Source organism: Acinetobacter sp. WU_MDCI_Abxd143, from assembly GCF_025514195.1.
Taxonomy (GTDB): domain Bacteria; phylum Pseudomonadota; class Gammaproteobacteria; order Pseudomonadales; family Moraxellaceae; genus Acinetobacter; species Acinetobacter pittii_H.
In genome coordinates, this window is sequence record NZ_JAHPTH010000002.1 from 230685 (window position 1) to 346027 (window position 115343).

The 115343-nt window shown below is 38.4% G+C and carries 120 protein-coding genes, 1 tRNA gene and 3 pseudogenes (2 of these 124 cut by a window edge); 45 read left to right on the plus strand and 79 right to left on the minus strand.

Features of this window, described 5'->3' with window-relative positions:
- Nucleotides 1-126, plus strand: partial view of a TetR/AcrR family transcriptional regulator gene (locus tag KTI79_RS05815; RefSeq protein ID WP_032055472.1) — the end only. Its footprint begins 501 nt before the window's first position; only the last 126 of its 627 coding nucleotides appear in the window; the start codon falls outside the window, past its left edge; the stop codon is at nucleotides 124-126.
- A gap of 48 nt (nucleotides 127-174) precedes the next feature.
- Here KTI79_RS05815 and KTI79_RS05820 read toward each other — a convergent pair whose 3' ends face one another.
- The 5 genes and pseudogenes from KTI79_RS05820 to KTI79_RS05840 form a co-directional block, all read right to left on the minus strand.
- Nucleotides 175-804: a hypothetical protein gene (locus KTI79_RS05820; RefSeq protein ID WP_032055474.1), complete on the minus strand. Its 630-nt coding sequence runs from the start codon at nucleotides 802-804 to the stop codon at nucleotides 175-177.
- A gap of 378 nt (nucleotides 805-1182) precedes the next feature.
- On the minus strand, nucleotides 1183-1776 hold the full coding sequence (locus KTI79_RS05825; RefSeq protein ID WP_032055475.1) for a DUF4142 domain-containing protein: 594 nt from the start codon (nucleotides 1774-1776) through the stop codon (nucleotides 1183-1185).
- A 522-nt stretch (nucleotides 1777-2298) separates the two neighbouring features.
- Nucleotides 2299-2445, minus strand: a pseudogene (locus KTI79_RS05830) (putative peptidoglycan-binding domain-containing protein); the annotation flags it as partial.
- A 70-nt stretch (nucleotides 2446-2515) separates the two neighbouring features.
- Nucleotides 2516-2845 (minus strand): hypothetical protein, encoded by a 330-nt coding sequence (locus tag KTI79_RS05835; RefSeq protein WP_001210983.1) that lies wholly within the window; start codon nucleotides 2843-2845, stop codon nucleotides 2516-2518.
- Nucleotides 2846-2930: 85 nt separating this feature from the next.
- On the minus strand, nucleotides 2931-3377 hold the full coding sequence (locus tag KTI79_RS05840; RefSeq protein ID WP_032055479.1) for a winged helix-turn-helix transcriptional regulator: 447 nt from the start codon (nucleotides 3375-3377) through the stop codon (nucleotides 2931-2933).
- A 111-nt stretch (nucleotides 3378-3488) separates the two neighbouring features.
- Between KTI79_RS05840 and KTI79_RS05845 the strand changes: the two genes are divergently transcribed.
- Nucleotides 3489-4739, plus strand: coding sequence for an MFS transporter (locus tag KTI79_RS05845; RefSeq protein ID WP_032055481.1), 1251 nt, complete (start codon nucleotides 3489-3491; stop codon nucleotides 4737-4739).
- A 148-nt stretch (nucleotides 4740-4887) separates the two neighbouring features.
- Nucleotides 4888-5292 carry a hypothetical protein gene (locus KTI79_RS05850; protein ID WP_032055482.1) on the plus strand — a complete coding sequence of 135 codons (405 nt, stop codon included), beginning with the start codon at nucleotides 4888-4890 and terminating at the stop codon, nucleotides 5290-5292.
- Between the two features lie 47 nt (nucleotides 5293-5339).
- Here the strand turns inward: KTI79_RS05850 and KTI79_RS05855 are convergent, their stop codons facing one another.
- The 3 genes from KTI79_RS05855 to KTI79_RS05865 all read right to left on the minus strand — a co-directional run bounded on the left by KTI79_RS05855 (nucleotide 5340) and on the right by KTI79_RS05865 (nucleotide 8655).
- Complete coding sequence (locus KTI79_RS05855) at nucleotides 5340-5819, minus strand: DUF6632 domain-containing protein (RefSeq protein ID WP_032055483.1); 480 nt, start codon at nucleotides 5817-5819, stop codon at nucleotides 5340-5342.
- Between the two features lie 39 nt (nucleotides 5820-5858).
- Nucleotides 5859-7100: an NADH:flavin oxidoreductase/NADH oxidase family protein gene (locus KTI79_RS05860; protein ID WP_032055484.1), complete on the minus strand. Its 1242-nt coding sequence runs from the start codon at nucleotides 7098-7100 to the stop codon at nucleotides 5859-5861.
- A 307-nt stretch (nucleotides 7101-7407) separates the two neighbouring features.
- Complete coding sequence (locus KTI79_RS05865; RefSeq protein WP_032055486.1) at nucleotides 7408-8655, minus strand: mechanosensitive ion channel family protein; 1248 nt, start codon at nucleotides 8653-8655, stop codon at nucleotides 7408-7410.
- A gap of 241 nt (nucleotides 8656-8896) precedes the next feature.
- Here KTI79_RS05865 and KTI79_RS05870 point away from each other — a divergent pair, with 241 nt between their 5' ends.
- A complete protein-coding gene (locus tag KTI79_RS05870; protein WP_032055487.1) occupies nucleotides 8897-9259 on the plus strand; it encodes a DUF3592 domain-containing protein in 363 nt (120 codons plus the stop codon).
- A gap of 4 nt (nucleotides 9260-9263) precedes the next feature.
- Here KTI79_RS05870 and KTI79_RS05875 read toward each other — a convergent pair whose 3' ends face one another.
- Genes KTI79_RS05875 through KTI79_RS05890 form a run of 4 tightly spaced genes read right to left on the minus strand, consistent with a single transcriptional unit; the run spans nucleotide 9264 to nucleotide 12274 of the window.
- Entirely contained in the window at nucleotides 9264-9908 is a 645-nt protein-coding gene (locus KTI79_RS05875) for a glycosyltransferase (protein ID WP_032055489.1), read from the minus strand.
- On the minus strand, nucleotides 9905-10504 hold the full coding sequence (locus KTI79_RS05880) for a class I SAM-dependent methyltransferase (RefSeq protein WP_079284370.1): 600 nt from the start codon (nucleotides 10502-10504) through the stop codon (nucleotides 9905-9907). The genes KTI79_RS05875 and KTI79_RS05880 overlap by 4 nt, the downstream gene beginning before the upstream one ends.
- Entirely contained in the window at nucleotides 10479-11273 is a 795-nt protein-coding gene (locus KTI79_RS05885) for a PIG-L deacetylase family protein (protein ID WP_086375758.1), read from the minus strand. The genes KTI79_RS05880 and KTI79_RS05885 overlap by 26 nt, the downstream gene beginning before the upstream one ends.
- Nucleotides 11261-12274, minus strand: coding sequence for an acyl-CoA dehydrogenase (locus KTI79_RS05890; protein ID WP_050679129.1), 1014 nt, complete (start codon nucleotides 12272-12274; stop codon nucleotides 11261-11263). Before KTI79_RS05890 ends, KTI79_RS05885 begins: the two co-directional genes overlap by 13 nt.
- 249 nt (nucleotides 12275-12523) lie before the next feature.
- On the opposite strand from KTI79_RS05890, the gene KTI79_RS05895 reads away from it, so the two are divergent.
- Entirely contained in the window at nucleotides 12524-12757 is a 234-nt protein-coding gene (locus KTI79_RS05895; RefSeq protein WP_016141633.1) for a DUF2171 domain-containing protein, read from the plus strand.
- A 296-nt stretch (nucleotides 12758-13053) separates the two neighbouring features.
- Nucleotides 13054-13995: a metal-dependent hydrolase gene (locus tag KTI79_RS05905; protein WP_032055495.1), complete on the plus strand. Its 942-nt coding sequence runs from the start codon at nucleotides 13054-13056 to the stop codon at nucleotides 13993-13995.
- Between the two features lie 54 nt (nucleotides 13996-14049).
- Here the strand turns inward: KTI79_RS05905 and KTI79_RS05910 are convergent, their stop codons facing one another.
- Together KTI79_RS05910 and KTI79_RS19140 are read right to left on the minus strand one after the other, a co-directional pair.
- Complete coding sequence (locus tag KTI79_RS05910; protein ID WP_032055496.1) at nucleotides 14050-14604, minus strand: TetR/AcrR family transcriptional regulator; 555 nt, start codon at nucleotides 14602-14604, stop codon at nucleotides 14050-14052.
- Between the two features lie 311 nt (nucleotides 14605-14915).
- A complete protein-coding gene (locus tag KTI79_RS19140; protein ID WP_153563033.1) occupies nucleotides 14916-15179 on the minus strand; it encodes a hypothetical protein in 264 nt (87 codons plus the stop codon).
- Nucleotides 15180-15247: 68 nt separating this feature from the next.
- Between KTI79_RS19140 and KTI79_RS05920 the strand changes: the two genes are divergently transcribed.
- Nucleotides 15248-15775, plus strand: a complete 528-nt coding sequence (locus tag KTI79_RS05920; RefSeq protein ID WP_032055497.1) for a hypothetical protein — start codon at nucleotides 15248-15250, stop codon at nucleotides 15773-15775.
- A gap of 80 nt (nucleotides 15776-15855) precedes the next feature.
- Nucleotides 15856-16335 (plus strand): hypothetical protein, encoded by a 480-nt coding sequence (locus tag KTI79_RS05925; RefSeq protein ID WP_032055498.1) that lies wholly within the window; start codon nucleotides 15856-15858, stop codon nucleotides 16333-16335.
- A 165-nt stretch (nucleotides 16336-16500) separates the two neighbouring features.
- On the opposite strand, the gene KTI79_RS05930 is transcribed toward KTI79_RS05925, so the two are convergent.
- Nucleotides 16501-16839, minus strand: coding sequence for a hypothetical protein (locus tag KTI79_RS05930; RefSeq protein WP_014206236.1), 339 nt, complete (start codon nucleotides 16837-16839; stop codon nucleotides 16501-16503).
- A 284-nt stretch (nucleotides 16840-17123) separates the two neighbouring features.
- Nucleotides 17124-17891 carry a class I SAM-dependent methyltransferase gene (locus tag KTI79_RS05935; protein WP_032055500.1) on the minus strand — a complete coding sequence of 256 codons (768 nt, stop codon included), beginning with the start codon at nucleotides 17889-17891 and terminating at the stop codon, nucleotides 17124-17126.
- 364 nt (nucleotides 17892-18255) lie between these two features.
- On the opposite strand from KTI79_RS05935, the gene KTI79_RS05940 reads away from it, so the two are divergent.
- Entirely contained in the window at nucleotides 18256-18741 is a 486-nt protein-coding gene (locus KTI79_RS05940; RefSeq protein WP_031944142.1) for an Lrp/AsnC family transcriptional regulator, read from the plus strand.
- Between the two features lie 178 nt (nucleotides 18742-18919).
- The gene (locus KTI79_RS05945) at nucleotides 18920-19036 is read left to right on the plus strand and encodes a hypothetical protein (RefSeq protein ID WP_004793556.1); all 117 of its coding nucleotides are present in this window, start codon (nucleotides 18920-18922) and stop codon (nucleotides 19034-19036) included.
- A 15-nt stretch (nucleotides 19037-19051) separates the two neighbouring features.
- Here the strand turns inward: KTI79_RS05945 and KTI79_RS05950 are convergent, their stop codons facing one another.
- The 4 genes from KTI79_RS05950 to KTI79_RS05965 form a co-directional block, all read right to left on the minus strand.
- Nucleotides 19052-19861, minus strand: coding sequence for a pyrroline-5-carboxylate reductase family protein (locus KTI79_RS05950; RefSeq protein WP_032055501.1), 810 nt, complete (start codon nucleotides 19859-19861; stop codon nucleotides 19052-19054).
- A 355-nt stretch (nucleotides 19862-20216) separates the two neighbouring features.
- Nucleotides 20217-20438: a hypothetical protein gene (locus KTI79_RS05955; protein WP_032055503.1), complete on the minus strand. Its 222-nt coding sequence runs from the start codon at nucleotides 20436-20438 to the stop codon at nucleotides 20217-20219.
- Between the two features lie 212 nt (nucleotides 20439-20650).
- Nucleotides 20651-20866 carry a cold-shock protein gene (locus KTI79_RS05960; RefSeq protein ID WP_032055504.1) on the minus strand — a complete coding sequence of 72 codons (216 nt, stop codon included), beginning with the start codon at nucleotides 20864-20866 and terminating at the stop codon, nucleotides 20651-20653.
- Nucleotides 20867-21106: 240 nt separating this feature from the next.
- Nucleotides 21107-22039, minus strand: coding sequence for a lauroyl acyltransferase (locus KTI79_RS05965; protein WP_032055505.1), 933 nt, complete (start codon nucleotides 22037-22039; stop codon nucleotides 21107-21109).
- Between the two features lie 239 nt (nucleotides 22040-22278).
- On the opposite strand from KTI79_RS05965, the gene KTI79_RS05970 reads away from it, so the two are divergent.
- Nucleotides 22279-22896 (plus strand): LysE family translocator, encoded by a 618-nt coding sequence (locus KTI79_RS05970; RefSeq protein ID WP_032055506.1) that lies wholly within the window; start codon nucleotides 22279-22281, stop codon nucleotides 22894-22896.
- Between the two features lie 98 nt (nucleotides 22897-22994).
- Here the strand turns inward: KTI79_RS05970 and KTI79_RS05975 are convergent, their stop codons facing one another.
- The 3 genes from KTI79_RS05975 to KTI79_RS05985 form a co-directional block, all read right to left on the minus strand.
- The gene (locus KTI79_RS05975; protein ID WP_032055507.1) at nucleotides 22995-23540 is read right to left on the minus strand and encodes a glycoside hydrolase family 108 protein; all 546 of its coding nucleotides are present in this window, start codon (nucleotides 23538-23540) and stop codon (nucleotides 22995-22997) included.
- Nucleotides 23541-23569: 29 nt separating this feature from the next.
- Entirely contained in the window at nucleotides 23570-23959 is a 390-nt protein-coding gene (locus tag KTI79_RS05980) for a hypothetical protein (RefSeq protein ID WP_016141645.1), read from the minus strand.
- A gap of 209 nt (nucleotides 23960-24168) precedes the next feature.
- Nucleotides 24169-24423, minus strand: a complete 255-nt coding sequence (locus KTI79_RS05985; RefSeq protein WP_016141646.1) for a hypothetical protein — start codon at nucleotides 24421-24423, stop codon at nucleotides 24169-24171.
- Between the two features lie 672 nt (nucleotides 24424-25095).
- Between KTI79_RS05985 and KTI79_RS05990 the strand changes: the two genes are divergently transcribed.
- A complete protein-coding gene (locus KTI79_RS05990; protein WP_002119885.1) occupies nucleotides 25096-25767 on the plus strand; it encodes an XRE family transcriptional regulator in 672 nt (223 codons plus the stop codon).
- Between the two features lie 149 nt (nucleotides 25768-25916).
- Here KTI79_RS05990 and KTI79_RS05995 read toward each other — a convergent pair whose 3' ends face one another.
- Both KTI79_RS05995 and KTI79_RS06000 read right to left on the minus strand, forming a co-directional pair.
- Nucleotides 25917-26153, minus strand: a complete 237-nt coding sequence (locus tag KTI79_RS05995; protein ID WP_016141647.1) for a hypothetical protein — start codon at nucleotides 26151-26153, stop codon at nucleotides 25917-25919.
- Between the two features lie 174 nt (nucleotides 26154-26327).
- A tRNA-Met gene (locus KTI79_RS06000) sits at nucleotides 26328-26404 on the minus strand.
- A 256-nt stretch (nucleotides 26405-26660) separates the two neighbouring features.
- Between KTI79_RS06000 and xseA the strand changes: the two genes are divergently transcribed.
- Together xseA and xseB are read left to right on the plus strand one after the other, a co-directional pair.
- A complete protein-coding gene (gene xseA, locus KTI79_RS06005; protein ID WP_086375759.1) occupies nucleotides 26661-27926 on the plus strand; it encodes an exodeoxyribonuclease VII large subunit in 1266 nt (421 codons plus the stop codon).
- The gene (gene xseB, locus KTI79_RS06010) at nucleotides 27916-28110 is read left to right on the plus strand and encodes an exodeoxyribonuclease VII small subunit (RefSeq protein ID WP_002119890.1); all 195 of its coding nucleotides are present in this window, start codon (nucleotides 27916-27918) and stop codon (nucleotides 28108-28110) included. The genes xseA and xseB overlap by 11 nt, the downstream gene beginning before the upstream one ends.
- Nucleotides 28111-28372: 262 nt before the next feature.
- Here the strand turns inward: xseB and KTI79_RS06015 are convergent, their stop codons facing one another.
- Both KTI79_RS06015 and KTI79_RS06020 read right to left on the minus strand, forming a co-directional pair.
- Nucleotides 28373-28591, minus strand: a complete 219-nt coding sequence (locus tag KTI79_RS06015; RefSeq protein ID WP_016141649.1) for a hypothetical protein — start codon at nucleotides 28589-28591, stop codon at nucleotides 28373-28375.
- A 48-nt stretch (nucleotides 28592-28639) separates the two neighbouring features.
- Nucleotides 28640-29233: a LysE family translocator gene (locus tag KTI79_RS06020; protein ID WP_005076893.1), complete on the minus strand. Its 594-nt coding sequence runs from the start codon at nucleotides 29231-29233 to the stop codon at nucleotides 28640-28642.
- 441 nt (nucleotides 29234-29674) lie between these two features.
- Between KTI79_RS06020 and KTI79_RS06025 the strand changes: the two genes are divergently transcribed.
- The gene (locus KTI79_RS06025; protein ID WP_032055509.1) at nucleotides 29675-30004 is read left to right on the plus strand and encodes a hypothetical protein; all 330 of its coding nucleotides are present in this window, start codon (nucleotides 29675-29677) and stop codon (nucleotides 30002-30004) included.
- Nucleotides 30005-30478: 474 nt separating this feature from the next.
- Nucleotides 30479-30835: a four-helix bundle copper-binding protein gene (locus tag KTI79_RS06030; RefSeq protein ID WP_032055510.1), complete on the plus strand. Its 357-nt coding sequence runs from the start codon at nucleotides 30479-30481 to the stop codon at nucleotides 30833-30835.
- Between the two features lie 595 nt (nucleotides 30836-31430).
- Here KTI79_RS06030 and KTI79_RS06035 read toward each other — a convergent pair.
- The 3 genes and pseudogenes from KTI79_RS06035 to KTI79_RS06045 form a co-directional block, all read right to left on the minus strand.
- Nucleotides 31431-31839 (minus strand): annotated as a pseudogene (locus tag KTI79_RS06035) (GFA family protein).
- A gap of 29 nt (nucleotides 31840-31868) precedes the next feature.
- Nucleotides 31869-32270 carry a Cu(I)-responsive transcriptional regulator gene (cueR, locus tag KTI79_RS06040; RefSeq protein ID WP_032055515.1) on the minus strand — a complete coding sequence of 134 codons (402 nt, stop codon included), beginning with the start codon at nucleotides 32268-32270 and terminating at the stop codon, nucleotides 31869-31871.
- Between the two features lie 75 nt (nucleotides 32271-32345).
- A complete protein-coding gene (locus KTI79_RS06045; protein ID WP_032055516.1) occupies nucleotides 32346-34817 on the minus strand; it encodes a heavy metal translocating P-type ATPase in 2472 nt (823 codons plus the stop codon).
- 166 nt (nucleotides 34818-34983) lie between these two features.
- Here KTI79_RS06045 and KTI79_RS06050 point away from each other — a divergent pair, with 166 nt between their 5' ends.
- Nucleotides 34984-35184 carry a heavy-metal-associated domain-containing protein gene (locus KTI79_RS06050; protein ID WP_077162564.1) on the plus strand — a complete coding sequence of 67 codons (201 nt, stop codon included), beginning with the start codon at nucleotides 34984-34986 and terminating at the stop codon, nucleotides 35182-35184.
- A gap of 57 nt (nucleotides 35185-35241) precedes the next feature.
- Here KTI79_RS06050 and mobR read toward each other — a convergent pair whose 3' ends face one another.
- A complete protein-coding gene (gene mobR / locus KTI79_RS06055) occupies nucleotides 35242-36912 on the minus strand; it encodes a phenol degradation transcriptional regulator MobR (RefSeq protein ID WP_086375760.1) in 1671 nt (556 codons plus the stop codon).
- A gap of 369 nt (nucleotides 36913-37281) precedes the next feature.
- On the opposite strand from mobR, the gene KTI79_RS06065 reads away from it, so the two are divergent.
- The 7 genes from KTI79_RS06065 to KTI79_RS06095 all read left to right on the plus strand — a co-directional run bounded on the left by KTI79_RS06065 (nucleotide 37282) and on the right by KTI79_RS06095 (nucleotide 43002).
- A complete protein-coding gene (locus KTI79_RS06065) occupies nucleotides 37282-37569 on the plus strand; it encodes a phenol hydroxylase subunit (RefSeq protein WP_000193471.1) in 288 nt (95 codons plus the stop codon).
- Between the two features lie 20 nt (nucleotides 37570-37589).
- The gene (locus KTI79_RS06070; RefSeq protein ID WP_086375761.1) at nucleotides 37590-38570 is read left to right on the plus strand and encodes an aromatic/alkene monooxygenase hydroxylase subunit beta; all 981 of its coding nucleotides are present in this window, start codon (nucleotides 37590-37592) and stop codon (nucleotides 38568-38570) included.
- Nucleotides 38571-38599: 29 nt separating this feature from the next.
- A complete protein-coding gene (locus KTI79_RS06075) occupies nucleotides 38600-38866 on the plus strand; it encodes an MmoB/DmpM family protein (protein WP_000049448.1) in 267 nt (88 codons plus the stop codon).
- A gap of 45 nt (nucleotides 38867-38911) precedes the next feature.
- The gene (locus KTI79_RS06080) at nucleotides 38912-40438 is read left to right on the plus strand and encodes an aromatic/alkene/methane monooxygenase hydroxylase/oxygenase subunit alpha (RefSeq protein WP_004702709.1); all 1527 of its coding nucleotides are present in this window, start codon (nucleotides 38912-38914) and stop codon (nucleotides 40436-40438) included.
- A 59-nt stretch (nucleotides 40439-40497) separates the two neighbouring features.
- Nucleotides 40498-40860: a phenol hydroxylase subunit P4 gene (locus tag KTI79_RS06085; protein WP_032055522.1), complete on the plus strand. Its 363-nt coding sequence runs from the start codon at nucleotides 40498-40500 to the stop codon at nucleotides 40858-40860.
- 14 nt (nucleotides 40861-40874) lie between these two features.
- Nucleotides 40875-41936 (plus strand): NADH:ubiquinone reductase (Na(+)-transporting) subunit F, encoded by a 1062-nt coding sequence (locus tag KTI79_RS06090; RefSeq protein ID WP_017399432.1) that lies wholly within the window; start codon nucleotides 40875-40877, stop codon nucleotides 41934-41936.
- A 184-nt stretch (nucleotides 41937-42120) separates the two neighbouring features.
- Nucleotides 42121-43002 (plus strand): transporter, encoded by an 882-nt coding sequence (locus tag KTI79_RS06095; protein ID WP_032055523.1) that lies wholly within the window; start codon nucleotides 42121-42123, stop codon nucleotides 43000-43002.
- Nucleotides 43003-43050: 48 nt separating this feature from the next.
- Here the strand turns inward: KTI79_RS06095 and KTI79_RS06100 are convergent, their stop codons facing one another.
- Together KTI79_RS06100 and KTI79_RS06105 are read right to left on the minus strand one after the other, a co-directional pair.
- Complete coding sequence (locus KTI79_RS06100; RefSeq protein ID WP_004702719.1) at nucleotides 43051-44010, minus strand: LysR family transcriptional regulator; 960 nt, start codon at nucleotides 44008-44010, stop codon at nucleotides 43051-43053.
- Between the two features lie 44 nt (nucleotides 44011-44054).
- On the minus strand, nucleotides 44055-44183 hold the full coding sequence (locus KTI79_RS06105; RefSeq protein ID WP_002011251.1) for a hypothetical protein: 129 nt from the start codon (nucleotides 44181-44183) through the stop codon (nucleotides 44055-44057).
- Between the two features lie 106 nt (nucleotides 44184-44289).
- Between KTI79_RS06105 and benA the strand changes: the two genes are divergently transcribed.
- The 7 genes and pseudogenes from benA to KTI79_RS06140 all read left to right on the plus strand — a co-directional run bounded on the left by benA (nucleotide 44290) and on the right by KTI79_RS06140 (nucleotide 52449).
- Entirely contained in the window at nucleotides 44290-45672 is a 1383-nt protein-coding gene (gene benA, locus KTI79_RS06110; RefSeq protein WP_031947818.1) for a benzoate 1,2-dioxygenase large subunit, read from the plus strand.
- A pseudogene (benB, locus tag KTI79_RS06115) lies at nucleotides 45669-46188 on the plus strand (benzoate 1,2-dioxygenase small subunit). The gene benA and the pseudogene benB overlap by 4 nt, the downstream one beginning before the upstream one ends.
- Before the next feature lie 52 nt (nucleotides 46189-46240).
- Complete coding sequence (gene benC / locus KTI79_RS06120; protein ID WP_024438680.1) at nucleotides 46241-47257, plus strand: benzoate 1,2-dioxygenase electron transfer component BenC; 1017 nt, start codon at nucleotides 46241-46243, stop codon at nucleotides 47255-47257.
- A gap of 18 nt (nucleotides 47258-47275) precedes the next feature.
- The gene (locus tag KTI79_RS06125; protein WP_024438679.1) at nucleotides 47276-48061 is read left to right on the plus strand and encodes a 1,6-dihydroxycyclohexa-2,4-diene-1-carboxylate dehydrogenase; all 786 of its coding nucleotides are present in this window, start codon (nucleotides 47276-47278) and stop codon (nucleotides 48059-48061) included.
- Between the two features lie 57 nt (nucleotides 48062-48118).
- Nucleotides 48119-49312 (plus strand): benzoate/H(+) symporter BenE, encoded by a 1194-nt coding sequence (gene benE, locus KTI79_RS06130; protein WP_032055525.1) that lies wholly within the window; start codon nucleotides 48119-48121, stop codon nucleotides 49310-49312.
- Between the two features lie 477 nt (nucleotides 49313-49789).
- Nucleotides 49790-51148, plus strand: coding sequence for an aromatic acid/H+ symport family MFS transporter (locus tag KTI79_RS06135; RefSeq protein WP_024438677.1), 1359 nt, complete (start codon nucleotides 49790-49792; stop codon nucleotides 51146-51148).
- A gap of 44 nt (nucleotides 51149-51192) precedes the next feature.
- Nucleotides 51193-52449, plus strand: coding sequence for an OprD family outer membrane porin (locus tag KTI79_RS06140; protein WP_032055526.1), 1257 nt, complete (start codon nucleotides 51193-51195; stop codon nucleotides 52447-52449).
- Nucleotides 52450-52552: 103 nt separating this feature from the next.
- Here KTI79_RS06140 and KTI79_RS06145 read toward each other — a convergent pair whose 3' ends face one another.
- Together KTI79_RS06145 and hrpA are read right to left on the minus strand one after the other, a co-directional pair.
- Entirely contained in the window at nucleotides 52553-53659 is a 1107-nt protein-coding gene (locus KTI79_RS06145) for a beta-ketoacyl-ACP synthase III (RefSeq protein ID WP_032004013.1), read from the minus strand.
- 95 nt (nucleotides 53660-53754) lie between these two features.
- A complete protein-coding gene (hrpA, locus tag KTI79_RS06150) occupies nucleotides 53755-57612 on the minus strand; it encodes an ATP-dependent RNA helicase HrpA (RefSeq protein WP_032055529.1) in 3858 nt (1285 codons plus the stop codon).
- Between the two features lie 352 nt (nucleotides 57613-57964).
- Between hrpA and ahpC the strand changes: the two genes are divergently transcribed.
- Together ahpC and KTI79_RS06160 are read left to right on the plus strand one after the other, a co-directional pair.
- Nucleotides 57965-58528, plus strand: a complete 564-nt coding sequence (ahpC, locus tag KTI79_RS06155; protein WP_003652649.1) for an alkyl hydroperoxide reductase subunit C — start codon at nucleotides 57965-57967, stop codon at nucleotides 58526-58528.
- 194 nt (nucleotides 58529-58722) lie between these two features.
- Complete coding sequence (locus KTI79_RS06160; protein ID WP_005070287.1) at nucleotides 58723-58938, plus strand: KTSC domain-containing protein; 216 nt, start codon at nucleotides 58723-58725, stop codon at nucleotides 58936-58938.
- 65 nt (nucleotides 58939-59003) lie between these two features.
- On the opposite strand, the gene KTI79_RS06165 is transcribed toward KTI79_RS06160, so the two are convergent.
- Nucleotides 59004-59591 carry an O-methyltransferase gene (locus KTI79_RS06165; protein WP_032055532.1) on the minus strand — a complete coding sequence of 196 codons (588 nt, stop codon included), beginning with the start codon at nucleotides 59589-59591 and terminating at the stop codon, nucleotides 59004-59006.
- 45 nt (nucleotides 59592-59636) lie between these two features.
- A complete protein-coding gene (locus KTI79_RS06170; RefSeq protein ID WP_032055534.1) occupies nucleotides 59637-59855 on the minus strand; it encodes a DUF1653 domain-containing protein in 219 nt (72 codons plus the stop codon).
- A gap of 257 nt (nucleotides 59856-60112) precedes the next feature.
- Between KTI79_RS06170 and ahpF the strand changes: the two genes are divergently transcribed.
- Nucleotides 60113-61678 carry an alkyl hydroperoxide reductase subunit F gene (gene ahpF / locus KTI79_RS06175; RefSeq protein WP_032055535.1) on the plus strand — a complete coding sequence of 522 codons (1566 nt, stop codon included), beginning with the start codon at nucleotides 60113-60115 and terminating at the stop codon, nucleotides 61676-61678.
- Nucleotides 61679-61849: 171 nt separating this feature from the next.
- A complete protein-coding gene (locus tag KTI79_RS06180) occupies nucleotides 61850-62194 on the plus strand; it encodes a hypothetical protein (RefSeq protein WP_032055538.1) in 345 nt (114 codons plus the stop codon).
- Nucleotides 62195-62254: 60 nt separating this feature from the next.
- Here KTI79_RS06180 and KTI79_RS06185 read toward each other — a convergent pair whose 3' ends face one another.
- Nucleotides 62255-62866 (minus strand): glutathione binding-like protein, encoded by a 612-nt coding sequence (locus tag KTI79_RS06185; protein ID WP_002121577.1) that lies wholly within the window; start codon nucleotides 62864-62866, stop codon nucleotides 62255-62257.
- A gap of 207 nt (nucleotides 62867-63073) precedes the next feature.
- A complete protein-coding gene (locus tag KTI79_RS06190; protein ID WP_032055541.1) occupies nucleotides 63074-65512 on the minus strand; it encodes an ExeM/NucH family extracellular endonuclease in 2439 nt (812 codons plus the stop codon).
- A 145-nt stretch (nucleotides 65513-65657) separates the two neighbouring features.
- On the opposite strand from KTI79_RS06190, the gene trmB reads away from it, so the two are divergent.
- The 3 genes from trmB to KTI79_RS06205 all read left to right on the plus strand — a co-directional run bounded on the left by trmB (nucleotide 65658) and on the right by KTI79_RS06205 (nucleotide 67849).
- Entirely contained in the window at nucleotides 65658-66374 is a 717-nt protein-coding gene (gene trmB, locus KTI79_RS06195; RefSeq protein ID WP_032055543.1) for a tRNA (guanosine(46)-N7)-methyltransferase TrmB, read from the plus strand.
- Nucleotides 66375-66546: 172 nt separating this feature from the next.
- Nucleotides 66547-66921, plus strand: coding sequence for a hypothetical protein (locus tag KTI79_RS06200; RefSeq protein ID WP_032055545.1), 375 nt, complete (start codon nucleotides 66547-66549; stop codon nucleotides 66919-66921).
- A 301-nt stretch (nucleotides 66922-67222) separates the two neighbouring features.
- A complete protein-coding gene (locus KTI79_RS06205; protein WP_032055546.1) occupies nucleotides 67223-67849 on the plus strand; it encodes a glutathione S-transferase family protein in 627 nt (208 codons plus the stop codon).
- 13 nt (nucleotides 67850-67862) lie between these two features.
- Here KTI79_RS06205 and KTI79_RS06210 read toward each other — a convergent pair whose 3' ends face one another.
- The 5 genes from KTI79_RS06210 to KTI79_RS06230 all read right to left on the minus strand — a co-directional run bounded on the left by KTI79_RS06210 (nucleotide 67863) and on the right by KTI79_RS06230 (nucleotide 73110).
- Nucleotides 67863-68642 carry a Rossmann-like and DUF2520 domain-containing protein gene (locus KTI79_RS06210; protein ID WP_032055548.1) on the minus strand — a complete coding sequence of 260 codons (780 nt, stop codon included), beginning with the start codon at nucleotides 68640-68642 and terminating at the stop codon, nucleotides 67863-67865.
- A 93-nt stretch (nucleotides 68643-68735) separates the two neighbouring features.
- A complete protein-coding gene (locus KTI79_RS06215; protein WP_032055550.1) occupies nucleotides 68736-70163 on the minus strand; it encodes an OmpA family protein in 1428 nt (475 codons plus the stop codon).
- Nucleotides 70164-70376: 213 nt separating this feature from the next.
- A complete protein-coding gene (locus KTI79_RS06220) occupies nucleotides 70377-71612 on the minus strand; it encodes a dihydroorotase (protein WP_032055552.1) in 1236 nt (411 codons plus the stop codon).
- Between the two features lie 12 nt (nucleotides 71613-71624).
- Nucleotides 71625-72641, minus strand: a complete 1017-nt coding sequence (locus KTI79_RS06225) for an aspartate carbamoyltransferase catalytic subunit (RefSeq protein ID WP_016141676.1) — start codon at nucleotides 72639-72641, stop codon at nucleotides 71625-71627.
- A gap of 124 nt (nucleotides 72642-72765) precedes the next feature.
- Entirely contained in the window at nucleotides 72766-73110 is a 345-nt protein-coding gene (locus KTI79_RS06230; RefSeq protein ID WP_032055558.1) for a hypothetical protein, read from the minus strand.
- Nucleotides 73111-73349: 239 nt separating this feature from the next.
- Here KTI79_RS06230 and rlmKL point away from each other — a divergent pair, with 239 nt between their 5' ends.
- A complete protein-coding gene (rlmKL, locus tag KTI79_RS06235; RefSeq protein WP_005076976.1) occupies nucleotides 73350-75560 on the plus strand; it encodes a bifunctional 23S rRNA (guanine(2069)-N(7))-methyltransferase RlmK/23S rRNA (guanine(2445)-N(2))-methyltransferase RlmL in 2211 nt (736 codons plus the stop codon).
- A gap of 18 nt (nucleotides 75561-75578) precedes the next feature.
- On the opposite strand, the gene KTI79_RS06240 is transcribed toward rlmKL, so the two are convergent.
- Nucleotides 75579-75995 (minus strand): hypothetical protein, encoded by a 417-nt coding sequence (locus tag KTI79_RS06240; RefSeq protein ID WP_032055560.1) that lies wholly within the window; start codon nucleotides 75993-75995, stop codon nucleotides 75579-75581.
- A 259-nt stretch (nucleotides 75996-76254) separates the two neighbouring features.
- On the minus strand, nucleotides 76255-78834 hold the full coding sequence (gene clpB / locus KTI79_RS06245) for an ATP-dependent chaperone ClpB (protein WP_005070314.1): 2580 nt from the start codon (nucleotides 78832-78834) through the stop codon (nucleotides 76255-76257).
- Nucleotides 78835-79134: 300 nt separating this feature from the next.
- Between clpB and KTI79_RS06250 the strand changes: the two genes are divergently transcribed.
- The gene (locus KTI79_RS06250; RefSeq protein ID WP_032055562.1) at nucleotides 79135-79944 is read left to right on the plus strand and encodes a M23 family metallopeptidase; all 810 of its coding nucleotides are present in this window, start codon (nucleotides 79135-79137) and stop codon (nucleotides 79942-79944) included.
- Here KTI79_RS06250 and KTI79_RS06255 read toward each other — a convergent pair.
- The 3 genes from KTI79_RS06255 to KTI79_RS06265 all read right to left on the minus strand — a co-directional run bounded on the left by KTI79_RS06255 (nucleotide 79941) and on the right by KTI79_RS06265 (nucleotide 81083).
- Complete coding sequence (locus KTI79_RS06255; protein ID WP_032055563.1) at nucleotides 79941-80366, minus strand: GNAT family N-acetyltransferase; 426 nt, start codon at nucleotides 80364-80366, stop codon at nucleotides 79941-79943. The genes KTI79_RS06250 and KTI79_RS06255 overlap by 4 nt on opposite strands.
- Before the next feature lie 96 nt (nucleotides 80367-80462).
- Entirely contained in the window at nucleotides 80463-80885 is a 423-nt protein-coding gene (locus KTI79_RS06260; RefSeq protein ID WP_002121528.1) for an OsmC family protein, read from the minus strand.
- A 78-nt stretch (nucleotides 80886-80963) separates the two neighbouring features.
- A complete protein-coding gene (locus KTI79_RS06265; protein WP_002121587.1) occupies nucleotides 80964-81083 on the minus strand; it encodes a hypothetical protein in 120 nt (39 codons plus the stop codon).
- Between the two features lie 240 nt (nucleotides 81084-81323).
- Here KTI79_RS06265 and crp point away from each other — a divergent pair, with 240 nt between their 5' ends.
- Nucleotides 81324-82031, plus strand: a complete 708-nt coding sequence (gene crp / locus KTI79_RS06270; RefSeq protein ID WP_005070320.1) for a cAMP-activated global transcriptional regulator CRP — start codon at nucleotides 81324-81326, stop codon at nucleotides 82029-82031.
- Nucleotides 82032-82190: 159 nt separating this feature from the next.
- Entirely contained in the window at nucleotides 82191-83240 is a 1050-nt protein-coding gene (locus KTI79_RS06275; RefSeq protein ID WP_032055566.1) for an NADP(H)-dependent aldo-keto reductase, read from the plus strand.
- 54 nt (nucleotides 83241-83294) lie between these two features.
- Here KTI79_RS06275 and KTI79_RS06280 read toward each other — a convergent pair whose 3' ends face one another.
- The 6 genes from KTI79_RS06280 to KTI79_RS06305 form a co-directional block, all read right to left on the minus strand.
- Nucleotides 83295-84074 (minus strand): M48 family metallopeptidase, encoded by a 780-nt coding sequence (locus KTI79_RS06280; RefSeq protein WP_032055568.1) that lies wholly within the window; start codon nucleotides 84072-84074, stop codon nucleotides 83295-83297.
- A gap of 115 nt (nucleotides 84075-84189) precedes the next feature.
- Entirely contained in the window at nucleotides 84190-84507 is a 318-nt protein-coding gene (locus KTI79_RS06285; RefSeq protein WP_032055571.1) for a hypothetical protein, read from the minus strand.
- A gap of 121 nt (nucleotides 84508-84628) precedes the next feature.
- Entirely contained in the window at nucleotides 84629-85948 is a 1320-nt protein-coding gene (locus KTI79_RS06290; protein WP_002121613.1) for an adenylosuccinate synthase, read from the minus strand.
- A 64-nt stretch (nucleotides 85949-86012) separates the two neighbouring features.
- Nucleotides 86013-87179, minus strand: a complete 1167-nt coding sequence (locus KTI79_RS06295; protein ID WP_032055574.1) for an ATP phosphoribosyltransferase regulatory subunit — start codon at nucleotides 87177-87179, stop codon at nucleotides 86013-86015.
- A 183-nt stretch (nucleotides 87180-87362) separates the two neighbouring features.
- Entirely contained in the window at nucleotides 87363-88451 is a 1089-nt protein-coding gene (locus tag KTI79_RS06300; protein ID WP_032055576.1) for a hypothetical protein, read from the minus strand.
- Between the two features lie 166 nt (nucleotides 88452-88617).
- Complete coding sequence (locus KTI79_RS06305) at nucleotides 88618-89637, minus strand: type I glyceraldehyde-3-phosphate dehydrogenase (protein ID WP_032055577.1); 1020 nt, start codon at nucleotides 89635-89637, stop codon at nucleotides 88618-88620.
- Nucleotides 89638-89906: 269 nt separating this feature from the next.
- On the opposite strand from KTI79_RS06305, the gene alaS reads away from it, so the two are divergent.
- Both alaS and KTI79_RS06315 read left to right on the plus strand, forming a co-directional pair.
- On the plus strand, nucleotides 89907-92543 hold the full coding sequence (alaS, locus tag KTI79_RS06310) for an alanine--tRNA ligase (RefSeq protein WP_032055578.1): 2637 nt from the start codon (nucleotides 89907-89909) through the stop codon (nucleotides 92541-92543).
- A 286-nt stretch (nucleotides 92544-92829) separates the two neighbouring features.
- Nucleotides 92830-94035, plus strand: a complete 1206-nt coding sequence (locus KTI79_RS06315; protein WP_032055579.1) for a tyrosine-type recombinase/integrase — start codon at nucleotides 92830-92832, stop codon at nucleotides 94033-94035.
- A gap of 264 nt (nucleotides 94036-94299) precedes the next feature.
- Here the strand turns inward: KTI79_RS06315 and KTI79_RS06320 are convergent, their stop codons facing one another.
- Complete coding sequence (locus KTI79_RS06320; RefSeq protein ID WP_086375984.1) at nucleotides 94300-95946, minus strand: phosphoethanolamine transferase; 1647 nt, start codon at nucleotides 95944-95946, stop codon at nucleotides 94300-94302.
- 177 nt (nucleotides 95947-96123) lie between these two features.
- On the opposite strand from KTI79_RS06320, the gene KTI79_RS06325 reads away from it, so the two are divergent.
- Nucleotides 96124-96897, plus strand: a complete 774-nt coding sequence (locus KTI79_RS06325; RefSeq protein ID WP_031977652.1) for a membrane protein — start codon at nucleotides 96124-96126, stop codon at nucleotides 96895-96897.
- A 107-nt stretch (nucleotides 96898-97004) separates the two neighbouring features.
- Here the strand turns inward: KTI79_RS06325 and KTI79_RS06330 are convergent, their stop codons facing one another.
- The 23 genes from KTI79_RS06330 to KTI79_RS06440 all read right to left on the minus strand — a co-directional run.
- Nucleotides 97005-97322, minus strand: a complete 318-nt coding sequence (locus tag KTI79_RS06330) for a DUF6527 family protein (protein WP_086375983.1) — start codon at nucleotides 97320-97322, stop codon at nucleotides 97005-97007.
- Nucleotides 97323-97868 carry a glycoside hydrolase family 108 protein gene (locus KTI79_RS06335; RefSeq protein ID WP_032054747.1) on the minus strand — a complete coding sequence of 182 codons (546 nt, stop codon included), beginning with the start codon at nucleotides 97866-97868 and terminating at the stop codon, nucleotides 97323-97325.
- 57 nt (nucleotides 97869-97925) lie between these two features.
- Entirely contained in the window at nucleotides 97926-98150 is a 225-nt protein-coding gene (locus KTI79_RS06340; RefSeq protein WP_086375982.1) for a hypothetical protein, read from the minus strand.
- Nucleotides 98131-98424: a phage holin gene (locus KTI79_RS06345; protein ID WP_032054749.1), complete on the minus strand. Its 294-nt coding sequence runs from the start codon at nucleotides 98422-98424 to the stop codon at nucleotides 98131-98133. Before KTI79_RS06345 ends, KTI79_RS06340 begins: the two co-directional genes overlap by 20 nt.
- A 70-nt stretch (nucleotides 98425-98494) precedes the next feature.
- Nucleotides 98495-101938, minus strand: a complete 3444-nt coding sequence (locus KTI79_RS06350) for a host specificity factor TipJ family phage tail protein (protein WP_032054750.1) — start codon at nucleotides 101936-101938, stop codon at nucleotides 98495-98497.
- A complete protein-coding gene (locus KTI79_RS06355) occupies nucleotides 101931-102293 on the minus strand; it encodes a hypothetical protein (protein ID WP_032054752.1) in 363 nt (120 codons plus the stop codon). Before KTI79_RS06355 ends, KTI79_RS06350 begins: the two co-directional genes overlap by 8 nt.
- On the minus strand, nucleotides 102290-102796 hold the full coding sequence (locus KTI79_RS06360; RefSeq protein WP_032054753.1) for a DUF1833 family protein: 507 nt from the start codon (nucleotides 102794-102796) through the stop codon (nucleotides 102290-102292). The genes KTI79_RS06355 and KTI79_RS06360 overlap by 4 nt, the downstream gene beginning before the upstream one ends.
- Nucleotides 102796-103194 carry a hypothetical protein gene (locus KTI79_RS06365; protein ID WP_032054754.1) on the minus strand — a complete coding sequence of 133 codons (399 nt, stop codon included), beginning with the start codon at nucleotides 103192-103194 and terminating at the stop codon, nucleotides 102796-102798. Before KTI79_RS06365 ends, KTI79_RS06360 begins: the two co-directional genes overlap by 1 nt.
- Before the next feature lie 92 nt (nucleotides 103195-103286).
- Complete coding sequence (locus KTI79_RS06370; protein WP_032054755.1) at nucleotides 103287-103874, minus strand: hypothetical protein; 588 nt, start codon at nucleotides 103872-103874, stop codon at nucleotides 103287-103289.
- A gap of 90 nt (nucleotides 103875-103964) precedes the next feature.
- On the minus strand, nucleotides 103965-108299 hold the full coding sequence (locus KTI79_RS06375) for a tape measure protein (RefSeq protein ID WP_262468272.1): 4335 nt from the start codon (nucleotides 108297-108299) through the stop codon (nucleotides 103965-103967).
- Between the two features lie 118 nt (nucleotides 108300-108417).
- Nucleotides 108418-109119 carry a hypothetical protein gene (locus KTI79_RS06380; protein WP_050679112.1) on the minus strand — a complete coding sequence of 234 codons (702 nt, stop codon included), beginning with the start codon at nucleotides 109117-109119 and terminating at the stop codon, nucleotides 108418-108420.
- A gap of 33 nt (nucleotides 109120-109152) precedes the next feature.
- The gene (locus tag KTI79_RS06385; RefSeq protein WP_032054757.1) at nucleotides 109153-109476 is read right to left on the minus strand and encodes a DUF4236 domain-containing protein; all 324 of its coding nucleotides are present in this window, start codon (nucleotides 109474-109476) and stop codon (nucleotides 109153-109155) included.
- An 8-nt stretch (nucleotides 109477-109484) separates the two neighbouring features.
- Nucleotides 109485-109661, minus strand: a complete 177-nt coding sequence (locus KTI79_RS06390) for a hypothetical protein (RefSeq protein ID WP_079284304.1) — start codon at nucleotides 109659-109661, stop codon at nucleotides 109485-109487.
- An 84-nt stretch (nucleotides 109662-109745) separates the two neighbouring features.
- Nucleotides 109746-110396, minus strand: a complete 651-nt coding sequence (locus KTI79_RS06395; RefSeq protein ID WP_032054758.1) for a hypothetical protein — start codon at nucleotides 110394-110396, stop codon at nucleotides 109746-109748.
- Between the two features lie 404 nt (nucleotides 110397-110800).
- Nucleotides 110801-111316: a hypothetical protein gene (locus KTI79_RS06400; protein WP_032054759.1), complete on the minus strand. Its 516-nt coding sequence runs from the start codon at nucleotides 111314-111316 to the stop codon at nucleotides 110801-110803.
- 70 nt (nucleotides 111317-111386) lie between these two features.
- Complete coding sequence (locus KTI79_RS06405; RefSeq protein WP_032054760.1) at nucleotides 111387-112304, minus strand: phage tail tube protein; 918 nt, start codon at nucleotides 112302-112304, stop codon at nucleotides 111387-111389.
- A gap of 94 nt (nucleotides 112305-112398) precedes the next feature.
- Complete coding sequence (locus tag KTI79_RS06410) at nucleotides 112399-113361, minus strand: hypothetical protein (protein WP_032054761.1); 963 nt, start codon at nucleotides 113359-113361, stop codon at nucleotides 112399-112401.
- Entirely contained in the window at nucleotides 113361-113711 is a 351-nt protein-coding gene (locus tag KTI79_RS06415; RefSeq protein WP_032054762.1) for a hypothetical protein, read from the minus strand. The genes KTI79_RS06410 and KTI79_RS06415 overlap by 1 nt, the downstream gene beginning before the upstream one ends.
- Nucleotides 113712-113787: 76 nt before the next feature.
- Complete coding sequence (locus KTI79_RS06420) at nucleotides 113788-114027, minus strand: hypothetical protein (protein ID WP_031960741.1); 240 nt, start codon at nucleotides 114025-114027, stop codon at nucleotides 113788-113790.
- Nucleotides 114028-114168: 141 nt separating this feature from the next.
- Nucleotides 114169-114381 carry a hypothetical protein gene (locus KTI79_RS06425; protein ID WP_079284305.1) on the minus strand — a complete coding sequence of 71 codons (213 nt, stop codon included), beginning with the start codon at nucleotides 114379-114381 and terminating at the stop codon, nucleotides 114169-114171.
- An 83-nt stretch (nucleotides 114382-114464) separates the two neighbouring features.
- Complete coding sequence (locus KTI79_RS06430; protein ID WP_032054764.1) at nucleotides 114465-114863, minus strand: phage tail terminator-like protein; 399 nt, start codon at nucleotides 114861-114863, stop codon at nucleotides 114465-114467.
- Between the two features lies 1 nt (nucleotide 114864).
- Nucleotides 114865-115233 (minus strand): hypothetical protein, encoded by a 369-nt coding sequence (locus KTI79_RS06435; RefSeq protein ID WP_032054765.1) that lies wholly within the window; start codon nucleotides 115231-115233, stop codon nucleotides 114865-114867.
- A protein-coding gene (locus KTI79_RS06440) for a hypothetical protein (RefSeq protein ID WP_032054766.1) crosses the window boundary here: on the minus strand, nucleotides 115205-115343 show its final stretch. Its footprint extends 266 nt past the window's final position; only the last 139 of its 405 coding nucleotides appear in the window; its start codon lies beyond the right edge, outside the window — the gene reads right to left on this strand; it ends in the stop codon at nucleotides 115205-115207. The genes KTI79_RS06435 and KTI79_RS06440 overlap by 29 nt, the downstream gene beginning before the upstream one ends.

Sequence of the window (115343 nt, forward strand, 5' to 3'; positions counted from 1 at the left end):
GTTGGGCTTGAGCATTATTGGCCCACTAGTATTAAAGATCCAAAAATCATTGGAAAATATTTAAAAGATTATATCGAAGGTGGAATCAGGTTTAATGTAGATAAACCCGCTTCATCTTTGGGCTAATATCGCAAAGTCTCCCCCATTGAGGAGACTTTCTAAGTATTAAATGACTTAAGGATGAATTTTTTTCAATCCATCTTCTACAGCAAATTTAGCTTCCTCCCACTGTAAACGTGAACTGCCTTTAACTTGTTCCCATTTAGTTTTCAATTTAGATTCAACCTCGGAAAAATTAATTTCTGCATTATTATCTACACGATTTTCATAACCTAAACGATAAGCCGCTCGATAATCACGATCATATTCTAGATTCTTGTCTTCAGTATAATATGGCATTTTTTTATAGTTTTCTCGCCAATAATTATCTTCTTCTTGCCAAGAATTACTATCATCTTTTTGATTATTTGTTTGAGCTATATCATTACCTGCTATTCCCCCTACTACACCACCAATAATCCCACCAACAACAGCACCTGGAGGACCTCCAACAACACCAAATGCAGAACCTACCGCCGCTCCTCCCAAGGTTCCTGCACTTACAGCTGCCAAATCTTCTCCCCCTTCATTCATATCAGGTACATGATTGTTATTGGTCGGTGGTGAGTTTAAATCTGGACGAGCATTATCATTTGTGGATGAAGTATCTTGTATTGGTTTGCTATTTGATACATTACTATTGGAAGATGGCTCTTTTTGAGTCGTATGATTACCATCTAAATTTGATTGTTTTATATTTACCATTTTCTTACTCCCTATATTAAAATCTAGTGTCTTTCAAAAGAGCTAGAATATTAAAAGAACTTTTGAAATATGCTTGACAATTATTATAACTCACCTTTAGGTTATTTATGTTTCATAAACACCCCTATTAAGTAAGGAGATGTTATTAATTAAAGAAATTATTTCTCATCAATAAAAATTCTTATTCAAATAGTCTTCACAATTATATCACCCTTTAGCCCATAATCATTATATTTCGCTAGATTAAATATTACCTATAACATTCTAGTTTTACAGTGTCCTGCAGGAAATTATGATTTTATGTATATACAATTTAAAAAACCTAGTTAATTAATACTAGGCTTTTTAAATGTATTTTTAAAAGATATTAACTATATATTATTTCATATTTTTAAATATGTCTTCAGCTGCTTTTAGGTGTTTCGCAACAGTATCACGTGTTTGTACGAGCATATTTTTTAATTCAGAACTTTTCGTGTTTGGTATTAACTGCTTATCAATTATTGTCAAAACTTTACGGTGAACTTTAACTTGACTCATCATATAATTTTTATCAGTATCTGATGTTATTTGATTAAGCTTACTAACAATTTTATCACTATCATTTTGCAATGATTTACTAAGATTACTGGTTTGTGAAATCAACTGCAACCGATTTGCCAACGCTTGTGCATTTTTTTCATTGGCTGAATGTTCTTTAATCATCATTTCAGCATATTTCTTAGCTTCATCCATTTTTAGTTTTGGCAATGCAGTTTTTGCCTGCTTAATTTCACCATTATTAGCTGTACTTAATATCTTGAAAATTTGACTATCAGTCAAATTTTCATGGTTTTCATTTAATATTTTAGAGTGATTCTTCCCATCATTTATAGTTTGTTGATTCGCTGCCATAATCTCAAATGCACTGAAACTTAAAACACCACTAATTGCGATACAGCTAATAATTTTCTTCGTTAAAATAGCTTTCATACCAATATCCTTTAACTTAATTCATAAGTATTTCTACCTATGGGTAGCTTTTTCACATTTCCAATCTATATCCCTACTTGTAAATTCAAAGTTGGGATTATTTATTCATTATTTCAATCAACCATATTTATACCGCTCGCTGAATATTCTTCGCAAAGGGTAAATAGCTTATTTAAAGTAGAGGATATAAATTTAATAATGAATCATGCATCTGTATCCAATCTTATTAACGTAAACATAAAATATATATAATTTTAAAAAACATTAACTTAAAAACAATTTTATTTTTTATTTTTACGAAAATAACAATAAAGCTCGTTATATTAACTTATAGATACTAAAGCTAAAATTAAATATATTTAAAGAAAATTTAAACCAATTTAATTTATTCGCACATCTATAAAAAAGCGTTCTCCTAAAGACTTTAATTCACACACTGCACACAAACAGTGACATGCACTTTTGTAGATATCGTATGAGCTGTGCATCCTGAAAGTAGAATACACAGCGAAATCAGTACCTTCATAGTGAAACGCGGTTAGCGATCCAACCATAAAAGAATTGCTCTTGGGTAGGATTTCGTTCACAGATTTCAATGTAACGTTGGCCTTGCATGATATTAAGAACTCGCATCAATACTTTCTCGCCTTCTTTTCCACGCTTAGCCAGTGTTAGTGAAGAGGTAAGTAAGAAATAAAGTTCTATCTTCCAACCTAAGCTAGCCATTTCCCCTTAACACTCACATATTTTTAGCTAATTCTTTTGCCAAACATTGTTCATGCCAAGTGGTTTGAAAGTTCTCAACAGCTTTTGACTTAATGAGAGGGTCTTCAAATAGCTTTGAAGAATATGCAGATTTGATAAGCTCTTGATAAAGTTGTTTGGCTTGTTGCTCTTCAAGATGATTGGCGATGTCATGTAACTCTTTAGCTGGCACTTCATGTTGTCTAGCATCCATCACGCCACTCGCTGCTTTTTTCACAGTTTCACAGTAATGAAGTTCCATCGCTTCCGATGCTGCATAACATTGAATTGAAATTGCGCTTATAAAGAGGAATATAAATCTCATAATCTCACCTTAATTTGACGCGCAAGGTTATCAACTAATCTGCCCAAATTTAAGTTAAAAAAGGTTATTTTTGTTTTCTCTTATTTTATTTCACCTTTTGCACTTGAGTATTTGAAGCTCTCAGCACTGTTCCATCTGCCGCGACTGGTGTCATAAATGGAATTTGCTGACCTGTATTTTTATCAATTAGCAGCGAATGGCGCTCACCACTTTCAAATAAGTTGTGCTCTCCCCATTGACGTAGAGCAACAATCACAGGAAATAAACTCTCCCCTTTAGTGGTCAACACATATTCCTGATAAGCCGTACCATCTGAAGCATCTTGCATTTCAAGAACACCAACATCCACCAACTTTCTCAGCCGGTCAGAAAGAATATTACGCGCAACACCTAAGCTCCGCTGGAAATCTCCAAAACGGCGCATTCCATCAAATGCATCGCGCACAATAAGCAGTGACCAGCGATCTCCTATCAGATTGACGCAACGTGCAACAGGACAAGGTTCATCTTTTATCAATGTAGAGTTCACCATTGAGTTTCCTTACCAATCATCAGTAACAAGTCTTCTAGTTGCATTTTAAAACTAGTCAATCTAACATTCAACTAGTTGCATTTTAAAACTAGATTAAATGGATTTAGGACAATGAAAGCTTCTCTTGCATCTTCAACTTCATCCGCCGAAAGTGATAAACCGCTTTCAAGTATGCCTCGTGGCGTAATTTTGCTATTTGCGATTGCTAGTGGTGCAAGCGTAGCAAATGTCTATTATGCCCAGCCCTTGCTCGACATTTTGGCGAGTGACTTTAATGTTAGTCATGCCGCCATTGGTAGTGTGGTGACGGCCACACAAATAGGTTGTGCCCTGGCCTTAATCTTTTTAGTGCCGTTGGGTGATTTGGTAAATCGACGTCGCTTAATGACTCTACAGCTACTAGCCTTAATATCTGCATTGTTAGCAGTTGCCTTTGCTCATTCTACAATTATTCTTTTGGCAGGAATGCTTGCGGTGGGTTTACTCGGCACAGCCATGACACAAGGGCTTATTGCCTATGCTGCGAGTGCTGCTCTCCCACATGAGCAAGGCCATGTGGTCGGTACTGCACAAAGTGGTGTGTTCATTGGTTTACTGCTTGCCCGTGTATTTTCAGGAGGCATTAGTGATGTGACGGGTTGGCGCGGCGTGTACTTTTGTGCAGCCATCATCATGCTCATGATTGCTTTGCCCCTTTGGAAACGTCTGCCTCATTTAAATATTCAACCCAGTGCCATGCGCTACCCGCAGCTTCTGGCTTCTATGCTCAAGTTACTGCGCCAAGAAAAAGTACTCCACGTGCGCGGTGTGTTAGCTTTACTCATGTTCGCGGCATTTAATATTTTCTGGAGTGCATTGGTACTACCGTTAAGTGAGCCGCCTTACAGTTTCTCGCATACTATTATTGGGTCTTTTGGACTCGTTGGAGTGGTCGGTGCTTTGGCTGCTGCACGTGCAGGTTACTGGGTCGACCGTGGATATGCTCAGCGCACAAGCTTGGCAGCACTGTTAATATTACTGCTCGCTTGGGGTCCACTTTCACTCATGGCTCACTCGCTCTGGGCACTTGTAATTGGCATCGTATTGCTAGACTTAGGCGGGCAAGCTCTGCATGTGACCAACCAGAGTATGATTTTCCGCACTCGTCCAGAAGCACCTAGCCGTCTTGTTGGTCTATACATGCTCTTTTATGCAGTGGGTAGCGGATTGGGTGCAATCAGCACAACAGTCACTTATGCTTATGCTGGTTGGCTTGGTGTATGTGCACTCGGTGCAGGTGTTAGCCTTCTGGCATTATTATTTTGGAGGGTGACACGTCATATCGTGCCTCAAAGCACAAATGAAAAAGATAACAATATATAAATAAACAAACTATAATAATCCAAAGTTTTATAACCCCATGAATAAGAATGTTTAGTCTTTAAATCTTAAGTTCGAACGGTAATAGAATGAAATCTTCATTAACAATCTAAAGATTGATATGCAACTTTAGACACTTACTATCAAATATATGCAAATCCCTATAGGAACAAAATTGGGTATTAATAATAAATTGCTTTACACGGTTATATTTGCCCTTGTTGCAGGATGCCACCAACAAGAAGCAAACGACAGTACCAATGCTGTGAAACTCCCAGCCTATCAGTACGATGGTTTCTCTGGTTCAGCACGCTTAAAAGGAAACTTGGAGTTAAAGCAAGGATGTCTTTATGTGAAAGATATACTCATTGTCTTTCCAGAACATAGCGCTCAGTGGGATGCTGAAAAAAGCACTTTAAGTTATAAAGGTCAGCAGATCGGCTTAGGGGGCATATTAGATATTGCTGGAGGTATTGGTAATTTTGAGCAAGACAATCTACGTATTAAGCATTTGAGTCCCATGTGTGATCATCAGAATATTTGGTTTGCCGGATAATAATGAGGAGCACTAATTCAATTTTCGCTCCCCTTAACGTCTAGCTCTTAAATTGAATGATTTAACTTACTATCAGACTTATATATTTTTCTAACAGGCCACCAGAAATAAATATAAATTAAGAGCAGAACCCACCCCAACAATACATCTCCAATCAAATGTGGAGTTTCATGTGTTATCACCAAACCCATAACAAGCATTGCGCCGAAATGAGCAATATTTGCAAACATGGTAAATTCAAAAAATAGATAGTTTTTTAGTGGTTCATTCGCTGCTTTTAAAAGAAACCAGCCCCATACAATATAGATAGCTGAGATCATCAACTCGTAATGCTCAGCTCCACCATGTAACGATCCCCAGCGGACCAGCCGCACAAGAAATTTCCCCCATTCAAACTGAAGTAAAATTGCAGGAATATTTAAAAAGATAAGAAGCGCTGCTCCTACAAAAAATAGCAAAAAGCTAATTCCCGTAAATTTTGCGACTAGGCTAAATCTCGATATTTTTATCTGATGAGTTGTTGGCATTACTGATGTCCTCATTGATATAAACGTTAATTTATAATTTTAAGAAGCTCGTAATCGACGAGTTTTGAAAATCCCCAAGCCTTTATCTTTAATATCCCAAATAAAAGATTTGAGTCCATTTTCATTTGGAATTGGCAAACGCCCTCGACCTAATCGATGCATTTGACGGGTATACCAAGTAATTTCCAACGATCCTAAGTTATCAATAAATTTAATGCCCGTAGTTAAAGGTTTAACTTGGTTTATTGTTTCAAGCCCACTTAATAAACGTTTAGCTGCCAATGGTTCAATTGCAAAAATTCGCCCAAGGCCAACAAAATCTAAATCCTTATTTGATAAAGCGCTCTCAATCCCTTGCAGACTTCTAAAGCCACCCGTCACCATAAGTGGCACTTTACTGAGTCCACGAACTTTTTTAGCAAAGTCTAAAAAGTAAGCTTCACGAGAGATGGTTGATTCTTTCGGTGTACCCAACTGCATGATCGGTTTTTCATAGGTTCCGCCAGAAATTTCGATTAAGTCGATGCCCACCTCATCAAGTGCTTGAATGGCTGTGAGTGATTCTTCTTCAGTAAAACCGCCTCTTTGAAAATCGGCTGAGTTCAATTTAATACTTACCGGATAGTCAGGCCCGACCCGATTTCGAATTGCTTTATAGACCTCAAGAACAAATCTACGTCGATTTTCGGCACTCCCACCCCACTGATCTGTACGGCGGTTATGGTGCGGAGAAAGGAACTGGCTAATTAAATAACCATGTGCACCATGTAACTGAACACCGCTAAAACCTGCTTTCTTGGCAATCTCAGCAGTGTTTGCATAGCGTTGAATAAGATCTTCAATTTCGTTTTGGGTCAGCTCTCGCGGTGTAGCAAAAACTGCTGCCATTTTGGGACTAAAAGGTACAGCTGACGGTGAAACAGTTTCTTTATTCAACCCTCGAATTGCTTGTTTACCCGGATGATTGATTTGCATCCAGACTTCACTACCGCCCGATTTAGCAACCTCTGCCCATTCTTTGATTAAGGCAAAATCTTTTTCGTCTTCAATAATCACATTACCCGGTTCACCAATTGCTCTAGAGTCAATCATCACATTACCCGTGATCAAAACCCCAGCTCCTGATTGAGACCAAGTTTGGTATAGCTGAATTAGCTCTTTACTTGGTCGCCCATCTGTATGTGCCAGCCCTTCACTTAAAGCCGATTTAATCAGCCTATTCTTGAGTGTAAAGCCATCTTTTAAAGTAAATGGTGATGCCAGTTTTAATTCGTTTTTCATTTTAGACCTCTAATCTTATTTTATTTACTAAAATATTGAATTTATTTAAAAATAAGATTTACATTTAAATCTCATGACCTGTCCTTTAAATTAAGAGGATGTATTTTTCTCTTCCTCAAGATAGCTACACATTAAGTTCCAAAATAGAACTTGTTAATATCATTAAAGGACAATTCCTATGTCAAAACGGTCAAGAAGTAACTATTAATCTTTTAAAATAATGCTTAAGAATGAGAAAAAACAAAAAAGCCCCCATATGGGAGCCTTTTCAAAAATACTTTAGATGCCGTGATTTACGACTTTAAACTTAACTCGGATTAATCTCTGACGTTAATCTTTGCAAATCATGACCCGATGGTGCTTGGTAAACACGTAAACCAAATTCAGGAAGAATCGCAATTAAGTGATCGAAAATATCCGACTGAATGGCCTCATAAGAAACCCATGCAATCGTGTTGGTAAATGCATAAATCTCTAACGGCAAACCTTGGCTGGTCGGTTGTAACTGGCGAACCATAATTGTTTGATTTTGAGCAATGCCCTTGTGCTGGCGCAAGTAAAATTCGACATAGGCTCTAAATGTACCGATGTTGGTTAAACGGCGCTTGTTGTAACGAGATTGATTGCTTAATTGCTTATTAAACTCTTCAATTTCAGATTGCTTCGCATCAAGATATTGGTCTAACAGTAAAAACTCTTTGAGCTTTTGTTGCTCGTCATCACTCATAAAATGCACACTGCTTTGATCAAGAAAGAGTGAGCGTTTCATCCGACGGCAGCCTGAGTTACTCATGCCTCGCCAGTTTTTAAAAGTATCGGTAACGAGTTTATTGGTTGGTATGGTGGTATAGGTTTTATCAAAATTTTGAACAGTTACTGTATGCAATGAAATATCAATCACATCACCATCAGCATTGAGTGATGGCATTTCAATCCAGTCGCCAATACGTACCATGTCATAAGAAGCGATTTGGACACTCGCTACTAATGACAAAATGGTGTTTTGGAAAACCAGCATTAATACCGCGGCCATCGCACCGAAGCCTGCAAGTAAAGTGAACACATCCTTTTTAAGGAATGTTCCCAAAATCATAAGGCCACAAACCACAAATAAAATGAGTTTAACGAGCTGTAAATAACCTTTAATCGGTTTGTTTCTAGATTTTGGATTACGCTGGTAAATAAGGTTAAAGATATTTAATATTTCACTGACCGTAAGCGCTAGAGTTAGGAAAATAAATGCTTGCGCAGCCATCTCTACAAAAGTAATAAATTTTGGAGATAGATGAGGCACTGTTGCAATACCATTCATAATCACAACGGCAGGAATAATATTTGCAAATCTCTTTATAACGCTATGCTGAGCAAAAATAGACTGATTTGGTGATTTTAGCTTTGTAACTAAATGACGAACGCCCCGAACAATAATGCGTTTAGCAATAAAATTTGCGATTGCTGCAAATAAAATCAAAATAGTGAGTGAAACTAACATTTCTAGCCAAGGATATTGGCTTAACTCACCCCGAATATCACGAAAAAAATTAAAAAAATCCAAACCTCTACACCTTAAAACTTTATTTTCAGTAATTTTAAGGGCTAAGGCATTTGATCATAAGGTTTGTTTACATATGTAGTCATAAATACAACAACTAAGTTATATACCCTGCTCAAATTTAATTATGATCTGTTAGTTTTAAAGCCTCATCTGTTTATGTTTCAGACCAATATATAAAGTAGATCGAACTTATCAGTTCATTTAGAATAATCCGTTAAACGAATAATTCTGGTTTGAGTGAGTGAAATTTTCTGATTTTTTAACTTTTATTGGAACAGTCTGGTTCAGCTTATTCTTTATCTATATTGCTTGGACCTTTTTTCTTAAAAGTCAGGTTCAAAGATTTTTAATTTATAAACGAGGAAGGATTGCTTCTGCCGAGGTCGTATATTTTCAAGACTCATTAGCTAAGGTGCAATATCGCCCTTTATGTTATATCAAATTGAAATTCCAAACTGAGCAAGGCCAAATCATTACTGAAAATCTAAAGGTGCTTATTGCTAAGCAAGATCACTATAAATATAAACTGGGTAGTATTATCAAAATTAAATATGACCCTAAAAATTTAAAGAATATTTCGATATTGGGTGAAGTGATGATTTAGGTCATTAGAGATTATTTAAAAAGTAGGATAAACCTTGAGGTGCGCGTCCATTTAAACGACTACTTGTAGTTACTCGAACCAGATTGCTCCAAGTAATATTGCAACAATGCTTGATCAATTTTTTAATTAAAGACACGTCTTCATGACATGAAATAGGCTCAAAGCCACCAACCAAAAGATAGACCTCTGCACTAAAACTTAAATTTGCCCCGTGAATATGCGCGTGATCCATTTCATCTTTATAGTGCGCTAAATATTTCTGCTGTTTCGTTATAGAGAGATGACTAAAATCATCGAGCGTTACAGTGCCGCAAATTGCATCTGTGGGTTGGTGCTGGATTTGATAGCGCAGCCAATCAGGACTGACAACGGTGTCTGCATCCGTACATGCAATCCATGTAACCCCTCTTTCGATTAAATGACGAATACCTAAGTCTCTCGCTTGCCCAACACATGCATAGTCGCATTCAATCCAATTGATTTGATGGCTTTGTACGATCAAACGCGACTGATCTGTACAGCTATCGAGTACAACAAGCACTTCTACGTCATAACCACCGATGTTATCGATCGCCACCTGAATAGACTGTAGACAGGCAGATAAATAGTACTCTTCGTTATGCGCTGGAATGACGATACCTATTTTCATCTTAGTTTTTCCTGCTGTGCTAAAGAGGAAGTGTTCGCCGTCCATAGATCAATCATAAAATCTGGATCGTTTAAGCTGAGATAGTGATGAAATGGGAAATATTGCTGAAAAGCTTGATGGACTTGCTCAGCATTTAACTCAAAATCTTGAATTTTATGACGCCAGTGGCAACACAGAATTTCACCGTCATCATTTAAACTATGTTTTAACTTTTCAATAAACTGATGCAATTCATCTGCCGATAAGTAATAGGCCATCTCACTAATTAAAATCAGATCATATTTTTGAATTGAGTAGTCTTCGGGTATTTTTCTATTTTCAACAATAACATGCTCAAATTCTTTTAAACGCTCGGAAGCTAAGCGAACAGCACATTCAGAGACATCTATACACAGCAGTTGCTCAGCTCTTTGTGCTAAATGAAAACTTAAATGTCCGTTTGAACAGCCAACTTCTAGCACCTTTGGATAGCGAGGCTTTGTCAGCAGCGCGAGACAAATTTGTCTTTTTCGGGCTTCATACCAGTGAGCGTCATAGCCCCATGGATCACTGTTATGACGATATAAATCTTCAAAGTACATGCGAGAATGAATCACTCAAATAAACCTCATAAGGCATTAAAATACGATTAATCGCACTTGGAGATAGCACTGCGGCGTTCCCCGTGCTTTCATCTGCTTCTAGTTGGGTTTTAAACTGCAAAATTGCTTGATGTTTTTTAGTTAGCTGTTCTTGTGTTAAGGAATACGCTTTTGCTCGGTGCCAATCAATGCGTGGGTCTAACGGTTTTGCCCAATGCCAAGCCCAGATTAATACGTGTAAACATAGGAGTTGCTTAGCAGTTGCATAGGTTTGTACGGTTTTACCTACTGCCTCATGGTCTGGATGTCCATCAAATTCATAACTACAAATTAGAATATCGTCGGCTTGAACCATCTGATCTAGACTCTGCCAGAGTTGATCGGTTTGCAAATGAATCTGACCATCTAACAAATTAAGCTCTACATGTTCGGTTGACTCTGCTACGTCTAGACAATTTAAGGCGGCCAAGCTTTCTTGCGGACGAAGAATATTGAGCTGATCTGGAGGATATTTTGTAGAGTTAGGATGGCTTTGTGTGCCGTTACTCACAGCTAAAACCACTATTTTACAATTCAATGTGATCAGTTGCTGCATTAACCCGCCACAGCCAAGCACTTCATCATCAGGATGTGGAGCGACAATCACCACTCTTTTTGAGCGAAATAACTCAAGGTCTAAAGGCGCTAGCGGATGATCTTTAAATACATTTAACCATTGCCCTTTGGCCGTGCCCTCACCAAAAATAACACGGTCTTCAACCAAAGGATGTTTTAAAGTTCCCATAGGCTTTGCTCCGACACACAGAGTTCTGCAATTTGCTCATAGTCAAAAGCAGCATGACTTTGCCTGATAAACACAGGCAGATCAGCCATGAGCTGAGCAAATGTAGCATCTTCACAAAAAGGACGAGCACCCAAAGCTTTCCCTACTCGCTCAATAACGCTCAGGCAGCATTGTTCTGCTTGAGCACGTAATATGCGTATTTCGCGTTCATGACTTAGCGTTGGTTTATGGTCTATGAGCTTGGCCACATATTGAAAATATTGTTTAGTGATTTCTAATTGCTGAGCGACCTCGCCTAAATACAATTTTTTATACGGATTAGGATTTGCCTGACAACTTTCTTGCAAATAACCCGCTAAGCGCACGGCGGCACCATACCAACACGCAGCAACACCTGCTGCACCATGCCAAAAACCTGGACGTTTTAAATAACTATTTGGCTGACCTATTGCTTTAACAGGTGTATTTTCAAAACTAACTTGCGCGGTCTGTGTGGCATGCATGCCTACAGCATGCCAGTGGCTTAAATCGGTCGTGATGGATGGATGACTTAAGTCGGCAATACAAAGCTGCGCCTGCCCCTGCTGATCTTTATAACTCATTAAAGCTTTTTGGATAAACTCCGCGCCAGAGCACCACGGTTTAATGCCATTACAAAGGTCATTAGTTACTTGCAAAGGCGCTGGTCCACCATCGGCTGCCCAAACCGCCCAAGTCTTGTTATCTATTTCTTGTTGATAACCCAATTCATTTAAAATGCTTAAAGCATCGCAATGAGACTCAAAAAGCTTAGCTAGACTTAAATCAACCCCAGCAATCTGCCCAAAAAGTTGCCAACGTTGATAAGTCTGCCCCGAAGCTGGATGAGGTAAATTTTTTGCTACATTGATTAATTGATAGAGCAAACTAATACGCAGCTTACTTTTAACTTCAGCCGAGGCAGTTTCAAATTCATTCAAGATACTCAAAATTGTCATGTTTATAGGTATTTTGATATTCATTGCAAATAATTATTTATAAGACTTAACTCAACCATAACTAAACATTTCTGTTTAAATAAACACGTAAATTGTAATAAAAAGAAAAATAATATTAGTTTTATATCCAATTATTTCATTGTTATCCAAATATTCCTATTAAGTGAACTTATAATCCGATCATGTAAGGTTTATTAAAAACCCAACATTTAATCGATTATTTAAAGTAGTTTAGTTCTTACCGTTTTTCTATTTCCAAAGAAGAGGTCTAAAATGAATACTTTAAATATTAATGATATTAAAAAACATGCTGATGTCATTGCTTCATGTGGCACAAAAGTAGGAACTGTCGACCATCTTGATGGTGAGAACCAACTCAAACTCACCCGAGATGAAAGTGGCCAACATCACCTTATCCCTACTGGATGGATTGGGGAAGTAAAAGAAAACCAAGTCATTCTGAATAAAAATTCAGAAGAAGTTAAAGAGCAATGGCAAGCGATCTAGGCTTGAAGCACGGCGAGTTATTCACCGTGGTCATTTATAATTAAAATATTTTAGTATAAAAATAAATGAGTAGGCTTAAATTATTTTAGGCCTAAATGATAAAAATGAAGGCTCCTTTTTACTAAGGAGCCTTTTTTTATTGCATAAACTTCAAAAACACGAAGTGACATTGCTTTTTATCTGAACAAACCATTCAAGAGATATTTTTGTCCCTTAAGCACATGGTGATTAAGTTGACTGAATGCTAAAAATGACCCATTCGCATTAAATAAACAATTATGAATAGGGTGACGGATATGCTCACAGGGAATCATCAGCTTAAAGCAAGAAAGGTACATTTCGATTTTACCGAATCTTCGGTCTGTTGGATGCCAAATGATCCTCTATGCTCTCATGTCGCTAATGGTATTAACATGCTCTTGCCGGCTGGTGAATTTTGGTTTTGCCGTGTGTTTAATAAAACCCTGCCCTTGATTACCGATGAAACATTAAAACAAGAAGTGATTGGATTTGTCCGCCAAGAAGCGGCCCATGCACGTGCGCATGAAAAAGCTCAAGACTTCTTACGTGAAAATGGTTACGACATTCAAGAAACACTCAACCGTGCCCATTTTGTTTTTAACATTTTGTTGGGTGACAAACCTTTAGGCATGCCTTTTTTAAAAGGTGAAAAGCTAGATGAATATTGGCTACTTTTTCGGGTAGGTGTGATCGCCGCAATCGAGCACTTTACCGGTACCATTGGTCAATGGACGCTGGATAGTAAATCTTGGGACCGAGCAGACCCTGCTATGGCAGATTTGTTCCGTTGGCATTTGGCTGAAGAAGTAGAACATCGATGTGTTGCTTACGATTTATTTGAGCATCTCTTAACAAACAAATTTGGTTTTTATGTGTCGCGCCAAGTGATTATGGCGGCGGTTTTCCCACTGTTTATTTACTTCCTTGCTGACTTTGCCCGTAGTCTAGGTAAGCAAGATTTAGAGCATGAAGATATTCAAAAATTGATGCGCCGTGGCTACTTCAAAATTATTCGTGAATTTGAGAAAACTGCGACTCGCTCAGACAACTTACCGACCATAAAATATTTATGGAAAGCGACCTTAAGATGGGTTTCTCCAAAATTTAACCCGCTTCATGAGGGAGACACCGCACAAGCTTTAGCTTATATGGCTCGCTCGCCTGCAGTTCAATATTTTGAAGGAATGCATTCTGCAAAATCTGTGTCATTAAGTTAAACATTCTGAAATAAAAGCCCCTGAGTTGGGGCTTTTTTTTAAGGTTTTATCTGATTAAGCCAAGTTTAAAAAGAAATAATCTAATAACCGTGCTCTGTCATCTACACTATTTGTGCCTAAAAGCTGAACCATCGCGCCATCAATCATAAATAAAAACATATAAGCATCTTGGACTGAAGCGGTCGATTTGAGTGTTAAAAGCAGCTTATATATTTCCTCAATAAACCAGTTTCTGTAGTCAACCACAATTTTATAGGCAACTGGATAAAGCTTTTCAATTTCAAAAATTGCCTTAAATGGCAAACGGTAAAAACCCTCTAAATTGGCATGTAGAAAGTAAATCTCCTTAAGTTTATCGAGCACCATTTGTCCATTGTAGGAATAGAGAATTGAAAATACTTTATCTTTTAGCGCATCTTTCTGGAAAGTAAGACTCATCTCAATGAGACGTTCTTTTGAATGGAAGATTTTATAAAACGTAGTTTTAGACACTTGTGCTTCAGCAATAATTCGATCAACACCGATTTTTTGAAACCCATCTTGATTAAATAAGTCTTTTGCTACGTGAAGCACTTTTAATGCTGTAAAGGAAGATTGTAAATTTGGCATAGATATACCGCTTAAAATAATTTTTTGTTGTATGTAAATGAGATAGAAATGCCGTCACTCTTAAAATGAGTGCTAAAAACAGACATGAATAAGCAGCACCAAAACGGCGTGCTCACCTATCTCGGGTTTTATTGTTGCTATGATTTTTAGTCGTAACGATTCTTAAGGCGTAGAAAACCTAGAGTCGATTGAACCGCTTTATAGATTGCTCGAGTGGTATGAATAGAGAGACTTTGGCAAAAGCCATTAAAGAAGAAATAGTACGCATAGCGGACTCCTTTGGGTAATAAAGAAGCTTCACCACATTACTGTCAAATAATGGTGGCGAAACGAGAGAAGGTTGACAGACTGATACCCAAAAGATCAGCACACCCGAAGGTGTCCCCCTCCCGTTCCGCCGCAGAGGGGGCACGCAGGGATACCCACAAAAAAGAAAGACTTTTTCGTGTGCTTTGGGTATACGGCCTGTCAAAGCCGACTGGCAATGTGGCCAGCAGGCAAAGGATAATCGGAGGGGTTTTAGGTGTCAACGTGATATTGGCTAGAAAATGAATAAATAATTTTTTGTTTTTCATTAGATTAGATTCATTAATCTATTGAATAGAATATATTATATTTGCTTAACGCACATTAACTTATAAATATGAATACGATCTCAGCTACTCTTTTATATGAACACCCAATTGAGGGATGCATTAAAGATGCAAATGGCAATTTAAAACCATTTCCTATTCTTGCAATTGATAATATTCCATTAAATATATGGATGCATCAAAATGCGCGCATTATTGACGAAATGAATGATTTAGTTCCAGCCCAAGGGTGGTTGTATGATCATGATAGTGAGTTAGCATTAAGTAACGCATGGAAACTTCTTAAACCAGAAGCTTATGAAAATGTAGCTATTTCAACAGTGGTTCCAATCTTAATTTGCCCTGATGATTTAGATCTAACATGTAGCGTAATTATGGTTGAACAAATTGTTTCAGCAGATCAAGTCGTATGGGCTCGTTTTGGTTACGCATTTAACCATATTCACGATGTTGTGACATCCGTAGTCTGGAAAACCTCGACTTCTGTTCCTCAATTAAGTTTTCCATTGAGCGAATTTGAAAAAGCATATAATGATTTAAAAGAATTAGACAAAAAATGGAGTGAAGGTTTTATCTAGTTTTTTTAAATATGACCGCATATTGAAAGATGCTGCTCTTACTTTCTCTAAATATCATCTAATAAATTTAGGTTAAATAAATGTCTAATAGTTATAAATTTCAATTAAAAATGGAGCTAGATCTAAAATTAATCACACCTGAAGAGATTCAGAACTGGGCCATGCATGCACTAGAAGATGATCCAACAAATGAGCTAGCTTTAGACATCTGTTTTTTATCAAATACTGAGCAAGTTTTACAATACTTCAGACTAACTGAAAGAAATGAATTTAGTGAAACTTTAATAGATAAAGTAACAACGAAAGTTTTGGAAAATTATATTTTTAAGCATATAAATACCGTGAATCATAAAGACCAGATATATTCCTTTTTTCAAAATATTTTTTCCATAAATCTTTACTTAGAAAAAGAAGACTTGCGTTTCTTAATTTACTCATACGAGGGTCAACTAGAGATGGCATTAGAAGGCTATTCAGAATTAGAGACTGACGTACTATGGGAAAATTTTAAAATAGAGTTAAAGAGATATTTTTCATCTGCTACTAATTTTCATAACTAAAATATGATCGCTAATAGAGCCAAAATTAGATATTTTTTATATTACAGAGCTTCTTAAAATTTATTTTAATCTAATTGGCAGATTATATTTAGTAATACACCGATAAAATGAATAATTAAATCCATTTTATCGGCTTGCTAGAATCGGTTTTTAAAACCTTATTTTTTATTGTTTAATATATTTTGGAAACTCTTTTAAAACCTTATGACAAAAGTGGCCCTGTGTATCCGCTTTCTTACGTTCTTCAAACTCCTTCATACCAAATTTCATAACCTCTCTACCGTATTTTTCACCAAGATCATGTTTAGTACATTTTGCGGCAGCATCCTTTAACTCTTCTGAGTAATAGTGATAATTACAGTCGAGTTGAGCACGGCTTAAAAAACCATGTAGTTCCACTGCTTTCTCACACTGAGTTTGCTCTAGAAGATTTCTAGACTCTTGAGCAGCATAAATTGATGTTGCTACGAATAAAGTGAAAATCGTTACTAAAAAATTACGCATTATTTCCCCGAAAAAGTTATTAAAAGTATTAGTGATAATATTGCGGGCGTATTAAATAATAATTATTTATAAGTGTCTATTAATAATAAAGAAAATAGGATAAAACCCCTTCTCTTTTGAATACTTAATCACCTTAATAAAATTGGGTGATTAATTTTTATCAAAAAATAATATTAAATTTGTTTTATAGCGATCTTTAATATAACCCAAGTTATTCAAAAAAAGAGTTCTAGTGATATTTAATCCATTTCTACACTACTAAAACCCTTACTCATTTCAGCGCTTTAAAACCCTAACTTCTTAAAGACAAAATAACCCACATGGCTTTCAAAGCTACCGTCATTTTGAATTTTGAAATATTTCTTCACAAGGTCAGATGAACCTTCCTGCAAATAACGTAAAGTTTTGATTTGATCTTCAGGCGTTTTCATTCGCTTTACCCAACTATCAAAGTCTAACGCAAGCGTTTGTTTATCTAAACCCACCAAATCAAAGCCTGCATCTTCAATAAAATAGACCCACTCTTTCACACTATAGTTTCGTACATGACTTGGGTCTCGGATAGTCTCAATGGTCTGTAAAAACGTATCTAATATTGGCGAACTAGAACTAATAATGTCTACAAAAATAACAATACCATCAGGCTTAAGCACGCGGTTTATTTCTTTCATGGCAGTCGGAACATGTTGCCAGTGATGAGCAGAATATCGGCTAATGACCACATCAAACTGCTGATCACTAAAAGGCATGTCTTCAGCAATGCCCTGCTGCACAAAGATATTTTTTAATTTACGTTGGCTAGCAGCCTTAGACACGGTGTCTAACATTTCATGAGATAAATCGTAAGCAAAAACAAGGTCAGCGTGTGGAGCAACGTTATATGAGACATGACCACCACCACAGCCTAAATCAAGAACTACAGCCTTTTCAATTTTCTGAACTTCATTAATAAATTTATTAAATTCAATCCCTTCAGAATGAGCTTGGCTGTTTAAATAATCGAGAGATTTATTTTGATATTGTTTTTGATTTATATCGTGCTGGGTGATCATAACCTTGCTCCTCCTTTGTAATAGAATCACATTAAAGGAAAATTTAGATAAAAAATAATGATTAGTTTTTCTTATATTGATAAATAAAAGTTATTATTTGATTTATTTTGATATGTCATGCCATTTAATAAAAATAGATTTAAAGATTAATAAGAAATCCGCAAAGAGCACTGTTTAGTCACCCTTACTGAAACAGTGCTCTTTGCTCCATCCCAACCTCTATCCAGAAAGGTTCGATGCATAGAAATAGTGTATGTACCTTTGACTCAAAATGTTTCCTGTATTTTTTAAAATTTTTAAACATTCACAGCATAAAAATAAAGTATATTGAATTTTATCAGAAGATTCTTCTTTGGTTTATATTTTGAACAGAACAGAATACACACTAGATCGTATAGATCGGAAAATTTTATCTGCATTACGCGGAAATGGCCGTTTAACCGTTGCTCAATTGGCCGAAGAAGTTGGTCTTTCATCTTCTCCATGCTGGACACGACTAAAACGTCTGGAAACTTTAAAAATTATTGAAGGATATACGGTAAACGTAAACCAAAAAGCGATTGGTATTCATGAAGTATTCTTTATAGAAATTACTTTAGAGCGCCACGACGACGAAATGCTAGAGAATTTCAGCGAAGCATTAGCAGATATACCTGAAGTAGTTGAAGCGCACCTCGTTACAGGTGACTATGATTATTTGGTGAAAGTAGCAGTCAAAGATGCTGACCATTACGAACGGTTTTTAAGGAAGAAACTTTACTCGATTAAAGGAATTCGACACACCCGTTCGACCTTTGCCCTACGACCTCTCAAATCTGCTAATACAGCAGATTTAATGTTAATTGAATAAAAGGGTTAAACACTTTCAGGTAATTTTTTAATTTATTGATTCTAAAATTTTTATTAATTTAAATGCTAAAAAATATAACAGATCATAGCTCTGTTATATTTTTTTTAAAAAATTCTGTATCTATGATTACAGCTTTCAATTCTTCAAAATGTAATTAATCTGAATTGGAGGCATCGCCATGAACATTTTGAAGAAAAAAAATAAGGCCAGTTTTGTATTCTTTATTATTACTCTCTACTCGTTTATTGGGTTTGGCTTAGGTTTCATTATTTGGGAATACTTTTTAAAGGCCTAAGTTGCGCAAAAAGAGTTAATTAACTTCTGTAATAATTTCAGAAGTAATTTCTTTACTACGATGATATGCAGCCTTCATTGCTAAACGTATATCATCGGATAGGTTCCCTAGCTCAAACATTCTTAGAGCTGATTCTGTAATTCCGTTAGCCAAAGTCACTTTCCCACACAAATCCGCAGGTGGAACATTACTTTTACGTACCATTTCAACTGCACCGCTGGCCGCTTGGAGTGCTAAATCTAGGGCAAATTGCTTATCAAGACCTAAAGAAACCCCTGTCTTTATCATGCTATCTAAAATATAGAAAAAGTAAGCTGGTCCCGAACCAGAAAGCGCAATAATTGCATCGGTTTGTGTTTCAGAGGGCGCCCAAAAGGTCTGTCCCGTTGCAGAGTATAATGACTCGATTAAGTCTTTATCGAGTTGGTCCATTTGCTCTGAAGCAATAAGTACATGCGTACCCGTATGCGTAAGTACCGGTGGATTTGAAATCACACGGACAATTTTTTTTGAACCCGTAAAACGGGCCAAGTTTGCAATATCAATCCCTGCCATCATTGAAACAATGATTTTATTTGCTAACACTTTTTTAAGAGGTACTAGTATCTCTTTTAACTGTTTAGGTTCTAATAGCAATACAACAATTTCAGCTTTTTTTAATCCATTTTCATTTTGCTTTAAAGCATTTGTAGGATTAATATTTTTCTCTTCAATCAGATGTATTTTTTCTTTTTTAAATCCTTTTAAAACTAACCCTCCTATTAAAGCTAAAGCTAAATTACTACTACCAACAAAGCAAATATTAGGGTGTACTGCATTTAACATTTAAAATGTTTTCCTTTCTTAAGAGAGGCTTATAACAATAAATATTTCTATTAATTATGAATATTAAATTTAAGTTGACCGTCTGAATTCTGTATAAAGAACCCATTTTAATAAAATATATTATTAAAATGGGTTTTGTTTTATTTGCGCAATAAATAAAACAACTTTAGCTTAAGCCTAATGTAGTAGCTTTATAAGCAAAGACCACTCAAGAATTGTTCAAAATATGTAACTATTACTATAGTATTGTAAATAAGCTATATCTCTGTAAGAGAATAAAATTTTTCAATTGAGCTTATTAAGTAGAATATCTTTTATTTACAATAATATTGTAGGTCTATTTTTTTAACTTTAATTAAATCTTTTCTTTTTTTTCTACAATTTGCTCTGCTCTTCTTGTTGCTTGCGCTAAATCTATATCTTCACACACCCAGAAAGAAAGAATTTTTCCAAATAAATGAAAGTGTTGTTTAACATATTGAGAACTATGATCTGAATAATGATCTTCCACTTTGAAAGTATCTTTATTATTTTCTATTTTTTGACCGTCAAAAATACCGCCAATACAAATATCCATTTTAATACCAAAAATTTAATAAATCATATTATAACATAAAATTAATGAAGCTATTCCAAACAAGTATTTGATACTTCTCTTTTATTTTAAATACAATTTGAGTTTTAAATTATAAAAACCCACAAATTTAAGTGGGTTTTCGCAAAATACTATATGTTTAAATATAATTTATTTAAAAATGTATTTAAATTCAATAAAGTATTTTTATTTAATTATGAGTTTTGAAGAATAACAATATTTGAAGCCTGTGGCCCTTTTTTACCTTGTACTACAGTGAACTCAACACGTTGCCCTTCGAGAAGAACTTTAAAACCTTGTGTTTGAATATCGGTAAAATGAGCAAAAATATCTTTGCCTTCATCAGTTGCAATAAAACCAAAACCTTTAGTTTCATTGAACCACTTTACTGTACCAGTAGAATTAGACATGTTTTAATCCTGAATCTTTAAAATATTATAACTTATTATTGGGGGAAACCAATTTAACTAAAAAATAGACGTGAAAACTTAAACAACTGAAAACCGAAGGATTATAAATAAAACTACGAAAATAGAAATTTATGATGACAAGAATATTTTTTAGTTATGCTCGATAATACACGCTTCAAAATCATTTGCAATCGATATTCAACATAATTAAAGCAACAAAAATTCTATGCCTCTTTATCCCTAGTAAAACTTCTGTTCACCAGCAGGACGTGTCTTAAAACGTCGGTGAAACCACATGTATTGTGTAGGGGCAATACGAATTTGATTCTCAATAATCTTGTTTACTCTTTCAGCATCACTGACTTCACAGCCACTTGGGAAGTTTTCTAATTTTGGCTCTACCAACACATGGTATTGAGGGTTACGAATATTACCACTTCGATAAAAATATAAAGGCACTGCAGCTGCTTTTGAGATATCCATTAGTCTGCGATGAGCTGTAACTGTAGCGGCTTGAATACCGAAAAATGATGCCATGACCCCTTGTTTTAAGCCAAAATCCTGATCTGGGCTATACCATATCGCATGACCATGTTTAAGGTTTTGGATGAGTCCACGCATGTTATCTCGAGCAATCTGGTTCTTATACACTCTTGCACGACTACGATGAATCAGAAAATCTAAAAATGGATTATTCTGAGGTCGGTAAACTACGTCCATATTAAAAAATAAGGTACACGCGGCTCCTCCTGCATCTAAAAGCGTACTATGAGTACCCAATAGCAGTACGCCATTTTCCTGATTATTGGTTAAATTTTCTAAACCATCTATGTGAACACGGCTTTTAAACCAGTTCGGGCAATACCAAGCATTTAATGCTTCAAATACTCCCGTTAAGGTATCAACAAAAACCTGTTTAGCTTTTGCCTCAATTTGAAGAGATGTTTTTTCAGGAAAGCAAGCTTCCAGATTTCGTAGCGTGGTTTTGCGTCTTGAACCTAGAGATTTCCAAGCGATTTTTGAAAGAAGATCTGCGAGACGCCACTGAATAGCCCAAGGTAACATCGCAAATAACATCAGAATAAAAGCTAAAAACCATATACCCCAATATTTAAACGATAAAAAGGAAAATTGAAATTCGCCAGATTTAAACTGCCGTTCATTTTTCGACATACTATAGATTTCTTGAGGTATAGACTTAGCATACTAACATGCTCAATTTTTAACGTTGTGTGTTTATGTTGCTTTCACTTTTATAGTTTGATCGACCCTATTTATTTATATAAATCTATATTTTAAATATTTAATCTATTTAAGACTTAAATATACATAACCTTCTGTATACATCGATTATTTTCTCATTTAAAGTAACCGCACAATCTTGCCTCAATTGATAAATAGGATATATCAGCGTGAGCGGTCTTTTAGTATTTATAACAATAGCATTTCTTACCCTATTAAGCCCAGGACCAGGAGTTTTATTTACTGTCACAAATTCAATTAACTATGGTGTTAAAACTGCTTTGTTTGGAATAAGTGGTTTAATTATTGGTATGTTTGTGATTGCTGTAATTTCTGCCAGCGGTGTAGGACTTATTATCACCAGTAACCCTACTATTTTTACGGTTTTAAAATTTATTGGTGCATTTTATTTAATGTATCTAGGATATAAAAACTTTACTAAAAAGCCTCCTTCACAAGAGTTAATGACTGCTCAACAAAATAGTAAAGTTATAAGTAAATCTAAACTATTTTATGAAGGTCTGCTCGCCTCTTTACTTAATCCAAAAACAATCGTATTTTTTATTGCACTCTTCCCTCAATTTATTGATATCAAGAAAGAAATTTTAAATCAGTTTTTAATTCTCTCTTTAACCTTTTGTTTTATCGGTTTTTTAATTCATTTGGTCTACGCAAATTTTTCTTCTATTTTTAAAGAGAAAATGTTGGCGGGCAATAATTTCTCGATCCTCAATAAAATTAGTGGTGCTATTTTCTTTGTTCTCGCAGTTTTACTCATCGCCCAATAAATTATTACTCAATATATTATGTTTTAAAAAGCCTAAACTCATGGTTAGGCTTTTCAAGTCTTTTGATCTTTAAACATATTTTTATCTAATTACAATTTTTAGACCGCTACTCTGTTTAATATCCAACCATAAAAAAAATCTTCATACTTAGGGTTATTCTCTGTAATTTCGATATAACGCTGCCCTTGCATAATATTTAAAACACGGACTAACACCTTTTCACCTTCTTTATGTCGGTTATTTAAATACATCTTAAGAGCTTGAAAAGTGAGAGGACCATATTGACCATCTATAACAAGATTTGGCCAACCTTCTTTTCCCTCTTTATTCAGCAGATTTAAAGCACGTTGTAATAAAGGCTTTGCAAAATTGACCCCACAGTTGATAGCTGTATCGAGTAACTCTTCGGCAATAGCGGGGCTAATCGTATCAATTTGGTCAAACTGAGGTTCAAGCCAATATTGTTGTTTATAGATAGATTTAGCCACGGTTAATGGTAAATCTTGCATATAGCCTTGATATCCATTTGATCGAGCGACGGCTTCTGTAATACCAAATTTGGTGGCATGGCCGTGATCAGATGGATGGTTAACATAGCCGCCTTCTCGGCTGATGAGTGATTCTAAGTATTGATCAATATTCATTTTATTTTACCTATATGATTGAATCCGTCTTAACTATTTTGAAGATCATCTTTCGCCTTTTTTAGGTCTTTCATGACCTCCACAATCGTTTTACCTTCTTGTTTATTGATAAAGTTAAATATCCATCTCACAATAGCCCAGCCCGGTAATCCGCAAATGAAGAAGAATCCACATAGCGTGATCATTCCCCAAATATCGGATACCCATTCATGTAAATTCCATTTCATAATAATGAAGGAACCGCCTGTCAGACTTGAAACTACGGTACAGATGAGACCCACAATCCATTCTTGTGGTGAACGCGGAAAACGCATCATTAATACAACTGCGACAACTAAGCTGACTGCAAAAGCCACCATAATGGCAATGCTATAAATATTTAAAAAAGTGGCTAACCCACTGGTTGAAACTGTTTCCATGACTTTGTCCTGCTTTAAAGGGTAAAACTTAAAAAATCAACATAATCATTAGCTTGTTGTTTTTTATGTTTTATAGTTACCCTTAGTTTTCTTTATTACAGTCAATAAAAAACACTAACGCTTTTAAACCGCGCCAAATCGCAAGACGAACTTATCCTTGACCCCATATTTCAGGGGCTCAAGAAAGAATGTTTGTATGCTAAAGCCTGTTAGTGTGCACTGCTTAAGGCCTGTTCAATCAACTCAATTACTGTGATTGCACCTAGCGCTTTTTGCATAGAGACTTGATCATCAAATATGAATGCTTCATCTTCAAGTTCATTGACAATCTGCTTTGCCTCCTCGAGTGCTCTTTTTATTTTTTGTACCTTATATTTGTTTACGTCTTTTGCAATTGTTGGGACATACCCTCCACGTTTTGCATTTTTAAGTTGTTTAGCTCTGTTCTGCATTGCTGTAGTCATTCACTATCTCCAACTCAACTCACTCGTTTAGTAAGGCGTCTTTATCGTTTGTTATTCTTAAAGTTTTCATACATTCTCTCAGCAATATAGCCAAGCTATTACTACAAATATGTGTCCGAAACGTTTCTTCTGGTACAACAATCATAAAGACCTAAACGTTATATATTTAAAGGCGTAATTTACAAATAAATATTTCCTTTTCGAAAAATGTAAAAAAGTATTAAAGCTTCTACAATTAAACATTTTCCATACTTTAATTTTTTGACCAAAAAGTTCATATAAGGCTTTGCCGTATATCGGAAACTTTTGTTAGAGCTCACAATCTTTGTTAAATTCTTCATGTTCTTGATACCCTTTATCGACGAACATTAAGCCTGATCCACGGAATCGGGCTTTTTTTATTCAATTTTTGTTTTGATAGCCTCTTAGCAAATAATTATTGAGCTATCTCCCTTTTATTCTGCTACTTATAGAAACAAAATAAATTTAGCTTTGATCTCAACGCCCTGATAAAGCTAAAAATAGTCACTTAAACACAATTTAAACTTTATCTATGCATCTGAAGATATAACTGATATTATAACCATAGTTATTATTAGTCAATAACTATAGTTGTTTTACTCGATATAACTTTAGTTATATATTTGTTATAAGTTTGCTGGTGTGACCATTATGGCTCTTAAAGACCGTTTAAAAGATTCTAGAATTAAAGCCAAAAAAACTCAGGCTGAAGTGGCAGAAGCAGTAAAAATGTCTCAGCCAGCCTATCAGGCTTTAGAATCTGGGAAAAATTTGAAATCTGCGTTTCTTCCTTTAATTGCTCAGTTTTTAGGTGTGGATGGTTATTGGTTAACGACTGGGAATACAGAAGATTCGTTTAGAGAAAGCGACGTATTTAGCCCTACTGTGGTGAGTGCAGAATCTACCGATCAATATGTTTGGATTGAGGTGGTAGAAGCTAACTTTTCTTGCGGGACCGGCGAATCTATTGAATTTCACTTTGATGCGATTAATGGAAAAATTCCTTTCCCCGCTTCATTCTTTAAAGAAAAACGTGTTGCACAAGAATGCATGCGTATTATTAAAGCAAAGGGCGATAGCATGACAGACTACATTAAAGATGGAGATTTGGTCGGTATTGATATCTCACAGACTGAAGTCATTGATGGCGAGATTTATGCGGTTTACTTTGCTGGCGAAGGAATGATTAAACAAATTTTTAAAGAAGCAGACGGTTCTTTAATTTTGCATAGCTTAAATGAAAAATTTAGAGACCGACGTGTAACAGAAGAGAACGGTAAAAACTTTAAGGTTATGGGTCGCCAGTTTTGGCGAGCAGGCTAATTGAGCTATTAAATATAGCTAAAATAATAATTTGATTGCTTTAATAGCGTTTACCTTTATATAACTTTAATTATTTATATAACATGTAGACATAAAAAAACCTATCTCCATTAAAAGAGATAGGTTTTTTGCTTTAACGCCTAACATGATCAACAATACGTATTACTTAAACGATAAAGTTGATTAAATCCAGCGTAGAAGCTTTTACCATCTTGGTTTAACTCAATTTCTTCACCAGATTGAAGTTGAATTTTTTTACCAACTTCGACCCAACGATATCCATCGAGAGAGTTTTGTTTACGCACATGAGGAACAATCCTCACATTAATTTCGTTGCCATTTACGGCTGTGGCAATTAGCCACTCATTTACTATATTCACAATCATTCACTCATCACTGAGCTCATGTGATTTAACGGTATTTAATTAGAACGCTAGATTTAAGGTATGGACAGTCAGTCTAGAATTTAATATTTAGCTTTATATAGGGTTATTTATAAGCTAATTGCTTTTCATAATTTTTGTATTATGAAAAGTGGTACATCACAGAGCATAATATTTTGGTTGCGGGGGCCGGATTTGAACCAACGACCTTCGGGTTATGAGCCCGACGAGCTACCAGACTGCTCCACCCCGCAATTGGAAGTAAGCTTTATACGCTCATATATTTTATAAAGCAAACCTTATTTTTTAATCGGTTGTAATTATTAAGAATTATCTTTTTATTAATTTTTCATTTTAACCATTCGGTCTAAATAGCCATATCGATTTCCAGCATTTAGTTGTTTAAATTGTTGTATTTATTTTAAACAGAACCTCATATTCATAAACAGCAATTGCCTTGGATGGGTGGCTTTTATACTATCTAGTTTGGCCCTTTAATCTTTAATTCCTATGTCTGAACCTCAGTTTTCCCTTAGTGAATATCTCGGCACAGTTCAGGAAGTTATCCGTCTGGCCTTTGATGAACCAGTTTGGGTAAAAGCAGAAATTCGAAATTTAAATGTTAAAGGTGGCCATTATTATCTAGAACTCGCAGAAAAAGATGCCGAGACAGATAAAGTCATTGCTAGTTGTAAAGCCACAATCTGGAAATTTTCAGCAAGTAAAATTGTTTTAAAGTTTGAACGTGAAACTGGTATCGAAATCTCAAGTGACTTAAATGTGCTTATCAAAATTAGAGCACGTTTTGATCCTCAATATGGGTTTTCGGTCAATATTGAAGAGATTGACTCAAGCTTTACATTGGGTGAAATTGCTAAACGTTATCAGCAAATTATTGAACGACTCACTCAAGAAGGCTTAATTCATAAAAATAAACTCCTCCCTACTCCTTTTGATATACAAAATGTTTTAGTGATTGCCCCTCAAAATGCAGCGGGCCTCGGCGACTTTAAAAAAGATGCGGATGCTCTAGAGAGAAATGGGGTTTGCCATTTTGTGTATCACAGCGCGACATTTCAAGGAAATACGGCTGCAACCAGTTTGATTGAGTCTTTAGGTTCAGGTTTAAGACAATGGGCCAGCACATTTACATTTCCACCAGATTTGATTGTGATTATTCGTGGTGGAGGTGCTGTTAATGACTTGGCTTATTTAAATGATTATGAGCTTGCCGCTCTGCTCTGCAAACGCAGTGTACCGATTTGGGTGGGAATTGGTCATGAAAAAGACCGTACTATCTTAGATGAGATTGCACACCGTTCGTTTGATACACCAAGTAAAGTGATTGCTGGTATTCGCAACCATATTGTTGAGCGTGTACAAGAAGCAGTAGATAGTCTACAAACCATCAAGCTGCTTTCTCAGCATCAAATCACGACCTATCAAAGCAAAAATGACCAACTGCTTCATCACATAAAATCTTCGGCACAGAGTCAGCTTAGCTCGGCACATCGTTTGCTTGACCAGATGAAAGAACGTATTCAGTTTAGCTCACAGCAACAAGTTAAATTTTCATTAGCCCAAATCGAATCTTTGATGAAAGAAATCCTTTTGCAAAACCCGAAACAGGTTCAAGCCAAAGGCTATGCAATTGTTAGATCAGAAGGAAAAGCGATTCGCTCTATCCATCAAATTTCAAGCCCTGCCATTGCTATTGAAATGCAAGATGGTGTGGTTGAAGCCAACATTACACAGGTAATTCCAAATGAAGAATGAAGAGTTAACGTTTAAGGACGGCCATGACATTTTGAAGAAAAATGCCGAATTATTAGAATCTCAAGAAAGCCCAGATATTGATAATTTAATGAAAATCGTTGAAGAATCGATTACTGCTTATAAAGCGTGTAAGTCACGTATAGAAGCTGTTCAGCAAGCTTTAGATGAAACATTTAAAGAATAAATTGAATAGAAAAAGCCCATTCCTACTTCTCATTGAAGGAATGGGCTTAGTGAAATCCACTTAATCCTGAAATACAAAAATGTGGATTAGGTCACACTTTTGCATAAGCATAGTCCCATAACCATTTTAGATGTTCAATATTTTAATTGTGTCTGTAGGTTAGTTTGACTTAATTTTCACCAAATCTTAACTAAACTTCTATTATTAAGATCAAACCAGACACAAGCTCTACTCATGATTATCGTTAAACTTAATTTAAGACCTATTCCTCGCTAAAAGGTCCAATTAATTGATAAATTTTGCCGTCTTTTGGATTTTCATAGAGCAAATCCATATTAGGCAAAATAATATCGTCATTAATTTCAATATGTTCAACGCTCTTATGAAGTTCGAGCGCGTGATCATTCATTGGCCTAACTTTTGCCAAAGCAATTGATTCTTTATCAAACTGATCCTTGATAATTACTTTTAATCTTGTCATGAAAATCTCCTGAAAATTAAATTTTTTAATATAAATAATGGGTTAAGTTTAAAATGAGCTAATCGCAGAATAGCCGATTGGCATAGCAAAAAAAGTTAAGATAAATGCAGCCGTACGTTGTAAATTACGTTGGTTTAACCAAGTTACTTTGTTTGAAATTAATACGGTTCCAAAAGCAATCCATAAAAATGCAATGGGTGTAATTAATGATAAAAAAATAGCAATATGCACAAAATAAACGTGAAGCACTTCCCATGCTGCATGTGGAAAAATAGCAGAAGCAAAGAGTAAAGCTTTAGGATTTAAAAGTGTTGCAACAAATAAAGCCTTAGGCGTAATCAGTGGGTTGTCTAATTTGATGTCATTTGTTGATGTTATCCAAAGTTTAAATGCAAGGTAGAGAATAAAAGTTGCACTTATTAACTTTAATAAGGCAGGAAGCCAAGGGATAAAATGTGAAACTGACTCAAGCAAAACACCCCATGAAGTAATTGCAATGAGATAACCCATCACTTCAGCAGGAATAAGTTTAAGAGACTGCTTCACCCCTGCTTGTATTCCAGCCGAAGCTAACAATGTATTTGTTGGGCCTGGAGTCAACAAAATGGTGACCACAAGTCCAATAAACATAAATGACACCATAGGCAACGAACTCTTTAGTTATGCTAGGCGAAATATGTCAAAAAGGAATATCTATTGTCGACATAATGGTTGTAACAAGAAATATTAATATTTAATTATTTATTTTTAAAACAATTAATTAAGTTAAACTGACCTTAAATTCACTTACAGTTTCAACAATTTTAAATATGCAAAATTGATCACAGAAATAGAGAATAACGAGCTATTTTTACAAGCTCATCAAAAAAAATAACTCGAGATTTTCACTCAAAAAAATAAGTTGTTATTTTTAATATATTGCACTCATTTAGTTTACTTAATAATCGTTTTTCTTACTTGAAATTTGAAAATTGATCAATATATAAACAACTAGAAATCGTGATTTTACTGAATATGATGTCCCGTTCCCCATCAATTCATTGATCGCCGCTTTCATCACATAAATCAGATGATGGAGGATGCATGATGAATGCTTATGTTCGCCCTCATCCAGATGGTTTTAAATCTTATTTAGGAAAGAATCAGAAAACCGGACTCTACATTGTACGAGTGGGTTGGACGGTTTATGAAATGAATGGCAATGGCTCTGTTGTGTACATTGTCAAAAATGAAGATATGATTCCATTGGATGTAGAAAAGTTTAAAACTGACCGTCCCAAAATTTATGCTGCTCTTCTAAGTGAAGTTCAGTTTCAACGCAAGAAACAACTTGCGATTGATCTCCAACAATCCAACATCCCTTCTTATGACCGTAAAGCCTACAAAAAACGCCGTGGCTTTATCAACTCCTAAACTTATTTTCCTCTGTAAACGCATATAGAAAAAGCACCCTCGGGTGCTTTTTCCTTTAACGACCTGTTGCGATTAATACAAACATACTCAGTATTAGTGTGCTTAATGATCGTTTGCAATGTATGTGGACTTCATGCTCAGCTCCGTGAGCGTATTGATTAACGTTTTCCATTTCGTGTGCCCTTAAAGTTCACACTGATAATTTGCACAAATTTCAAACAATAAGAAATTAGCCAAAAGTATTATATCGAATCAAATTTTAAACCTAATTTTTTATCGGTATTTTGCGTTTTATAAATCAACTCAAACCGATCTACATACAGGAGATGTAACATTCTTATACGAGGTTAACTCCCTATTGAGTGTTTGTAGACCTTTCATTTCAAACTCACCTGCCAAAGAAATGATTTTATAAAATGAAAAAAGATAACAATATTCTGTTTTTTAATAATAGTCTTCGACAGGAGAACTCTTATGGAAATGCAACAAGAAACCAATCCTTCTTTATTTTGTGATACCTCTACCTCAATCCAAGCATGCATTGAATGTATGATTGCCTGCAAAACCTGTGCAGCAGCCTGTTTACAAGAAGAACATGTAAGTATGATGCGTGAATGTATTAAGCATTGCATGACATGCGTAGAGATTTGCCAGCTTTGTACGTCGTTAGAACTAAGAAACTCAGAACTAGCGGAGCCAGCAATGCAACTTTGCGCAAATGCATGTCAACTTTGTGCAGCGGAATGCAGCAAACATGAGCATGAACATTGTCAGATCTGTGCGAAAGCATGTTTAGCCTGTGCTCAAGCTTGTCTTGCCTATCGTGCTTAAATAATTTTCCAGATGTAAAGCCTACGCGTCTTTAGAGCGTAGGCTGATTAAAATATTTTAAATAACAACAAATTATATATTTATTATTTAAGGAATACTTTTTTATAGGCATAAAAAAAACCCGCATCTTGGGGAAAATGCAGGCTCTTAGATCTCCCACAACGACCATGAGTTCATTATTAAACTTGAACTTTAAACCGTTAACTAAATGTACAGCGAATAAAAATAAAAAGCAATGCAGAATAGTCTGTATATTTGAAATATTTTATTATTTTTACATTACTTTTTCATAAATAAGTTAAAAATATAAGCTATCTCTACATAAGAAATAGTTTTTACAGGCATTAAAAAAGCCCGTTTCACGGGCTTTTCTGCAACGGTGAGCAATCTAAGATTTGTGTCTATCCATCTCTTGGTTTGCTCTTTGCTAGCTATATGTAAGGTCTTATCGTATCTTTTGCCCTGTCCCAAGTTTCCCTGTGGATCGAGGAGATATTACGATTACCTTAGGTACAGTTATAGCACATTATTTATTCATGGCTAGTCTTGTTCACGTTTTTTTACAAATGAATAAAATACGTTCTAACCTTAATATTTAAGGGTTTTCTACCCCATTTTGGTATTGGCGAGCATTATCGCAAATTGGATACCACTTCACTTTTGAAGAGACGAAAGCATGAGAGATGACTGACGTCGATATTTCCTCATTAATCAGACCTACCCTTAAACGCACCACATCAGGTTTATCTAGACGTTCACTCCAGATCGGTGAACCACAAGTTTTACAGAACACTCTCTTTTTTGTTTGGAGAAGCAAAATAAGCCTGTAAAAGCTTTTCACCTTGCACAATATTTAAGTCACTTTTTTGTACTTGGGTAATGGCAGCAAAAGCAGCTCCTTGTGCTTTTTGACATTGTGTACAATGACAAACCATGATGGGTGCTAATTCGCTATTAATTTGCAGTTGAATCCCATTACAAAGACAAGAAGCTGTATAAGCCATCATTTTTCCTTTTTTTATTTTAATGAAACTTAGCTTACACCCACACCTTTTTCAATATGATCTAAGATGGCACAAGAAGCTTGTTGGTTACCGCAGCAATCATCGGCTGAAGCCTGCAAAATATTAACCATTTCTTGTAGATGGGCAATTTTCTGTTTTAATTCGGCAATGTGTTTTATGGTTAAGGCTTTCACCTCAGCACTCTGCCGATCTGTGTTTTTCCAAAGCGAAATAAGCTCTTTCATCTGTTCTGATGAAAAACCTAACTCTCTCGCGTGTTTTAAAAAGTTTAAAGTTTTAAGGTCTGTTTCTGAGTAAATACGATAGCCAGAAGCAGAACGCTGAGCTGCTTCAAGTAAACCGATTTCTTCATAGTAGCGAATCATTTTCGCCGAAATGCCCGAATGTTTGGATGCCTGACCGATATTCATCTCACACCTCAAATATTAAATTTGGTTTAAGACCTGATGTCATGATCTTAAACCAAAAGTTGATTTTCAGCACGCTTACTCTACTGGCGCATGAAAGCGTTTTAAGCGTAACGCATTGCCTAAAACAAAGACTGAAGAAAGTGCCATCGCGCCTGCTGCAAACATAGGTGAAAGTAACACACCAAATGCTGGATATAGGGCACCTGCTGCAATTGGAATTAAAGCAACGTTATATACAAATGCCCAGAACAGGTTTTGACGTATGTTTCGCATGGTTGCTTTACTTAGCGCAATTGCGTTCGGTACGCCTTTTAAACTGCCTGACATCAGCACCACATCGGCAGCTTCAATAGCAACATCAGTTCCTGTACCAATGGCTAAGCCCACGTCTGCTTGCGCCAAGGCTGGTGCGTCGTTAATACCATCACCGACAAAAGCTAAGCGACCATATTGTTTTTGCAGTTGGCGAACTGTGTCCACTTTGCCTTCGGGTAAAACCTCTGCCACAACTTCATCAATATTCAGCTTTTTGGCAATGGCTTGTGCCGTATGACGGTTGTCTCCTGTAATCATGGCAACCTTGAGACCTAATTGATGCAAGGCCTCAATCGCAGCATAGGTTGTTTCTTTAATTGGGTCTGCCACGGCAATAATTGCTGCAAGTTGCTGGTCAATGGCAACATAGAGTGGTGTTTTGCCTTCTTCACCTAACTGAGCAGCAATCGCTTGGAATGAGCTGGTATCTAAACCAAGTTGGTGCATATAACGATCTGCGCCAATTTGTACTTTTTGGCCTGAAACTTCCGCTTCAATACCTGAACCTGTAATCGAATTAAAAGCGGTTACGGGTAATAGGTTTAGGCCTTCACTTTCTGCTGCTTGAACAATCGCGAGAGCAATCGGGTGTTCAGACTTGGCTTCGACAGAGGCAACTAAAGTCAGCACTTGTTTACGTTCAAAACCTGATTGCACATTAAAGTCTGTCAGTGTCGGTTTGCCTTCGGTGAGCGTACCCGTTTTATCAACTGCAACGACCTGCGCTTCTTGTAAAAGCTGCAAAGCTTCACCTTTACGGAACAAGACACCTAACTCAGCACCACGTCCAGTACCGACCATAATAGAAGTTGGTGTTGCAAGTCCCATGGCACAAGGACACGCAATAATGAGTACTGCAACCGCATTCACTAAACCAAAAGTGAGCGCAGGCTCTGGCCCCCAAATAAACCAAACCAAGAAAGTAATTGCAGCAATTAACATGACTACAGGCACAAACCACATAGTGACTTTATCGACTAAACCCTGAATCGGAAGTTTAGAACCTTGGGCTTGTTCAACCATGCGAATAATTTGTGAAAGTACAGACGAGCTACCCACTGCGGTTGCCCGAATGTTTAGAGTACCGTTCTGGTTGACTGTACCACCGACCACCTGATGCCCTACTATTTTTTCAACAGGGACTGGCTCACCCGTAATCATAGATTCATTAATATAGCTGTGCCCTTCAACCACTTCACCATCGACAGGCACACGTTCACCCGGGCGAATTTCTACAATAGTTCCACTGACCACTTCAGCAACAGCAACTTCAACCATTTGACCATCACGCTGAATACGCGCTGTTTTAGGTTGCATTCCCACTAAATGTTGAATGGCTTGCGAGGTTCGTCCTTTGGCTTTGGCTTCAAAATATCGCCCGAGTAAAATTAAACTAACAATAACGGCAGCCGCTTCAAAGTAAATATTGACCGTGCCTTGGGGTAATACGTGTGGCATAAAGGTTGCCACGACTGAAAAACTGTAGGCAGCCAAGGTTCCAACAGCAACCAGCGAGTTCATATCTGGCGCTAAACGCCATAAGGCTGGAATACCTTTTTGGTAAAAACGGCGACCAGGAAAAACGAGAACTAATGTGGTTAAAGCAAACTGTAAAAGCCAGCTATTGTATTGACCAATGGTGTGCATGACCCACATGTGAAAAGCTGGAATGAGATGTGAACCCATTTCCAAAATAAACACAGGTAAGGCCAACACAATCGAAATGATCAAATCTTTTTTAAGCTGATCTAACTCTGATGCTTTTTTATCGAGTTGCTCATCTTGATTTTTTTCAGATGCTTTTGCGTCGTAACCTGCTTTTTTAACAGCGCGAATTAAGTCTTCAACATTGACTGATGCATCTGCCTGCACCCAAGCCTGCTCTGTTGCTAAGTTGACCGTAGCTTCTTGAACGCCGTCTACTTTTTTAAGGGCTTTTTCAACACGTGCAACACAAGATGCACAGGTCATACCCTCAATAGACAACTCTACTGGTGCAGCTTTTGGAACATCATAACCTGCTCGTTCAACTGCTTTAACCAGTGCTTCACGCTGAATCGGTTGATTTGAATAAACAACGGCTTTTTCTGTTGCCAAATTAACGTTGGCAATCTCTACATTTTCAACTTTCTTAAGTGCTTTTTCGACACGACCTACACACGAGGCACAGGTCATGCCTTCGATTGGAAGTGTTTCACTATATGCTGGCAATTTTGTGTTTTTTGAGTCCATCAAACACCTCTGCAAATCTGCAAAATTTAATAATCTGTATTGAGCATACAGATTCCCACCATGGGAAGGTCAAGCATATTTTTTTAAAAAATTGGTCTTGACCTTACAATCATGACAAGGTTTAGACTCAGTGTTATCCAAACAAACATCTCATTCTTGATGGAGTATGAACATGAAACTACTTATTGAAAATATGACTTGTGGTGGCTGCGCTCGTGGCGTGACTGCGACGATTCAAGATATCGACCCAAATGCAAAAGTAGATGTAGATTTAGCGACCAAAATCGTGACTGTTGAAAGCAGTGAAAGCGTCGATAAAATTACCGAAGCACTTGAAGAAGATGGTTTCCCAGCTCAAGTGCAATAATGAATAAGGCCTAACGTTTAAAGTTAGGCCTTTATTTTTGAGCTTATTGATATTGACTCAAAGCTGAAATTTTTTAATTCGATAGTCTAGTGCTGCCCGAGTTAGTCCCAATAAGCGTGCCGCTTCTGACACATTATGATTTGCCTTTTTTAAAGCCGTTAAAATTAACTGCTTCTCGTGTTCTTCTAAATTAAACTCTGCCTTTAATAATTGCTCAAAGTCGGTTTCAACAGCTACAGCCTGCTCTGGGTCATGCTTGATCTGTGGAAAAATGGCATTTAACTTAATCAGTTGCTGATCGTCCGTTAATAAAACCGCCCTTTCTAATAAGTTTTCCAACTCGCGAATATTACCCGGCCATTCATATTGCTGCATAAAAACTTTAGTCTTTTCACTTACACCTTGAATGGTTTTACTGTACATTTTTTCAAAGCGATGAAGAAAGTGTTCAACCAGTAAAGGAATGTCTTCACGGCGCTCCCGCAAAGGTGGAATCTGCACTGGAAAAATATTTAAGCGATAGTACAAATCTGCCCGAAAGCGCCCTGTTTTTACAGCCTGCTCAAGATCTTCATTGGTTGCTGTAATTACACGAACATCTAAAATACGTGTCTGTGAATCTCCTATTCGCTCAAATTCACCTTCTTGCAAAATGCGTAATAGTGCTGCTTGTGCACGAGGAGAAAGTTCAATCACTTCATCTAAAAAAATCGTACCGCCATTGGCTCGTTCAAACTTACCCAACCGAGATTGATGCGCACCCGTATAGGCCCCTTTTTCTACCCCAAATAACTCAGACTCAATTAACTCTGGTGGAATTGCTGCACAGTTTACCGCAATAAAGGGCTGGTCTTTTCTTTGGCTATTTGCATGGACACCTCGTGCAAAAGCCTCTTTACCAACGCCGGTTTCACCTTGCAGCAAAATAGAAACTTTCGAACCCGCAGCTTTTGTTAATAATGCACAGACCTGTTTATAAGATGCTGACTTACCCACAGAACTAAATAATTGGTAATCGGCTTCACTGTCGCTATAAATTGATTTTTTAAGTTCAAAAAGTTCAGCCTGCAACGCAATCAATTCTTTTTCCATGGGTTCGGGTGACATGAACTGAATCAGCTCATCAGCATTTTCCCACTCTTCTAAAGGCTTACCGATAATACGGCAATGCTCATCGCCACAAGCTTTACACTCTATTTCTTGATAAATAATGGTCATGCCCGTCGCAAAACTACTGTAGCCGCACGCATAACCCAGAAGCATCCAGCACGCAGGTTCATCACTTGGGCCAAAATGCTCTAAATGCACATCGGCTTCAAAAGAGTTGAGCCAATTTAAATCAGCATAAAACTGTTTTTTATCGTGGCTTAAATTGAGCTGGTTGGCCTGTACTTGCACCATTCCACGAATCGCATGCATTTGTGGACCCGCCATAAAAGCATCGTGTTCATTTAAATCGGGACGCATTTTTGTTGTAACTTCTGCATCTTTTAACCCAGCTTGATACCCTAATCGAATAAAGAAACGCTTAGTCCGCTCAAGGCCTATCATGTGTGCTAAGTCTTTACGCAAATACCCCATAATGCTGGTGTGTAAAAGCAGCATCCGATATTCATCAAACCAGATTTGGCCGTGGGCAGTATCAAAGTGCAGTTTAGACAGCAAATCATGAATTTCTTGCGGATGATCTGCGTATCGTCCCGTTGTATCGTATTTTACTCGAGCCATGAGTGATCTGTTTTAATCCATTAAACACATTTGGGTTTTATCTCATCTTATCGAAGAACCAGATAAATGTCCTAGTACCTTAAAGACATAACTTCATACTAAAAAAGTATTTCTAAATCTCTCCATTTAAAGCCTCAAACAATCTAAAAAGAAATTTTTACGACCCTTTTCATCAAATCATGAATATCTCTATTTCACCATTCAAAAAAATTCATGAAATAGTGAATTTTAAAAATGCCCCACTTTTAATAAAAATACTAAACAATTGTTTTTAATCATAAAAATAAAGTTGGCATAGCTTTTGTAAAGCTTATAGCGAGAGCAAGGAGCATTCATCAATTTCAAGACCATGTCTTGATGGAGTACAGCATGACGCAACCTCAAGTCGAAGCATTAACCAAATATATTCGGGTCACTGGCGACTTAAACGCAGAGTTTATCGAATTCGATTTTGCCATTCACGACCCAAGTCTATTTGTGGAACTGGTTTTGCCTAAACATGCATTTAATGATTTTTGTAAGACCAATCAAGTGGTTGAAATGACCCAAGAGCAACAAGCTTTTAATGATGCTCAGGAAGAAAAATGGCGCTATGGCACTGAAGCAACCTTAGTCGGCACGCAACGTAATAGCAACGATCACGATGATCAGATGTAAAAATATAAGGAGATAAAGCCATGACTTTAGAAATCAAAACGTCAAATGTCGAACCTATCCGCCCGAACTATGCCTATATCGAAAGACGATTTGGTACTAAGCCAGCCACTCGATATCAAGAAGTAAGTTTTGATGTACAGGCAGAAACTAACTTTCACTATCGTCCTTTGTGGAAACCTGAAAAGACCTTAAATGATAAAACCCATACGACCCTGCAAATGCAAGACTGGTACGCATTTAAAGATCCACGTCAATTCTATTATGGAACTTATGTTCAACACCGTGCACGTTTACAAGACACAGCCGAAAGTAATTTTGCTTTTTTTGAAAAACGTCAGCTTGCAGAGCATTTGTCTGACGAAGTCAAAGCTAAGGTTATTGAATGCCTATTGCCATTTCGCCACGTTGAACAAACTGCAAACTTACACATGATGTCTGGCAGTGCCTATGGTTATGGCACCGTGCTTACCCAAGCTTGTATTTATGCCGCGATGGATCATTTAGGAATTGCGCAGTACATCTCGCGTATTGGCTTAGCTTTAGATGGCAACAGCGGCGACTCACTACAGCAGGCAAAACAGGCTTGGATGCAACATCCTGCATGGCAAGGCTTACGCCGTCTGTGTGAAGAAAGCCTCACCGAGCAAGACTACTTCAAACTTTTCTTATTACAAAATCTTGTGATTGACTGCTTTGTGACAGAGCTTGTCTATCAACAGTTTGATCAGTGGTTAGTCACTCAAAATGCTCGTGACTTAGCCATGCTGACTGAGTTTATGAAAGACACTTTAGGTGATTTACGTAAGTGGTCAGACACCGTCATTAAAACTGCCGCAGCAGAATCCGATCATAACAAACAGCTATTAAATGAATGGTTCACTGAGTCTCTAGCTCAAGTGAAAGCAGCCTTTACACCTTGGGCAACAGCAGCCTTAACAGTAGAGGCAGTTGATCAAGCAGAACAAGCCGTTATTGAACGTGCAAAAAAACTCGGCCTATAACCACTTACAAATGCTTAAGGAGAAGCAACATGTCTAAAGTCTATCTCGCATTACAAGACAACGATACTTCACGCTACATCATTGAGGCGATTGAAGAAGATAACCCTGAAGCTTCAATTCAGTATTTACCAGCCATGATTCGAATTGAAAGTGAAACTGATTTGGTGATTAAAGCCGAAACCGTATCTGAAAAACTAGGCCAAGATTGGGATATCCAATCGTTACAACTCAACATGATTACGCTGGGCGGCAATGTCGAAGAAGATGACGATACTTTCCGCCTTCATTGGAATTAATCACAACATAGATGTTGTTTAACAAAGATTTAAGGATGATCAATCATGACAACTCAAACGAAAGAAACCAGCAAAAAGTTAAATGCTAAAGATCGTTATCGTGCATTAACCCGTGATCTGGACTGGGACTTTTCCTATGCTGACCGTAAAGAGGCCTTCCCTTATGAAGAATTTGAAGGTATCAAAATTACGGACTGGTCTAAATGGGAAGATCCATTCCGTTTAACTATGGATGCTTACTGGAAGTATCAGGCAGAAAAAGAGAAAAAACTTTATGCCATTTTTGATGCCTTTGCTCAAAACAATGGTCAGATGAATGTCAGCAATGAACGCTACTTAAATGCGATCAAGCTCTTTTTAACGGCGGTGACCCCACTTGAATATCAGGCTTATCAAGGCTATGCCCATGTAGGTCGCCAATTTAGTGGTATTGGCGCACGTATTGCTTCTCAGATGCAGTCGATTGATGAGTTGCGTCATGTACAGACTCAAATTCATGCCATGAGCCATTACAACAAGTTCTTTGATGGCTTCCAAGACTGGGCGCATATGCATGACCGCGTTTGGTATTTGTCTGTGCCTAAATCATTTTTTGAAGATGCCCGTTCTGCCGGACCTTTCGAGTTTTTATTAGCGATTAGTTTTGCTTTTGAATATGTACTTACTAATTTGCTATTTGTTCCGTTTATGTCGGGAGCAGCTTATAACGGCGATATGGCAACCGTGACCTTTGGTTTTAGTGCGCAGTCAGATGAAGCGCGTCATATGACGCTTGGTCTTGAAATCGTAAAATTCTTGCTCGAACAGCATGAAGACAATGTACCGATTGTGCAGGAATGGATTGATAAATGGTTCTGGCGTGGAACTCGTTTGCTTTCAATTGTAGGCATGATGATGGATTACATGCTGCCAAACAAAGTGATGTCTTGGAAAGAAGCTTGGGAAGTTTATTTTGAACAGGCAGGCGGCGCGCTATTTAAAGATTTAAGCCGTTATGGCATTCGTATGCCGAAATATAGCGATGTGATTGTGAAAGAAAAAGAGCATGTCTCACATCAGGCATGGTGGATTTTCTACAACTTTGGTCATGCTGCTGGTTTCCATACATGGATTCCAACCGACGAAGAAATGGATTGGTTATCTGCTAAATATCCAGACACTTTCGATAAATACTACCGTCCAAAATGGGAGTTGGCTCGCAAAATGGAAGCTGAAGGTAAACGCTTCTACAGCGCAGGTTTACCACAGCTTTGTCAGGTTTGTCAGATTCCAATGACTTTTACCGAAATGGGCGATGACCCGACTCAATTTAGTTATCGCCATAGCATCTACCAAGGCGAACGTTACCACACCTGTTCAGATGGCTGTCATGACATTTTCGAGCGCGAGCCTGAGAAATATATACAAGCATGGTTACCTGTAAATCAAATTTTGCAAGGCAACTGTGGTGGCGGTGACCTCGAAACCATGCTCCGCGATTATTACCGCATGAATGTGGGCGCCGACAATCTGGATATTGAAGGTTCACCAGACCAACAGCGCTGGAAAAAATGGAAAGGCAACGCAGCTTAAGCACAAGGAATTGTTCAGGCAGTCATCAAGCTGCCTGATAGGAAATAAGGAGATTGAACATGACTGTTCGCGCGATACACAACAACTATCAATTTGAACCGCTTGATCTGCAAAAAAATTATGGCGATCAATTCTTACTTTACGTGGGTTGGGATCATCACACCCTCTTTTGCTCGGCACATGCCATGCTTGCCTCACCTCAACAAACTTTTGGACAGTTGATTGAGCAACAAATTACAGGTGGTTTTGCCCAACATCCAGATTTTGCCAAAATTGATTGGTCAAAAGTGCAATACACCTTAGATGGTCAAACAATCGAACCAGAGAGTACAAAAACTTTGGCAGAGCTTGGTTTTGGGCATAAGTCATTACTTCGTTTCGTTACGCCAGAGTTAAATGGCTATAACGACAGCTACGTTTAATTCGGAGGTGTGTCATGAGTTATCAAGTCACCATTGAACCGATCGGAACAACGATTGAAGTAGAAGAAGACCAAACCATTTTAGATGCCGCTTTACGTCAAGGCGTTTGGTTACCCTTTGCCTGTGGTCATGGCACTTGCGGGACATGTAAGGTTCAAGTCACCGACGGTTTTTATGATGTCGGTGAAGCCTCGCCATTTGCGCTCATGGATATTGAACGTGATGAAAACAAGGTGCTTGCCTGCTGCTGTAAACCACAATCCGACATGGTTATTGAGGCCGATGTCGATGAAGACCCAGATTTCTTAGGTCATTTGGTTCAAGATTATCAAGCGACAGTCATTGAAATAAAAGATCTATCGCCGACCATCAAAGGAATCCGACTACAACTAGATCGCCCAATCGAATTCCAAGCGGGCCAATATATCAATGTCCAGTTCCCAGATATTGAAGGAACTCGTGCATTTTCAATTGCCAATTCACCAAGTGAAGTCGGCATTGTTGAGCTGCATATTCGTAAAGTTGAAGGCGGTGCAGCGACGACTTATGTGCATGAACAACTTGCCACGGGCGATCAGCTTGATATTTCAGGTCCTTATGGTCAATTTTTCGTACGCAAGTCAGATGATCAAAATGCTATTTTCATTGCAGGTGGTTCAGGTCTTTCCAGTCCACAATCGATGATTTTAGATTTACTTGAGTCTGGAGATAGTCGTACGATTTACCTCTTCCAAGGAGCACGAGACTTGGCAGAGCTATACAACCGAGAATTGTTTGAACAGCTCGTAAAAGACTATCCGAACTTCCGCTATATCCCTGCTCTCAATGCACCAAAAGTAGAAGATCAATGGACTGGATTTACCGGATTCGTGCATGAGGCTGTTGCCGATTACTTTGAAAATCGATGTGGTGGACACAAAGCGTATTTGTGCGGCCCACCCATCATGATCGACTCGGCAATTTCAACACTCATGCAAAGTCGCTTATTCGAACGGGACATTCACACTGAACGGTTCTTAAGTGCAGCCGATGGCGCTGCTGGACAATCGCGTTCAGCTTTATTCAAACATATTTAAAGATAAACCTTTAAGCACTCGGCTTTTTCAAATGAGCTTTGTATTTGTAATTTAGAAAGCAAATACAAGGCTCACAGGAGTTCTGCATCCCAAATTTTTAGATTAAAAAGACTTAAGTTTGTAAAGACCGTTAAGGAATAACGTTTTTTAGTGACAAACCAAACAACACAGAATAGGACATTCTATGTATAACAAAATTGCTGCAATCATATGTGGTGTAATCAGCGCCATTTACCTTCCTTCTGCATTTGCAACAGAAAATGGCTCGGACTCTTTTGCATTAGGTGCCGAAGGTATGATGGCGGGTGCCTTACCACCTGCTGGGATCTATCTACTCAGTTATTATCAAAATTATCACGCATCAGAGTTTCAAAATGGTCCCGATCAGTTCCATGTTGATGTCAACGCCGTAGTTCCACGGTTGGTCTGGATGACCGATCAAAAAATTCTGGATGGACAACTCGGGTTTTATGCAGCCCAGCCATTGGTTGATCTACGGCTTAAAGTAAATGGAATGGCTGACTCAAACCAAGGTCTCGGAGACTTGATTTTGGGTGGTATGCTCGGCTGGCATCAAGGAAATCATCACTGGATTGCAGCCCTAGAAACCGTACTGGGAACAGGTGAATACGAAACTCCAAGTACGACACATCCAGTTGAAGCCAATCTCGGGAAAAACTACCATACCATTCGACCTATTCTTGCCTATAGTTATGCCAACGCAGCCGGTTTAGATCTTTCAACTAAATTGTCTTATAGCTGGAATACACGTAACGACGCGACCGACTATAAGTCTGGACAATACATTGCGGGTGACTATAGCTTAGGTTACTGGATTAACCCCAAACTCAAAGTTGCAGTTGAAGGCTATGCTTTTAAACAAACTACAGATGACAAAGTAAACGGAAGTGACATTGGGTTTAAAGGACAAGCTTTTGCAATTGGGCCAGGCATTCAATATGCCGATAAAAACTGGTCTATCGAAGCCAAATTTTTAAAAGAAACCGAAGTCGAATATCGTCCCCAAGGCCATACCAGCTGGCTAAAACTGATTTGGGCTTTTTAGAACCATTTAACGCATAGCTTCAACCTTTGAGGCTATGCCCTGCTTTATTTAAAAGTCGATACCATCTGAATCATCTATCGGATTCTGATCGAGCGTGAAAACGGTACGTTTATATGGAATACCTTCAAGATCATACACCTGATAAATACAATCAAATAAGAGCTGTAAGTCTTCACTTCGGTCCATTGCACGAGCAGTAATAAAAATCGGACTGACTGCGCCGTTATCTAAAATCGGAATGTAATTTAAATGAGGAAAACGAATAGTATCGGCACTGGCAGGAATAATACACAAACCTTCTCCCGCTGCCACCAACCCCAAAGCCAGTTGAATTTCCCGTATCTCATGCATATTTTTCGGAACCAAACTATGCTCGGCAAAAATATTTAAAAGCTGGGTCGAAAAATTAGGTTTCGGCGACGTGGGGTACATAAACATCTTTTCATCAATGAGATCGGCCAGATATACCCCTTCGGTACGCTGAGCAATCGGATGACTCGTATGTGCAGCAACCACCAAACGCTCTTTACGTAGCAGAATACGTCTTACCGCAGGATCACTAATTCTTAGGCGTCCAAATCCAACATCAATGCGCCCTTCTTTTAATGCCTGTAGTTGCTCAGTCGTACTTAACTCCATGAGCTGAATATTCAAATGAGGTTGTTGTTGCCGAAATAAATAAATGATTCGAGGCAGTAAACCATAGAGTAAAGACCCGACAAAACCAATCGTCACACTACGTTCAATGAGACCAATACGTTTGGTCATACTTTTTATTTCTTCAGCATTCGACAAAAGTTTAAGGGCATGCTGATAAAAGAAATGTCCGGCTGGGGTTGTCTGTAAAGGACGGCTTCCGCGCTCAAACAGTTGAATTCCAAGCTCACTTTCCAAATTTTGAATCTGTCGACTCAAAGGTGGTTGCGCAATAAATAGTTTTTCGGCTGCCTTTGTAAAGCTCTGCTCTTCAACAACCGCAACAAAATACCGTAAATGTCTTAGTTCCATAAGGTTTCCATACCTTTAAGATATAAAAAAATGCAAATTCAGTCTTAGACACAGTTTAACCATTCTTTTAAGGTATATACAAGCAACAAACCGATGAAGTGATGAATTGCTTTGTGAACAAGCCTTTTGCCAATCTTCCAGTTATTCATCTTCATCAATTCACGGTTAAACACTCAGCGCACTCATGCGCTTCATTGAAAATATTAGGATATCAAGACCTTGTAGATCGTAGCTAAGGCCTTGGTGACTTCCACACTTTTGGAAAGTCGGAGAACGGACATGCCACGTATTCCTGTAATCAATACTAGCCATCTTGACCGTATTGATGAATTACTTGTCGATAACATCGATACAGGCGAATTTAAACTTCATCGCTCAGTGTTTACTGACGAAGCTCTTTTTGACCTCGAAATGAAATATATCTTCGAAGGCAATTGGGTTTACTTAGCGCACGAAAGCCAAATTCCAAATAATAATGACTACTACACCACTCACATTGGTCGTCAGCCAGTCATTATTGCACGTAACCGTAACGGCGAACTCAATGCCATGATCAATGCGTGTTCACATCGCGGAGCACAACTTTGCCGTTACAAGCGTGGTAACAAAGCAACGTATACTTGCCCTTTCCACGGCTGGACGTTTAACAACTCAGGTAAATTACTCAAGGTTAAAGATCCAAGCGAAGCTGGTTACTCTGACTGCTTTAACCAAGACGGCTCACACGACCTTAAAAAAGTGGCTCGTTTTGAGAGCTACAAAGGCTTCTTATTTGGTAGCTTAAATCCTGACGTTCCTTCACTTGAAGAATTCTTGGGTGAAACCACCAAAATCATCGACATGATTGTTGACCAGTCTGAACATGGTTTAGAAGTTTTACGTGGTTCATCTACCTATACATACGAAGGTAACTGGAAACTCACCGCTGAAAATGGTGCCGATGGTTATCACGTTTCTGCTGTGCACTGGAACTACGCAGCAACAACTCAGCACCGTAAAGAAACTCAAGCTGCCGATAATATCCGTGCGATGAGTGCAGGTTCTTGGGGTAAACAAGGCGGTGGCTCCTATGGCTTTGAAAATGGCCACATGTTGCTTTGGACACAATGGGCAAACCCAGAAGACCGTCCAAACTTCCCGAAAGCAGATGAATACACCGAAAAATACGGTGAAGCGATGTCGAAATGGATGATCGAGCGCTCACGTAACTTGTGTCTCTATCCAAACGTTTATTTGATGGATCAGTTCGGTTCGCAAATTCGTGTACTTCGCCCACTTTCGGTCAATAGAACCGAAGTCACCATTTACTGTATCGCGCCTAAAGGCGAAGCACCCGAAGCTCGCGCACGTCGTATCCGCCAATATGAAGATTTCTTTAATGCTTCAGGCATGGCAACACCAGATGATTTAGAAGAGTTCCGTGCTTGTCAGGCAGGCTATGCAGGTATTGCACTTGAGTGGAATGACATGTGCCGTGGTTCAAAACACTGGATTTATGGACCAGACGATGCAGCGAATGAAATCGGTTTAAAACCCATGTTAAGTGGGATAAAAACTGAAGATGAGGGACTTTATCTTGCCCAACATCAATATTGGTTACAAACCATGAAACACGCGATTGCATCAGAGAAAGAAATTGCTGATCAGGGAGAAACAGCATGAGTGCTCAAGACAAAGCAACTTTAGAAAATATTGCTCAGTTTCTCTATCGTGAAGCTCGTTTTTTAGATGATGAACAATGGGATGACTGGCTTGAATGTTACGCATCGGAAGCTTCTTTCTGGATGCCAGCTTGGGACGACGACGATAGATTAACTGAAGATCCGCAATCTGAAATTTCACTTATTTATTATCCAGATCGTCAAGGTTTAGAAGATCGTGTGTTCCGTATTAAAACTGAGCGCTCATCTGCAACCATGCCAGATACTCGCACAAGCCACAATATTGCCAACGTTGAAGTCGTTGAGCGCGACGGCGACAAAGTTACTGTTCGCTTTAACTGGAATACCTTGAGTTTCCGTTACAAGACAAATTATAGCTATTTCGGTATGTCACGTTATGTGATCGATTTTTCAGGTGATCAACCAAAAATCTTGAGCAAGTATGTCGTTTTGAAAAATGACTACATCAATCAAGTGATTGATATTTACCATCTTTAAGACATACCCCCTCAGTTAAACGGACTGTTGGCTGAGGGTAAAAGTTTCAAATATTTTGTAGGATACATGCCATGTCAAACCACAATATCGCACTTCAATTTGAAGATGGTGTTACACGTTTCATTAACGTAGCTCAAGGCGAAACCCTATCTGACGCAGCCTATCGCCAAAAAATTAATATTCCTTTGGATTGCCGTGATGGTGCATGTGGAACTTGCCGCGCATTTTGCGAATCCGGTAGTTATGACATGCCAGAAGAAACCTATATTGAAGATGCATTAACCCCTGAAGAAGCTGAGCAAGGCTATATTCTTGCTTGCCAATGTCGCCCAACTTCCGATGCTGTATTTCAGATTCAGGCGTCATCAGATGTCTGCAAAACAGAAATTCATAGCTTCCAAGGTACCCTAGCCCGCGTTGAAAACTTATCAGATTCAACCATCACTTTTGACATTCAACTTGATGAAGGTCAACCGGATATTCATTTCCTTGCAGGTCAGTATGTCAATGTTGCAATTCCAGAAACTGGCGAAACACGTTCATATTCATTTAGCTCAAAACCGGGCAATCGCTTAACAGGCTTTGTGGTACGTAATGTACCAAATGGCAAGATGAGTGAATTCTTAAGCAAGAATGCTAAAGCTGGCGACAAAATGACATTTACAGGTCCATTCGGTAGCTTCTACTTACGTAATGTAGCGCGTCCAGTGCTAATGCTTGCAGGCGGTACTGGTATTGCCCCATTTATGTCGATGTTACAAGTGCTTGAAGAAAAAGGTTCAGAACAACCAGTTCGTTTAGTCTTTGGCGTGACCAATGACTTTGATTTGGTTGCTCTAGAAAAACTCAATGAGTTGCAGGCGAAATTCCCATGGTTTGAATATCGAACTGTGGTCGCAAGCCCTGAGAGTAACCATGAACGCAAAGGCTATGTCACTGGTCATATTGAAAGTGAATGGTTAAACGGTGGCGATGTCGATGTTTATCTATGTGGTCCAGTGCCAATGGTAGAAGCGGTACGTGGTTGGTTAGAAACTGAAAATATCAAACCTGCTAATTTCTTGTTTGAAAAGTTCTCTGCGAATTAATAGGTGGAGAAGTTATCTATGTCAAACCGTCAAAGATTTACTAATAAAGTCGTGATTGTTACGGGTAGTGCTCAAGGCATTGGTCGTGGCGTGGCACTGCAAGTTGCAGCTGAAGGCGGCCAAGTAATCATGGCTGACCGCTCTGAATACGTTGAAGACGTTCTCAAAGAAATTCAGAGTACAGGTGGTGATGCTGTTACGATTAATGCTGACCTAGAAACCTATGCAGGCGCGCAAGCGGTTGTTGCAAAAGCCATTGAACATTATGGTCGGGTAGATATCCTGATTAATAACGTAGGTGGCGCGATCTGGATGAAACCTTTTGAAGAGTTTTCCGAAGAAGAGATCATTAAGGAAGTAAATCGTTCATTGTTTCCAACGTTATGGTGCTGCCGTGCTGTGTTACCCGCTATGATTAAGCAACAGTCGGGTGTTATTGTAAATGTCTCTTCAATTGCAACCCGTGGTATTAACCGTATTCCCTACTCGGCATCTAAAGGTGGCGTAAATGCTTTAACGGCATCGCTTGCTTTTGAACATGCTAAAGACGGAATTCGAGTCAATGCCGTTGCGACGGGTGGAACCGAAGCACCGCCTCGCAAAGTACCACGTAACGTCAACCCGTTAAGTCAAAATGAAAAAGACTGGATGCAGCAAGTGGTTGATCAAACCATAGATCGAACATTTATGGGCCGTTATGGCACAATTCAAGAACAAGTCAATGCAATTTTATTTCTTGCATCAGACGACGCATCGTATATGACGGGATCGGTCATTCCGGTCGGAGGTGGAGATCAGGGTTAATCCTGATCTTTTTATATGTTTGGGTAAATAACATGATTTGCATGGAGGCAATCACACATGGCAACCCTGTTCAAGACATTAAAAAATGACTGGTCCATATCAGCAACAGTTGCGGGCTTTCTCGCGGTTTTAATTTCTTACTCAGGCCCACTAATTATTTTTTTCCAAGCTGCTCAGCGTGCTCATGTGTCCACCGACATGATGGTGTCATGGATTTGGGGAATCTCAATTGGTGCTGCCGTTTCAGGTATTTATCTTTCGATTAAATATAAAACGCCTGTCATAACCGCATGGTCAGCACCAGGTACTGCCCTGTTAGTTACCCTATTTCCACACGTCTCGTTGAATGAAGCAGTAGCCGCCTATATTACTTCTGCTATCGTTATTTTTTTAATTGGCGTTACAGGTTACTTCGACAAATTACTAAAATGGATTCCGCAAGACGTCGCTGCCGGCATGATGGCTGGTATTCTTTTTCAATTTGGTATTGGTCTATTTACCGCGTCTGATAGCATGCCGTTTATTGTTTTTAGCATGCTTATTGTCTTTTTAATTGCCAAACGTTTAATGCCGCGCTACACCATGATTTGGGTGTTAGCTGCCGGAGTTTTATTAAGCCTCATTTTAGGCAAAATGAATCCGGTTGATGTGAGTTTTAGTTTAGCTATTCCGGAGTGGATTAGCCCAGAATGGACATGGAACTCAACACTCAACCTCGCCGTTCCTCTTATTTTAGTCAGTCTAACCGGCCAATTTTTACCGGGTATGGCGATTATGAAACTTAGCGGTTACGACACACCAGCCAAGCCCATTATTACGGCCACCAGTATTGCCTCGTTAGCTGTTGCCTGTGTCGGCGGTATTACGATTGTGCTTGCCTCAATTACCGCAGCTTTATGCATGGGCAAAGATGCACATGAACTGAAAGAAAAACGTTACATCGCAGGAATCGCCAACGGGATTTTTTATATTTTAGGTGGCTTATTTGCTGGCAGTATTGTCATGCTATTTAGCTTACTTCCTAAAGAGTTGGTTGCAGCACTGGCAGGTTTAGCCTTACTTGGTGCCATTGCCACCAATATTTCTGTTGCCATGAAAAATGATAGTCAACGTGATGCTGCACTTATTACCTTTTTAGCCACCGCATCAGGCATGCATTTTCTTGGCTTAAGCTCAGTCTTTTGGGGTATTTGCATTGGTGTAATCGCCCATTTCATTCTCACACCCCGATCAACTCCAGCCACAAATTAAGTTTTTATCTAAATACCCCCAGCTAAAATAAAGCCTCAATCGCCACATCAGGATGCAAATAATTTGCTAATTCTGATGTGGCGATTTTTATTGAATATAAATTAAATTTCATTTTTAAGATGAATCTCTAAAATAATTAAATAATAGACTTTAGTATTTTGTATTTATATTTTCACTTCAAATCTTAATATAAATTTAACAATATTTTTAGCTGTGATTATCATCAATAAAATCCATAAAAAAATATCTATAAAATCCTTAGAATTCTCATAATACAATATTCAACTCCATTTTAAATATTGTAATAAGACCAAATTAACAACCTAAAATAAATTATATTTTTCAAGCAATTAAATCAATGAAAGCATAATACCTTAAAGACATAAAGATATATCAATTAGGTTTTTGACTCTAATCCAATAACAAAATAGTTTATTAAAAAATAACGCGATGCTTCACAAATTGGAGGTGAAGAAAATGGATACGAGCAAGGTTAATATTAATGAGTTAATTGATAAAGCCAGTTTTACATCTTTTCATTGGAAAGTTTTAATCTGGTGCTTACTTATTATTATTTTTGATGGATATGATTTAGTTATTTATGGGGTTGCTCTTCCTCTGTTAATGCAGCAATGGTCATTAACTGCGGTAGAAGCTGGTTTACTCGCCAGTGCTGCTCTATTCGGGATGATGTTTGGTGCCATGATTTTCGGCACACTTTCAGACAAACTAGGGCGAAAAAAAACCATCCTGATTTGTGTCACCTTATTTAGCGGATTTACCTTTATGGGTGCCTTTGCCAAAGGACCAACAGAGTTTGCTATTTTGCGCTTTATTGCAGGTCTTGGAATTGGTGGCGTTATGCCAAACGTCGTCGCGCTTATGACTGAATACGCACCCAAAAAAATCCGCAGTACATTAGTCGCAATCATGTTTAGTGGCTATGCTATTGGCGGCATGACATCTGCTCTACTCGGTGCATGGCTAGTAAAAGATATGGGCTGGCAAATCATGTTTTTAATTGCGGGTATTCCTCTGTTGCTGCTCCCACTCATCTGGAAATTTTTGCCAGAATCTCTCGCCTTTTTAGTGAAATCTAACCATAGCGAACAGGCAAAAAGTATTGTGAGTAAAATTGCGCCAGAAACGCAGGTAAACGCCAATACTCAACTGGTGTTAAATGAAAGTACAACTACAGATGCACCTGTGCGTGCACTTTTCCAACAAGGTCGTACTTTCAGCACATTTATGTTCTGGATTGCTTTCTTTATGTGCTTACTCATGGTGTATGCCTTAGGAAGCTGGTTACCTAAACTCATGCTGCAAGCGGGCTACTCGTTAGGTGCAAGCATGTTGTTCCTATTTGCACTCAATATTGGCGGTATGGTCGGTGCAATTGGTGGTGGTGCTTTAGCAGACAGATTCCATTTAAAACCTGTTATTACCATTATGTTTATTGTGGGATCGGCAGCTTTAATTCTGCTTGGCATTAATAGTCCACAATTTATTTTATATAGCCTAATTGCGATTGCTGGCGCTGCCACAATTGGTTCGCAAATCTTACTCTACACTTTCGTTGCACAGTTCTATCCGACAGCACTTCGTTCAACTGGCATGGGCTGGGCATCTGGAATTGGCCGTATTGGCGCGATTATCGGACCAGTTTTAACCGGAGCGCTACTCACACTTGAGCTTCCTCACCAAATGAATTTCTTAGCGATTGCAATTCCGGGTGTGATTGCTGCACTTGCAATATTTATGGTCAATCTAAAAGCCTCTGTTGCCGCACAAACGCCTTCAACTTTTAACCCTCAAAACACGCTTACCCAGCAGTAAACATAAATGCGCCGAGGACTGGCGCATCTTTTTGGAAATGGATTATGGAATTATTACACCGCTTTAAGCCATGTGCTTTAACTTTTGCGACCTTAGTGTTGATGTGTGGCAATTCATTCGCTGCAAATCCAAATCAGCAGCCCGAAGATGAATGGAAGTTCACGCTAAAGAATGCCTATATCAATCGTAATTTTGATAATGATGCACTCAAAGATACTGGCAGTTGGTCTCAGGCAGCATCGCTATTTTATAAATCGAAAATGCATGACACTCCGTTAATCATAGCAGACAAGCCTATTATGATTGGAGCTGATGCTTCTGTTCAATACGCCGTGCGCTTAAGTTCAGACAAACATGTTGCGGACACAGTTTTGCCTTTTAATAAGGAAACACAATCTCAAGCATCCGACTTTTTAAAATACGGCGCCACTTTAAAACTGGGATATGACAAAACCCTTTTAAGTGTCGGTGAACTCTGGCTCGATTTACCTGTAACGGCTGTGGATGCAAGCCGACAATTACTTGCCTCTTATTGGGGAACCAATCTTAAGTCACAATTTTCAGATCAGCTTTATGCAGAAATTGGCCGAGTTGAAAAAGTCTCTCCACGAAATGAAGAAGATTTTAAAAAGTTTTCATTCACGGCGAATGGAATTACTAAAGAATCTGATGGCTTAAATTATATTGACCTGCGCTATCAATTCACGCCGTCTTTAAAGGGTGAATATTACTTTGGTAATTTGGAAGACCTCTACAACAAACACTATGTTGGACTTGAGCATAATTGGAAACAACCTAATTTTGCGCTTACGTCTAAGTTTAAATACTTCAATGCAAAAGATGATGGCAATACTTTTGATATTGATGCGCAAAACATTGGGGTGTTAGAAACGCTCAAAGTAAAAAACCATACCTTTGGTTTGGGTTATCAACAGATTATCGGTGAGTCGGCTTACCCTCTACCGGATGGTTTTTTACCAGAGACCTATTTCATTAACTGGAACGCTACTGGTTTCTTTAAAGAAGACGAAAAGTCTTATCATGTAATGTATGGCTACGACTTTAAAGATTATGTTCCGGGCTTAAATGCAATGGTGAAATATGTTTACGGCCATGATTTTAAAGCAGCCAATGGTGAGAAAAACCACGAAACCGAGTCAAATGTGATTTTAAATTATGCGTTTCAGCAGCCATTCTTAAAAGGCGTCGCTCTGCAATACATTCGCATTGATTACAACGTAAAACATGGCAATGACTTTGGTGAAGATCGCCTGTTTGTAAACTACACCAAAAAGTTTTAATCATTTTTGATTCAATTGAAGCGGGCTAATTTTGGTCCGCTTTTTTATATGATTTCACTCATAAAAAAACGCTCTTACGAGCGTTTTTAATTACCTTTGCAACTTAAGCAACGTGCTTTTGTACAACGATCGAACCGACTGAATAACCGGCACCGAAAGATGAAATCACGCCATATTCACCATCATCCACTTCATGGCCTGTACGGTGTAAAGCAATAATCACACCTGCTGAAGAGGTATTGGCAAACTCATCTAGAATAATTGGCGCACGGCTTAAATCTGCCTCTTTACCAGCCACATATTTCAAGATTAGTTCATTCATGTTGGCATTGGCTTGATGTAACCAGAAGCGCTTAATATCATTTGCAGTTAACTGCATTTTTTCCAACTGCGCATTAATGATTTTTGCCACTAACGGACAAACATCTTTAAAGACTTTGCGGCCATCTTGACGGAATAACTTGTCGTCAACTACTGCATCTTCGCTGCGGTTTAAGAAACCAAAGTTATTGCGAATGTTGTTTGAAAATTGAGTAAATAAATGAATATCTAAGATTTCAAAACCAGTTTTAGTCGTGGTTTCTTCAATAATAGAAGCGGTTGCAACATCACCAAAAATGAAGTGACAATCACGGTTACGGTAGTCTAGGTGACCCGATGTAATCTCAACATTCACTAATAAAACACGACGAGCACCTGAACGGATTGCATCTGCCGCTTGTTTCAAACCAAAAGTGGCAGCTGAACATGCAACGTTCATGTCATAGGCATAACCTTGAATACCGAGTGCTGACTGGATTTCAATTGCAACTGCTGGATAAGCACGCTGCATGTTTGAACATGCCAGAATTACAACATCGATATCTTCAGCAGTTACGCCTGCATTTTCCATTGCCTGTTTTGCAGCAATAACGCCCCACTCTGCTTGAAGTGAAAGTTCGTCATTTGAACGCTCAGACAAACGAGGACGCAAGCGATTTGGATCGAGAATACCCGATTTTTCAATCACGTAACGGCGCTTAATACCAGATGCTTTTTCAATAAATTCAGCACTTGAACCACGTAACTCTTCTAGCTCACCTGCTGCAATTTTCTCTGCATTCTCTTGGTTATATTGTTCCACATAAGCATTTAAACTGTCGGCCAGTTCTTCATTAGAAATGATTTCTGTTGGGTGAAATAACCCAGTACCTGTGATACGAATGCCCATGTAAAACTCCTAAAAAAATGAATAGGGTCTGTTAATCTTTCATTTATAAATTGCGTTGTAGGCTAAACAACAACATAAACAGACCCCGATCTATCTTAACTGATTCCCAAACGATCCCATAACTTTTGCAGTCGAGTTGGCGAAATAGGCATCTTAGTTTTCATCGGTTGAGAAAATAAAGAAATGCGGAATTCTTCCAACATCAAATACAATTCTTTGATTTTTGGATCGTTTTTGAATTTAAATACCTTGTCCATCCATGGATCGACATCGTCAATAGCAGCATGATCTCGCTGTAGATTATTTGGCAATCGATCTAAACGTAATAGCAATGCTTTTAAATAACGCGGGTATTCCTGCCAAAGATCAACCGGTTGGCGGTAAACAAAATTGCCAAGTGACATGAGATCTAGCTGATCTTCAATATCATCAATACTGCGTCCAAACACATCTGGATCAAGCACTAAAAGCTGACGACGGATTTGTTGCCATTGAATATAAATATCACTTAATTGCTCAAGTGCTTGCTGACCATAACTCAAAAATTGCTTTTTGACCTGATCTAGCAGCTTATTAAATTCATCAGCGTTAATGGGCAAAGTCGTAATTGCCATTTGCAAGGTTGCATAGACCAACATCTGCTCAAGCTTAGCTTTATCTCCTAAAGGTGAATAAGCCAACGCGAGCGGTTTTGAAATCTGCTTTTTCAACTGGCGAACCAAGTCACCAAGCTGCATATGAACCAGACGAATAATCCCTTCACGATGCTGTTTAATCGCCTCAGCTTGATCGTTAAACGTTTGAATAACAATGCCTGACTCATCTTTAGCTTCGAGCTCAGCAAAAGCCTTAGTCGGTACTAAAGCCTGATATTGTTTGACTACAACGCCCGTAACTTTATGAGAAGCCTCGAAAGTAAAGTTTTCAGGAAAGTCTTTAAACTCACCTTTTTGCTGTTTAACTGGACGATGTGTTTCCACGCGGCAACGCGCTTTTAACTCAGGTAAATCACGACCTTTAGCAATGAGCTTGCCTTTTTCATCAATCACTTTAATGAAAGGCACCAAATATGGGTCAATACGTTCAAACGAGAAATCTTTTTCGGTAATTTGCTCACCACGCAAGGCAAAAGCTAAATAACTGAAAATATGTTCACGTAAATGTACTGCATCTACCCCTTGCATGAGCTTACGGGCTGTATCAGGAATTGGCACCACATTACGACGCTTGTCTTTTGGTAAAGCTTTAAGTAGAGCCTCTATTAAATCTTGGCGCCACCCCGGAATTCCCCAAGACCAAATATTTTCATCAACCTGAGGCAGCGCCTGTACAGGAATTTGAACAGTTGCACCATCTTCGTCATGGCTCGGGTCAAAATGATATGTGGTTGCTAAACGTAGCTGACCATTGTGCAAATGATCTGGAAATTGCTGCGTTGTTGGTCGGTCATTGAGCCAAAGCGCGTCATCGTCAATAAATAAATAACGTGGATTATTTGCTTCTACTGTGGCACGCCAGTCTTCAAAGCTACGACGGCTCGCAATTTCTTCCGGAATTTTAGACGCATAAAACTGATAAATCGTTTCTTCATCCACCACTAAATCACGACGACGCAATTTATCTTCAACTCGCTCTACTTCTTCAAGCTTAAGTAAGTTGTGTTTTAAAAATGGTGGAATCGTACCCAAGTTACCCGTGGTTAATGCATCGCGTAAGAAAATCTCATGAGCAGCAGGCTGATCAACTTTCTCAAAATTAATTAAGCGTTTCGGCTCAATAATTAAACCAAACAGAGAAATTTGTGCATATGCATTTACGATTCCCGCTTTCTTAGACCAATGCGGCTCAAAATAGTGATATTTCAATAAGTCGCGTGCAGCAAGCAAAATCCATTCAGGGTCAATTTTGGCTAAAGTACGTAAGTACACTTGAGAGGTTTCGACCATCTCAAAAGCCATCACCCAAGAGGTATTGGTTTTGTGCAGCGTACTTGCAGGGAAAACTTTAGCCTTTTGCTGACGCACTGCCATAAAGGTATTTCGTTCATCAGTTTTATTGGCAATGAACGATAATAGACCTGTCAGCAACGCACGGTGCAAGTTTTCATAATTTGCAGGCTTTTCATTAAAGCTAAGTTTTAAGCCTTCGGCTAACTCAACCAATTGCTGGTGTGTCTGTTTCCATTCACGTAAACGCAACCAGCTTAAGAAATGCTGCTTGGCAAATTGACGCCGTTTATTTTCAGACATCCCTGCTTCGCCTTTAGGATTTAAAGTCTCCCAAAGTTTTAAATAAAACAGAAAATCTGAATCTGCCTCGCGGAATAATGCATGCTTTTGGTCAGCTTGCATTTGTTTATCTGCCGGACGCTCACGCGGGTCCTGAACAGCTAAAGCACTCACTACAATTAAGATTTCTTTGAGTACGCCAAAATGAGCACCACCAATAATCATACGAGCGAGTCGTGGGTCAATTGGCATACGTGCCATCATTTGCCCGACTTTAGTCAGCTCATTTTTCTTCTCGTTAAGGGCGCCTAACTCAATCAGCAACTTCCGTCCATCATTTACGAGTCGGAAATCTGGTGGCTCAATAAAATCAAAGTTTTCTAGCTCACCTAACCCTAAGCTCTGCATTTGCAAAATAACAGACGCTAAGTTGGTTCGTTTAATTTCAGGTTCGGTAAACTCAGGGCGACTTAAAAAATCTTCTTCGCTATATAAACGAATACACACACCTGGAGCAATACGACCACAACGCCCTTTACGCTGATTGGCTGCGGCTTGAGAAATTGCTTCAATGGGTAAGCGTTGTACACGTGAACGGTAGTTATAACGCGATATACGAGCAAAACCACTATCAATCACATAACGAATATTTGGAACCGTAAGTGCAGTTTCGGCTACGTTCGTCGCAATAATAATACGACGACCTTTTCCACCCGGACTAAAAATCTTTTGTTGTTCAGAAACAGCTAAGCGTGCATACAACGGTAAAATTTCGGTATGTTTTGGTCCGTACTTTTGCAAGGTTTCCTGCAACTCGCGAATTTCTTGCTCTGTGCTTGAGAAAATCAGAATATCTGCATGTTCTGGATGACCTTTTGCTTCTGCATCTGCAAAGCATTCTTCTACCGCTTGTACAACTGCGCGTGGAAGGTTTTCTTCAAAATCATCAAACTCATCGTCATCACTGCCACCAATATTCATTTCTGAAATTGGGCGATAAAGCACTTCGACAGGATAACTACGCCCTTCTACTTCAAAAATAGGCGCTTCATTAAAGTAATTACTAAAGCGATTTACATCTAAAGTTGCCGAAGTCACAATAACTTTTAGATCTGGGCGTTTTGGCAGTAACTGCTTTAAATAACCCATAATAAAATCAATATTGAGTGAGCGTTCATGCGCTTCATCAATAATGATCGTGTCATATTTAGACAAGAAGCGGTCATTGCCTAACTCAGCAAGCAAAATACCATCGGTCATTAACCGTACAATTGAATCTTGCGAACCTTGTTCATTAAAACGGATTTTAAAACCAATCGATTCACCAAGCTTTTCGCCGACTTCTTCTGCAATACGCTGAGAAACACTACGTGCAGCTAAACGACGTGGCTGGGTATGACCAATCATGCCTGTTAAGCCACGGCCTGCTAACATTGCAATCTGAGGAAGCTGTGTGGTTTTACCTGAACCCGTCTCACCTGCCACAATAATGACCTGATGCTTTTGAATTGCATCAATTAAACGGTCTGCATATTGAGAAACAGGTAAATCCTGATTCAGTTTAATTTTAGGGAGACGTTCAAATCGTTGCCTTACTTTGGCATTCGATTGTTCAAATAATTTTTCAATCTCTGCTGCATTGGCTTTTTTATCTTTACGCAAACGATTTAAACGGTAACGATCTCTTGCCATCACCCACTGATCAATATTTAAATCATTCTGCACAGACAAATTTTCCTGAAAATACAACAATCCTCTATTTTACGCTCTAATGACCATAAGGTAAAACAGTTGGGTTTTTATATATTTTTAATTTTTTAAAATTTTGCCCTTGAATTTTGACTAAGTAGACTTCATGTTGTTAGGCAAGTTTCTTTTACGATAACTGTCATTTGATTTACATGTTTTTGCAGTCAAATCGAATACAGTGTTTGGGGACTTAAAAATCGTAAATTTATCACTTATTCAATTTTCCGATTTTAGTCATGTAAAAATACTATTTCCCCAATAAAGAATTTTTATTTATTCTAGATCTCGTAAACAAGTTTAAATATAAACCTCAATCATGGAGACAATGATGAGCTTGATTAATACTGAAGTTAAACCATTCCAAGCAACTGCTTACCACAACGGCCAATTTGTTGAAGTTAACGAAACTAACCTTAAAGGCAAATGGTCTGTTGTATTCTTCTATCCAGCTGACTTCACTTTCGTTTGTCCAACTGAACTTGGTGACTTAGCTGACAACTACGCTGAATTCCAAAAACTTGGTGTTGAAATTTATGCTGTATCTACTGATACACACTTCACTCACAAAGCTTGGCACGACACTTCTGAAGAAATCAAAAAAATCCAATACCCATTAGTTGGTGACCCAACTTGGACTCTTTCTAAAAACTTTGACGTTCTTATCGAATCTGAAGGTTTAGCTGACCGTGGTACTTTCGTTATCGATCCAGAAGGTAAAATCCAAATCGTTGAACTCAACGCTGGTGGTATCGGCCGTGACGCATCTGAACTTCTTCGTAAAGTAAAAGCTGCTCAATACGTACACGCTCACCCAGGTGAAGTTTGCCCAGCTAAATGGAAAGAAGGCGAAGCTACTCTTGCTCCATCTATCGATCTAGTTGGTAAAATCTAATCTCTTATTAGATTTTAAAAACTCAAAGAACCATCCCTCATCGGATGGTTCTTTTGTTTTGAATAAGCACATCACATTTTCTACTGATACTTTTACAATTATGCCCTTCCCCATTACATGAAGTTTGAGTAATGTCGAATAAATAACCGATATTTTTTGAGCTTAAATCATATGAAATAAAAGGGGAAAAATTTATGGCGAATACTGTGGCAGTCACTTCATGGAAATACAATGCGACTTCACGTCATCTAAAAATATTTTATAGCGATGGTTCAGGCGAACTTTATCATCCTGTACCAGAATTTATTTATGACAACTTATTGCGATCAACAGACAAAGCTGCTTTTGTACATAAATATTTAGAATTCGATTTACACTTTACTCGCCTATCTTTAGTGAATGCTTCATAACATAATAAAATAAGGCCTGCTTTGAACAGGCCTTTATGAATGAATAAATCATATTTTCAAATGGTTTATCTTGCCACCACAATACATAAACCAGCGCCTACGGGTAAAATACTACTCATAAAATTTTCATCTTTTTTAATTAATGCTAAGAATGAACTGACTTCAGCCGCATGTGAAATAACATTATCAATAATAAGTACGCCACCTTTTGGCTTCATCAACCGTTTTAAATCTGGCCAATATTTCTCATAAGCAGGACGCTCAGCGTCTAACAAAATAAAATCGAAAGTTTCCTGAGTTTCTTTTAGGTAGTCGGCTGCATCTCCCACCCAGAAATCAACCAATTCATCTAATGCCAGTTCAGTCGCATGGCGTTTCGCCTCATTACTTCGATTGGCATCAATTTCAAGCGTGGTTACTTTACCGTGAGTTGCTTGTGCCGCCTCGGCAAGCCATAAAGTAGAATAACCTGTTGAAGTCCCGATTTCTAAAATTGATTTGGCTTGCTGCATTCGAATAAATTGCGATAGCAGTTTTGCAGACTCAGCCTCAATATTGCGATACCTCAGCAAACGATCTGCCTGCTGGGCATCATGTCGTTTAAAGGTGTCATATAAATCGGCAACTCTTTGTAAGAAAAAAGTATTTGGCATATATTCACCCTTTAAAATCGTTATTTTATATGATAGCCGTTTGAGTTAAGTGCTTTGAATTAACTTAAAGCGCGGCACGATATTTCCATCAGCTATTTGAACCGTTTCAATAAACATATCTAGAGGACGTACCCAAGTTGAATAGTCACCATAAAGACACTGATAAACGACTAACTCTTCTTCAGTCTCGCTGTGTTTTGCCACAGAAAAAACTTGATAGAGATTACCTTTATAATGCTGATAAATGCCGCGTTGCAATGACATGAAAGTACCTTTTAATGTTATGACATAAAATCTTTACAGCCATATAACATATATAAATTTTTAAATACTTTCACTTTAAAACACTACAAAAGATAAAAAAGAATATTTTAGAGATAAATTATTGATCTTATCTATGAATGTTTTCAATAATTCAAAAAACCGATTGAATACATAAAAACATACTGTTTTACCTATTTTATGTTTTAACGTACTATGCATCTATTGAAAGAATTTGGATGCATTGGAGTAAAAAACAGATGTTAGATCAAAACATTAAAACTCAATTAAAAGCTTATTTAGAACGTTTAGAAAGTCCAATCGAATTAGTTGCTGCTTTAGATGAATCAGATAAAGCGGCTCAAATTAAAGAGCTGGTAAGTGAAATCGCCGAGCTTTCTGACAAGGTAACTGCCCGTTTTGATGGCAACAATACACGCCGTCCAAGCTTTGGTGTGGCTAAAGCAGGTGAACAGCCTCGTGTGTTCTTTGCAGGCTTACCAATGGGCCATGAGTTTACGTCTTTGATCTTGGCACTGTTACAGGTGTCTGGTTATGCACCTAAAGTGTCTGATGAAGTACTTAACCAGATTAAAGGTTTAAACCTCAAAGCAAACTTTGATGTGTTTGTATCGCTAAGCTGTCATAACTGTCCGGACGTGGTACAGGCACTTAACCTGATTGCGATTTACAACCCGAATACAACAGCAACCATGATTGACGGTTCATTCTTCCAAGATGAAGTCGAACAACGCAAAATCATGGCTGTGCCAATGGTATTCCAAGACAACGAACACATTGGTCAAGGTCGTATGACCCTTGAAGAGATTGTAGCGAAACTTGATACCAACTCGGCTGAAAAAGACGCAGCAGCACTCAATGCCAAAGATGCATTTGATGTATTGGTGATTGGCGGTGGTCCTGCAGGTGCAACAGCTGCGATCTATGCGGCACGTAAAGGTATTAACACAGGTATCGTGGCTGAACGTTTTGGTGGTCAGGTCATGGATACCATGGACATTGAAAACTTCACGTCTGTACAAAAGACTCAAGGTCCTAAGTTTGCTGCCGAGATGGAAGCACATGTTCGTGAATACGATGTCGATATCATGAACCTGCAACGTGTCAGCAAAATCACAGGTGCCAACCAAACTGAAAATGGCTTGGTTGAAGTTGAACTTGAAAACGGTGCGAAACTTGAATCGAAAACCGTGATCCTTTCAACAGGTGCACGTTGGAGAGAAATGAATGTACCGGGTGAGCAAGAATACCGTACCCGTGGTGTCGCATACTGCCCACACTGTGATGGCCCATTGTTCAAAGGCAAACGTGTTGCGGTGATTGGCGGTGGTAACTCAGGTGTTGAAGCTGCGATTGACCTTGCAGGTATTGTTGAGCATGTAACTCTGGTTGAGTTTGACACTAAACTTCGTGCTGACCAAGTGTTGCAAAACAAATTGCATAGCTTGCCGAACACAACTGTGATTATGAATGCCTTAAGTACAGAAGTGTTAGGCGACGGTTCACAAGTGACTGGCCTTAAATATAAAGACCGTGCGACTGATGAAGAGCATGTGGTAGAGCTTGCAGGGATCTTTGTACAGATTGGTTTACTGCCAAACACTGACTTCTTGAAAGACAGTGAAGTTGAGTTAACCAACCGTGGCGAGATCATTGTGAATGACCGCAACGAAACCAATGTTCAAGGTGTGTTTGCTGCGGGTGACTGTACGACTGTACCTTACAAGCAAATCATTATTGCTACAGGTGAAGGCGCTAAAGCATCACTCTCTGCGTTTGATTACATCATCCGTTCTGGGCAATAAAAACAGTCAAATCATTATTGTTTAGTTCAAGTCTAGCATTACAAAATGCTAGGCTTTTTTAATAATAGAGTTACAACTTCTTAACAATTTTCGATCTTTATTAATCATTTACTTTATGTTTATATTTTAGACATCCATATTTGGATGCCATGAATTAGAAGGAAAAACACAATGAATAAATTACTTGTTGCTTTAGGTCTTGCTGCGACTGTTGCCCTTGTTGGTTGTAATAAAGATAAAGCTCCAGAAACTGGCGCGACTACAGGTGAACACTTAGAAAATGCTGCTCAACAAGCAAGTGCTGATATTAAGTCTGCTGGTGATAAAGCTGCTGATGATATTGCAACTGCAACAGACAACGCTTCAGACAAAATTGATGCTGCTGCTGACCACGCTGCTGATACAACCGCTGATGCTGCTGCGCAAACTGAAGCGACTGCTCGTAAGGCAACTGCTGATACAGCTCAAGCTGTTGAAAATACCGCTGCTGAAGTGAAAAAAGACGCTCAACACTAATCGTCTTTAGTATAAAAAAGCCCCTATTGATTAGGGGCTTTTTCATGTCTTTAAAATCTATTATGAAATTAAGCCTTCATCACGCATCGCAATTTGTACAGATTGACGTTCTGCAACTTTATTACGTAATGCAATAATGTGCTTATATGGTGTTAAATCATGCTCAATTGAGTTTGACCAATTTGTTAAAACAAATAGATAAGCATCTGCTGGACCGAAATTATCATTTACTAAATAATCGTAATCAGATTCAGACAAATAGTTATCGATATATTTTAAAAGACGGTCGATTTCAGCATAAGCTTTGGTTTTTTCATCGCTCGTTAAAGGTGCCCCAAAGAAAACTGCATAAGCATCATGCAATTCAGAGTTCAAATAACCCAACCATTCCAATACTTTCGCACGGCCCATACCCGATGGAGGAATTAAATCCTGCTTAGGATCGTGCTGAGCAAGGAAAGGTAAAATCGCAACGTTCTCAGTTAACATTAAACCAGGGTTAATTTCTAAAGCTGGTACATATCCTTTTGGATTAATCTCGTAATAATCTGCACCTTTTTCTGTTTTATGTGTTTTTAAATTTACTCGTTCTAAGTCAAAATCAACATTAATTTCATTTAAAATAATATGTGCAGCTAAAGAACATGCGCCTGGCGAATAATATAATTTCATATCTGATCCTTGTTATCTCATATTAACGTTTTAAATTGCTTCTAGAAAACCTGCAAGGTTTGCACAATTCCTTAATTGTAAAAAAGCGTAAACTTATAAAATACTTACACCATCTAATATTCTTGAAAAATTTATTCCTTGCAAGTTGTCTTGCGTGACGATTGTTTAAAATATGATAAAACACATTTGCGTCACGCAATTTTTCCGTTAATTACGCTTAAAAAGCTGACTAAGCCAATTCATTAATTCAGTTAAAAAATCAAAAATACCGTTTTTCTTATCATCATCAGGCTGGCTTGAATCTTTTCCATTTAAATCTAGATCGACAATTACAGGGTCATGATCTGAAGAACGATAAGCATCTTCACCATAGAACAATGTCTTTTGCTCATCAGTTTTATATTCTTCGTTGTAGTCTAAAGCTGTTGGCTCATCTGCATTGATATGCCATGCAAAGGTTCTGACCACTTTGGGATATAAAGAGGCATCTGCAATTGCATGGTCTAAGTTACCTGCTCCACCATTACCATTGGCATCACTCGCAACACCAAACACATAGCTATATGCCTGAGTACCTTGTCCTACCTTGGTGTCATTCAGCAAAACTTTATAGTTCGCTTTTTCAAATGACAAAATAGGTTCTTCTTTTGCGTAGCTATTCATATCACCTACAAGTAAAGCATTTTGCTTTTGCACTTGAGTTGGATTTTTCGCTAACCATTGCACGATTTGATCTACTGCTTTCACACGAGTCGGGTTCCAACAGCCTTGACCATCTTTTTGGTCTGCATCAATAGAGCTAGCATCCACCCCACTACAGCTTTTCGATTTCAAGTGATTTGGAATAACGGTAAAGGTTTTATTACCACGAACGGCTTGGAAACTTTGCGCCAATGTTGTTCGGTTCTTGTCGCCTAAATCAAGCACGACAGGCTTATTTAAAGGTTTAACACGCTTGCTGTTATAAATAATAGCAACCGCAATCGCATCACCGCCTAAACGATCTAAGTTTTCAGGAACAACGTATTTCCAATCACTACCTAAAGCACTGGTTAAATGAGCAATTGCACTGTTCGGCCCATAACCATTGTTCGCAATTTCCATTAAACCGTACACATCAGCATCAATCGCTTTGAGAGCATTCACAATTTTACGGTGCTGTTTATCAAACTCAGCTTGTGTGGTTGCACCACGCTCTGTTGGGAAACCAGTTGCACCATTGTCATAGTTCAAAACGTTAAATGAAGCTACACGAATGTGATTAGCATTTTTGGTAATGACATTTTGACGCGGGTTTGTTTGAGTAATTACTTCAGGTTGATTACGTCCAAGCACTGGTTGCACACGCCAACCATTAAAACGGTATTCCAAAATACCTTCAGCATTCTTAAGTTGATAACCCGAACGTAGCGTATTGGCAGCACTAAAATTTGTCGGTAACCACGGAGTACGGTTTTGGTTGTTATAGCCGTCATCAAAAATAATTTTCGACAATAAATTTTTCTGAGCAAGAGCTTTGGCTTCAGGAGATAACGCTGGATATAAATTGGTTGGAATATATAAGCGGCCTAAGCTTAGAGATAATTCACCATAACGGCCATAATTGTAATTCTCACTCACCGTTAAAGTCTGAGGTAGTTTGACCAACATACCTTGATAACGCTGCGGAGAATGGGTTGAACCACCTGTTAAGCTAGCAAATGGAAGTTCAAGGCTAATCGGCTGAACTTGATTTGCCATATTACTATTACAAGTTTGAATATCTTGTTGTAATTGATCTAATTGCAACTGGTTTTGATAAGTCGTTAAACGACCACGCAAAATAACCTCATCGCCAACTTGTCCGCCTTTTACCGCACTACTATTTGGAATATATACAAAAATAGCATTGCTGACATTTGCACGTGCTTTCGTATCTGGGGTCTGAATATAGAAACCAGAGAAACCATTGGCATAACGATAATCGGCAGTAATTACCCCACGTACGGTATAGCTCTGGTTTTGTGCTGCGGTTGATAAATCAGCAATAGGTGTATCCGAGCTTGAACAACTTACTGATTCAAGAGGAGGCTGAGTTGTAGAACTTGATAAATTTGAAAAGTCATTTCGATTTGTCCAAGCCGACCATGAACGATCCAAATCAAATGCTGCGGTTGCATCAATACTTAAAGCTGGGTTCTCTGTTTCAATACGCTTAAAACTATTTCCCAAGCTTGAAATGGCTGTTCCCCATCCAGCTTCTGGTCGCTCACCAATACGCCCAAAACGGTCTACAGGTGTGCCTTTGTACACAAGCACAACGGCATCATCCCCATTAAAAGATAACGCAGCGACCTGATTTACTTTACTTCCAAGTTCAGCCTGCAACTCAGAACGACCTACCAAAAACTTTTGCTTACTGGTTAACGATCCTTGTAAACGGAAAGTTGCTGTTTTTGCGGTTCCACCATTATTAAATTGTTGAATTTCATAGTCGGCTAAATTAACTGTAGCACCATCTGGATTATAAATTTCCAAACCTTTGCGGTTACTACTGCCGTCAACATATTGGCTAAACATGAGCTGTGCTTGTGCCCAAGGACTATATGTAAAAGCACCAAGTGCCCCTAATAGCACAGAAAGTGTGCGTAATTGAAAAGTTTTCATGAGTAAATATGTTCATTTGAAATTTATATAGATTCTTAGATTAAATATTGAACATGACATCTACATGAAGAAAAACACCGAAACATTTGACTTGACCACATGAAGACTTAAAATACCGCATTTGAATTTCAATATTGCCAAGGTTATGTCGATCGATCAGTTAGAAACGCAAATTGCAGACTTAGACAATTTGCCTGAACACCGTGAAATTGTGACGTTTATGCGTCGTTCAGCACCACTTAATACGTCTCAACGCACGGCATTAGAACAACATCGCGATTTAATTTTGGAATATCCTGTTGGTGACTTACGCCAACACTTCGAATATCCAGAACGTCCTTTAACTGTTGAAATCGGTTTTGGTATGGGTCGTTCATTAGTGCTTATGGCAAAAGCCAACCCTGAACGCAACTATGTGGGTATTGAAGTCCACGTACCTGGTATTGCTCAATGTCTTTATGAAGCAGGTATGGCGGAACTTAAAAACTTACGTGTACTTGATGCAGACGCGATTCAGGTTTTACGTGAAATGCCAGACAACAGCATTAACTGCGTACAACTTTACTTCCCAGACCCTTGGCAAAAGAAACGTCATTTCAAACGTCGTTTTGTTATTCATGAGCGTATGCAATTGGTTGAACAGAAACTTGAGCTGGGTGGTACATTCCACGCAGCAACAGACTGGGAACCGTATGCTGAATGGATGCTTGATATTTTAGATAACCGTCCAGACCTTGAAAACTTGGCGGGTAAAGGCAACAGCTACCCTCGTCCAGACTGGCGCCCAGTGACTAAGTTTGAACGCCGTGGTATTGAGTCAGGACATAAGATTAATGACTTTATCTTTAAGAAGATAAAGTAAATAATAAAAAAGGCCTAGTTTATTACTAGGCCTTTTTTATTTTAAAACCAATCTAGTGAATAAGTAGAATTAAAAATTAACTGAGTATAAAAATTTAAATGAAAATAAATTTTGAATTATTAGTTATATAAATATAATAATAACCACCATTTTAACTAGACAGAAAATAACAATGAAGCTTTTCGCATTTCTAATTTGTGCAATTGTATCAAGTGGTTGCTTTGCCTCAACTCAAGAAGACTTTGAACTTACATATTACAAGTTAATGGAACGATACATTCAAACACAATCGGACAGAAATCAAGTCATTTCCACAGAGGCAAAAACTGAGCAAGAAGATCTAGTTAGGTCTAATAAACTCAAAACTCTAGATTGCAAAGGATGGAAAGAAAATATTGAACTTTTTGACTTTATTTTAAGTAGGTTTAAAGAATATGAATCAGCCTCAGAAGAAGTTCGAATAATGGGATATACTAAAGAAAACCTAATAGAAGATTCTGAATGGCTGCGCGAGCAATTAGACAAGCCAGAGAACAAATGTAAATAAACAAAATTCAAAGAACCGCCGAAATGAAGTGCGGTTTTTTATTAACTGCTAAAAGTGGATACAGACAACGTAACAACCGGATACTCATTTTGTTTCCAAGTACCAGCATCTCCCTCTTGAGGTATATTTTATCTTCCTTTATTAACTCCCCTAAAATAAAAGCTCTCACATAATATAATTTTATTTAAATATCACTTTAGCTATTCTCTAGACTTATTAATATTCATAAATCATGTTAAAAATATAAAAATGAACGCTTCACTAACTAATTACTTAAACTCACGAAAAGTCAGAAAACACTATGTTAAAAATTTTAGGGCGCGATAACTCCATTAATGTTCGCAAAGTCTTATGGCTGTGTGAAGAACTAAATCTTGAATATGAAAGAGAAGATTGGGGTCGAGGCTTTCGCTCTGCTCAATCACCTGAATATTTACAATTAAATCCAAATGGTCAAATTCCTGTTGTTTTAGATGGCGATTTAGTACTTTGGCAGTCCAACAGCATTATCCGTTATCTCGCCAATGCTTACGATAAAGAACATCAGCTTTACCCTATTCAAGCGAAAGAAAGATTCTTTGTTGACCAGTGGATTGATTGGCAGGCGATTGAGCTGAATAACAGCTGGACTTATACCATTATGTCTCTCTTGAGACATTCACCAGATCATCAAGATCCAAACTTATTACAACAAGGTATTGATGACTGGAATCATCATATGCAGATTCTCGATCAACAACTTGAAAAAACTCAGGCCTATGTTGCTGGTTCACAATTTAGCTTAGCTGATATTCCAATTGGTCTATCTGTACAGCGCTGGAAGGCCACTCCTTTTGACCATCCAACACTTAAGCATGTCGACCAATATTTTGAACGTTTAAATCAACGTGCGGGTTTCTTAAAATGGGGCAATAACGGCGAACCTTAATTTTGAGCAAGCTTTAGTCCGAGTGATGGCGCTTCACGATGCCATCACTTAAAAGTTGATAGACCTGTTTTAAATCATCCCGCTCTGCTTGAGCCAATAAGTCTTGATGCATTGCCAAGATATTCTGATCTCCTCTTACAGCAGGCCCAGTTTGCATTTGCTTAGGATCATTTTCAGTCGCTTTTTTAGCTGTTTCTATAATTAAAGGATAGAGCAAGCTAAAGTCGACCTGCTCTTTATCTACTACCTGCTTTGCCATATCAAAACAATAGTTACTAAAGTTACAAGCGAATACAGCCGCTAAATGCAAAGTTAAACGTTGTTTTGAGGTATATTGATATACTCGACTGCTTAGGCTATTTGCTAAATCTACAAGTATTGCTTGATCCGCATCTGTTACCGCTTCAACAAATAATGGTGTGGCTTGCCAATCGACGTCTCTTTCAAAGCTAAATGTCTGTAATGGATAAAATACCCCTGCTTTTTTATGCACATGACTGATAACTTCAATATCTGTGCTACCAGAGGTGTGAACCATAAGTGTTTCAGGAAACAATTCATGAATCTGCTTTGCAAGCTCTGCAATCGCACTATCTGAAACCGCTAAAATGATAAGATCAGTCGGTTGAAATTCTCGAAGAGACTGACAGGCTTTTGCTTGGATTTTCTCTGCAAATTTCTGGGTCTTCTCAAAATCACGCGCATAGACTTGTACGATCTGATGACCTTGAGCCAAAAGTACTTTTGCCAAATGAAAGGCAACTCGCCCACTTCCCACCAAACTGATTTTCATATCAATCCAACACTATTTATTTCAACAAAAAAGCTTCTCAAAATGAGAAGCTTTTTTCAAATTAAAATAACTAATTTTTAATTCATCAGAGCATTATTGAGCTACTGAGAACTCGATACGACGGTTTTTAAAACGCCCTTCTTCTGTCGTGTTCTCTGCAACTGGTTGATCAGAGCCATGACCTTGTGCAACTAATTTAGACCCGTCTACACCTTTAGATGTTAAATAGTCGACTACTGCTTGAGCACGGCGTTGTGATAAAGCTTTATTTGCTACTGCATTACCCGTCGAGTCAGTGTGACCACCCACATTTAATTTCACTCCATTGACTTTATTTAAAAGTGTTGCAGCTTGATCAAGAATAGCTTTATTATCTGCCGGAATGTCACTAGAACCACTCGCAAAATTAATGATTTGCAAGTTAAGCGCTTTCACTAAAGCATTTACATCGACATTATTCGGATCAATTGAGCCTAGAGCAGTTTGCGAAGCAGTTAAGCTATTACTTACAGACTGTTCAGCTGTTTCTGGTGCTGTAGAAACGACTTCAGTGTGAGGAACAAGTGCTTTTACTTTTGCGGTTAATGCTGCTAACGCTGCTGCATCACCTGCTTTCAAAGTAATTTTGTCACCTATCCATTCTAAAGATGCATTTGGCACACCTTTTAATGCACCAAGTACGCCCGCAAGCGCATCTTTATCTGTAAATCCAGCCGCATAAGTTTGACTAGTATCCACATTACAATCTTGAGTTGATGAGAAAACTTGCTTAACTTGGGTTTGTAGTGTTGCTAAGAATCCTTGATCACCAATACCTGCCTGACACTGGCTCACAGCGCCTTTATCATCTGTACTTAAAGTTAAACTCGCAGGTGCGGCTGCAGTAGTTGCTTCAACACCGCTAGCAGCCGTAGGTTCAGGTGCTGGTACAGCTTCTTTATGCTGGCAAGAACGCCATAACCAAGCAATGATAAGACCCAAAATAATTAAGGCAATAATAGGGAGGAACCCACGAGATTTGCCTGTTTTTTCACTGGCTGCAGTTAATGGTGGGGCTGCTGAAGTTGCATGTGGAACTGAAGATAAACCTGCACCAAGTCCTAAAGGAGCTAATAGACCTACTGCCCATCCCGGTAAATGCGAACGAATGGTTTCTGCGTGCTGACGTAAATAATTCACAATACTCTGTTGATCATTTCCGGCAACATCCGAAATTGCATTAAGGCTAGGTTTAATTGCACTGTTGAGTGTGCTTTCGATTTCATTATTTGGTGCTGTACCACTTAAATGAGTCAGTACAGTATTCTTGATTTGATCATTATGAGAAAAAAGGTCTGATAACGAAGGAGCCAAACTGTTTTTTAAATGTCCAATAAGATCAGGTTTAGCAGCTAATAAGGAAAGTAAAATTGGATAAAACTTAGATAAAGCATTCGATTTTTCGCCTAGGTATCCGTCCTGGTTATTTAATAATGTTGTTGATACTTTTTCTTTAAGCAGTTCTATAGGGTTTATCGACATTGATTATTCTCCCGAATCTTATAAGTCGTAACCAGCAACTTTTGATTATTCAAATACTTCTCTTTGCTGATAGTTTTTTATTTTAATCCGTGCTCAATCTTTTGTTGTTTTTTAAATAATTTATATACAAATTACCATCTATTATTTACAAAACAGGTAAACCTCATTGGTCTACCTGTTTATATTTTAAATTTAATTTAACTAAGCGTTTGATCAGTTAGCAAAAGTTTGAAGTACTTTACCCGTAAGGTTTTGACCCAATAATGGGGTGTTTTTTCCTTGTGATAAAATAGTTTCTTTGCTTACCGTCCAGCTTAAAGTCGGATCTACTAATACCCATCCTGCTTCATCTTTCCAACGCGTAGTCATATTAGCAACCTGCGCAGGCACGCTGGTCACTTTTTCAACCCACTCTAAAGGTTCGAATAAACCTTCATTAATAAGCTGAATGCCTAAAGATACATAGGTATCAAAAGCGGTAATGCCTGGTTGAGTTTCAGCAAATGGCGCCATTTTTGCAGAACTGCTTAAAGGCTCATGATGCGTACAAATTGCATCAATCACGCCTTCTTTTAAGCCTTGACGTAAAAGTTCTTTATCTTGCTCAGAACGCAATGGTGGACGGACATGCGCAAGTGAATTGAAACCATCAGTTAAGTGTTCAGTTAAATGCAACTGATGCATTGCCACATCGGCAGTCACAGGTAAACCTTTTGCTTTAGCTGCGCGAATTAATTCAACCGATGCACCGCAAGATAACAAACCAAAGTGAGCTTTTACGCCAGTTGCTTCAATCATAAGCAAATATTTCGCAATCGCCACAGTTTCAGCAATTGCCGGAATCATTGGCAAACCTTGGCGAGAAGCAATAAAGCCTTCGTGTGCACAACCGTCTTTAGCAATTTGAGGTTCTTCAGCATAAAACACGACTGTTAAACCAAGACCCGCTGCATATTCCAAGGTACGAATAACTACATCATCATTTTCAAAAGCAGCATTCGCATTAGAAACAGCAGTACAACCACCTTTTTTCAAGCCCGCCATGTTTGCTGGTTGCTTACCATTTAAACCTTGGGTTTGAGCACCAATGATATGCATGTGAATGCCCCCATCATGCCATGCCTTTTCAATCAAGCCATGAATGAGAGCACCATTGTCTTGCACAATCGGCTTTGAATCAGGTGGTGTGATGACATGCAAAATACCATTGCCACGTGCTGCCTTACCTTCCGACTTTAATGTCCCATGCTGTTGTTGACCTGGTTCACGTAAACGCGCGCACAAATCAACCATGGTTGGCATTAACCATTTGCCTTGCCCATCAATGGTTTGTTCAACTTGCTCTACTGGAGCAACCAACTTGCCATTTTCAATATATACAGTTTGTACGCTGTCTGTTTTTTGGATTGGGTCTAACACACGTACATTTTCAATTTTTACAATACTCATGTGATCCATTCCTTACAACGTAATCGCTTCAATTAAACCTTGCTCTTGGAGTTGGCCTTGCATTGATAACGCCAATACAGCCATACGAACTGCAATACCATTGGTTACTTGTTTCAAAATAACCGACTGGTCTCCATCAGCAACACTTGAATCAATTTCTACACCACGGTTCATTGGTCCTGGGTGCATTACAATACAATCCGGTTTAGCTAAACCAAGACGTTCTTTGTTTAAACCATACATTCTGTAAAATTCAGACTGTGAAGATAATGCTGGAGAGTCAATACGCTCATTTTGAATACGTAAAGCAATAATCACATCACAATCTGCAATCCCAGCATCCATGTTGTTGAATAAGCGAACATGCTCGCCATATTCAGAAAAGCCCACTGGCAATAATGTATTCGGTGCAATCACACGAATGTCTTTACAACCTAGAGTTTGTAATGCAGCTACATCCGAACGTGCTACACGAGAGTGTTTAATGTCCCCGATAATAGCAACGCTTAAATCTTCAAATGGTTTTTTAGTTTCACGGCGAATGGTGAGCATATCAAGCATCGCTTGCGTTGGATGCGCATGACGGCCATCCCCTGCATTAATAATCGCGACCTTTGGACATACATCTTTAGCAATGAAATGTGCAGCACCCGAAGATGAATGGCGAACAACAAAAATATCCGCTGCCATTGCTTCAAGGTTCCAGAGCGTATCGCGCAGAGTTTCACCTTTTGAAGTACTTGAACGTGCAATATCAATGTTCAGTACATTGGCAGACAAACGTTTTGCTGCTGCTTCAAAAGTAGTACGGGTACGGGTAGAGTTTTCAAAGAAGAGATTCATAACCGTCAATCCCTCTAAGAGCGGACGGTTAATTAAATTATTATTATCATCTAAAAAGCTTTGTGCGGTATCTAAAATCTTGGTGAGGTTTTCTTTTGAAAGTCCCTCAATCGTTAAAAAATGTTTTAAATTTCCGTCTTGATTGAGCTGAACCTGGCTCGGTTGATGCAACGCTGCAATATGCATAATGGATTCCTATGGGTCGAATCGCGAAAACGTGCATAGTGTAGCTGAATTCCGCTCTTTTCGCAGAAGAACTTTACAGAATAAGGCCCTAAATTGACCAGAAAATTTAGAACCTTATTGGCAATTACCTTAATGCACCAATGTAATGGTGCGGAACTTGTGCCCGATAAATATCTTCGGCGGTAATTTCCGACTCTTCTTCGACTTTCCCAACAGCAATTTTCTCTTTTTGAGAAGGCTCAGATATTGTATCAACCAACGATTTCAATCGCTCTACACATCGTTTTAATTCGTCATCTTCAGTTTCTAGTGCAAGCGCAATGACATATTTTGCATAATCTTTATTTTGAACCATGTACATTGCATCGATTACCCTCCCCGTCACTCTACGCATGCGCACATAAATTTGGGTAGATAGTGTGAAAGCTTCTGCATTCGCTATAAAACCATTCCCCATCTTGTCTTTCATTTATAATTACCCCATCAATTTTAAATAATAAAATGATTAAAAACTGGCTATGTTAGTTAATTAAATAACCATTGATAGGATAGAGTTAGCAAAATACATACCACTTTTACTGTATTAATTATTAAAAATCAGTTTATTGGTTAGATTATGCTAGGTTGCAATAATTTAAAAACCTTTACACATCAAAATAAGTTAAACTTTGCATCGTTAATATTTATATGTTTTGGTCAATCGAGTTTATGAATACCTCTTTACGTTTAAACCACTATTGGATTACTTGTGCTGATGGTTTAGAAGCCCTCTTACAAGAAGAAATAGAACAGCTTGGCACCAAAGTGACAGAACGTAAAGCAGGACGTTTAATCATTGAAGGGACGCTTGAACATGCTTACCGCATCTGTATGTGGTCGCGTCTTGCTTCTCGTGTTTTACTACCTATTCATACTTATGAACTTGAACACACACACGATGCGCGTGATGTAGCAGAAGAGCTTTATGAAGGTGCGATTAGCTTTGACTGGTCACTTATTTTTGCACCACAAAGTACCTTCGCTATTCGCTTACATGCTGAACGTGAAATTAAGGTTAACACTCAATTTGCAACACTTAGAGCAAAAGATGGTGTAGTCGATTCTTTTATGGAAGCTGTAGGTCGTCGTCCGAGCATTGATACTAAACAACCAGAAATTACGCTTTATGTTTTAGCAGGTAAAACTGAACATACCTACTGCCTAGATTTGTCTGGTGATTCATTACATAAACGTGGTTACCGTCGTTATATGACGGATGCGCCAATTAAAGAAAACCTTGCTGCGGCAATCTTACAAAAAGCTCAGCTTCAGCAACGTAAGCCAGAGATTGTGCTCGACCCTATGTGTGGTTCAGGTACATTTATTATTGAAGCATTAATGATTTTAACTGACCGTGCGCCAGGACTTGTACGCCGTTTTGGTTTTAATGGTTGGCATGGTCATGACCGTGAACTTTGGCTTTCACTTAAAGCTGAAGCAGCTGAACGTCACGAAAAGGCGCTTGAATTACCTTTACCTAAGTTTTATGCCTACGATGCAGACTGGGAAGCTGTCAAAGCCACTCGTGAAAATATTATTGCGGCAGGCTTTGAAAAACAGTTAGGTCAAATTCAGATTGAAGAACGTACTTTAGCGGACTGGCCTGATTTTTCAGCTGAAGGCAAAACTGCATTTATTGTAACTAACCCTCCATATGGTGAACGTTTAGGTGATAAAGCATCTAACCGCTCTCTTTACTTAGGTTTATCTGCACTTCTACAAAAACATTTCCCGAATCAATATGCAGCAATTATTGCAGCGCAAATTGAACAAGCCGATGTTTTAGCGTTTGAAGCACCTGAAACCTTACGTTTAATGAATGGTAAGTTACCAATTTACATTCGCTTTGGTTCAATTAAGCCAGAAAAAGTAACTCAGCCATTCTTAGCAACTTGGCAAGCTCAACCTATTGAAATGGAAGAAGCTCAAGATTTTGCTAACCGTTTACAAAAAAATATGACTGCCTTGAAAAAATGGGCAACGAAAGAAAATGTTTATTGCTTACGTTTGTATGATGCGGACTTACCTGACTTTAATGTCGCTGTAGATTTATATGGCGATCGCTTACACGTTCAGGAATATGCACCACCAAAAACAATCGATCCTGAAAAAGCAAAAAAACGTTTTAATTTAGCACTCGCTGCAATTCGTGCTGTTACCGGTTTAAACCGCGATGCCATCTTTATTAAGACACGTGCGCGCCAAACTGGTACAAATCAATATACGAAACAAAGCACAGCTTCAAAACGTTTTATCGTTCAGGAAGGTAAAGCTAAAATTTTAGTGAACCTAACAGATTATCTAGATACAGGTTTATTCCTTGACCACCGTCAAATGCGTTTACGTATTGCTCAAGAAGCTCGTGGTAAGCACTTCTTGAACTTATATAGTTACACGTCTACAGCAAGCTTGCATGCTGCTTTAGGCGGGGCTGCAAGTACGACAAGTGTAGACTTATCTAACACTTACTTAAGCTGGTCAAAAGAAAACTTTGTTTTAAATGGCCTGACTGTAGATCATGCAGATGAACAGCACATGTTCTTTGCGAGTGACTGTTTTGAATGGTTAAAAGAAGGTCATGAACAATACGATCTTATTTTTATTGATCCACCGACATTCTCAAACTCTAAAAAGTTCTACGGTACTTTCGACGTCCAACGCGACCATGTTTCACTGATTAAACGTGCAATGAACCGTCTAAACAGTGAAGGAACGCTCTATTTCTCAAACAACTATCGTGGTTTCGAAATGGATGAAGAGATCGAAGCTATTTTTCAGGTTGAAGAAATCACTTCTGAAACCATTGGTCCTGATTTTAAACGTAATCAGAAAATCCACCGTGCATGGAAAATCCAGCATCCTGGTCTAGATCAATATTAATAAGAGTAGAGGTTATTATTACTTCACGGTAATAATAACCTCACCATGAACATTTTTTGATTCAAAATCATATTTGGTAAATCGGTCTGCTCTTTCCGGTAATGCAATCATTTCCAGTTTCTTCTTTTCTTTACTATCTAGCACATGATTCTGTTTTTGTTCTTGATAAGGAGAAAGTACGCTCGTTCTAAGGGCATCCCATCGAACTTGTTGTAAATAATTATCCCCTAACACCTGACGTGCCTGTTGTTGTTCTATCATTGGTTTCTTAGCATCGTCTTGAGCTTTCGCAATAATTACAGGTAAAGCTGCATTCACCGCTCCAGTCTGTGTCGCTAATGCCCCTTCACTCAGAGGCTGCGCTGCCAAAACATTCATTGGTATCAGCGTAATAAGGCCCAAAACACAAAGCGCAGATCCTTGTTTATTGTTCATCGCATCTATCCCAAATTGTTATTGTTCGTTATATCGAACAAAATTAACAATTTTTTAAACATGTCGCAATCTTATAAATAGACTTCCCGACCATTAACATTGATCAATTTAAAACCTGAAATATTTCACTCATGTTTTGTGAAGATTCACGTTGTTTTATAGATTTTTATCTCAGGCCTGTACGGCAGTGCCAACTCTATAGAAAATAAAAAAAGAGAATATGTTTCCATATTCTCTTTTCGGTTTTAGCAGAAAAAGCTTAGCTGAGTTTCATTTTATCGAAGACCAAATGCCCATTTTCACCTTTCACTAAAATGGTATCACCTGCAACAAAATCACCCGACAAGATTTTTTGAGCTAATGTGTTTTCAATCTGTTGTTGAATCGCACGTTTTAATGGACGCGCGCCATAGACAGGATCGAAACCAGCATCAATCAGTAAATCAAAGGCAGTGTCATCTACAGTTAAACTCATGTCACGATCAACAAGACGTGAACGTAATCGATCCAACTGAATATCGGCAATGCCACGAATTTGTGCTTTTTTGAGTGAATGGAAAATCACAAGCTCATCAATCCGGTTAATAAATTCCGGACGGAAATGCTGACTTACCGCATTCATTACAATAGTACGCACTTCATCGTCTGTTGCACCCTCACCTAGCTCACGTACATCTTGTGAACCTAAGTTCGAAGTCATCACAATTACCGTATTTTTAAAGTCTACTACTCGACCTTGTGAGTCTGTTAAGCGGCCATCGTCCAATACTTGGAGCAAGATATTGAAAACATCTGGATGCGCTTTTTCAACCTCATCAAACAACACCACACTATATGGTTTACGGCGAACAGCTTCAGTTAAAACACCGCCTTCTTCATAACCAACATATCCTGGAGGCGCACCCACCAAACGGCTAACTGAATGTTTCTCCATGAATTCACTCATGTCGATACGAATCATCGCATCATCACTGTCAAACAAGAAGTTAGCTAAAGCTTTAGTCAACTCTGTTTTACCAACACCTGTTGGACCCAAGAACAAGAATGAACCACTTGGACGATTCGGGTCAGACAAACCAGCACGTGAACGACGTACTGCATTCGACACCGCAACAACAGCTTCATCCTGCCCAACTACGCGGTCATGTAAAAACTCTTCCATATTAAGAAGTTTTTCACGCTCGCCTTGCATCATTTTAGCAACCGGGATACCTGTCGCAGCACTAACAACTTCGGCAATTTCATTTTCAGTTACTTTAGTACGAATGAGTTTTGGCTCTTCGTTCTCTTCTGCAACTTCATCTTGCTCCAGTTGTTTTTGCAACTCTGGAATTACGCCATACTGTAAACGTGCTGCCTCAGCCAAATCACCTTCACGCTGAGCTTTCTCAAAAGCAATACGCGCTTTATCAAGTTCCACCTGAGCCTGTTTAGTACCTTCTACCAAAGTTTTTTCAGACTTCCAGATTTCTTCAAGATCGTTGTATTCTTTCTCGACTTCAGCAATCTGTTTTTCAAGATGAGTGACTTCAGCTTTACTGCCGACATCTTCATCTTTTTTCACAGCTTCCAATTGCATTTTCAACTGGATTAAACGGCGATCAAGCTTATCGAGTGCTTCAGGTTTAGAGTCAATCTCCATTTTAATACGAGAAGCTGCTTCATCAATCAAATCAATTGCCTTGTCTGGTAATTGACGATCAGTGATGTAACGATGAGACATTTTCGCCGCAGCAATAATCGCAGAGTCTAAAATTTGCACACCATGGTGAGTGGCATATTTTTCTTTGAGTCCACGTAAAATTGCAATCGTATCTTCAACACTTGGCTCATCAACTAGCACTTTTTGGAAACGACGCTCTAAAGCTGCATCTTTTTCAATATATTGACGATATTCATCTAAGGTCGTCGCACCCACACAGCGCAATTCACCACGAGCCAACGCAGGTTTTAACATATTACCTGCATCCATCGCGCCATCACCTTTACCTGCACCTACGAGTGTATGTAACTCATCAATAAACAGGATGATTTCGCCTTCGTGTTTTGCCAAGTCTTTTAAAACAGCTTTTAAACGTTCTTCAAACTCACCACGATATTTAGCACCAGCCAGTAATGAACCTAAGTCGAGGGATAGAACACGTTTATTCTTTAATCCCTCTGGCACTTCACCATTCACAATACGCTGTGCCAAACCTTCAACAATAGCGGTTTTACCTACGCCCGGCTCACCAATAAGAACAGGATTGTTTTTGGTACGACGCGATAACACCTGAATGGTACGGCGAATTTCATCATCACGCCCAATGACAGGATCAAGTTTTCCAGATAAAGCACGCTCTGTTAAATCAATCGTATATTTATTAAGTGAGTCACGTTGGTCTTCGTGATTATTACTCATGACTTTGTCATTACCTCGAATATGTTCAATTACTTTGCGTAAGCTGTCGGGAGTTACACCTACCGCACTTAAAATATTTTTAGTTTCGCCTGTCTCTGCCAAACCTAATAAAACCCAGTCAGTTGATAAAAATTCATCACCTGCCTTTTGCGCATATCTATCTGCCAAATTAAGTGCTTTAACGGCTTCTGGGTTTAAGTTGACATCACCCGTTGGGTTGGCAATTGTCGGCGCATCTTTTATAGCCTGTTCAAGTTTTTGTTTAAGTTCAGGTAACCGTGCACCTGCTTGTTGCAACAAACTAATATTTGATGGCTCTTCTAACAAGGTAGACAAAATATGAATACCTGCGATAGCGGTATGGTCTTTACCCATCGCTAAAGATTGAGCATCTGAGAGGGCTTGCTGCAAGCGGTTTGTAAATTTCTCAAAACGCATTCTTGTTATTCCTCACAACAAATTTGTACTTGTCTAATAGATGGGAACACTTCTTCGGATTTCAAATAAATTTTTATATATTTTTCATAATGTTAACAAAACAATAATGAGTAAAACTCCATTATAATATGGGATTGTTTTGTATATATTTCAAGTACAGTTCAGCTACATTTTATTAAAATGCTTGAATATTTAGATTCATGCTTATTCTTACTACGCTTTTCACAAAGTCTTCATTGAGAATTTAGTAATTAAGCTTTAGTTTATCTTGCTAGTTTCCTACTCGTTTTGAAATGAAAAATGCACTTTAAACATATTATATTAACAACAACTTGTCTTTTTACTTCGGCACTGGCAATCGCTCAGCTCCCCCAAGACTCTAGACGACCCGGTGGAATTGCAGTTGTTTCTCTACCTACTGATATTACTCAGGTCACTTTTCAACAAAAGCCTGTTTTAATTAGCCAAGAAGGTCAGCAGCGTTATGCCGTGGTTGGCATTCCATTATCTACTCCAATCGGCAGTATTCAACTCGACACAAATAAAGCCCCGATTCAAATAGAAGTTAAGTCTTATCCTTACGCTGAGCAACGCATTAAAGTCTCGAACCAAGATTATGTGAACCCTAACCAAAGTCAATTAGACCGCTACGCTCAAGAAGCAAAAGAACAAAATGATGTGTATACCTCATTTACACAGAGCTCATGGCAAACCCTACCCACATTTATACGCCCGACTTCAGGGAAATTTAGCAACTCTTTTGGAAGAAAACGCTTCTTTAACGGCGAGGAACGCGCGCCTCACTCAGGTCTAGATATTCCTGCACCAGTAGGACAAAAAGTTGTTGCTCCCGCAGATGGTGTGGTTATCCAAACTGGATCTTATTTTTTTAATGGACAAACTGTATTGATTGATCATGGCCAAGGCTTAGTCAGCATGTTCTGCCATTTAAGCGCAATTAAAGTAGAAAAAGGCCAACATATCCGCCAAGGAGAAACACTAGGTTTAGTAGGCAAAACAGGACGCGTGACAGGCCCTCATCTGCATTGGGGCATGAGCCTTAATAATGCTCGGGTAGATCCTCAGCTTTTTCTAAATACAGCTCGTTAATTTAAAGTTTTACGAAAATACTTTGGCGCTTCGACATAGCCTTCTCTTAGGTAAAATCGATGTGCCAAAGGTCTTTGCATTCCTGAATGCAGTTCCATTCGATCACACCCTCGGCGTCTGGCTTGTTGCTCAGCCTCCTTTACGAGTAAATGCCCTACACCTTTGCTACGCATATTCTCATCAACACACAGATAGCATATTTTGGCAAAGTCACCTTGTAAGGCAATTTGCGGAATAAAGTAGAGAGATAAAAAACCATAAATTTTACCCCTCTCTTCAGCAATCAAAATTTGTGAATTAGAGTCATTATGGAGTATCTCAAATTTTTCTTGAATAAGAGCAAGAGGCTGTGGGTATCCCATCTGTTTAAGTAGATCACATATGGCTTGAGTATCTTCTGATTTAGCAGAACGAATATTCACCTTTCTTCTCTCTATTATTTTTTAGTTATTTTTGACAATAAAAAAAGCCAACTCTTATGTCAGCTTTTTTTAATTTCTAGTTATCAAAAAAATGCCTTATTCCGCTTCAATAATTTCGAAGTCATGTGTAATTTCAACACCACCATCGGAAAGCATTTTACTTGCTGAACAATATTTCTCGGCAGACAATTCAACTGCTTTTGCAACCTGCTTTTCTTTCACAGCTTTACCAGTTACCACAAAATGTAAGTGGATTTTAGTAAACACAGCCGGAATTGCGTCAGCGCGCTCAGCTTTTAAATTACATACAACATTCGTCACATCTTGGCGAGATTTCTTTAAAATGGTCACAATATCAAACGAAGCACACCCACCAAGTCCCATTAATATCAATTCCATAGGACGTGGACCACGATTTTCACCACCATACTCAGGTGAGCCGTCCATGATGACACTATGCCCACTATCCGATTTCGCTTCAAAAGCAACATTCTCTAGCCAATGTACACTTGTTTGCATTGCAACTACCCAAAAAAAATTATAAATTTAAGCAGGGTCTGTTGACATTTCATCTATGGATTGCGTTATAGCTAAAAATTAATCCAAATAAGACGCAAAACCCAGACAATGGCAATCCTTTGTCCAGTTTTGTAATAAAGTTTGTGAAATTTCAGCCATAATCTGAGTTGCAATTAAAGCAGCGCAGGCATAGCGCAAGACCAAGTTATTTTGTACGTTCCATTGTTAAGATCTATTTATTTAGAATGGCTAAATTTCATAGTTCTTATTTGGTACGTCTAAAAGAATTGTCTTATGTTGCAACCATCTGTGAAATGTCAACAGGCCCTTGTTTTGTACACTAACATAAAATGAGTTGATAAGGAATTTCATCTCTTCTGTGTAATAGCTCATCTCGAGCTTGTGTGAATTGTTTACCCTATTCGGAACATATTAAGCATGACTTCAAATTTTTCACAACTCAGCACAGATGCTTTATCTCCGGGGCAACTACCTGAATCCGTTAAAGCATTGTTAAAACGTGCTCACATCAACAGATATCCAAAACGAACCACAATTGTTGATGCCGGAACAGAGTCAAAATCTTTATATTTAATTTTAAAAGGCTCAGTTTCAATTATTTTGCGTGAAGATGATGAACGTGAAATTGTTGTTGCGTATTTAAATCCGGGCGATTTCTTTGGGGAAATGGGGCTTTTCGAACCGAACCCTCAACGTACAGCCGAAGTTCGTACTCGCGATGTCTGCGAAATTGCAGAAATTTCATATGACAACTTCCACGAACTTAGCAAACAATATCCAGATTTAAGTTATGCTGTTTTTGCACAATTAGTTCGCCGTCTAAAAAATACGACACGTAAAATGACAGATCTTGCGTTCATTGATGTGTCTGGCCGTATTGCACGTTGTTTAATCGATCTATCTTCTCAGCCAGAAGCAATGATTTTGCCAAACGGTCGTCAAATTCGTATTACACGTCAAGAAATTGGCCGTATTGTGGGATGTTCACGTGAGATGGTTGGCCGTGTACTCAAAACCTTAGAAGATCAAGGTATGATCCAAACTGATGGTAAAGCTATTCTTATTTTTGATGCTTCATTAGAAGAAAACACTGTTTCTGATGATGACTACGACGATGAAGAATAATATTCATTAAATTTTTAATAAAAAGCAAACTTCGGTTTGCTTTTTTTATATACAACAATGAGTTAATACACAAAACTTACAAACTATTCTAATTTTATGATTTAAGTTGAATACATATTCTCCGTTAGGCTAACTCAAAATTTCCAAGGATTTCGCTGTATGCAATTTAACCCACTTAGTCGCACAGGCCTTAAACTTCCAGAAATTTGTTTAGGCACCATGACATTTGGTGAGCAAAACTCCCAACAAGAAGCTTTTGAACAACTCAATTACGCCTTGGCCAATGGTCTATATTTTTGGGATACGGCAGAGATGTATTCTGTTCCGCCAAAACCTGAAACTTATGGCGCAACTGAAACGATTATTGGCAATTGGTTTGCCCAACACGGACAACGCGATAAAGTTTTTCTCGCATCTAAAATTGCAGGTCCGGACTTTGGAGGAACACACATCCGAGAAGGCCATACGCGCTTTAACAGCGACCACATTGCCAAAGCCCTAGATGGTTCACTTAAACGCCTCCAAACGGACTATATCGATCTTTATCAACTGCATTGGCCTGAACGTCATACCAACTTTTTCGGTACGCTCGCTTATGGCAATCAGCAAGCTGAAAATGATTACGACACAACACCTCTAGAAGAAACATTACTCGCCCTACAAGAAGAGATTAATCGCGGACGCATTCGCTATATTGGTTTATCAAATGAAACCCCGTGGGGCACTATGAAATTTTTACATTTGGCCGAAAAGCTAGGTGTCAGTAAATTTGTAAGTGTTCAAAACCCCTATAGCCTGCTTAACCGTACTTATGAAATAGGTATGTCAGAAATTGCTAAATATGAAGATGTCGGCTTGCTCGCCTACTCTCCTCTGGCTTTTGGTTACCTAACGGGTAAGTTTAGAAATGGCGCTCGTCCTGCTAACGCTCGTGTAACACTATTTCCGCGTTTTAGCCGCTACAACAACCCTCAAAGCGAATGGGCGACTGAACAATACGCACAGCTAGCAGAAAAGCATGGACTAAGCTTAACTCAGATGGCCTTAGCTTTTATTAAACAACAATTCTTTGTGACCAGTACAATTATTGGTGCTACTAATTTAGATCAACTCAAAGAAAATATTCAGGCATTTGAGATTGACTTACCAAGTGAAGTTCTAAAAGGTATTGAGGCCATCCATACCAAACAGCCCAACCCTGCTCCTTAAATAAAAAACGGATGCTAAAGCATCCGTTTTCTTTATATATATAAAATTTACATCTTATCTGCGACTATTATAAACTGCCATTGCCGCAGGTAGGTTTTTACGCATATCGCCAATACGTTGAGAGTTAGATGGGTGAGTAGACAAGAATGATGAACCACCGCCACCTTCAAGCTTATTCATTTTTTCCCAAAGTGTAATCGCAGCATTTGGATTATAGCCTGCACGCGCCATCAACATTAAACCACCTTGGTCAGCACGACTTTCCAAGCTACGAGAATATGGTAAGCCTACACCCACTTGTGTACCTAACTGAGCGGCAGCAGTACCAAGCTGGCCTACATTATTACCCGCATAGCTTAAACCGATACCAAGAGCTAAATCAGTTAAAGCTTGTGCACCGATTTTACTTTTTGCATGCTCTTCTAAAGCATGTGTCATTTCATGACCCATAACAGCTGCAATTTCAGCATCTGTCAGGTTCAATTTATTCACAATACCTGTATAGAACACTACCTTGCCACCAGGTGCAACGTAAGCGTTAATCGTATCTGATTTCAACACCGCTAACTGCCAGCTAAATGGTTGACCAGTCTGATTCATCTGGTTCGCATATGGTTTTAAACGGTTGAATACAGCATTAATACGGTTATATGTACTAGAGCTTGTATCGAGAGCACCCTTACCACGTGCTTCCTGCACCATCTTATTAAAACCTTGAGCAGATTGAGCATTTAAGGTTGCAGTATCTGCGCCTGCCATGTCTGCTACTGTTGCACAGCCAGAAATGGTTATCACACTTGCCGCGCACAAGCTTAAAAAGAGTTTTTTATTCATAACATGGATCACCTAAATCGATAAAAAGCTGTTTATTCTTTTGCACTTATTATAAGAAATACCACTCATGCTTTGAATGTCTCATTTCTTCATGATCATAGTATTTATGTAACGATCAAGTCGATAAAGTCATCAAATAAATCCAGAAAATTAAACAGATTATATTTAAGCCCAAATAAACATGGCTTAAGGTCTTAACTTTCTCTTCAAGATTAGGACTTTCTCTTTTCCATAGTAAATAACTATTTTGTATGAGTACTACAGGAATTAATACGCATGCAAATAGAACTGACAAGCTCATAAAAGCAGTCATAAAGAAATCTTCATGATATTCTTGGCCATAAATGACCAACATTGCCATTGTGGGTGAACCACCAATAGCAAATAAAAAAGAATAAAAAATTGTTTTTGAAATAGTTGGTTGCAGCTTCATCCTGAGCCCATCATTCCTTATCTATATAGAACGTTTTAATCTGAATCTGATAAAACGAAAACTGCACTTTAGTCGGGTACAAAAAAGCCCCCTGTCAGGAGGCCTTTTTAATCTTTGCTAATTAAGCAGAGAATGGGTGACGTAAAACGATTGTTTCTGCACGGTCTGGACCAGTTGAAACGATATCAATCGGACATTCGATTAATTGTTCAATACGCTTAACATAAGCTAAAGCATTTGCCGGTAATTGATCGATACTAGTTAAACCAACAGTCGACTCGCTCCAACCAGGCATAGTTTCATAGATTGGCTTCAAGCATTCAAAAGAAACTGCATCTGAAGAACCTACACAACCTGAATCTGTATTTTCATAACCCACACAGATTTTCACTTCTTCTAAACCATCTAAAACGTCAAGTTTAGTTAAGCAAATACCTGAAAGAGAGTTTACATCTACAGAACGGCGAAGAATTTCAGCATCAAACCAACCACAACGACGTTGACGGCCAGTAGAAGCACCAAATTCATGACCAACTGTACCTAGGTGTTTACCAATTGGGTCACCAGAATCAGCAGCTGCATCGTAAACTAATTCTGTTGGGAATGGACCAGCACCTACACGTGTTGTATAAGCTTTAGTAATACCTAATACATAATCAAGATGTAAAGGTCCCATACCTGAACCAGAGCTTACGCCACCAGCAGTTGTATTTGAACTTGTAACATACGGATAAGTACCATGGTCGATGTCTAGAAGTGAGCCTTGAGCTCCTTCAAACATTACAGCCTTACCTTCTTTGCGATAGTCATGCAACACTTTAGTAACATCAATCACTAATGGAGCAAGCACTTCACGCCATTGGTTGCAAAGAGCCAATACATCTTCAAATTTAACAGCTTCTACACCGTAGAACTGAGTTAACTGGAAGTTATGTAACTCAAGCATTTCTTGAAGTTTTTCTTCTAATGCCGCGCCACCACGAACAAGGTCAGCAACACGCACTGCACGGCGAGCCACTTTATCTTCGTATGCAGGACCAATACCACGACCTGTAGTACCGATTTTAGCATTACCACGTTTCTTCTCACGTGCCTGATCAAGTGCAATGTGGTTAGGCAAAATGAGTGGACAGTTTGGAGAAATACGTAGACGTTCTTTAACAGGAACACCTTCCGCTTCCAAAATTCCCATTTCTTCAATTAACGCGGCTGGTGAAAGTACTACACCATTACCAATTAAGCACAATACGTTTTCACGTAAAATGCCTGATGGAATGAGGTGCAATACAGTCTTTTTACCACCTACGACAAGAGTATGACCTGCGTTATGTCCGCCTTGATAACGTACTACCGCAGCCGCCTGATCTGTGAGCAGGTCGACGATTTTACCTTTACCTTCGTCGCCCCATTGGGTACCAAGTACCACAACATTTTTGCCCATAATAGCCTCATTACATCATGCTGTTAAAATTGGAAACCACCAGTAAAAAACTTACCGTTGGCAATTAAATCTTTTCAATATTCCATTGTCCATTTTGCGACACGAGTTGATGGGTCGCATATGGAATAGAACTTAAATCATCATTACCTAACAATTGAACTACACGTAAACCTTGAGCGCGTGCATTCGAAATTGCTGAGAGTAAATCCTGTTCTGAGCCTTTTGGAGCAACAACAGTTTCGATTTCGGCGAACTGATTTGCACCTAAGGCATATAAATCACAACTAAAGCCAGTAGCAGGACGTGCACGACCAAAGTGCTCACCAATACCATCGTAACGGCCACCCTGTGCTAAAGGTGCAGCACGGTTCGGTGCATAGACTGCATACATTAAGCCAGTGTGATAGTGATAACTGCGTAGCTCTACAACATCAATACCGATATTGAGATTTGGCCAACGGCCTTTAATTTGCACAAGTGTTGTTTTAAGTGCATCTAATGCTGACTTAAATTCAGCATCTTGTAAGATGTTTGCACTTAAATTCGCCTGTAATGCTTCTAGATCACTAGAATAGCGGCCAAGTGCATAGAAATCAGAACCCATATTAAGGTTTTGAGTAAATTCAGCTAACTCGGGTAATGCTTTTCGTTGATAAAGATCTGAAAGCTCATGCTCTTCATTTTTTGACAGGCCAGCATACTTTACTAAACTACGGAACAACCCTACATGACCCAAATCTAGATGCGCGCCTTGTAAAGTATACATGTTCTCAATCAACCCCAGCATAACATCGACCATTTCGACATCAGCTTCGATACTGTCATGCCCGTATAACTCTGCACCTAATTGTAGAGGTGCACGTGTGGCATTGAAATTTTGTGGTTTAGTATGTAATACAGTCCCTGAATAACAGTAACGTGCAACGCCTTCAATTGGTCTTACATGTGCATCGATACGTGCAACTTGTGGCGTCATATCAGCACGAACACCGAGTAAACGGCCTGAGAGCTGATCAATGACCTTAAAAGTTACTAAATCCAAGTCTTGATTTGATTCTGATAATGAAGACAACGATTCGATGTATTCAATAAATGGTGTATATACCAATTGATAACCTCGTACCGCGAGGAAATCTAAAGCTTCACGGCGAAGTTTTTCAATGACTTGTGCCTGTTCCGGCAATACATCTGCTACCCCGTCAGGCAGCAACCATGTCTCTGAAATGGTCATATTTCAAGCCTAAAATCTGATCAACGTGGAACGACCCCACATAAAAAAATCGGGAACACACCCGATTTCTCTTAGTGTAGCATGATACTTTCTGCCATGCACCTTACAATTTGCATAAATCTTTCTTAATAAACTTTAAAGTCAAAAAGAAGATTTAATGAATTAATAATAATATTCAATACTTTATTGTGCTTCATTCACATCATAGGCAAAAGTTCTTCGACCAAAGAATGGGCCAATATCTGAACTATCACCTGGTTGCCAGTTAACTAAATTTAATCTTTGAATAGCTTGAGCTGCTTGAGTATTAAAAGCAAAACAACCTTTTTCAAGATTTGCGATTTTTAACTTTTGTCTTAAGGCAATTAATGAATGCACATTATTAAGCGAATTATCTTCTATAGAATACAGATGAGACTTTTCATACGCCAAACTTTTATCAGCATTCCATAAATTACTTGATACGAAATCCATAGAAGCAGACTGGTTATTATTATTTCCTAATGCGCTTTGAATATCACCAGTTTCTAAGTTTTCTAAAACAGTTAAGTTATAGCCGTACCACTGCGAATTTAGAAGCCTAAAATACTTTTTATCTGAACCTAGATTATTATATCTTTCGATAATTTTCTGTTTTTTCTCACTAAACAATGGATTTGAATCAAAACCAGATATATCTGAAATATAAGATTGATTCCATTGAGACTCTTTTAAACGATAACAATAACTATTTTTTGGGAACCTAACATTCTTATAATTTTGGTAGAAGTCTATTAAATTTTTATCTAGTTGATTGTGAAGGCCCGTTTCTAAATTTTTATTTTCTTTATAGCCCGGCAATACACGGTCAAAGATATTTTCACCATCCAACTTCACAATTTCAAATTTTAAATTCTTTTTCAAATCAGGTGTTAATTCATAAGTCCAACTGCTAGATGTTAACCTTTTCACAATATTGGTTTGTAAGGTCCCTTTATTTAAAACTTTCTGTTCAGTTAAAAAATCATTTTTTAGTGGTTGGTTGTGAGATTTTGAAAAAAATATTTCATTATTCTTAATTGGATATTGAGTAATTTCAAAAGAATCGCTATAGATACCTGAAGAAATATCAGAAGGTTGATAATAGACTTGGTAAATTTTGTCTTCTTTTTCTAAATTATTTTTAGCTTGATCATGGGTATTTTGATCTGAGCCTTCACCACCACAAGCAGCTAAAATAATAGTAGATGTAAAAATTAAAAAACCACTTATTCTTTTTGAGTTAAATTTCATATGAACTCTATAATTAAAATTTTAATGTTTGCGAATCATACAAATAGATATAATTTTACACAACACTAATATTTAGAATTTTAGTTATTTGAGCTTTTTATACTTCAAATTAATAATTATAAAAAGGATGTTTATTCAAAACATCCTTTATTACTTAAATTCAATATTAGAAAGAATCACACAGATCTAATAATCGGTTTGCATAACCCCATTCATTATCATACCAAGCAAATACTTTAGCTTGATGCCCCACAACCATAGTCTGAGTTAAATCAACAATCAGTGAATAAGGTGAATGATTAAAATCACTTGAAACCAATGGCTCATCTGTTACTGCCATAATTTCTGCATAGTCTGTTTGAGATGCTTTAATGAGTAACTCATTAATATGATGCACAGTAATTGGAAATTGCGCGATAAAAGTTAAGTCAATTGCTGCCACATTAATAGTCGGTACCCGAATTGAATAACCATCAATACGCTCTTCCATTTTAGGCATAACACGTTTTAATGCGCCGAGTGCACTAGACGTGGTTGGAATAATATTTTGGCCTGAAGCTCTAGCACGGCGCAAATCACGATGTGCGTGGTCGAGTACAGATTGGTCTGCCGTTACTGCATGAATTTCGGTCATAAGCGCTGTTTCAATACCAAACGCATCATCAATAATTTTTACTAATGGAACCAAAGCCTGCGTAGTACATGACACACTCGATATAATTTGATCAGTCACTTTGACTTCATTATGGTTCACACCATAAACAATGGCTGCATCGACATGATCAAAAGGTGCTGCCCCAATAATGACACGCTTCGCCCCTGCTTGTAGATGACGTGTTGCATCCGCATGAGAACGGAACAGTCCCGTACACTCAAGTACCACATCAATATCTAAACTAGACCATGGTAAAATTTCGGGTTGTTTCTGCTTTAAAACCTCAACTTTTAACGCTCGTTGATTTGACTGAATATTCAAAAAAACTTTTTCATTTTCAATCAATATATCTACATTTCCATTGAAGCGGCCATGCGTAGAATCATATTTAAATAAATGCACTAATGTCTGAACATCTGCTATATCGTTAATCGCCACGATTTCAAAATGAAATTGTTTTGGGCTTTCGAACCAGGCGCGTAAAACATTACGTCCAATCCGACCAAACCCATTAATGGCGATACGTTGCATGACCTATCCTTATCAATAAAACTACAAACTAAAGAAGGCATATAGTAAAGCACGTCAAGGCCAATTGAATATAGATTTTTAGCCAAATCACAGTTTTGTAAGATATTCCTTTTAAAATCGTTGGTTCGGTGGGGTTTTTCCGCTACAATTTAGCGTTTTTAAAAAATAAGCCCCGTATCACATGCAAGGTTTGGCATAAAACAAACAGGCATTGATACATTTAGCCAAATTCGAAAATATGGAGTGACTTGGTTGTGAGTACTCGTTTAATGACATCTGCTGAAATTCGTGAAGCATTTTTGCGCTACTTTGAAACGCAAGGGCATACACGTGTCGCGTCGAGTTCTCTTGTTCCTGCCAACGACCCAACTTTATTATTTACAAATGCTGGGATGAACCAGTTTAAAGACTGCTTTTTAGGTCTTGAGAAACGTGACTATGTACGTGCAACAACATCTCAAAAATGTGTACGTGCTGGCGGTAAACATAATGACTTAGATAACGTTGGTTATACTGCACGTCACCATACATTCTTTGAAATGTTAGGTAATTTCTCATTTGGTGATTATTTCAAACGTGATGCACTTAAATTCGCATGGGAATTTTTAACCAGCGAACAATGGCTTGCTTTACCAAAAGATAAACTTTATGCCACGGTTTACCACACCGATGACGAAGCTTACGACATCTGGAACAAAGAAATCGGTTTAGCGCCAGAACGTATTATCCGTATTGGTGATAATAAAGGCGAAAAATACGCATCTGACAACTTCTGGGCAATGGGTGATACTGGCCCATGTGGTCCATGTTCTGAAATTTTCTTTGACCATGGTGATCACATTTGGGGTGGTTTACCAGGCACACCTGAAGAAGACGGTGACCGTTTCATTGAAATCTGGAACAACGTTTTCATGCAGTTTAACCGTACTGCTGATGGCGTGCTTCACCCTCTCCCTGCTCCATCTGTTGATACAGGTATGGGACTAGAACGTATTTCTGCTGTATTGCAACATGTTAATTCAAACTACGATATTGACCTGTTCCAACATTTATTAAAAGCTGCTGCCAACATTATTGGTATTGAAGACCAAGGTCAGCCTTCTTTACGTGTTGTTGCAGACCATGCACGTTCATGTTGTTTCCTCATTGCTGATGGTGTAAACCCAAGCAATGAAGGTCGTGGTTATGTACTTCGCCGTATTATCCGCCGTGCTGTTCGTCACGGAAATAAACTTGGTGCAACTGGTACGTTCTTCTACAAAATGTTGCAACCTTTAATTGAAGTTATGGGTGATGCATATCCAGAGCTTGCAGCTCGTAAAGATGTGATTGAAGCAACTTTAATTCGTGAAGAAGAACAGTTTGCAAAAACACTTGAGCAAGGCTTAAAACTACTTGAAGGTGAGCTTGCTCAATTAAAAGATAAGACGATTCCTGGTGCCACTGTATTTAAACTTTACGACACTTACGGCTTCCCGACAGACTTAACTGCTGATATTGCACGTGAACGTGACTTTATTATTGATGAAGCTGGTTTTGAAGTAGAAATGGCAGCACAGCGTCAACGTGCTCGTGATGCTGGTAAGTTCGCAGTTGACTACAACAACATTGTAAAAGTTGAAGGCGAAACTCAGTTTGACGGTTACATCAACACCATTGGTCAAGGTCAAATTGTAGCGATCTATAAAGATGGCGTACAAGTTGACGAAGTTTCTGAAGGTGATGAAGCGCTTATCGTTTTAAACCAAACTCCTTTCTATGCTGAAAGTGGTGGTCAGATTGGCGATACAGGTATCTTCAAAAATGAAACTGGTATTTTTGAAGTTCAAGATACTAAAAAGTCAGGTGGTGCCTTTGTTCATCAAGGTATTGTGACCGTTGGTAGTCTTAAAGCCGCTCAAAACGTTGAAGCGATTGTTAAAGCAGACATTCGTGAAGCAACTGCACGTAACCACTCTGCAACTCACCTATTACATGCTGCCCTTCGTCAAATCTTAGGTTCACATGTACAACAAAAAGGTTCTTTAGTTGCAAGTGATATCTTACGTTTCGACTTTGCTAATGACCAACCTGTAACTTTTGAACAGTTACAACAAGTTGAGCGCTTAGTGAATGCAGAAATTATTGCAAATAGTGCTGTAACAACCGAACTTCTTGATATCGAGGCTGCAAAAGCTAAAGGTGCCATGATGTTGTTCGGTGAAAAATATGGTGATGAAGTACGTGTACTTTCTATGGGTTCAATTATTGATGAGAAAAACTTCTCAATTGAACTTTGTGGTGGTATCCACGTTAAACGTACAGGTGATATTGGTTTATTCAAAATCACTTCTGAAGGTGGTGTAGCTGCTGGTGTACGTCGTATTGAAGCTGTTACAGGTACTAAAGCGCTAGATGTAGTACAAAAAACTGATGCTGATATCCAGCACATTAATGGCTTATTAAAAGCACAGAAAGACCAAACTGTTGAGCGTGTACAAGCCAATGTTGAATTGGTTTCTGCATTACAAAAGCAGATTGAACAGCTCAATCAGAAATTGGCAAACTTCCAAGCGTCAGAATTGATTGATCAGGTACAAACCATTGCTGGTCGTCAAACGCTTATTACCACTGTTCAAGGTGTAGATGCAAAATCACTTCGCAACTTACACGACAGTGTTAAATCGAAATTAGAGAATGCAGTTATTGTGTTAGCTGGTGTAGAGGGTGACAAAGTCAGCCTACTTGCTTCAGTTGCATCACAATACATTGCAACTCTAAAAGCAGGTGACATCATCAAACATCTAGCAACTGAGTTAGGTGGTAAAGGTGGTGGTAAACCTGACTTAGCACAAGGTGGCGCGCCACTTAACGAGAAGTTTGGACAAGTAATCGCAGCATTGCCTGCATGGCTTGAACAAAAATAAGACTTCACTTTTTGTGTAACTGACCCTGAAAAGCCTCTCAGGGTCATGGCTTATATGGAACAACTATGGCATTAATCGTTCAAAAGAATTAATGCCATTTAGCCACTCCGAGACACACTAAGACAAAAACTACAATAAAAGCCTTATTTCTCAATATTTCCTCCATTTTTAATATAGACATACTAAGACATTTTAGGACAGAATAAGTCTCATTAATTATGTACACATACGTGTACATATTCATACTTATCTCTTACTTAATCAAAATTATGTACACAGGTGGACTATGGCTTTAACTGAAGTGTGGCTGAAAGCTAATAACGGCAAGGCACGTGATAAGGTTGAAGAAATAGCAGATCGGGACTCAATGAGTGTTCGAGTATCACCTAAAGGTAAAATTGTTTTTCAGCTTCGGTACCGTTTTGCTGGTAAAGCTGAACGTTTAGACCTGGGCACCTACCCTCATATTTCTCTTAAAGATGCACGTATAAAAGCTAGTGAAATGCGTTCACTATTAGATAAGGGAATGAATCCTAAAGTTGAGGTTCGGGTACAGCAGCAAAAATACATCGATGCAAGCACATTTGAAGATGTCTTTAATGATTGGTATGAAAGTTATTGTCTAAAGAAAAAGACTTCTGCACAGCAAATTAAAAACACCTTTGAACAACATGTCATCTCTGAAATTGGTGACTTACCAGTTGACCGCATTACTCTGCAACAATGGTTAGCCTTACTTGAAGAATTAGCAGATGATGTACCTTCGATTGCTGATCGCGTATTAACGAATGCTAAACAGGTTTTAAAATGGGCAAAAAAAAGACAATTGCTTGAGGTAAATGTCTTATCCGATATCTATGCTAAAGAAGATCTAGGAATTGAAAGAAATAGAGGTACCAGATTTCTTTCGGATGAAGAAATTAAAATGGTATGGCTGGCTATTGAAGAATCAAACATTTTGCCTAAAAACAAAATTTTCTTAAAACTATGTTTAATGTTTGGTTGTCGAAATGGTGAACTCAGAAAAGCCAAAAAGACTGATTTCGATTTAAATAGAAAGGTCTGGATTGTTCCTGTAGTAAACAATAAGACAGGAAAGAAAACTGGTCGTGAAATCGTTCGGCCTATTTTGCCTGAAATGGAGGCATTAATTGTCGAAGCTTTCGACTATAACAACTCTGAGTATTTCTTAACGAATGATAGTGAAGAAACCCCAATGAGCCATGGTTCTTCAAATTCGTTGCCCGGTTATGTAATGGAACGTCTCAGAAGACACCATGATTATCATATGAAGCATTGGTCACTTCATGACCTAAGAAGAACGGCTCGTACTAATTTCAGTGCATTTACATCTCGTGATGTTGCTCAGCTCATGATTGGCCATGTTATGTCTGGTGAACAAGGCACTTACGATTATTATGAATATTTACCACAGCAGACCGAAGCATATGCCAAGTGGATTGAAAAAATTAAATTACTTACTAAAGAATAGAGAATTAACAAATGAAAGATTGGATCTACTTTTACATCGAGCACACAATTAAATATGGTAAACCTTTCTATAAAGAGATAGGATGGTCATTAGGTTTAAGGAATAATTTTATGGTAGTAAGTTTAATACATAGCTGACAACGGATTGATTATATAACTTTAGAGGGATCTATATATGTGCGCCAATTATGAACCTATCAGTAAAGATAGATAAGGTAAAAGCTACTTATGGAGCCCCCACTCATCTTATCTATCTTACATTTACCTATTTACAATTACTTAACATGTCATTCTGCACAGCTATTACCTTGGTTTTGATATCCAATAAACTTAACAAGCTTGGGAATAAATTATCCTGACTTAACTTTTCTTTCGTTTGTTGGCCTAAACAATTCACTTGTGCAAGGTTGTGTTGTTTCCAGCTATCTGAAAACCACATCATCATTGGTACATGCGTTTGTTGGGTCGGTGCAATTGCATACGGTGAACCATGCAAATATAAACCATGTTCACCCGTCGATTCACCATGATCAGATAAATACCATAAACCTGTTTGATATTTCGATAATTCTTTTAGGTTATTAATGATCTGACTTAACACATGGTCTGTATATACAATCGTGTCATCATAACTATTTAATAACTCTGCTTGAGAACAGCCCTGTATCGCATTAGTATCACAAGTCGGTTTAAACGGTTGATATTGAGCAGGCGCACGTTTGTAATAGGCTGGGCCATGACTTCCGACTTGGTGTAAAACAATGAGTCGTGGACGAGTATCTTCTTTAGGAATAGTCGCTAAATACTCATTTAAGCTATCAATTAAAATATCATCATAGCATTCGCCATCTTTACACCATTTTTGCTTTAACTTTTCTGGTATTTTGTACTGCTCAACACGATCACAAGTGCCCTTACAACCAGAGTTATTATCAATCCAAGTCACTTGGTAACCCGCACGTTTAGCAATATCCAATAGACCTTCACGATGACTTGCTAACTGTTCGTCATAGTCAACGCGAGGCATTCCAGAGAACATACATGGAACCGATACAGCAGTTGCTGTACCGCATGAGCTGACTTGAGAAAAATTCAAAATATCTTGTTTAGAAAGCTCTGGATTCGTATTTTTTGAATAACCATTTAATGCAAAACTCTCTGCACGAGCAGTCTCGCCTACCACCAAAACCATTAATTTAGGCAAGTTGTTTTGTACTTGCTGAACTTGATGAGCATCCTCACCATAATGTATAAGTGGCAGGTTCTTTTTAGGCGCCATTTTGTGATAATAAGACATTAAGGAAGAGATACTATTTTGTGGTGAGATCATACCTTTTAAATCACGATGCTCACGAAATATTGCAGCGAAATCGACATAGTAGGTAAAAAGTAAAACACCAACCACTGCAAATGAAGCTACCAGTGAAAATACTTTCTTCAATAACAACCGTGACACTTTTTCTTGTTTAAATTTAACTTGAGTAATTAAAATAATAGGTAAAACCACAAAGAAAATTGTCCAAAGCCCGAAACGTAATGAAATTAAATCAGAAACTTCAGATACATCTGTTTGTATCATATTTTGAATCTGATCTGGTGAGATAATTACACCTAACGTATTTACAAAATAAGAGCTAAAGCCACCAATAAATATCAATAAAATTGCAAAGATTTTGGCAGTCCATTTCCAATTTATTAATTGAAAAATTAAATTATATGCTGCTATTAAAATAACTAATGTCGCCCCTAAGAAAAGAACTGACTTAATACCATTATAAGGTGTAAGTTGATGGATTTTTTTAAAAAAACCTATATTTAGAAATAAACCTAACCAGATAGATAGAAGCAAATTAAAATTTAATAGTGTAATATTATTGCATATCCTTTTGAATTTTAAAAAATTTACTAGCATTTAACAAACCACTAAATATTAAAAACTCGAATCTTAGCTAGTAAAACTTAAATAAAAATTAAAAAATGAGCTTAGTAACCAATATGAATACAAAGCTATATTATTAAAACAAAACTTTAAGCTGATCTTAATTTTAAAAACTTATTGTTTGATAAATTTATCATTTGAGCCTCTTAGATGAATAATTCAAGTCATGAAATGAGTGAGTATATAACTAAAGTCCCCCAGGTTACCCTTCTATTCTGGATTACTAAAATCTTCGCAACTACTTTTGGTGAAACTGGCGGAGATAGTTTTTCAATGTCATTGAAACTTGGGTATTTAACTAGTACTTTTATTTTTGCTATAGTTTTTATTATCTTGTTGATCTGTCAAATTAAGGCAAAAAGTTATAAACCATATTTATATTGGTTTACCATTATTGCGAGTACAACTGTTGGTACAACATTAGCAGACTTTGTCACCCGATCTTTAGGTATTGGTTATAGTGGAGGAAGTAGCTTGCTCCTCGGCTTAGTCATCTTCTCATTATTGGGTTGGTATAAAGTTGAAGGTAGTGTCTCCCCCCATACCGTTAATAAACCTAAATCAGAAGTCTTTTATTGGTTAACAATTACCTTTAGTCAAACTTTGGGTACAGCTCTTGGTGACTGGTCAGCAGATACGATTGGATTAGGCTATAGTGGGGGGATTGCTCTTTTCTCAGCACTTATTTTATTGATAGTGTTTTTATATAAATTCACCTCTGTTTCAAGAACATTTTTATTCTGGAGTACTTTTATTTTAACTCGTCCTTTGGGTGCTGTGGTTGGAGACTTTCTAGATAAGCCCCTTTCCGCTGGAGGATTAGACTTAAGCCGTTTTTCAGCATCCGGAGTAATATTAATTGCTATTTTAATATGTATTTATTTTAGTAAAAATAATCAGTTAAGCAATATCAAAAATGCATAAATTGTAAAAGCTCTCCTTAGAGGGCTTTCACACAAACACCTACATTCACATTACTGTTGACCGTATGAGCTGTGCATCCTGATAACAGAATACACAGCAATAAAGTTTTAAACATCGATTGGTACCATGCCGACAGTTTGGCCAGCGAGCTCATGATGACAATCAGATAAGAATTGAATCTTTCCTTCAGTCAAAAATAAATGACATCGGCTCGCCGGGTAATGATCATTAATAAGTAAAGAAGGTTTAAACGTTGGCTTATCTATATCGCCGTTAAAATCCCAAGTACTTCCATTGTGGTGTGCACCTGCTTTTACATGGAACGGATGTAAATACTTACACCCTGGGCACTTAAACATATAGATACCACTGCTCCAGTACTCAAGATAAGGAGTTAGTTCAGTTACTGTTTCCGCTTGAGTCATCTAGATCACCACTCGATTAGCAATCCAGCCATAGAAAAATTGTTCCTGGCTAGGATTACGTTCACAGATTTCAATATAACGTTGGCCTTGCATGATATTAAGAACTCGTAACAGTACTTTCTCGCCTTCTTTACCTCTTTTTGATAGGTAAGTTTTGAGAGCATTTAATGTAGCTGGACCATAAATCCCATCTACTGATAAATCTGGCCACCCTGCTTTACCCTGGTTATTCAATAAGTTTAGTGCACGCTGTAAAAGTGGTTTTGCAAAGCCGGTACCACAATTAACGCCAGTGTCTAAAAGCTCTTCAGCAACTAACGAGCTAATTAAATTCACCTGGTCAAATCGTGGATCTGTCCAATACTGCTTTTTATAAATGGCTTTGGCCACATCAAGTGGTAAATCTTTCATGTTGCCCTTAAAGCCATTTGTACGGGCTACGGCTTCAGTAATGCCGTACTTTGTTGCACCGCCACGATCCGCTGGATTATTAACATAACCACCTTCACGTTTAATAAGTTCTTCAAGATATTGTTCAATATTCATTTCAATTTCCTTTAGATGTAAAAAAACCGCCCGAAGGCGGCATTTAAAGTTGAATAGTTACTGTTGATTTGAATCTTCAGCTCGGTTTTTCTTTTCTTGATCTGAGCTTCCGAAATAGAATCCACATGCTGTTGTCATTGCCCCCGCAATAAAGCCCAATGCTGTGTTAATCAAGTTGCTATTTTCACGAGGCATATCTTTGAAAAATAATGCAACAACCAACACAAACATTAACGCAACAAGTGAAAATGCCAGATAAGCTCTAGTCTTTTCGCTGTTCATCACTGCCCCCTTCTAAACGTTTTTTAGTCAGCTCGTATTGCTTTGTTTGAAGCTTATGAATCTCGTCCTTACGCTTTTCATCTCGCTTTTTGAAATAAAGATTCGTTAGGTAGGTTGCTATACCGATTAAGATTGAAAAGACAACGGCCCAATCAATTTTGCCTATTACACCGATCAAGCTGCCTCCTAATACATAGCCATAAGTAAATTTTGTTGCAGTCGCGGCAGCCGTACTTGCAGCCGCTTCGACTACACTATTTGTTTGACCGTTCATACATGCCTTCCTCCAGATCATAGGCAATAAAAAAGCACCCGAAATGGGTGCTCTAAGTACTTTCAAAGTATTAAAGGGTTTGTAAGATTTTCCCTCCATTTATCAATTTAGTTGTGAGTGGTGCTACTCCGACAATTGCAGTACCGCCCGCTCCTGGCTGGCCTTCAGTTGTGCCATGGTAATTCCAGTTCGAAGTTCCACTATTTGTCGATTTGGTACCACGTTGCCCCCAGCCCCCGCCATCACCAGATAAAGGCGATACATAGCGGTCGCCATTTGGAGTTCGGTATCCTTTACCGGGTATATCAGCTTCAGCATCGGTAACTTTCACAACCATTAGATAACCACCAGTAAAATACCAGCGCCAATCCTGAGTATCATTATAGATCGGCTGACCTGTCATAACCCGGCCAAACGGTGCACCAGATCCTCCAGGAACACCCTGCACTCCATAACCTAGCTCGGTATAAATACCGCTTGGTGTAGCTCCTCCACCAGAACCGCCTCGAGCTAAAGTTCCTCCGTCAATAATCAGATTCAATTTACTGTGCCGGTTCATTAAACCCGGCGCACCTTGAAATCCATCACGGCGTGTTTTGGTGAAGTTGTAATCAGGATCTGTAGACCAGGCACCAAAAGCCAAATGTGGCAAACCACCATCCCCTCCGCGCCCAACAACTGATCCCTTAATTGTAAGATTTACAATCAGATCAGGTGGAAATTCCCCTGTATCAATCGCTGGAAACTCGGGAGCAGCAGGAACAATAAACTCCTGTTTAGCAGGGCTATCACGGTAATCGAACTTATAAACCATTCGCGTTTCAGGTCGAAGTGAACTGGAACTTGAAACCAATGCACCAGCTTCAACAATAAAGCTAATTTCTCCAGTTGTTGGTAGGTCACCTCTTTGCATCTGGTATAAACGAGCTAGATTTAGGTCTAACTGGTCATAACGAATGTAAATCGGTGAATCATCAACTGGTACATCAATGAAGTCCTTATCATTCAGGTAATACCGCACATCGTAATTAACAGCAGTAACCGTATTTGAGAACTTATCAACCGGATCCTTCTTAGCAACCAAGTAAGGTAATGAGTCCTTTGTATCGTCATTAACAACCGTATAGATCGTATTAACAAAATCATCAGAACTTAGTTTGAGAGCACCATTTGGCAACCGCCCTAAAACTACCTTATTCTTAGCAGATCCAGCAGTAATAGGAAGTAGATCAACGGTACCATCTCCCATTTGCAAATAAATCACGTAGCTCTTGCCAGCTATGAAATCAACATCATGACTCAATGTAAGAATCAATCCCTCTTGCTGAACTACATCACCGCTTTGATGGATACCATTTCGATAATCTGCTACAGCAATACGATCACGTAAAACTAAAAGTTCGGATTCTGGTGTTGCATCAAAGGTGATCGATTTACGCTGAAACCGAAGCTTATTCCAAAGCCGGTACGCATTAAAGTGAGCTTGCCACTTGTTTCGCACACCTACAGATTTCACCTCTTTAGGATTCTTAGCTCCTTTATCAGGTAGATAGATATTTATGCGGGTGTCGTCGGCAGGATCCGTATATTCATAGATCAATCCATCATAGTCATCCATCATGCCCAGCGTCAGATCATGCTTATAACTATCCGGAATGATGTTCCTGAAGTTAAACAGTAATACTGAATTATCAGTCGGTCGTTCAAAGTAGATCTTGAGCTTGTTGTTTTGACGATAAGCAGTACAAAAAACAGCATCACAAAGGTTGGTGACCAATTCTTCAAACGAAAGATTAGTATCGTCAATGGTGGCACAGAACTCTGCCGCTAAAGGTGTACCAAAATAATCGACAATATCGTTATAAGTCCGATAGATGTTTTCAATATCAATCTCATCGATCGTACGACGGCCTATCTTGTCATCGAGCGCCATTGAGACCAAAGCATCTGCAAAACTAGAAGTTGGGAATAACTCTGTTGTCATTGCTCCATTTTTATAGGTTGGTAACATTCGCTGAAGATCAAAATTAATCTTGCGCGACTTAACAGATAAAGCACCGGTCGTTGCATAAGTACGTGCACGAAAAACCGTTTCATGTTCATACATCGTGCTTTGTAATGGGAATGCGCCATATAACGCTTGCCACTTCACCTCGTCAACAACTGTTGTCACTGCTGGGGTTGGTGTTAATCGTCGAGCACGTACACTACAGCGGCCCTGAAATGTGACCATATCCAGCGTTGTACCAACTGTTTGCCGCGACTTAGCTGAACCCTTCAGAATAATCTGCTTTAGCATTGGGTTACCAATTGCAGCACCCGACTCATTCACTGGAGTAACTTCAACTTCAATAGTGACATTGACTGCCGCCTGATTGCCTCCTGAAGAAACTGTATATAGTCCATTGTTGGCTACAAAGTTGAAAATGACGCGACTACGCTCGATGTTGTCCAAGATGAATGGACCGATCCATTTTTCACCAATGGATGAAAGCTTTGGAGATAAAGCACCAGTTTGCTGATTTGATAGTTCTTTTAGCTTTAGCCAATTCGGATTTACTGCTGCCGGGTTAGATAAGGCCATTCGGTCATCAGCAACAGATAAAACGCTATAAGTACCGTTTAAATCGTATGTTTGTCCGTTAAAAGTAAAAGAAGCATTAGTGATTTCAACTCGGTCATTGCTGACAAACTTAGTCGTCAAATCGGTATTGTTTGCAGCTGCTCGAAGTATCTCATTTGGGTAAGCAAATTGAAGATAATTAGTGCCTTCCAGGCTTTGAGTATCAGCTGGTCGCAAGATCTGACCATTCACTGAGTTTTGATGCTGAACAGTTAAAGGCGGTGTTGTAATTTCGCTACCGAGCGAAAAATAAGGCTGTCCAGAAACAATATCAACACCTGGTCGAAAGACCTCTACTGATGCCCCAGCAATATCGACAATATTGGTTTCACCATCGTAAGCGCCTTTGATGTGATAATGGCCACGACCAATACAGCCAACAATATGCTCAACTTCAACATTGTTTTCATAAACCTTATAAGGCACAGCAATCAGATCAGGTGTATTCCATCCAGCGCCATAGTTATCTGTAATACGACCATTTACCCGCATTTTGTTTTCGCGATTTGAAAGTTCGTTATTTGCAGATGAGGATTGGTTGTTATTCTGAGTGGTTTGGGCAATTGACGGCGCGGGCATTAAAAATGCAATTGCCACACTTAAAACAATTGAAACGATAGCAGCAATAAGGGCGGGCATACCTTTCGGGTTTTCAATCACAATGAATGTACCGGGTAGGAAATCGAGCTGTTTTAAGTCGTGAGCATTCTTCGGTGTAACTTCATTTGCAAAAGAGATTTCCGCATGATCCATATTGCTTGATGTATGAAAAATACGGACATGTTCAGGCATATGTTCATATTTTGAAGTTAGCCACTGCCCTATTGTGTGGGCATGTTCAACTGTCTTTTCTTCAGACAATGCATCTTGCTTATAAATAACTTTAATCATAATAACTAACCCGACTAAACCCCATTGCTTTAATGACGTCTTCAGCTAAATAAGTGACTCCACTCTCCATCAGGTGTAAAACCTTCTGCCCACGAAAAAGCCCCACATGCGGGGGCTTATTTCTTTGTTTTGGATGGAAGGCGACTATGCAACCTTCCTTGGGCATGGGCAGCGGATTTAGAAGTTTTAATCGTGAGACTTTAAACTCGATATGACCTTTAGGTTGCATGAACAAATCCAAAGCTTCACTCCGGTCTACTCCATATAGATCTAGTGCGGCTTCATGTGCAAAGTGAACACAGTTGTAGTGCTCTTCGTCGTATTGCTTATCAAGTAAATGATCATGACTTTTCATACAGCCCCCTTTAGTCCACTAAATCTATCCAGTGAGAAAATGTCACCAGTTTTGGAGGTATTTAAACGAGGGGACTCAGCTTTAAATGTCACGGCTTTATTGTTCATTGAAACACCGGCAAGCTGAAGGCCAAGCAAATAATGGATTGGTGTATTCAAATTGTCTGAACTATAGAGCCTATAATTCACAGTAGGTTTAACATCTGCATATTGACCTTCAAGTACTCGCTCAAACTCATCCGGCAATATATCACCAAGCCCTGAAACTGAGACTGTTAAAGTCTGGTCCAGATCACCTAACATCCCGGATCTTTGAATTGTTAATGGTAAATATTCATAGTAAAACTGGCCTGACCCTTCTTTGTGCTGTACATAGACACCGCGATCATCATTACGAACAACACGATAAGTGTTTAGAAAAGATGGGTGTGATAACTCAATACACTCCAGTTGATAGACATCGACTTTACGATTGAGAAAGAACTTTGCGTATTCGTTATCCATTAGACCTCCCAATCCTTAATCAATGCTGCATCAGCTGTTAGGTTCGGCTGGTTTTGAACAACCTCTAGTTGTGCGTTTACACGATATAAGTTGCCGTTCACTTCATTAGACTTGAATGAGTTGGGAATGAAGTTGCATTGGTATTGCTGACGCGTGCCCTGGTCAATGACAAGATCCGCATAAAATGAAGCTGGCTTGTTTTGATATACACGCCAAAAAGCCATCATTTTATTGAAATCGGTTTTACTTAAATTCCAGTTCACATCGACAATGTGGCTATTACGTTTTACATCGATGTAATAGCGTCCACGTCCTCCATCCAGTTGCTGGCGTTTCACATCATCACCTGGTGTTACGCCATAACCGCTGGTCTGAGGATTTAGCTTTAACTTGTACATAACTTTCCTTCAGGCAATAAAAAACCACCTCGAAAGGTGGTTTGATGAAATAAGGTTTAGATATTTAAATTAATTACGAAAACGATTTAACATTAAGAAATCGATTTAATAATAGTTTCTTTACCATCTTCAAAAATCTCTTTCACTACAAACTTGCAGTAGGATCCATCTTGAGATGGTTCAGTCAGTAAAGCTGGATTCACAAAATCTTTGATCTGTTTAAAACGGATCAATTCATAATTTCCATTTCTTTCCAACTGATAGTCCATTTTTACATCACAACTATACATAGTAGTTGACCCAATAACAGAAGTAAGCCTGAAAGTTAACTTCTTATTTGCGGGTACTTTAAACTCAAAAAACTCTTCACCATTATTTAAACTGATTGTGGGTTTAGGCATATTTAATTTTTTGGGCTCATGCATAGAGCCATACTTTGTTAAATTATTTGAAATCTGCTTAGTTATTAGGTTTTTTGAAATTTTTTCACCCTCATTATTTTGAAAAGTAATATAGAACTGCACCATGGGTATATTACTTCTATAAACCCTTAAATTCGCTGTATCACCTGCTATTTCATCTTGATACATATTTGTAGATCTTACGAGATTATTTACCGCAGGAATGGCACATCCCGTAAGGCCTAAAAGTGTTGTAGAGATTACAATTATTTTTTTCATGTCTTAACCATCAATTTTAATGCCAACAGACTCTATCACCTTGAAATTTAAATATTATGAAAATGAACCCTCCGAAAAGGGTTCAAATTATTAAGTACGATTTCTTCTTGCTGTCGTATTCTCAGTCAAAGACCGACTAATAGTTGAGTTTGGATTCCCAATTTGATCACTTACAAGTTTCGGAACCGTTCTTGGAAGCTGCTTATCCAGTTCATCTTTAACAATGATCCTGACTGTTTGCTCGTCCAGTTGCTCAGCTTCAACTGTTGCTCCACTCACCTGATTAATTACTTCAATTTTGAAATTGATTGCCGGTGAAATAGACTCAAATGAAGGCATAATCTCAGCCTGAGGACGTGACGATTGCCCTGAGGTGAAATCCTGAACATCTTCAAGATTTGATTGATCCTGAACTAAACCATTTGAAGAGAAGTAAACTTTTCCATCATGGAATAGATCAGAACGAGCGGAAGCGGTAGGCTTTGAAACAGCTCCTCCAGTAAATCCACCGTTCGCAAAGCCTTTAGTAATAATCTGATTTTCTCGAATAGGTTGATTAAAAATATTCGAGATCGTTTGATTATCATTAAATGCTTTTGAACTGAGGAAAGAACGATTGAATACATTCTCAGTTGAAGAGTTATTCAGAGCATTGTTATTGATAAAAGCTTCAGGGCCTGAGCTCTTACGCATATTCTCAACTAAACCAACACCACCCCATCGTTTAATGTCCTCTTGGGACCATACCACTTCACCTTTGTGAACAATACCAGCAGGTTCATATTTACCACCTGATCCAGTAAAACCACCATCAGAAAAGCCTTGATCTTTGATTGCCCGGATATTAGCGATAATACTGACACCTTGAGCAACTGCTCCAGCTATTAAAGGTAAGTTATACGGGAAACCGACTTTTGAAGCTGCAGCGATATTCTGCTGAATCGCAAGTCCCGCAGCAGCAATGGCATAAGCTTTATCTGCTGCAAACATAAGCTTGTAAGCTTTGGATTGTTCGCCAAACATAGAACCAAACATCGAGGTAACTGAACCCATCATTTGCCCACCAAGGGCAATCTGAGCGTTCAATCGATCTTGTTGATACTTGTCTTCAACGTCCTTAACGTTCTGAACATAATCATTGTAAATTTGACTACGTTGTTCTTGAGCAGCTTGAATGATTGCAGTTTTCTGGTTTTCAAAGTCTTGTTGCTGAATTAATCCAGCTTCCATTTGAGCATTCAGACTATCTAAACCATTTTGCTCATTAAGATCAGTGGCAGCATATTGACTATCTGCAAGATCATTTGCAGCACCCAAACGGCTAAACCGTTCCTGATCCTGCCTATAAAATTCGCTGGTACCATTCATATCAGCCTGAATACCACCCCAGTTTTGAACAGCGTTATTAACTTTGTCGCGTGTCTCTTTGTCCTGTGTGGCTTTAGATAATGCGATTAGCTTTTGCCGCTCTTCAATGGAAAGTTTAGTATTCTTAAGAATTTCCTCTCTTTCCAGTCTATAACGTTCCTGCATGGCCTGAGTTTCGGAAAGCAGAGATAAACGGGCTTGAAGTGATCGCTGCTCTTGGGCTAATTTCATCAATCCTAGTTCTTGCTGATGCTGCTGTTCTAGCAACTCTACTGCTTGCTTTCGTTCAGATTTACTTAATTCAATGTCGTGAGCCGCATTGAACTTTTTGCGATCAAAACTTTCTTTAAGTAAATCAGCCTCGGTTTTCTGGAACTCCTTATAGTCCTCAAGTTTCGTTCTCAGAGCTTGTTTAGCGATAGCGATATCATTATCGGCACGGCGATTTATTTCCGCCTTGATTTCTGCTGTTCGTTCCGGGCTAAAATTAGCTTTATCAACATCTTCCAATCTTGCCTTTCTATTATTGTTAATTCGTCCAACTTCACTCGCTACCTCATTTTCAAGTGACCGTTGCAGATCCTGTTGACGTTCAAGTTGCGATTGAATGTCACCCGAAGCTTTATCACTGCCTTTGCTTGCTCCGCTCTTAACATTGCTTTGCATACTCGGCGATTGATGAAGCAACTTAAGAGAAACACCATCCTCAAAGATCACCTCGCTGACATAGCCACCACCTTTGCTGTCATACCATGTCTTAATATCTTTCACGGCGACATTGGTCGTGATCGGCGTGCCTTCAGGCATTGAAAAATCAATACCTTTATGAAATGAAGAAGCCCCTTTAGTTGGGGCTTTTCGTGGACCGTAATTTGAACTGATCTTGTAAGAAGTTAGAGGTTTACCACCCGCCTGTAATCGTGCCAGATGTTCATTCGATACTTTCTGGCCAGACATTGAACCACCATATCTAACGTCGAGATGAGGGCCTGTACCAATACCCGATTGGCCTGATACACCAACAAGACGTTTAGATAGTTTTTGCTGTTTAGATAGCTCATTCGTAGTTTCCTTTAATGCTTTATTCTTGGCATCGATTACCTTTTTGTTTTCCTCTTCAATAGCAAGTGTTTGCAGCCCTCTCTGATACAACTCATTAGTAATTGTTACACCTTCTTTTCTAGCCCAATTCGCAGTTTCTACCATTTGCTTCACTTGTTCGGGTGTATATCCTTTTGCAAGTAGAGCTTTAGAAAGATAGGCATCGAACTCACGATCATGAAGAGAATCAGCATATTTCTTTTGTGCATTTTTAGCAGCTAGTGCTGCTCTCTCATTTTCATTTAGGGACTTGGTATTTTTATTAACACCGACAATAGCATTTTCAGCTTTATTACCCGCTAGCGCTACTTCTACACCAAATAAGCTATATGTTTGTTTGGTCTTGGCAGCAGTTTCAGCTGCTTCATCATAAGCATTCACTTGCTTAAGCAATGCATCCATTAAATCAGAAGAAATCTTTTCACTCTTTAACTGCTCAATCGCTTCTGTATAAGAAATGGTGCCAAGACGTGCTTTATTTGAAATTTCAGCAACTTTAGCATTACCTACCGCATAGTTCTGGATATTGATTAAAGCTGATCTGACTGCTAATTCTTGTTGTCTCAAGGCTTTGTTCTGATTATCCAATGTTGCTGCTAAATCACCTAATTTCTCTTTACGTTGTTCATCATTAAGGGCCTTGATTTCTTCCTTAGTTAACTTTGCAGCTTCGGCTTGCTCTTTTAACTTTGCTGTGGCTTCAGCTGATTTACTCGAGAAATACATATAAGTAGCAGCCAGTGCTGTTACCCCCAATGTAATTGCTCCGATTGGACCACCAATTAACCCCCATGCTCCGCTCAATAAACCTGCCATAGAAGCACTTTTACCCTGAGCAGCTGAAACCGCTTTGGTTGCTTTTTCGACATTAGTGGCTGCAAGTACATATCTAGCACTGGCCGCACTTGCTCCAAATTTAGCTTGAGTTTCGGCATTTGTTGCTCTTACATTCGCCAAATGTGCCTCAGCTTCAGCCAATGCAGATTTAGCACTTTCTATCGACTTTTGCTTTTGCAATTGAGAAGCTGCATTGTTAGCAACTAATGAACCTAATTTGGTATTTAAAGCTGAAACTTGTGTTGCAATGGCTTTAGTAAGCAATGCCGTACCGCCCAATATCGCAACATAAGAAATTGATTCTAAATTTTCGGCTAAAACTTTAATAGAACCAGATAGTGCTTGAGCAGCACCGCTTCCCTGGCTAGCTTCTCCGACAAATTTTGTTATTTCATTATTAAGAAGAGTTAAAGACTGGCCGATCGTAATATCTGTTTTACCAAATAATGCATCTACATCAGACTCAACATTTCTAAGTGCTTTTACAATTTCTTGAGAAGTGATTTTTCCTTCAGCTGCAACAGATCGCAACTCTCCTACGGTGATCCCCATACCTTGAGCAATAGCCTTTGCTAATGCTGGGGTTTGCTCCATTACAGAATTAAGTTCTTCACCACGCAATGTACCACTGGCAAGTGCTTGCCCGAATTGTACTAATGAAGCATCAGCAGCTTCTGCAGTTGCTCCACTAATGGCCACTGCTTTAGATACTGTTTCAGTTAGTCGAGCAGTGTCATCCATAGTTAGGTTTAAAGTCTTAGCATTATCACTAAAACGCTGATAAACCTGTAACACCGAATCCCAAGTAGAATAAGTTCTTTGAGCAATTTGAAAGGTATCTTCAGTCGCTTTATTAAGCTCAGCTTGGTTATTGGTAACTAATTTCAATCTATTCTGGAGACCAGTATATGCATCCATTTTAGAGATGGCCGCACCAACTGTTACCAAACCTGCCATATAGCCAGCTAATGCACGAGTAGCTACAGATAAACCATCCATTGACTTGGAAACATAATCACCTTTGCGTTCAATGCTATCCAGTTCATTGCCTAGATTACGCGCATTTCGTTCAGCATTTTGCGAATCGATAACAATGACCAAACGGGATTCTTGTGCCATCTTTACTTTCCTCTAGGCAATAAAAAACCCACTCAAGGAGTGGGCCGTTCAAAATTAATAATCTGGTGTATTAGTTAGAAAAAAGCACCTTTGGGTGCTTTTAGCATCTTTAAGTTACTTAGTTAACTGGTTCAGTTATATCTGTCGCTGCCGCCACCGCTTCAGCTGCTGCCTCTTCAGCAGATCCCGAAATCTCCTCTATACCCCAATCTGCTTGAAATTTTGTCTGTTTAATAGTAGGAGGATTCCATTTTAAATTCGATACATCAAACTTAAACTGCTTACTCCCATTTTGATAAAATGGAAGCTCTATAATAAGTTTCTTGGAATTTAAAAGCCTTTTAATGAATAAGTTGGCATCATCGTCATTTCTCACGAATAAAACGTCACTCGCATGATCGGCAGTACTATCTAGCTCTACAGTTTCTACGGTATTATCGTCAAACTTAAATGAAGCATAACAATTGCGTGAAATAGTGTCACAGGCATACTGTCCCTTACTTATTACAAATAACACATCAAGAGGTTGTCCTGTTTTTTCACGCAAAGTAATAAGAAGCTTGGAGCCACCTTCATAAGGTGAAGAAAAATGAACATCATTAATTGAAGTGATACTGGCAAATTTTGATTTGATGCCGCGCATCTCATCATTTGATTCGTCATAAACCCAATTATTCAAAGTATTTTCTTTATCAGTTGGTGTAGCAACTACGTTAGAAGCGGTTGTACTAACCTCATTACTAATGATGGAGTTGGTATTCTCCTTTTTATTACACCCCACCAAACCGAAAACCAAACTTAATAAAATAATCTTTTTCATATATAAACCTATCAAATATCAAAATTTAAAAAATCAGCTAATAATCCAAATAAAAATTATTAAAGCTATAAATAAAATAACTCCACATATTATCCATTCAGATTTAGGGTAACCCCATACATTATCTGGATTATTAAAATCAGGTTCTCTTCTTGATGTTGTTTTCTTAGTGTGACTAGAGAACTTAGAATAAGACAAGCCAGTACCTGGAATACCTACTGTTGTGCGAGTGCCCTTCTTACTCACATTTACACGTGCTCCTTTTCCTCCCACGGAAACACTTGATAGCCCTTTTTTACTAACATTGACACGCACTCCAGGAGCAATTTTTATACTTTTTCTAAAATTCAATCCCATCACATCACCTATCTAGAGCAGATCTTTTTAGAAGCACTTATTGAGCCGTCGTTACAAACAAACTTACTACCATCACAATGACTTACACCACCTTTCTTACCAGAGCATGGTTGTCTGCCTCTACCTGCATCAGCAGCACTTATTGAGCTTAAAACCAATAAAAGACTTAGAATGGCTTGTTTCATACTTTTTACCATTTGTTATAAAGTGTACCAACTTTAACAAAGTGGTTACTAAATGTCACATAAACAAAACCACCCGAAGGTGGCTTATTCATTACTACCATTTAATTGATTTCTTTTGTCAGTAAAATCTTCAGGAGGTAAAATAATATTCATATCAAATTTTATTTTTTCCAAAAGCATTACTGTCTCCAAATATAATTTGTCCCAATCATTGTTGTTAAGGTTAGTTGTAAGCAAACTTTTATAGTTTGTCTGATAAGCTATAAAAGATTCTCTTAGACTATTTCTTATTTTTTGCATTTCTTCATATGAGTGAGGATCTATATACTGAGTATTGTCATTTGTAATATAGCCCATAGTTACTGTTTGTAGTCCAGTGAATGCGGTGGAAGTGACTATGTTAGCTTTTGAAGCTGCATTTAAAGTAGTTGCAACTACGCCTAAAAAGCTCCCAAATGCACCAATTCTTTTCCTCTTAGCATAATTTTGTTTCTGTAAATAAACGGAATATGTAATAGCTCTCTGTAAATCGATCTCCATATTTTTAAATCTAGTGTTCAAATCAGCTAACTTATTGGCTCTAATTTCTTGAGGAGATAAAGCATCCAATTGATTAGATTTGCTCATTTCAGCCAATATCTGGTGGCTCAAAAGACTATTTTTAGTATCTAGGCTCTGGCACCCATGTAAGGTTAAAGAAATAAGGATATATGCACTTAGAATTCTTTTATTCATTTCCACTTCCTTTTGTTATTGTACTTTAAATAAACTTCTCACCATTACTTTCGTCAATTAAAATCAGATCATTATTTATACTTATTTTCTATAATTTAGAATAACTTAACTATCATCATGGATTATTAAAATAACCAAACCGTAGAATGGTTATTTACTAGACTTAGACTTAATTTTCTTATGGGCTTCTTCAATAAATAAATTGTCTAAAGCAAAAATACAGTCGTGAAATATATGAGCATCAACAGGCAAATCATTATGCGCAGCATATACATTGATAGCCTGCTGATCTAAGGATAAAGGAATACCCTGCTCATATCGTCTTGATTTGATAATCGTGCTAAAGGCTGCAAGAATTGAGTCAGCCGCATAAGAATATTCTGGTGTATCCGGAATGTGTCCACCTAAGAACTTGATTTGTTCGATTTCGTGCGGCGTTTTCGACGCATAGGTTTTTTGGTATTTGTAGAGCTCGAGGACTTTCCCAGAATTATAGCTTTGTCCTTATCAGCTTCTTCCTGAATCTTCTGCGCTTGTTCTTTCACGAATAACCAAATTGAAATACCAATATCCCCCAGGTTAAGCAGCTTTGATGCATTCTCAGGTGTATAAGCCATTTCAGTTTCTTCAGTCTTTCCATCAACAACTTGAGCAAACACCACACCTTTCCAGTCTTCGATTAAGTGAGCTGCACAAGCATCCATTAATAACTCGTGATAGAGCTTGGCACTTTCATCTTTTATCATCACATCATAGCCTTTAGACGATATCTGATTTCCTGCTCGTTCAATAGCTACTTGAAAAGGCTTATAAGCGATACCACGCACTTTAAACTCTGCCAATACCTGACCATTAGGACCTTTATATTCACACCACTTCGAAACATCCGAGCTTTTAATAATTCCAACTTTTAAAGCCATACCTACCTCTAGATTTTAGTAAAAAACAAGCCCATGGGATTCCATAGGCTTTGTTAAGAAATAAGTTGAATTACACGAGAGCACGCACAATTGTCGGTGCTGTACGTACTTGAGCAAAGTTGATATCTACAGTGATGATGTCATCACCCCCACCATCTGGGTGATTGGCTTCCATTACTTCTAATTGAGGGAAGTTTAGTGAGTATTTGCTTCCTTTACTATCTTTGATGTCGAAGGTCAGTGTGAACACATCACGGGTTTTGATTGCATCGATCCAAGCTGCAGCTGTAGCCGAAAACATGAATGATCCATTCGCTTCGATATCCATCATCTTTTCAATGTAGAACTCTGGCGTGTACTTTCCTGAGCCGATACAACGAATCGCTTCAAGGTTGTTATTAATAGAAATGGTCAGTGATTGAAGACACGCTTTACCTTGAATAGACTGGCCATTCACAAGCAAGTTTTCAACGTTTGGCATGCTGACCAATGGACGACTTGATGCAGCTATTGGATTAGTAACCGGATTGACCTGTTGACGGGTAAATGAATTACCAACCAAGCCAAAGTTACCTGTAATTTTTCCAGTTGTCTGAATGGTAATTTCACCCGTATTTACTTGAACACCACGATAAATAAAGACCTGACCAACATCTTCAAAGACTTTAACCAAGGTAAATGATTTACGTACGGTGCCGCCAAAGCTAAGCGCATTTGCTGCCCAGTTATTAAATGCAAGAGCACTTAAGAATAAGTCGAATGTACCAACTGACAATTCAAACTCTAACTGACCAGCAACTTCAGCTTCAGTAACCACACCGCCTTGTCGGAAACGTGAGTCTACAACTTCGCTGCTTTCTTCAGTAGAGACATTTTCTGATAAACCGTCACTCACACGGCGTACTGTGTACCAAATCGGATTTGCAGGAGTAGTTCCCAATACTGCTTCTTCACAAGCATATAATCGAATTTTTGCGCCTGAACTCATTTATAGTTCTCCAAAATTTAGGCATTAAAAAACCCGCTTTATCAGCGGGTCGTTTAAAAAATAGGTGTAAAAAAACCGCTAATTCAGCAGTCCTTTAAAGAGTTTCATCAGAGTTTGGGGATGCAGGAGGTTCAACACCACTCATAGCCGCAGCTACTGCTTCGGATAAATTGGTAGGCTGAAATTCAACAGGTGTTTCACTCATAGGTTCTTCAGGAACTTCATGCAATCGGATATCAATCCAACGACCTTCAGGTATATCCATTGGATTATCATGATCAGCAACGACTGCCGCCAGTTCAATATCAAATTTACGTTTGTAGGTTTTAATTGAAATATCACCATTTTCTAAAGTTGAGTATTCAACAGCTACGACTGTATTACCGTTAGCGTCCTTAGGAACCTCGATATACCAACCTTCCTGAGCGAAACCTAAAGTTCCCTTCAACAAGTAATCACCTACATCTACTTTTTCAAATTCGATAAGCTGTCTACTAGCTTCATCATTTAATTCAATAGATCCTGCAAAAAGCTTAACAATTGGTGAGGCTGATTTAACAAAACCATTTGCATCAACAGTCGTATTACCTTCCGTCCAAAATCTATGCCATACAGAAAACTCACCTCCTGCAGATGACTTTTGTCTCACCCGAATATCACTCGTATATGCAGCCGTCCAGAACTGTTTCATAAGACTTGTTGGCCCATTCGACCATAATCTACTTTCAAGCCAGCCAGCACCGGGTGAATTTGCAGCAGTACCTGGAATACTAAAAAACCCAGCTCCAACATTGTTTAGGTCTACAGAAGTGCTGATTACTTGAGGCAGGCCAACACCAAAATCACCAACCTTCATAATTCGGCCAGCTGTCAAATCTGCAGCAGAATTCGTAATAGTACCTGTTGCAGCATTTCCTAACCCCTGCACTTGTGTCCAATCTGGTGTTAGGTTTGGAATACCCGATGCAAAAGGAAGCATAAATTGCCGCTTACCTTGAGATGAGTTATATACAAAAGGTCGGTGGTCCCAACTAAATCTAAATAAAAGATTTGCCATTATGCTGTTACTCCATCAATCACTTGGAATACCAATGTTTCAGTATGTTGAACCACACCACTAACAACGGCTTTGATATCCATCTGACACAATCCCAAAGGCCAAGCAGTTGTATTTGCTCCCGACTTTACGTTAAGCCAACCCTTTTGTGTACTCTGACTCAAAGGAGCACAAGTTAATGTTGCTACAGCTGCGCCTTCTAAAGTTTTGACCTGAGAAGTAAAAGTGTAACCCGTTAGATCAATTGCACGGCGTACATCATTGGCGGGATATTGCAATGCATCATCCATATCAACGAGCTGCAAATTTAAGTTGAATGTGTCACCACGCTTAAAAACAAAATTGCTCATAAGTGATTCCTATAGATATAAAAAAACCACCGATGAGGTGGTAATGAATAAGACATAAAAAACCGCTTGTTAGCGGTCATTTAATTAAAATATTTTTAGGTTTGTAATCTATATCTACTAAAACTCCAATAACAATATTTTTTTTAGGACCTTCAATTGATTGCTCATCAACCAAATCAATATAAATAGTTTGTACAGCTAAGTTGTTTTCTGATTGCCATTTATCAACTTCCTCACCTACTACCTGAGCAATTCTAGTTTCTAATTTCTTTTTCTTTACTTCAATTTCTTGAAGCATTTTAATGTATTCGTTCATAAAACATTTGACCTAAAGATTGATTAAAAAGAAGAATAGTTACTATATCTCCGCAACTAGAGTAATTATTATCAAAACCAGCATAATAAATACGCATCAATTCAGAAACTATTTTACTTTCTTTTATACACCTACCTTAATTTACAAAATTTCTAAATGATACTTTTCAGTTACCATTTTGATTCCTTTGTAGTATCTAATCATTGGATCCTTACTATCTTTGGTTAATCTATCTTGAAATTTTTCATTTTCCATTAAAGCCGCATAGTCTTTATAACCAATGATGACCTTTTTAGGATTTTTACCATTACTCTTAAAATCATCAATCAGGTTATTCAGTTCTTTTAATTTCATTTTCACATCACCAATTCACATATAAATAAAAAATTTACCGATTAAATATGACAAAAGTTTTATTTTAAAATTAAAACAATCTTTTAGCCAACCTTATACCCAATCGACACATTATACTGAATGAAGTCAGCGTCTTGCCTAACAAAAATTGACTGTCCATTTAAACATTCTAGATGATCGATTGAGTAATATTCAAAATGGGCAAGTAATGCATCGCTTAGTTTAGTAATTTCCATTATTCCAGAATTGGGACGAGCAAAACATTGGACCATGATATTACCAGTACGCCGGGTACAAGGACTATCAGCTATGCCCGAAATAAAACTCGGGCCGCCTGCAATAGTTAAACGACACCATATACCTTCTTTTGGAACCATAAAGCTGGGTGCATTAGGATACTGAATTCGTTCCTGAGCTATACCAGTGAAAGCTTGCATATGATCGATTATAGCTTGCCTTGTCTGCTCTAAAGTCATTGCCATTTTAGCCACCGTACTTTTGAGAAATAAAGTTATACGTGAGGCCATAAATACCTTGTGGCGCTTGATCAGACCAACCGTTTTCCAAGCCCTCAGCATAAGGCTGGTTGTTCTGTATATAGACCAAATTGCCCAATTTAATCTTTACAGCTTGAATAGCAGCATCTTGCGTGGCGTTTGTTTCAGGTTCACGTATGCCATAGTCACCAGATCCAATCGAAACAATATGAGAAGCACGGTATGCACCAGTATCGACGGGACTTAAATTAACTAAAGATTGCACAGTATCCATAACAATATGCTTCACATGGTCTTCTGCTGCTTTAGACACATCAAGACTAAAACTAGTCGGCTTTTTCTCCTTCCATCCCATTGCTCACCTCGCTTGCTTCGTACATTTCGAAAAGGTCTTGAGCGATTGCCTGAATTGAATAAGCTTCAAATTCCACACTAGGCTCTCGCTCACCCATTCTCCGTTTTACT

Coding starts and splice junctions, on each gene's coding strand:
- KTI79_RS05820 (WP_032055474.1), bottom strand. CDS start 804: ATGGTAAATATAAAACAATCAAATTTAGATGGTAATCATACGACTCAA.
- KTI79_RS05825 (WP_032055475.1), bottom strand. CDS start 1,776: ATGAAAGCTATTTTAACGAAGAAAATTATTAGCTGTATCGCAATTAGT.
- KTI79_RS05835 (WP_001210983.1), bottom strand. CDS start 2,845: ATGAGATTTATATTCCTCTTTATAAGCGCAATTTCAATTCAATGTTAT.
- KTI79_RS05840 (WP_032055479.1), bottom strand. CDS start 3,377: ATGGTGAACTCTACATTGATAAAAGATGAACCTTGTCCTGTTGCACGT.
- KTI79_RS05845 (WP_032055481.1), top strand. CDS start 3,489: ATGAAAGCTTCTCTTGCATCTTCAACTTCATCCGCCGAAAGTGATAAA.
- KTI79_RS05850 (WP_032055482.1), top strand. CDS start 4,888: ATGCAAATCCCTATAGGAACAAAATTGGGTATTAATAATAAATTGCTT.
- KTI79_RS05855 (WP_032055483.1), bottom strand. CDS start 5,819: ATGCCAACAACTCATCAGATAAAAATATCGAGATTTAGCCTAGTCGCA.
- KTI79_RS05860 (WP_032055484.1), bottom strand. CDS start 7,100: ATGAAAAACGAATTAAAACTGGCATCACCATTTACTTTAAAAGATGGC.
- KTI79_RS05875 (WP_032055489.1), bottom strand. CDS start 9,908: ATGAAAATAGGTATCGTCATTCCAGCGCATAACGAAGAGTACTATTTA.
- KTI79_RS05885 (WP_086375758.1), bottom strand. CDS start 11,273: ATGGGAACTTTAAAACATCCTTTGGTTGAAGACCGTGTTATTTTTGGT.
- KTI79_RS05890 (WP_050679129.1), bottom strand. CDS start 12,274: ATGAATATCAAAATACCTATAAACATGACAATTTTGAGTATCTTGAAT.
- KTI79_RS05895 (WP_016141633.1), top strand. CDS start 12,524: ATGAATACTTTAAATATTAATGATATTAAAAAACATGCTGATGTCATT.
- KTI79_RS05905 (WP_032055495.1), top strand. CDS start 13,054: ATGCTCACAGGGAATCATCAGCTTAAAGCAAGAAAGGTACATTTCGAT.
- KTI79_RS05910 (WP_032055496.1), bottom strand. CDS start 14,604: ATGCCAAATTTACAATCTTCCTTTACAGCATTAAAAGTGCTTCACGTA.
- KTI79_RS19140 (WP_153563033.1), bottom strand. CDS start 15,179: ATGAAAAACAAAAAATTATTTATTCATTTTCTAGCCAATATCACGTTG.
- KTI79_RS05920 (WP_032055497.1), top strand. CDS start 15,248: ATGAATACGATCTCAGCTACTCTTTTATATGAACACCCAATTGAGGGA.
- KTI79_RS05925 (WP_032055498.1), top strand. CDS start 15,856: ATGTCTAATAGTTATAAATTTCAATTAAAAATGGAGCTAGATCTAAAA.
- KTI79_RS05930 (WP_014206236.1), bottom strand. CDS start 16,839: ATGCGTAATTTTTTAGTAACGATTTTCACTTTATTCGTAGCAACATCA.
- KTI79_RS05935 (WP_032055500.1), bottom strand. CDS start 17,891: ATGATCACCCAGCACGATATAAATCAAAAACAATATCAAAATAAATCT.
- KTI79_RS05945 (WP_004793556.1), top strand. CDS start 18,920: ATGAACATTTTGAAGAAAAAAAATAAGGCCAGTTTTGTATTCTTTATT.
- KTI79_RS05950 (WP_032055501.1), bottom strand. CDS start 19,861: ATGTTAAATGCAGTACACCCTAATATTTGCTTTGTTGGTAGTAGTAAT.
- KTI79_RS05955 (WP_032055503.1), bottom strand. CDS start 20,438: ATGGATATTTGTATTGGCGGTATTTTTGACGGTCAAAAAATAGAAAAT.
- KTI79_RS05960 (WP_032055504.1), bottom strand. CDS start 20,866: ATGTCTAATTCTACTGGTACAGTAAAGTGGTTCAATGAAACTAAAGGT.
- KTI79_RS05965 (WP_032055505.1), bottom strand. CDS start 22,039: ATGTCGAAAAATGAACGGCAGTTTAAATCTGGCGAATTTCAATTTTCC.
- KTI79_RS05975 (WP_032055507.1), bottom strand. CDS start 23,540: ATGAATATTGATCAATACTTAGAATCACTCATCAGCCGAGAAGGCGGC.
- KTI79_RS05980 (WP_016141645.1), bottom strand. CDS start 23,959: ATGGAAACAGTTTCAACCAGTGGGTTAGCCACTTTTTTAAATATTTAT.
- KTI79_RS05985 (WP_016141646.1), bottom strand. CDS start 24,423: ATGACTACAGCAATGCAGAACAGAGCTAAACAACTTAAAAATGCAAAA.
- KTI79_RS05990 (WP_002119885.1), top strand. CDS start 25,096: ATGGCTCTTAAAGACCGTTTAAAAGATTCTAGAATTAAAGCCAAAAAA.
- KTI79_RS05995 (WP_016141647.1), bottom strand. CDS start 26,153: ATGATTGTGAATATAGTAAATGAGTGGCTAATTGCCACAGCCGTAAAT.
- xseA (WP_086375759.1), top strand. CDS start 26,661: ATGTCTGAACCTCAGTTTTCCCTTAGTGAATATCTCGGCACAGTTCAG.
- xseB (WP_002119890.1), top strand. CDS start 27,916: ATGAAGAATGAAGAGTTAACGTTTAAGGACGGCCATGACATTTTGAAG.
- KTI79_RS06015 (WP_016141649.1), bottom strand. CDS start 28,591: ATGACAAGATTAAAAGTAATTATCAAGGATCAGTTTGATAAAGAATCA.
- KTI79_RS06020 (WP_005076893.1), bottom strand. CDS start 29,233: ATGGTGTCATTTATGTTTATTGGACTTGTGGTCACCATTTTGTTGACT.
- KTI79_RS06025 (WP_032055509.1), top strand. CDS start 29,675: ATGATGAATGCTTATGTTCGCCCTCATCCAGATGGTTTTAAATCTTAT.
- KTI79_RS06030 (WP_032055510.1), top strand. CDS start 30,479: ATGGAAATGCAACAAGAAACCAATCCTTCTTTATTTTGTGATACCTCT.
- cueR (WP_032055515.1), bottom strand. CDS start 32,270: ATGAATATCGGTCAGGCATCCAAACATTCGGGCATTTCGGCGAAAATG.
- KTI79_RS06045 (WP_032055516.1), bottom strand. CDS start 34,817: ATGGACTCAAAAAACACAAAATTGCCAGCATATAGTGAAACACTTCCA.
- KTI79_RS06050 (WP_077162564.1), top strand. CDS start 34,984: ATGAACATGAAACTACTTATTGAAAATATGACTTGTGGTGGCTGCGCT.
- mobR (WP_086375760.1), bottom strand. CDS start 36,912: ATGGCTCGAGTAAAATACGATACAACGGGACGATACGCAGATCATCCG.
- KTI79_RS06065 (WP_000193471.1), top strand. CDS start 37,282: ATGACGCAACCTCAAGTCGAAGCATTAACCAAATATATTCGGGTCACT.
- KTI79_RS06070 (WP_086375761.1), top strand. CDS start 37,590: ATGACTTTAGAAATCAAAACGTCAAATGTCGAACCTATCCGCCCGAAC.
- KTI79_RS06075 (WP_000049448.1), top strand. CDS start 38,600: ATGTCTAAAGTCTATCTCGCATTACAAGACAACGATACTTCACGCTAC.
- KTI79_RS06080 (WP_004702709.1), top strand. CDS start 38,912: ATGACAACTCAAACGAAAGAAACCAGCAAAAAGTTAAATGCTAAAGAT.
- KTI79_RS06085 (WP_032055522.1), top strand. CDS start 40,498: ATGACTGTTCGCGCGATACACAACAACTATCAATTTGAACCGCTTGAT.
- KTI79_RS06090 (WP_017399432.1), top strand. CDS start 40,875: ATGAGTTATCAAGTCACCATTGAACCGATCGGAACAACGATTGAAGTA.
- KTI79_RS06095 (WP_032055523.1), top strand. CDS start 42,121: ATGTATAACAAAATTGCTGCAATCATATGTGGTGTAATCAGCGCCATT.
- KTI79_RS06100 (WP_004702719.1), bottom strand. CDS start 44,010: ATGGAACTAAGACATTTACGGTATTTTGTTGCGGTTGTTGAAGAGCAG.
- benA (WP_031947818.1), top strand. CDS start 44,290: ATGCCACGTATTCCTGTAATCAATACTAGCCATCTTGACCGTATTGAT.
- benC (WP_024438680.1), top strand. CDS start 46,241: ATGTCAAACCACAATATCGCACTTCAATTTGAAGATGGTGTTACACGT.
- KTI79_RS06125 (WP_024438679.1), top strand. CDS start 47,276: ATGTCAAACCGTCAAAGATTTACTAATAAAGTCGTGATTGTTACGGGT.
- benE (WP_032055525.1), top strand. CDS start 48,119: ATGGCAACCCTGTTCAAGACATTAAAAAATGACTGGTCCATATCAGCA.
- KTI79_RS06135 (WP_024438677.1), top strand. CDS start 49,790: ATGGATACGAGCAAGGTTAATATTAATGAGTTAATTGATAAAGCCAGT.
- KTI79_RS06140 (WP_032055526.1), top strand. CDS start 51,193: ATGGAATTATTACACCGCTTTAAGCCATGTGCTTTAACTTTTGCGACC.
- KTI79_RS06145 (WP_032004013.1), bottom strand. CDS start 53,659: ATGGGCATTCGTATCACAGGTACTGGGTTATTTCACCCAACAGAAATC.
- ahpC (WP_003652649.1), top strand. CDS start 57,965: ATGAGCTTGATTAATACTGAAGTTAAACCATTCCAAGCAACTGCTTAC.
- KTI79_RS06160 (WP_005070287.1), top strand. CDS start 58,723: ATGGCGAATACTGTGGCAGTCACTTCATGGAAATACAATGCGACTTCA.
- KTI79_RS06165 (WP_032055532.1), bottom strand. CDS start 59,591: ATGCCAAATACTTTTTTCTTACAAAGAGTTGCCGATTTATATGACACC.
- KTI79_RS06170 (WP_032055534.1), bottom strand. CDS start 59,855: ATGTCATTGCAACGCGGCATTTATCAGCATTATAAAGGTAATCTCTAT.
- ahpF (WP_032055535.1), top strand. CDS start 60,113: ATGTTAGATCAAAACATTAAAACTCAATTAAAAGCTTATTTAGAACGT.
- KTI79_RS06180 (WP_032055538.1), top strand. CDS start 61,850: ATGAATAAATTACTTGTTGCTTTAGGTCTTGCTGCGACTGTTGCCCTT.
- KTI79_RS06185 (WP_002121577.1), bottom strand. CDS start 62,866: ATGAAATTATATTATTCGCCAGGCGCATGTTCTTTAGCTGCACATATT.
- KTI79_RS06190 (WP_032055541.1), bottom strand. CDS start 65,512: ATGAAAACTTTTCAATTACGCACACTTTCTGTGCTATTAGGGGCACTT.
- trmB (WP_032055543.1), top strand. CDS start 65,658: ATGTCGATCGATCAGTTAGAAACGCAAATTGCAGACTTAGACAATTTG.
- KTI79_RS06200 (WP_032055545.1), top strand. CDS start 66,547: ATGAAGCTTTTCGCATTTCTAATTTGTGCAATTGTATCAAGTGGTTGC.
- KTI79_RS06205 (WP_032055546.1), top strand. CDS start 67,223: ATGTTAAAAATTTTAGGGCGCGATAACTCCATTAATGTTCGCAAAGTC.
- KTI79_RS06210 (WP_032055548.1), bottom strand. CDS start 68,642: ATGAAAATCAGTTTGGTGGGAAGTGGGCGAGTTGCCTTTCATTTGGCA.
- KTI79_RS06215 (WP_032055550.1), bottom strand. CDS start 70,163: ATGTCGATAAACCCTATAGAACTGCTTAAAGAAAAAGTATCAACAACA.
- KTI79_RS06220 (WP_032055552.1), bottom strand. CDS start 71,612: ATGAGTATTGTAAAAATTGAAAATGTACGTGTGTTAGACCCAATCCAA.
- KTI79_RS06225 (WP_016141676.1), bottom strand. CDS start 72,641: ATGCATATTGCAGCGTTGCATCAACCGAGCCAGGTTCAGCTCAATCAA.
- KTI79_RS06230 (WP_032055558.1), bottom strand. CDS start 73,110: ATGAAAGACAAGATGGGGAATGGTTTTATAGCGAATGCAGAAGCTTTC.
- rlmKL (WP_005076976.1), top strand. CDS start 73,350: ATGAATACCTCTTTACGTTTAAACCACTATTGGATTACTTGTGCTGAT.
- KTI79_RS06240 (WP_032055560.1), bottom strand. CDS start 75,995: ATGAACAATAAACAAGGATCTGCGCTTTGTGTTTTGGGCCTTATTACG.
- clpB (WP_005070314.1), bottom strand. CDS start 78,834: ATGCGTTTTGAGAAATTTACAAACCGCTTGCAGCAAGCCCTCTCAGAT.
- KTI79_RS06250 (WP_032055562.1), top strand. CDS start 79,135: ATGCACTTTAAACATATTATATTAACAACAACTTGTCTTTTTACTTCG.
- KTI79_RS06260 (WP_002121528.1), bottom strand. CDS start 80,885: ATGCAAACAAGTGTACATTGGCTAGAGAATGTTGCTTTTGAAGCGAAA.
- crp (WP_005070320.1), top strand. CDS start 81,324: ATGACTTCAAATTTTTCACAACTCAGCACAGATGCTTTATCTCCGGGG.
- KTI79_RS06275 (WP_032055566.1), top strand. CDS start 82,191: ATGCAATTTAACCCACTTAGTCGCACAGGCCTTAAACTTCCAGAAATT.
- KTI79_RS06280 (WP_032055568.1), bottom strand. CDS start 84,074: ATGAATAAAAAACTCTTTTTAAGCTTGTGCGCGGCAAGTGTGATAACC.
- KTI79_RS06285 (WP_032055571.1), bottom strand. CDS start 84,507: ATGAAGCTGCAACCAACTATTTCAAAAACAATTTTTTATTCTTTTTTA.
- KTI79_RS06290 (WP_002121613.1), bottom strand. CDS start 85,948: ATGGGCAAAAATGTTGTGGTACTTGGTACCCAATGGGGCGACGAAGGT.
- KTI79_RS06295 (WP_032055574.1), bottom strand. CDS start 87,179: ATGACCATTTCAGAGACATGGTTGCTGCCTGACGGGGTAGCAGATGTA.
- KTI79_RS06300 (WP_032055576.1), bottom strand. CDS start 88,451: ATGAAATTTAACTCAAAAAGAATAAGTGGTTTTTTAATTTTTACATCT.
- KTI79_RS06305 (WP_032055577.1), bottom strand. CDS start 89,637: ATGCAACGTATCGCCATTAATGGGTTTGGTCGGATTGGACGTAATGTT.
- alaS (WP_032055578.1), top strand. CDS start 89,907: ATGACATCTGCTGAAATTCGTGAAGCATTTTTGCGCTACTTTGAAACG.
- KTI79_RS06315 (WP_032055579.1), top strand. CDS start 92,830: ATGGCTTTAACTGAAGTGTGGCTGAAAGCTAATAACGGCAAGGCACGT.
- KTI79_RS06320 (WP_086375984.1), bottom strand. CDS start 95,946: ATGCTAGTAAATTTTTTAAAATTCAAAAGGATATGCAATAATATTACA.
- KTI79_RS06325 (WP_031977652.1), top strand. CDS start 96,124: ATGAATAATTCAAGTCATGAAATGAGTGAGTATATAACTAAAGTCCCC.
- KTI79_RS06330 (WP_086375983.1), bottom strand. CDS start 97,322: ATGACTCAAGCGGAAACAGTAACTGAACTAACTCCTTATCTTGAGTAC.
- KTI79_RS06335 (WP_032054747.1), bottom strand. CDS start 97,868: ATGAATATTGAACAATATCTTGAAGAACTTATTAAACGTGAAGGTGGT.
- KTI79_RS06340 (WP_086375982.1), bottom strand. CDS start 98,150: ATGAACAGCGAAAAGACTAGAGCTTATCTGGCATTTTCACTTGTTGCG.
- KTI79_RS06345 (WP_032054749.1), bottom strand. CDS start 98,424: ATGAACGGTCAAACAAATAGTGTAGTCGAAGCGGCTGCAAGTACGGCT.
- KTI79_RS06350 (WP_032054750.1), bottom strand. CDS start 101,938: ATGATTAAAGTTATTTATAAGCAAGATGCATTGTCTGAAGAAAAGACA.
- KTI79_RS06355 (WP_032054752.1), bottom strand. CDS start 102,293: ATGAAAAGTCATGATCATTTACTTGATAAGCAATACGACGAAGAGCAC.
- KTI79_RS06360 (WP_032054753.1), bottom strand. CDS start 102,796: ATGGATAACGAATACGCAAAGTTCTTTCTCAATCGTAAAGTCGATGTC.
- KTI79_RS06365 (WP_032054754.1), bottom strand. CDS start 103,194: ATGTACAAGTTAAAGCTAAATCCTCAGACCAGCGGTTATGGCGTAACA.
- KTI79_RS06370 (WP_032054755.1), bottom strand. CDS start 103,874: ATGAAAAAAATAATTGTAATCTCTACAACACTTTTAGGCCTTACGGGA.
- KTI79_RS06375 (WP_262468272.1), bottom strand. CDS start 108,299: ATGGCACAAGAATCCCGTTTGGTCATTGTTATCGATTCGCAAAATGCT.
- KTI79_RS06380 (WP_050679112.1), bottom strand. CDS start 109,119: ATGAAAAAGATTATTTTATTAAGTTTGGTTTTCGGTTTGGTGGGGTGT.
- KTI79_RS06385 (WP_032054757.1), bottom strand. CDS start 109,476: ATGGGATTGAATTTTAGAAAAAGTATAAAAATTGCTCCTGGAGTGCGT.
- KTI79_RS06390 (WP_079284304.1), bottom strand. CDS start 109,661: ATGAAACAAGCCATTCTAAGTCTTTTATTGGTTTTAAGCTCAATAAGT.
- KTI79_RS06395 (WP_032054758.1), bottom strand. CDS start 110,396: ATGAATAAAAGAATTCTAAGTGCATATATCCTTATTTCTTTAACCTTA.
- KTI79_RS06400 (WP_032054759.1), bottom strand. CDS start 111,316: ATGGCTTTAAAAGTTGGAATTATTAAAAGCTCGGATGTTTCGAAGTGG.
- KTI79_RS06405 (WP_032054760.1), bottom strand. CDS start 112,304: ATGAGTTCAGGCGCAAAAATTCGATTATATGCTTGTGAAGAAGCAGTA.
- KTI79_RS06410 (WP_032054761.1), bottom strand. CDS start 113,361: ATGGCAAATCTTTTATTTAGATTTAGTTGGGACCACCGACCTTTTGTA.
- KTI79_RS06415 (WP_032054762.1), bottom strand. CDS start 113,711: ATGAGCAATTTTGTTTTTAAGCGTGGTGACACATTCAACTTAAATTTG.
- KTI79_RS06420 (WP_031960741.1), bottom strand. CDS start 114,027: ATGAACGAATACATTAAAATGCTTCAAGAAATTGAAGTAAAGAAAAAG.
- KTI79_RS06425 (WP_079284305.1), bottom strand. CDS start 114,381: ATGAAATTAAAAGAACTGAATAACCTGATTGATGATTTTAAGAGTAAT.
- KTI79_RS06430 (WP_032054764.1), bottom strand. CDS start 114,863: ATGGCAATGACTTTAGAGCAGACAAGGCAAGCTATAATCGATCATATG.
- KTI79_RS06435 (WP_032054765.1), bottom strand. CDS start 115,233: ATGGGATGGAAGGAGAAAAAGCCGACTAGTTTTAGTCTTGATGTGTCT.